The 112,631-nt window shown below is 73.0% G+C and carries 101 protein-coding genes, 2 tRNA genes, 1 pseudogene and 1 riboswitch; of the genes and pseudogenes, 47 read left to right on the top strand and 57 right to left on the bottom strand.

Annotated features, from left to right (window positions below; genetic code table 11):
- Window positions 1–602 precede the first annotated feature (602 nt).
- Complete coding sequence (locus tag ACWDAS_RS32210) at window positions 603–1,079, top strand: hypothetical protein (protein WP_450398011.1); 477 nt, start codon at window positions 603–605, stop codon at window positions 1,077–1,079.
- 15 nt (window positions 1,080–1,094) lie between these two features.
- Here the strand turns inward: ACWDAS_RS32210 and ACWDAS_RS32205 are convergent, their stop codons facing one another.
- Window positions 1,095–1,613: a hypothetical protein gene (locus ACWDAS_RS32205; RefSeq protein WP_450398009.1), complete on the bottom strand. Its 519-nt coding sequence runs from the start codon at window positions 1,611–1,613 to the stop codon at window positions 1,095–1,097.
- Window positions 1,614–2,060: 447 nt separating this feature from the next.
- Here ACWDAS_RS32205 and ACWDAS_RS32200 point away from each other — a divergent pair, with 447 nt between their 5' ends.
- Window positions 2,061–2,426, top strand: a complete 366-nt coding sequence (locus ACWDAS_RS32200) for a YciI family protein (RefSeq protein WP_450398007.1) — start codon at window positions 2,061–2,063, stop codon at window positions 2,424–2,426.
- Window positions 2,427–2,480: 54 nt separating this feature from the next.
- On the top strand, window positions 2,481–3,797 hold the full coding sequence (locus ACWDAS_RS32195) for an RNA polymerase sigma factor (RefSeq protein ID WP_450398005.1): 1,317 nt from the start codon (window positions 2,481–2,483) through the stop codon (window positions 3,795–3,797).
- On the opposite strand, the gene ACWDAS_RS32190 is transcribed toward ACWDAS_RS32195, so the two are convergent.
- On the bottom strand, window positions 3,794–4,084 hold the full coding sequence (locus tag ACWDAS_RS32190; protein WP_450398004.1) for a hypothetical protein: 291 nt from the start codon (window positions 4,082–4,084) through the stop codon (window positions 3,794–3,796). The genes ACWDAS_RS32195 and ACWDAS_RS32190 overlap by 4 nt on opposite strands.
- Before the next feature lie 387 nt (window positions 4,085–4,471).
- Here ACWDAS_RS32190 and ACWDAS_RS32185 point away from each other — a divergent pair, with 387 nt between their 5' ends.
- Together ACWDAS_RS32185 and ACWDAS_RS32180 are read left to right on the top strand one after the other, a co-directional pair.
- Window positions 4,472–5,098, top strand: a complete 627-nt coding sequence (locus ACWDAS_RS32185) for a histidine phosphatase family protein (RefSeq protein ID WP_450398002.1) — start codon at window positions 4,472–4,474, stop codon at window positions 5,096–5,098.
- Window positions 5,099–5,262: 164 nt separating this feature from the next.
- On the top strand, window positions 5,263–7,992 hold the full coding sequence (locus ACWDAS_RS32180; protein ID WP_450398000.1) for a SpoIIE family protein phosphatase: 2,730 nt from the start codon (window positions 5,263–5,265) through the stop codon (window positions 7,990–7,992).
- Window positions 7,993–8,037: 45 nt separating this feature from the next.
- Here the strand turns inward: ACWDAS_RS32180 and ACWDAS_RS32175 are convergent, their stop codons facing one another.
- Window positions 8,038–9,018, bottom strand: a complete 981-nt coding sequence (locus ACWDAS_RS32175) for an acyl-CoA dehydrogenase family protein (protein WP_450397998.1) — start codon at window positions 9,016–9,018, stop codon at window positions 8,038–8,040.
- Window positions 9,015–10,163, bottom strand: a complete 1,149-nt coding sequence (locus ACWDAS_RS32170) for an acyl-CoA dehydrogenase family protein (protein ID WP_450397997.1) — start codon at window positions 10,161–10,163, stop codon at window positions 9,015–9,017. Before ACWDAS_RS32170 ends, ACWDAS_RS32175 begins: the two co-directional genes overlap by 4 nt.
- A 47-nt stretch (window positions 10,164–10,210) precedes the next feature.
- Here ACWDAS_RS32170 and ACWDAS_RS32165 point away from each other — a divergent pair, with 47 nt between their 5' ends.
- The 3 genes from ACWDAS_RS32165 to ACWDAS_RS32155 all read left to right on the top strand — a co-directional run bounded on the left by ACWDAS_RS32165 (window position 10,211) and on the right by ACWDAS_RS32155 (window position 12,863).
- Window positions 10,211–10,996, top strand: coding sequence for an SDR family oxidoreductase (locus tag ACWDAS_RS32165; protein ID WP_450397995.1), 786 nt, complete (start codon window positions 10,211–10,213; stop codon window positions 10,994–10,996).
- 115 nt (window positions 10,997–11,111) lie between these two features.
- Window positions 11,112–11,672, top strand: a complete 561-nt coding sequence (locus tag ACWDAS_RS32160) for a TetR/AcrR family transcriptional regulator (RefSeq protein WP_450398027.1) — start codon at window positions 11,112–11,114, stop codon at window positions 11,670–11,672.
- Window positions 11,673–11,705: 33 nt separating this feature from the next.
- Complete coding sequence (locus ACWDAS_RS32155; RefSeq protein WP_450397993.1) at window positions 11,706–12,863, top strand: acetyl-CoA C-acetyltransferase; 1,158 nt, start codon at window positions 11,706–11,708, stop codon at window positions 12,861–12,863.
- A gap of 303 nt (window positions 12,864–13,166) precedes the next feature.
- Here ACWDAS_RS32155 and ACWDAS_RS32150 read toward each other — a convergent pair whose 3' ends face one another.
- A complete protein-coding gene (locus ACWDAS_RS32150; RefSeq protein ID WP_450398026.1) occupies window positions 13,167–14,090 on the bottom strand; it encodes an SDR family oxidoreductase in 924 nt (307 codons plus the stop codon).
- Window positions 14,091–14,107: 17 nt separating this feature from the next.
- Window positions 14,108–14,884, bottom strand: coding sequence for an SDR family oxidoreductase (locus ACWDAS_RS32145; protein ID WP_450397991.1), 777 nt, complete (start codon window positions 14,882–14,884; stop codon window positions 14,108–14,110).
- Between the two features lie 54 nt (window positions 14,885–14,938).
- On the opposite strand from ACWDAS_RS32145, the gene ACWDAS_RS32140 reads away from it, so the two are divergent.
- The 10 genes from ACWDAS_RS32140 to ACWDAS_RS32095 all read left to right on the top strand — a co-directional run bounded on the left by ACWDAS_RS32140 (window position 14,939) and on the right by ACWDAS_RS32095 (window position 23,721).
- Window positions 14,939–15,694 (top strand): enoyl-CoA hydratase family protein, encoded by a 756-nt coding sequence (locus tag ACWDAS_RS32140; RefSeq protein ID WP_450397990.1) that lies wholly within the window; start codon window positions 14,939–14,941, stop codon window positions 15,692–15,694.
- Complete coding sequence (locus ACWDAS_RS32135) at window positions 15,691–16,521, top strand: CoA transferase subunit A (protein ID WP_450397988.1); 831 nt, start codon at window positions 15,691–15,693, stop codon at window positions 16,519–16,521. Before ACWDAS_RS32140 ends, ACWDAS_RS32135 begins: the two co-directional genes overlap by 4 nt.
- Window positions 16,518–17,249 (top strand): CoA-transferase subunit beta, encoded by a 732-nt coding sequence (locus tag ACWDAS_RS32130; protein WP_450397986.1) that lies wholly within the window; start codon window positions 16,518–16,520, stop codon window positions 17,247–17,249. The genes ACWDAS_RS32135 and ACWDAS_RS32130 overlap by 4 nt, the downstream gene beginning before the upstream one ends.
- A complete protein-coding gene (locus ACWDAS_RS32125; protein ID WP_450397984.1) occupies window positions 17,249–18,307 on the top strand; it encodes an NAD(P)H-dependent flavin oxidoreductase in 1,059 nt (352 codons plus the stop codon). Before ACWDAS_RS32130 ends, ACWDAS_RS32125 begins: the two co-directional genes overlap by 1 nt.
- Before the next feature lie 160 nt (window positions 18,308–18,467).
- Window positions 18,468–19,043: a TIGR03086 family metal-binding protein gene (locus ACWDAS_RS32120; RefSeq protein WP_450397982.1), complete on the top strand. Its 576-nt coding sequence runs from the start codon at window positions 18,468–18,470 to the stop codon at window positions 19,041–19,043.
- A gap of 114 nt (window positions 19,044–19,157) precedes the next feature.
- Entirely contained in the window at window positions 19,158–20,675 is a 1,518-nt protein-coding gene (locus tag ACWDAS_RS32115; RefSeq protein ID WP_450397980.1) for a hypothetical protein, read from the top strand.
- Window positions 20,676–20,691: 16 nt separating this feature from the next.
- A complete protein-coding gene (locus tag ACWDAS_RS32110; RefSeq protein WP_450397979.1) occupies window positions 20,692–21,582 on the top strand; it encodes a 1-aminocyclopropane-1-carboxylate deaminase/D-cysteine desulfhydrase in 891 nt (296 codons plus the stop codon).
- Window positions 21,583–21,592: 10 nt separating this feature from the next.
- Window positions 21,593–22,102 carry an N-acetyltransferase family protein gene (locus ACWDAS_RS32105; RefSeq protein ID WP_450397977.1) on the top strand — a complete coding sequence of 170 codons (510 nt, stop codon included), beginning with the start codon at window positions 21,593–21,595 and terminating at the stop codon, window positions 22,100–22,102.
- A gap of 205 nt (window positions 22,103–22,307) precedes the next feature.
- Entirely contained in the window at window positions 22,308–22,721 is a 414-nt protein-coding gene (locus ACWDAS_RS32100) for an ATP-binding protein (protein WP_319138557.1), read from the top strand.
- Between the two features lie 43 nt (window positions 22,722–22,764).
- A complete protein-coding gene (locus tag ACWDAS_RS32095; RefSeq protein ID WP_450398024.1) occupies window positions 22,765–23,721 on the top strand; it encodes an RNA polymerase sigma factor SigF in 957 nt (318 codons plus the stop codon).
- A gap of 37 nt (window positions 23,722–23,758) precedes the next feature.
- Here ACWDAS_RS32095 and ACWDAS_RS32090 read toward each other — a convergent pair whose 3' ends face one another.
- Window positions 23,759–24,181, bottom strand: coding sequence for a hypothetical protein (locus tag ACWDAS_RS32090; RefSeq protein ID WP_450397975.1), 423 nt, complete (start codon window positions 24,179–24,181; stop codon window positions 23,759–23,761).
- Window positions 24,182–24,255: 74 nt separating this feature from the next.
- Between ACWDAS_RS32090 and ACWDAS_RS32085 the strand changes: the two genes are divergently transcribed.
- Both ACWDAS_RS32085 and ACWDAS_RS32080 read left to right on the top strand, forming a co-directional pair.
- Window positions 24,256–25,224, top strand: a complete 969-nt coding sequence (locus ACWDAS_RS32085; protein ID WP_450397974.1) for a diacylglycerol/lipid kinase family protein — start codon at window positions 24,256–24,258, stop codon at window positions 25,222–25,224.
- Between the two features lie 317 nt (window positions 25,225–25,541).
- Window positions 25,542–25,799: a WhiB family transcriptional regulator gene (locus ACWDAS_RS32080; protein WP_018563321.1), complete on the top strand. Its 258-nt coding sequence runs from the start codon at window positions 25,542–25,544 to the stop codon at window positions 25,797–25,799.
- 177 nt (window positions 25,800–25,976) lie between these two features.
- On the opposite strand, the gene ACWDAS_RS32075 is transcribed toward ACWDAS_RS32080, so the two are convergent.
- The 6 genes from ACWDAS_RS32075 to ACWDAS_RS32050 form a co-directional block, all read right to left on the bottom strand.
- Window positions 25,977–27,425, bottom strand: a complete 1,449-nt coding sequence (locus ACWDAS_RS32075; protein WP_450398022.1) for a sensor histidine kinase — start codon at window positions 27,423–27,425, stop codon at window positions 25,977–25,979.
- A gap of 493 nt (window positions 27,426–27,918) precedes the next feature.
- Window positions 27,919–28,989, bottom strand: coding sequence for an SIS domain-containing protein (locus ACWDAS_RS32070; protein ID WP_450397972.1), 1,071 nt, complete (start codon window positions 28,987–28,989; stop codon window positions 27,919–27,921).
- A 44-nt stretch (window positions 28,990–29,033) separates the two neighbouring features.
- Complete coding sequence (locus tag ACWDAS_RS32065) at window positions 29,034–30,557, bottom strand: glycoside hydrolase family 3 protein (RefSeq protein WP_450397970.1); 1,524 nt, start codon at window positions 30,555–30,557, stop codon at window positions 29,034–29,036.
- Window positions 30,554–31,441, bottom strand: coding sequence for a carbohydrate ABC transporter permease (locus ACWDAS_RS32060; protein WP_450397968.1), 888 nt, complete (start codon window positions 31,439–31,441; stop codon window positions 30,554–30,556). Before ACWDAS_RS32060 ends, ACWDAS_RS32065 begins: the two co-directional genes overlap by 4 nt.
- 5 nt (window positions 31,442–31,446) lie before the next feature.
- Entirely contained in the window at window positions 31,447–32,412 is a 966-nt protein-coding gene (locus tag ACWDAS_RS32055) for a carbohydrate ABC transporter permease (protein WP_450397967.1), read from the bottom strand.
- 98 nt (window positions 32,413–32,510) lie between these two features.
- Window positions 32,511–33,788 carry an extracellular solute-binding protein gene (locus ACWDAS_RS32050; protein ID WP_450397965.1) on the bottom strand — a complete coding sequence of 426 codons (1,278 nt, stop codon included), beginning with the start codon at window positions 33,786–33,788 and terminating at the stop codon, window positions 32,511–32,513.
- A gap of 225 nt (window positions 33,789–34,013) precedes the next feature.
- On the opposite strand from ACWDAS_RS32050, the gene ACWDAS_RS32045 reads away from it, so the two are divergent.
- The 3 genes from ACWDAS_RS32045 to mctP all read left to right on the top strand — a co-directional run bounded on the left by ACWDAS_RS32045 (window position 34,014) and on the right by mctP (window position 36,812).
- Window positions 34,014–34,793 carry a GntR family transcriptional regulator gene (locus tag ACWDAS_RS32045; protein WP_450398020.1) on the top strand — a complete coding sequence of 260 codons (780 nt, stop codon included), beginning with the start codon at window positions 34,014–34,016 and terminating at the stop codon, window positions 34,791–34,793.
- Between the two features lie 133 nt (window positions 34,794–34,926).
- Window positions 34,927–35,184, top strand: coding sequence for a DUF3311 domain-containing protein (locus tag ACWDAS_RS32040; protein WP_450397963.1), 258 nt, complete (start codon window positions 34,927–34,929; stop codon window positions 35,182–35,184).
- Complete coding sequence (mctP, locus tag ACWDAS_RS32035) at window positions 35,181–36,812, top strand: monocarboxylate uptake permease MctP (RefSeq protein WP_450397962.1); 1,632 nt, start codon at window positions 35,181–35,183, stop codon at window positions 36,810–36,812. The genes ACWDAS_RS32040 and mctP overlap by 4 nt, the downstream gene beginning before the upstream one ends.
- A 58-nt stretch (window positions 36,813–36,870) precedes the next feature.
- On the opposite strand, the gene ACWDAS_RS32030 is transcribed toward mctP, so the two are convergent.
- Window positions 36,871–37,842, bottom strand: a complete 972-nt coding sequence (locus ACWDAS_RS32030) for a helix-turn-helix domain-containing protein (RefSeq protein ID WP_450397960.1) — start codon at window positions 37,840–37,842, stop codon at window positions 36,871–36,873.
- A gap of 285 nt (window positions 37,843–38,127) precedes the next feature.
- Window positions 38,128–38,250: riboswitch (cobalamin riboswitch) on the top strand.
- A 127-nt stretch (window positions 38,251–38,377) separates the two neighbouring features.
- Between ACWDAS_RS32030 and ACWDAS_RS32025 the strand changes: the two genes are divergently transcribed.
- The gene (locus tag ACWDAS_RS32025; protein WP_450397959.1) at window positions 38,378–40,744 is read left to right on the top strand and encodes a ribonucleoside-diphosphate reductase subunit alpha; all 2,367 of its coding nucleotides are present in this window, start codon (window positions 38,378–38,380) and stop codon (window positions 40,742–40,744) included.
- Entirely contained in the window at window positions 40,744–41,754 is a 1,011-nt protein-coding gene (locus tag ACWDAS_RS32020; protein ID WP_450397958.1) for a ribonucleotide-diphosphate reductase subunit beta, read from the top strand. The genes ACWDAS_RS32025 and ACWDAS_RS32020 overlap by 1 nt, the downstream gene beginning before the upstream one ends.
- Window positions 41,755–41,803: 49 nt before the next feature.
- Here ACWDAS_RS32020 and ACWDAS_RS32015 read toward each other — a convergent pair whose 3' ends face one another.
- The 9 genes from ACWDAS_RS32015 to ACWDAS_RS31975 all read right to left on the bottom strand — a co-directional run bounded on the left by ACWDAS_RS32015 (window position 41,804) and on the right by ACWDAS_RS31975 (window position 49,934).
- Window positions 41,804–42,592 carry a hypothetical protein gene (locus ACWDAS_RS32015; RefSeq protein ID WP_450397957.1) on the bottom strand — a complete coding sequence of 263 codons (789 nt, stop codon included), beginning with the start codon at window positions 42,590–42,592 and terminating at the stop codon, window positions 41,804–41,806.
- A 64-nt stretch (window positions 42,593–42,656) separates the two neighbouring features.
- Complete coding sequence (gene def, locus ACWDAS_RS32010; RefSeq protein ID WP_450397955.1) at window positions 42,657–43,277, bottom strand: peptide deformylase; 621 nt, start codon at window positions 43,275–43,277, stop codon at window positions 42,657–42,659.
- Between the two features lie 73 nt (window positions 43,278–43,350).
- The gene (locus ACWDAS_RS32005) at window positions 43,351–44,322 is read right to left on the bottom strand and encodes a tetratricopeptide repeat protein (protein WP_450397953.1); all 972 of its coding nucleotides are present in this window, start codon (window positions 44,320–44,322) and stop codon (window positions 43,351–43,353) included.
- Between the two features lie 232 nt (window positions 44,323–44,554).
- On the bottom strand, window positions 44,555–45,763 hold the full coding sequence (locus tag ACWDAS_RS32000; RefSeq protein WP_450397951.1) for an HD-GYP domain-containing protein: 1,209 nt from the start codon (window positions 45,761–45,763) through the stop codon (window positions 44,555–44,557).
- Window positions 45,760–47,076, bottom strand: a complete 1,317-nt coding sequence (locus ACWDAS_RS31995; protein ID WP_450398019.1) for an HD-GYP domain-containing protein — start codon at window positions 47,074–47,076, stop codon at window positions 45,760–45,762. The genes ACWDAS_RS32000 and ACWDAS_RS31995 overlap by 4 nt, the downstream gene beginning before the upstream one ends.
- A gap of 105 nt (window positions 47,077–47,181) precedes the next feature.
- Window positions 47,182–47,502 carry a mycothiol system anti-sigma-R factor gene (gene rsrA, locus ACWDAS_RS31990; RefSeq protein ID WP_450397949.1) on the bottom strand — a complete coding sequence of 107 codons (321 nt, stop codon included), beginning with the start codon at window positions 47,500–47,502 and terminating at the stop codon, window positions 47,182–47,184.
- Entirely contained in the window at window positions 47,499–48,158 is a 660-nt protein-coding gene (locus ACWDAS_RS31985) for a sigma-70 family RNA polymerase sigma factor (RefSeq protein ID WP_450398018.1), read from the bottom strand. Before ACWDAS_RS31985 ends, rsrA begins: the two co-directional genes overlap by 4 nt.
- A 289-nt stretch (window positions 48,159–48,447) precedes the next feature.
- A complete protein-coding gene (locus ACWDAS_RS31980) occupies window positions 48,448–49,092 on the bottom strand; it encodes an alpha/beta hydrolase family protein (RefSeq protein WP_450397948.1) in 645 nt (214 codons plus the stop codon).
- A 26-nt stretch (window positions 49,093–49,118) separates the two neighbouring features.
- Window positions 49,119–49,934 carry an SOS response-associated peptidase gene (locus ACWDAS_RS31975; RefSeq protein ID WP_450397947.1) on the bottom strand — a complete coding sequence of 272 codons (816 nt, stop codon included), beginning with the start codon at window positions 49,932–49,934 and terminating at the stop codon, window positions 49,119–49,121.
- 54 nt (window positions 49,935–49,988) lie between these two features.
- Here ACWDAS_RS31975 and ACWDAS_RS31970 point away from each other — a divergent pair, with 54 nt between their 5' ends.
- The 4 genes from ACWDAS_RS31970 (at window position 49,989) to ACWDAS_RS31955 (ending at window position 53,511) form a co-directional block, all read left to right on the top strand.
- Entirely contained in the window at window positions 49,989–50,684 is a 696-nt protein-coding gene (locus ACWDAS_RS31970) for a M50 family metallopeptidase (protein WP_450397945.1), read from the top strand.
- An 86-nt stretch (window positions 50,685–50,770) separates the two neighbouring features.
- Window positions 50,771–52,117, top strand: coding sequence for a 3-phosphoshikimate 1-carboxyvinyltransferase (gene aroA, locus ACWDAS_RS31965; RefSeq protein WP_450397944.1), 1,347 nt, complete (start codon window positions 50,771–50,773; stop codon window positions 52,115–52,117).
- Window positions 52,118–52,120: 3 nt separating this feature from the next.
- Window positions 52,121–53,122, top strand: a complete 1,002-nt coding sequence (rsgA, locus tag ACWDAS_RS31960; RefSeq protein WP_450397942.1) for a ribosome small subunit-dependent GTPase A — start codon at window positions 52,121–52,123, stop codon at window positions 53,120–53,122.
- 65 nt (window positions 53,123–53,187) lie between these two features.
- Window positions 53,188–53,511, top strand: coding sequence for a DMT family transporter (locus ACWDAS_RS31955; protein ID WP_450397941.1), 324 nt, complete (start codon window positions 53,188–53,190; stop codon window positions 53,509–53,511).
- 36 nt (window positions 53,512–53,547) lie between these two features.
- On the opposite strand, the gene ACWDAS_RS31950 is transcribed toward ACWDAS_RS31955, so the two are convergent.
- Entirely contained in the window at window positions 53,548–54,174 is a 627-nt protein-coding gene (locus tag ACWDAS_RS31950) for a TetR family transcriptional regulator (protein WP_450397939.1), read from the bottom strand.
- Window positions 54,175–54,312: 138 nt separating this feature from the next.
- Between ACWDAS_RS31950 and hisN the strand changes: the two genes are divergently transcribed.
- Window positions 54,313–55,110: a histidinol-phosphatase gene (gene hisN, locus ACWDAS_RS31945; protein WP_450397937.1), complete on the top strand. Its 798-nt coding sequence runs from the start codon at window positions 54,313–54,315 to the stop codon at window positions 55,108–55,110.
- A 142-nt stretch (window positions 55,111–55,252) separates the two neighbouring features.
- Window positions 55,253–55,642 (top strand): CBS domain-containing protein, encoded by a 390-nt coding sequence (locus tag ACWDAS_RS31940; RefSeq protein WP_450397936.1) that lies wholly within the window; start codon window positions 55,253–55,255, stop codon window positions 55,640–55,642.
- A gap of 78 nt (window positions 55,643–55,720) precedes the next feature.
- On the opposite strand, the gene ACWDAS_RS31935 is transcribed toward ACWDAS_RS31940, so the two are convergent.
- Window positions 55,721–57,181, bottom strand: coding sequence for a catalase (locus ACWDAS_RS31935; protein WP_450397935.1), 1,461 nt, complete (start codon window positions 57,179–57,181; stop codon window positions 55,721–55,723).
- A 156-nt stretch (window positions 57,182–57,337) separates the two neighbouring features.
- Between ACWDAS_RS31935 and ACWDAS_RS31930 the strand changes: the two genes are divergently transcribed.
- Window positions 57,338–57,748, top strand: a complete 411-nt coding sequence (locus tag ACWDAS_RS31930; protein ID WP_450397933.1) for a Fur family transcriptional regulator — start codon at window positions 57,338–57,340, stop codon at window positions 57,746–57,748.
- On the opposite strand, the gene ACWDAS_RS31925 is transcribed toward ACWDAS_RS31930, so the two are convergent.
- The 5 genes from ACWDAS_RS31925 to ACWDAS_RS31905 all read right to left on the bottom strand — a co-directional run bounded on the left by ACWDAS_RS31925 (window position 57,718) and on the right by ACWDAS_RS31905 (window position 64,437).
- Complete coding sequence (locus ACWDAS_RS31925; protein WP_450397932.1) at window positions 57,718–58,977, bottom strand: hypothetical protein; 1,260 nt, start codon at window positions 58,975–58,977, stop codon at window positions 57,718–57,720. The genes ACWDAS_RS31930 and ACWDAS_RS31925 overlap by 31 nt on opposite strands.
- Before the next feature lie 296 nt (window positions 58,978–59,273).
- Window positions 59,274–59,347 (bottom strand) — tRNA-Met (locus ACWDAS_RS31920).
- 50 nt (window positions 59,348–59,397) lie between these two features.
- On the bottom strand, window positions 59,398–61,251 hold the full coding sequence (locus ACWDAS_RS31915) for a tetratricopeptide repeat protein (RefSeq protein WP_450397931.1): 1,854 nt from the start codon (window positions 61,249–61,251) through the stop codon (window positions 59,398–59,400).
- A gap of 209 nt (window positions 61,252–61,460) precedes the next feature.
- A tRNA-Met gene (locus ACWDAS_RS31910) sits at window positions 61,461–61,534 on the bottom strand.
- A gap of 41 nt (window positions 61,535–61,575) precedes the next feature.
- The gene (locus tag ACWDAS_RS31905; protein WP_450398016.1) at window positions 61,576–64,437 is read right to left on the bottom strand and encodes a UPF0182 family membrane protein; all 2,862 of its coding nucleotides are present in this window, start codon (window positions 64,435–64,437) and stop codon (window positions 61,576–61,578) included.
- Between the two features lie 146 nt (window positions 64,438–64,583).
- Here ACWDAS_RS31905 and ACWDAS_RS31900 point away from each other — a divergent pair, with 146 nt between their 5' ends.
- Window positions 64,584–65,138, top strand: coding sequence for a PPA1309 family protein (locus ACWDAS_RS31900; RefSeq protein ID WP_450397929.1), 555 nt, complete (start codon window positions 64,584–64,586; stop codon window positions 65,136–65,138).
- 52 nt (window positions 65,139–65,190) lie between these two features.
- Here ACWDAS_RS31900 and ACWDAS_RS31895 read toward each other — a convergent pair whose 3' ends face one another.
- From ACWDAS_RS31895 to ACWDAS_RS31880, 4 genes are all read right to left on the bottom strand, one after another.
- A complete protein-coding gene (locus ACWDAS_RS31895; protein ID WP_450397928.1) occupies window positions 65,191–66,258 on the bottom strand; it encodes a YlbL family protein in 1,068 nt (355 codons plus the stop codon).
- Window positions 66,259–66,302: 44 nt separating this feature from the next.
- On the bottom strand, window positions 66,303–66,470 hold the full coding sequence (locus ACWDAS_RS31890; RefSeq protein ID WP_450397926.1) for a hypothetical protein: 168 nt from the start codon (window positions 66,468–66,470) through the stop codon (window positions 66,303–66,305).
- A 129-nt stretch (window positions 66,471–66,599) separates the two neighbouring features.
- On the bottom strand, window positions 66,600–67,058 hold the full coding sequence (locus ACWDAS_RS31885; RefSeq protein ID WP_450397924.1) for a molybdenum cofactor biosynthesis protein MoaE: 459 nt from the start codon (window positions 67,056–67,058) through the stop codon (window positions 66,600–66,602).
- A gap of 59 nt (window positions 67,059–67,117) precedes the next feature.
- Window positions 67,118–68,221, bottom strand: coding sequence for an SDR family oxidoreductase (locus tag ACWDAS_RS31880; RefSeq protein WP_450397922.1), 1,104 nt, complete (start codon window positions 68,219–68,221; stop codon window positions 67,118–67,120).
- 128 nt (window positions 68,222–68,349) lie between these two features.
- On the opposite strand from ACWDAS_RS31880, the gene ACWDAS_RS31875 reads away from it, so the two are divergent.
- Entirely contained in the window at window positions 68,350–69,801 is a 1,452-nt protein-coding gene (locus ACWDAS_RS31875) for a zinc-dependent metalloprotease (RefSeq protein WP_450397920.1), read from the top strand.
- Window positions 69,798–70,325: an NUDIX domain-containing protein gene (locus tag ACWDAS_RS31870; RefSeq protein ID WP_450397919.1), complete on the top strand. Its 528-nt coding sequence runs from the start codon at window positions 69,798–69,800 to the stop codon at window positions 70,323–70,325. The genes ACWDAS_RS31875 and ACWDAS_RS31870 overlap by 4 nt, the downstream gene beginning before the upstream one ends.
- Before the next feature lie 49 nt (window positions 70,326–70,374).
- Here the strand turns inward: ACWDAS_RS31870 and ACWDAS_RS31865 are convergent, their stop codons facing one another.
- The 4 genes from ACWDAS_RS31865 to ACWDAS_RS31850 all read right to left on the bottom strand — a co-directional run bounded on the left by ACWDAS_RS31865 (window position 70,375) and on the right by ACWDAS_RS31850 (window position 74,155).
- A complete protein-coding gene (locus tag ACWDAS_RS31865) occupies window positions 70,375–71,136 on the bottom strand; it encodes an AIM24 family protein (protein ID WP_450397918.1) in 762 nt (253 codons plus the stop codon).
- 16 nt (window positions 71,137–71,152) lie between these two features.
- Window positions 71,153–71,836 carry an AIM24 family protein gene (locus ACWDAS_RS31860; RefSeq protein ID WP_450397916.1) on the bottom strand — a complete coding sequence of 228 codons (684 nt, stop codon included), beginning with the start codon at window positions 71,834–71,836 and terminating at the stop codon, window positions 71,153–71,155.
- Between the two features lie 13 nt (window positions 71,837–71,849).
- Complete coding sequence (locus ACWDAS_RS31855) at window positions 71,850–73,496, bottom strand: TerD family protein (protein ID WP_450397914.1); 1,647 nt, start codon at window positions 73,494–73,496, stop codon at window positions 71,850–71,852.
- 83 nt (window positions 73,497–73,579) lie between these two features.
- Window positions 73,580–74,155, bottom strand: a complete 576-nt coding sequence (locus ACWDAS_RS31850) for a M48 metallopeptidase family protein (protein ID WP_450397912.1) — start codon at window positions 74,153–74,155, stop codon at window positions 73,580–73,582.
- Between the two features lie 218 nt (window positions 74,156–74,373).
- Here ACWDAS_RS31850 and ACWDAS_RS31845 point away from each other — a divergent pair, with 218 nt between their 5' ends.
- On the top strand, window positions 74,374–75,495 hold the full coding sequence (locus tag ACWDAS_RS31845; protein WP_450398014.1) for a TOMM precursor leader peptide-binding protein: 1,122 nt from the start codon (window positions 74,374–74,376) through the stop codon (window positions 75,493–75,495).
- Window positions 75,496–75,565: 70 nt separating this feature from the next.
- Window positions 75,566–76,936 carry an ABC1 kinase family protein gene (locus ACWDAS_RS31840; protein WP_450397911.1) on the top strand — a complete coding sequence of 457 codons (1,371 nt, stop codon included), beginning with the start codon at window positions 75,566–75,568 and terminating at the stop codon, window positions 76,934–76,936.
- A gap of 21 nt (window positions 76,937–76,957) precedes the next feature.
- On the opposite strand, the gene ACWDAS_RS31835 is transcribed toward ACWDAS_RS31840, so the two are convergent.
- From ACWDAS_RS31835 to ACWDAS_RS31815, 5 genes are all read right to left on the bottom strand, one after another.
- Complete coding sequence (locus tag ACWDAS_RS31835; RefSeq protein WP_450397909.1) at window positions 76,958–77,158, bottom strand: hypothetical protein; 201 nt, start codon at window positions 77,156–77,158, stop codon at window positions 76,958–76,960.
- Window positions 77,159–77,231: 73 nt separating this feature from the next.
- Complete coding sequence (locus ACWDAS_RS31830; RefSeq protein WP_450397908.1) at window positions 77,232–77,543, bottom strand: hypothetical protein; 312 nt, start codon at window positions 77,541–77,543, stop codon at window positions 77,232–77,234.
- Window positions 77,540–77,887: a WhiB family transcriptional regulator gene (locus ACWDAS_RS31825; protein ID WP_450397906.1), complete on the bottom strand. Its 348-nt coding sequence runs from the start codon at window positions 77,885–77,887 to the stop codon at window positions 77,540–77,542. The genes ACWDAS_RS31830 and ACWDAS_RS31825 overlap by 4 nt, the downstream gene beginning before the upstream one ends.
- Before the next feature lie 103 nt (window positions 77,888–77,990).
- Entirely contained in the window at window positions 77,991–78,284 is a 294-nt protein-coding gene (locus ACWDAS_RS31820; protein ID WP_450397904.1) for a hypothetical protein, read from the bottom strand.
- A 152-nt stretch (window positions 78,285–78,436) separates the two neighbouring features.
- The gene (locus ACWDAS_RS31815; RefSeq protein WP_450397902.1) at window positions 78,437–80,647 is read right to left on the bottom strand and encodes an ATP-dependent DNA helicase UvrD2; all 2,211 of its coding nucleotides are present in this window, start codon (window positions 80,645–80,647) and stop codon (window positions 78,437–78,439) included.
- 153 nt (window positions 80,648–80,800) lie between these two features.
- On the opposite strand from ACWDAS_RS31815, the gene ACWDAS_RS31810 reads away from it, so the two are divergent.
- The gene (locus ACWDAS_RS31810) at window positions 80,801–81,058 is read left to right on the top strand and encodes a mycoredoxin (protein WP_450397900.1); all 258 of its coding nucleotides are present in this window, start codon (window positions 80,801–80,803) and stop codon (window positions 81,056–81,058) included.
- A gap of 65 nt (window positions 81,059–81,123) precedes the next feature.
- On the opposite strand, the gene nudC is transcribed toward ACWDAS_RS31810, so the two are convergent.
- The 3 genes from nudC to ACWDAS_RS31795 form a co-directional block, all read right to left on the bottom strand.
- A complete protein-coding gene (gene nudC / locus ACWDAS_RS31805; RefSeq protein WP_450398013.1) occupies window positions 81,124–82,002 on the bottom strand; it encodes an NAD(+) diphosphatase in 879 nt (292 codons plus the stop codon).
- A gap of 136 nt (window positions 82,003–82,138) precedes the next feature.
- Window positions 82,139–83,527 carry a dipeptidase gene (locus ACWDAS_RS31800; protein ID WP_450397899.1) on the bottom strand — a complete coding sequence of 463 codons (1,389 nt, stop codon included), beginning with the start codon at window positions 83,525–83,527 and terminating at the stop codon, window positions 82,139–82,141.
- Between the two features lie 10 nt (window positions 83,528–83,537).
- A complete protein-coding gene (locus ACWDAS_RS31795; protein ID WP_450397898.1) occupies window positions 83,538–87,065 on the bottom strand; it encodes an ATP-dependent DNA helicase in 3,528 nt (1,175 codons plus the stop codon).
- A gap of 118 nt (window positions 87,066–87,183) precedes the next feature.
- Between ACWDAS_RS31795 and ACWDAS_RS31790 the strand changes: the two genes are divergently transcribed.
- Window positions 87,184–87,462, top strand: coding sequence for a type II toxin-antitoxin system Phd/YefM family antitoxin (locus ACWDAS_RS31790; protein ID WP_450397896.1), 279 nt, complete (start codon window positions 87,184–87,186; stop codon window positions 87,460–87,462).
- Window positions 87,459–87,866 carry a type II toxin-antitoxin system VapC family toxin gene (locus ACWDAS_RS31785; RefSeq protein ID WP_450397894.1) on the top strand — a complete coding sequence of 136 codons (408 nt, stop codon included), beginning with the start codon at window positions 87,459–87,461 and terminating at the stop codon, window positions 87,864–87,866. Before ACWDAS_RS31790 ends, ACWDAS_RS31785 begins: the two co-directional genes overlap by 4 nt.
- 11 nt (window positions 87,867–87,877) lie before the next feature.
- Here the strand turns inward: ACWDAS_RS31785 and ACWDAS_RS31780 are convergent, their stop codons facing one another.
- Both ACWDAS_RS31780 and ACWDAS_RS31775 read right to left on the bottom strand, forming a co-directional pair.
- Complete coding sequence (locus tag ACWDAS_RS31780) at window positions 87,878–91,165, bottom strand: ATP-dependent helicase (protein WP_450397892.1); 3,288 nt, start codon at window positions 91,163–91,165, stop codon at window positions 87,878–87,880.
- Window positions 91,166–91,399: 234 nt separating this feature from the next.
- Window positions 91,400–91,795, bottom strand: coding sequence for an MGMT family protein (locus ACWDAS_RS31775; RefSeq protein ID WP_450397891.1), 396 nt, complete (start codon window positions 91,793–91,795; stop codon window positions 91,400–91,402).
- Window positions 91,796–92,154: 359 nt separating this feature from the next.
- On the opposite strand from ACWDAS_RS31775, the gene ACWDAS_RS31770 reads away from it, so the two are divergent.
- A complete protein-coding gene (locus ACWDAS_RS31770; protein ID WP_450397890.1) occupies window positions 92,155–94,980 on the top strand; it encodes a lysylphosphatidylglycerol synthase transmembrane domain-containing protein in 2,826 nt (941 codons plus the stop codon).
- A 50-nt stretch (window positions 94,981–95,030) separates the two neighbouring features.
- Complete coding sequence (locus ACWDAS_RS31765; RefSeq protein ID WP_450397888.1) at window positions 95,031–95,678, top strand: NIPSNAP family protein; 648 nt, start codon at window positions 95,031–95,033, stop codon at window positions 95,676–95,678.
- On the opposite strand, the gene ACWDAS_RS31760 is transcribed toward ACWDAS_RS31765, so the two are convergent.
- Window positions 95,651–96,703 (bottom strand): ATP-dependent DNA ligase, encoded by a 1,053-nt coding sequence (locus ACWDAS_RS31760; protein ID WP_450397886.1) that lies wholly within the window; start codon window positions 96,701–96,703, stop codon window positions 95,651–95,653. The genes ACWDAS_RS31765 and ACWDAS_RS31760 overlap by 28 nt on opposite strands.
- Window positions 96,704–96,779: 76 nt before the next feature.
- Between ACWDAS_RS31760 and ligD the strand changes: the two genes are divergently transcribed.
- The 4 genes from ligD to ACWDAS_RS31740 all read left to right on the top strand — a co-directional run bounded on the left by ligD (window position 96,780) and on the right by ACWDAS_RS31740 (window position 101,150).
- A complete protein-coding gene (gene ligD / locus ACWDAS_RS31755) occupies window positions 96,780–97,811 on the top strand; it encodes a non-homologous end-joining DNA ligase (RefSeq protein WP_450397884.1) in 1,032 nt (343 codons plus the stop codon).
- A 53-nt stretch (window positions 97,812–97,864) separates the two neighbouring features.
- Window positions 97,865–98,956 carry a hypothetical protein gene (locus ACWDAS_RS31750; RefSeq protein WP_450397882.1) on the top strand — a complete coding sequence of 364 codons (1,092 nt, stop codon included), beginning with the start codon at window positions 97,865–97,867 and terminating at the stop codon, window positions 98,954–98,956.
- Entirely contained in the window at window positions 98,953–100,020 is a 1,068-nt protein-coding gene (locus ACWDAS_RS31745) for a phosphotransferase family protein (protein ID WP_450397880.1), read from the top strand. The genes ACWDAS_RS31750 and ACWDAS_RS31745 overlap by 4 nt, the downstream gene beginning before the upstream one ends.
- A 260-nt stretch (window positions 100,021–100,280) precedes the next feature.
- A complete protein-coding gene (locus ACWDAS_RS31740) occupies window positions 100,281–101,150 on the top strand; it encodes a glycerophosphodiester phosphodiesterase (RefSeq protein WP_450397878.1) in 870 nt (289 codons plus the stop codon).
- Window positions 101,151–101,624: 474 nt separating this feature from the next.
- On the opposite strand, the gene moeZ is transcribed toward ACWDAS_RS31740, so the two are convergent.
- From moeZ to pelF, 5 genes are all read right to left on the bottom strand, one after another.
- Window positions 101,625–102,803: an adenylyltransferase/sulfurtransferase MoeZ gene (gene moeZ, locus ACWDAS_RS31735; RefSeq protein WP_450397877.1), complete on the bottom strand. Its 1,179-nt coding sequence runs from the start codon at window positions 102,801–102,803 to the stop codon at window positions 101,625–101,627.
- Between the two features lie 105 nt (window positions 102,804–102,908).
- Window positions 102,909–103,670, bottom strand: coding sequence for a spherulation-specific family 4 protein (locus ACWDAS_RS31730; RefSeq protein ID WP_450397876.1), 762 nt, complete (start codon window positions 103,668–103,670; stop codon window positions 102,909–102,911).
- The gene (locus ACWDAS_RS31725; RefSeq protein WP_450397874.1) at window positions 103,658–104,578 is read right to left on the bottom strand and encodes an NAD-dependent epimerase/dehydratase family protein; all 921 of its coding nucleotides are present in this window, start codon (window positions 104,576–104,578) and stop codon (window positions 103,658–103,660) included. Before ACWDAS_RS31725 ends, ACWDAS_RS31730 begins: the two co-directional genes overlap by 13 nt.
- 121 nt (window positions 104,579–104,699) lie before the next feature.
- On the bottom strand, window positions 104,700–105,746 hold the full coding sequence (locus ACWDAS_RS31720; protein ID WP_450397873.1) for a hypothetical protein: 1,047 nt from the start codon (window positions 105,744–105,746) through the stop codon (window positions 104,700–104,702).
- Window positions 105,743–107,407 (bottom strand): GT4 family glycosyltransferase PelF, encoded by a 1,665-nt coding sequence (gene pelF, locus ACWDAS_RS31715; RefSeq protein WP_450397872.1) that lies wholly within the window; start codon window positions 107,405–107,407, stop codon window positions 105,743–105,745. Before pelF ends, ACWDAS_RS31720 begins: the two co-directional genes overlap by 4 nt.
- Window positions 107,408–107,735: 328 nt before the next feature.
- Here pelF and thrS point away from each other — a divergent pair.
- Window positions 107,736–108,974 (top strand): annotated as a pseudogene (gene thrS, locus ACWDAS_RS31710) (threonine--tRNA ligase); the annotation flags it as partial.
- Between the two features lie 62 nt (window positions 108,975–109,036).
- Here thrS and ACWDAS_RS31705 read toward each other — a convergent pair.
- From ACWDAS_RS31705 to ACWDAS_RS31695, 3 genes are all read right to left on the bottom strand, one after another.
- Window positions 109,037–110,656 carry a dipeptide ABC transporter ATP-binding protein gene (locus tag ACWDAS_RS31705; protein WP_450397871.1) on the bottom strand — a complete coding sequence of 540 codons (1,620 nt, stop codon included), beginning with the start codon at window positions 110,654–110,656 and terminating at the stop codon, window positions 109,037–109,039.
- Window positions 110,653–111,651: an ABC transporter permease gene (locus ACWDAS_RS31700; protein ID WP_450397869.1), complete on the bottom strand. Its 999-nt coding sequence runs from the start codon at window positions 111,649–111,651 to the stop codon at window positions 110,653–110,655. Before ACWDAS_RS31700 ends, ACWDAS_RS31705 begins: the two co-directional genes overlap by 4 nt.
- The coding region (locus tag ACWDAS_RS31695; RefSeq protein ID WP_450397868.1) for an ABC transporter permease at window positions 111,648–112,631 on the bottom strand (984 nt) is incomplete at its 5' end. The genes ACWDAS_RS31700 and ACWDAS_RS31695, both read right to left, overlap by 4 nt.

The following is a 112,631-nucleotide window of genomic DNA, read 5'->3' as shown; positions in this document are numbered from 1 at the left end:
TCTTCCTGCTAGCACGTCGGTTGACCCGTCCGAGTGAGATCCAGTCTACAGCGGACACACCCGCCCGACCCAGACCCACACCCCCTCACCTGCACCTTCTCCCGGTCGCGCCGCATCGGCCGGACCGAACTGCCGCGAAATGCTTGCCTCGAGACGTTCCAGGGTCTAGCGTCCAATGTCATCAGACAACTCGTCCGATGGCTATGGACGACGCGGCGCGGACCCGCTTCCGCCCACCCGCCCCACCGGGTTCTCCGAAGGCGGTCCGCGTCCCGGAATCCTGACAGTGATTCTGCGCTTCCCGGGGCGGTTTTATCCAGCCTCACCAAAACTGCCCTCCCTCCTCCGAAACCCGTACCTTCAACGCTCCGGGGCGCGGTGCGTCACGCCCGGTGCCGGTCACATCGGACGGAATCTAGAGGTGATCATCGCCGCCGAAACCCGGTTGCCCAAAACTGGCCGCTTTTGCCCCATCCGATCAAGTGATTCAACGTCACGGGCATTGCTCTCAGCACATGCCGACAGCAGATATATGCATCGTCGGCGCCCCCGACCGGACACCGTCCTCACGCTGGTCACTTGCAGCAGAACCCGGGAGTGGTATGTGCGACGAATTCTGCGGGCCGGTCCTCGCGGCATGGCTCGCCCAAGGAGCCGGTGAGGTACAGCACCGGCTCGGCGAATGGGAACTCGCCAAGAACAGGGTGATGCTGCTGCCGGCCGGAGTGGAGTGGGACGCCGTCAGGATCCCCGAACGACCCGGCCACGAGATCCTCGCACGACTGCAGGACGGCGCCGCCCCCGTCGGGCCGGTCATGTGGGACCGGCGTTGCGGGTTCCTGTACATCCTGGTGCCGCCCGGCTCCGAGGACGTATGGTCCCCGCTCGGGCTGCGCTTCCTCACCCGCGGCGGATGGCTGGCCGCCGCCGACCCGCGGCGGCCGGCCCGGCATCCGGCGCTGTGGCTCTATTCCAGGGACGCCGTGCGGCTCACCAGCCCCGCGTATCTCTACATCGCCTGCCTGGAAGTGCTGACCGCCGGCGCGCGCCCCCTTCCGCGCGTTCCCGCTGCCCTGTGAGCCCCGCCGGGCCGCTCAGGCCCGGACCGCCCGCACGCGCGCACGATCCGTACGGTGCGCACAATGCGGCGTAACGCCGGGTGGCGGCGGAGGGCCTCGGCACGGACCGGACTGCCGCCGGGCAGGCGCAGGCTGGTGAGCCGGTGCCGCTTGAAGTACTGCGGGTGGCGCGGCAGATGGCGGCGGAGCCAGTCCTCGGCCTCCGGGCGCAGCGCGGGGTGGGGACGGGTCTGCATGCGGTACCCCGCGGTCCGCGGCCAGCGGGGCCAGTCGAGCGGCGGCCGCCTCCCCGCCGAGGGCGGACGGCCGGCCGACGACGGCCGCGTCCCGCTCCAGGTCGGGCAGGGCGGCGTCGACGAGGGTGAGCGGGATGCGGTCGCCGTTCTCGTACGGGGCGATGCGGTCGAGCAGCAGCCCGGTCCCGACGCGGGCGGCGGGAATGCCGTGGAGCGCGGCGGAGGTGACCAGGGCGGTGGAGGAACAGCCGACGACCAGCCCGGGGCGGTGCCGCGCGAGGAGGACCTCGGCGGCCACGGGCGCATCACGAGGAGACGGCGGCGACCGTCACGTGGCCCGAACAACCCCGCCCGGATGGCCGCCGTGACGGTCGCCGCCGCGTAGGGGGCGGCGGCGAAGAAGACCTGGGTCATCCACTCGTCCTTCGTGTCGCCGCGCGCCCGGCGCGGCATCCGGTCCGGGGCGCGGCGACGGCCGCTCGTGCATCAGCATCACGGACCTGATCCGCCGGATCCAAGCTGCGGCGCCGGATATCACCGGTCCGAGTGATGCGGCACGGAGTGAAGGGGCACCGAGCGGGAGGAGCGGTGCCGGGTACGGCGGCGCAGCGGTGCCCGGGGAGGCTCCCGAGAACTTCCTCGGAAAAAACTTCGGCCGACGTGTCGATCCCCGCGCCGCTCGTTCGACGCGTAGGCAGGAGCGGGGAGGATCCCCGCCGCAAGAGGTACGCAGAAGGAGAACGCGATGCGTTTCATGTCCCTGGTCAGGATCAACGAGGACAACGTCCCCGAGGGCGGCCCCGACGAGCGCCTGATGGAGGAGATGGGCAAGCTCATCGAGGAGATGTCCAAGGCCGGCGTGCTGCTGGACACCGCCGGGCTGCGCCCGACCTCCGAGGGGACGCGGCTGCACTGGGACCACGGGAAGCTGTCCGTCGTGGACGGGCCCTTCACCGAGTCCAAGGAGTTCATCGGCGGCTACGCGATCATCCAGGCGAAGTCGAAGGAGGAGGCCGTGGAGTGGACCACGCGCTTCCTGAAGGTCCACGGCGACGCCTGGGAGATCACCTGCGAGCTGCGGCAGGTCGAGGAGGCCCCGGAGCTCTCCTGACCTCCGCCGCCTCCGGGAACCGGTTGCCCCCGGCGGGAGCGGCTGCTCTGATGGGTGGCTGTGACGGCTTCGGCTTCGGCTTCGGGTTCCGACGACGCCCGCCGGGCGATCGAGGCGGTGTGGCGGATCGAGTCGGCCCGGGTGATCGCCGGTGTCGCGCGGATCGTGCGCGACATCGGCGTCGCCGAGGAACTGGCCCAGGACGCCCTGGTTGCCGCCCTCGAACAGTGGCCGGACGCCGGAGTGCCGGACAATCCGGGCGCCTGGCTGACGGCCGCGGCGAAGCACCGCGCGATCGACCTCGTCCGCCGCAAGGAGGTCTTCGCGCGCAAGCTCCGGGAACTGGGCCACGCCCTGGAGGCCGGGCAGGGGTCCGAGCCGGACTTCGCGGCGGCCGAGGCGGCCGCGGACGACGACATCGAGGACGACCTGCTGCGGCTGGTCTTCACCGCCTGCCACCCCCTGCTGTCCACCGAAGCCCGGGTGGCACTCACGCTGCGACTGCTCGGGGGCCTGACGACCGCCGAGATCGCGCGCGCCTACCTGGTCCCGGAGGCGACGGTCGCGCAGCGCATCGTCCGGGCGAAGCGGACGCTGGCGAAGGCGGGCGTGCCCTTCGAGCAGCCGCACGGGCCCGAGCGGGTCGAGCGGCTGTCCTCGGTCCTGGAGGTCATCTACCTGGTCTTCAACGAGGGCTACTCGGCGACCGCCGGCGACGACTGGATGCGCCCGGCACTGTGCGAGGACGCGCTGCGCCTCGCCCGGGTACTGGCCGCACTGATGCCCAAGGAGCCCGAGGTCCACGGGCTGGCCGCGCTGCTGGAGATCCAGGCCTCCCGCTCGGCTGCCCGCACCGGCCCGGACGGGCGGCCCGTCCTGCTGGCCGACCAGGACCGGCGGCGCTGGGACCAGCTGCTGATCCGCCGCGGCTTCGCCGCCCTCGCGCGCGCCGAGGCGGCGGGCGGCCCGCCGGGGCCGTACGCGCTGCAGGCCGCCATCGCCGCCTGCCACGCCCGGGCGCTGCACGCCCGGGACACCGACTGGCGGCGGATCGCGGAACTCTACGGGGCGCTGGCCCGGCGCTCGCCGTCGCCGGTCGTGGAGCTCAACCGCGCGGTCGCGGTGGCCATGGCGTACGGGCCGGGAGAAGGGCTCGCACTCGCCGACCGGCTCACCGACGAGCCCGCGCTGCGCGGCTACCACCTGCTGCCGAGCGTCCGCGGAGATCTGCTGGAGCGGCTCGGCAGGCACGCCGAGGCCCGCGAGGAGTTCCTGCGCGCCGCCTCACTCACCCGCAACGAGCGCGAGCGCGCCCTCCTGGTCGAACGCGCCGCCCGCGCGAGCCTGGCCGCCCGCGACGGCGGGACCTAGGAACGCGGTCCGCGCGGGGCGGCCGGCCCGGGGGGCACCGTCGTGGCGCCCGCCCCGCGCCCGCGTGCGGCGCCGTCGTCGAGGACGCCGACGACGGGGTGGCGATGGGCCTCGGGACCGCGCAGGGCGTGCAGCATGACGAGCATCAGCAGGGGGCACATCAGGGCCACGGCCAGGATGAAGATCGCGCCGATCGGGACGCCCACACCCACCGCGACCACCACGCCGGCCGCGGCGAGAAGCCCGTACAGCCCGTATCCGCGGCCGTTCGCCCTCGTCCTGCCCATCGCGGCCTCCCGCGGTTTCGCCGATGGCCCGGATTTCATCGTACGGCTCGTGGCGCGCGCCGCATCCGCACGCCAACCGCCCACGCCCGCCGCGGGGGTGACGGACGGGGGTCCCCGGCCGGCGCGCGCCCCCACGCGTCCCGCACGGACTTCCGCGCGCCCTCGTCCCGGGCGCGCGAAGCGGCTGGACATATGTCCCGCTCATGGCATCATCCTGCGATGTGCCGCTCGCGGCGCGGCGGGAACCGGGGCCGCGCGGGGGGGGGCGTCGCCACATGTGGCTGCGGCGGGTCACCGGAGTCCGGAGCACCCTCCCGCACGGCCCCGGTTCCCGCCGCGCCCGCGCACAGGACGTCCATCGTTGTCGACACCCGAGAGGGGCCGGGCATGACCGGAACGGCGAGCCGCTACCTCTATCTCACCCGGCACGCGGAGGCGCTGCCGGACGAGAGCGGCCTGACGGAGAACGGCTTCCGGCAGGCCGCTCTCCTCGGCGAGCGGCTCAAGGGCTCCCCGATCTCCGCCGTCCACCACAGTCCGCTGCCCCGGGCCGCGCAGTCCGCGGCCCTGATCGGCGAGCGGCTGGGGAGCGGCGTGCCCGTGGCGGCCGACGACCTCGCGGGGGACTACCCGCCGTACTTCCCGCCGGAGTCCGAGCTGCCGCCGGACAGCGCGTACTACCTCTCCCGTTTCCTGGACCACTTCAGCCCCGAGGAGCGCGCGTGGGGGCCGCAGCTGGCGACGGAGGCGCTGACCCGGTTCGCCGGGCCGCTGGCGGCGGGGAAGGCGGCCCACGAGCTGGTCGTCACGCACAACTTCCTGATCGGCTGGCTGGTCTCGGCCGCGCTGGACGCGCCGCGCTGGCGCTGGCTCAGCCTCAACCACGCCAACGCGGCCCTGACGGTGATCCGCTACACGCCCGGCCGCCCGACCTCCGTGCTGCTCCACAACGACATGCGGCATCTGCCGGAGGAGCTGCGCTGGACCGGATTCCCGGCCGAGCTGCACTTCTGAGGGCGCCGCCGGATCCGGCCCGGAGGGCGGGCCCCGCGCCCCGCTCGCCCCGGCGCGGGGCCAGGCAGCCGGGCAGGGGTCCCAGTGGCCTATGGCAACGTCCAGCCGGGCAGTGTTAGAAATGTCGGCATGGTCGACGTTTTCGACCGATTCGGGGCGTATCGATGCGGTCACTGACCGAGAAGAGCCCGCGGAGCGTCGCCGGACAGGTCTTCATCCTGCAGGTGGCGATCGTCGTGCTGCTCGTGGCGTGCGGCGTGATCGCGCTCGTCCTGCAGACCCGGCACGACAGCGAGCGCGAGGCCGTCAACCGTTCGATCGCGGCGGCGGGCACCTTCGCGCGCTCCCCCGGCCTGGTGGACGTGCTGAAGGAGCCCGATCCCTCCAAGACCCTCCAGCCCATCACGGAACTGGCCCGCAAGGAGGCCGGGGTCGACTTCATCGTGGTGATGGACACCGACGGGATCCGCTACACGCACCCGATCCCGAACCGGATCGGCAAACGGTTCGTGGGCACCATCGAGCCGTCCCTGCAGGGCAGGGTCTACACGGAGAGCGTGCACGGGCCGCTCGGCCACGAGGTCCAGGCGGTCGTGCCCGTCTTCGACCCCGTCGACGACCCGCACGGCGAGGTCGTGGCCCTGGTGTCGGCCGGCATGAAGGTGAAGAACGTGACCGGTGTGGTCACCCGGCAGCTGCCGATCATCCTCGGCGCCGGGGCCGCCGCGCTCGCCCTGGCCATGGGCGGCACGGCCCTGGTCGCCAAACGGCTGCGCCGGCAGACCCACCGCCTGGACGCGGCCGAGATGACCCGCATGTACGAGCACCACGACACGGTGCTGCACTCCGTGCGGGAGGGCGTGCTCATCGTCGGGGAGGACGGGCGGCTGCTGCTCGCCAACGACGAGGCCAAACGGCTCCTCGACCTCGCCCCCGACGCCGAGGGCCAGCGGGTCAGCGACCTGCCGGGACTCGACCCCGGGACGATCGAGCTGCTGACCTCCCGGCGGGTGGCCACCGACGAGGTCCTGCCCGCCGGGGAACGCCTGCTCGCGGTGAACCAGCGCCCCACGAACGGCCACGGCGGCCCCAAGGGCTCGATCGCGACCCTGCGGGACTCCACCGAGCTGCGGGCGCTGTCGGGCCGCGCAGAGGTCGCCCGCGAACGGCTGAAACTGCTCTACGACGCCGGCCTGGGCGTCGGCACCACCCTCGACGTGGTGCGCACCGCCGAGGAGCTGGCCCTGGTCGCCGTGCCGCGCTTCGCCGACTTCGTCACCGTCGACCTGGCCGACCCCGTGCTGCGCGGCGAGGAGCCGAGCGGGATCGCCGGGTCCGACATGCGCCGCACGGCCGTCAACGGCATCCGCGCGGACGCCCCGCTCTACCCGCTCGGCAAGCTGATCGACTTCCTGCCGTCCACGCCGCAGGCGCGCGGCTTCGGCAGCGGCCGTTCGGAGATCGTCACCGACCTCTCCGCCGACACCGGCTGGCTCGCCCAGGACCCGGAGCGCACCCACCGGATCATCGAGTACGGCATCCACTCGCTGATCGCGGCACCGCTCAAGGCGCGGGGCGTGGTGCTCGGCGTGGCCAACTTCTGGCGTTCGGAGAAGCCGGAGCCCTTCGACGAGGAGGACCTGTCCCTGGCGGAGGAGCTGGTCGCCCGCGCCGCGGTCAACATCGACAACGCGCGCCGCTACACCCGCGAGCACGCCCTGGCAGTCACCCTGCAGCGCAGCCTGCTGCCGCGCGCCCTGCCCGAGCAGAGCGCCCTGGACGTCGCCCACCGCTACCTGCCCGCGCAGTCCGGCGTGAGCGGCGACTGGTTCGACGTGATCCCGCTCCCGGGCAACCGGGTGGCGCTGGTCGTCGGCGACGTCGTGGGCCACGGGCTGCACGCCGCGGCCACGATGGGCCGGCTGCGCACCGCGGTGCACAACTTCTCCACCCTCGACCTGCCGCCCGACGAGCTCCTGGGCCACCTGGACGACCTGGTCGGCCGCATCGACCAGGACGAGTCCGGTACGGGCGTCGGAGCCGGCGTCATGGGCGCCAGCTGCCTGTACGCGATCTACGACCCCGTCTCGCGGCGCTGCGCGATGGCGCGGGCCGGGCACCACCCGCCCGCCCTGGTCCGCCCCGACGGCAGCGTGGAGTTCCCCGACCTGCCCGCCGGGCCGCCCCTGGGCCTGGGCGGCATGCCGTTCCAGACGGCGGAGCTGGAGCTGGAGGAGGGCACCCAGCTGGTGCTCTACACCGACGGCCTGATCGAGGACCGCACCAGGGACCTCGACGTCGGCATGGAGATGCTGAGGCAGGCCCTGGCCGACCACCCGCACCGGCCGCCCGAGCAGAGCTGCCACGCCGTGCTGAAGGCGCTGCTGCCCGACCGGCCCAAGGACGACGTGGCGCTGCTCATCGCCCGTACCCGGGCGACCCCCGCCGACCACGTCGCCGAATGGGACGTGCCCTTCGATCCCGCGGCCGTCTCGGGGATGCGGGCCGCAGTGGCGGAGAAGCTGGAGGTGTGGGGCCTGTCGGAGCTGGCCTTCGGCATGGAGTTGGTGCTCAGCGAACTGATCACCAACGCGATCCGCTACGCCACCGCGCCCATCAAGGTCCGGCTGCTGCTGGACCGGACCCTGACCTGCGAGGTGTCCGACGGCAGCAGCACCTCGCCGCATCTGCGCTACGCGGCCACCATGGACGAGGGCGGCCGCGGGCTGTTCCTCGTCGCCCAGATAGCCGAGCGCTGGGGCACCCGGTACACCCCCGAGGGCAAGGTCATCTGGGCGGAGCACCCGCTGCCCGCCTGGGAGGACGGCGAGGAGGGCGCCGACGAGGCCGGCGGCGCGCGGCTGACGGACGCGGTCGACGCCACGACGCGATGAGGACGCGCCGAGCGGCAGCCGCGGCGCCCGGGCGGGGCGGCGGGCTCAAGGGGGCGTCTCCGCCAGCACGCGGGCCCGGCACCGCGCCGGTGAGCCCCAGGCGGAACGCAGCGCGCGGGCCTTGGTGAGCCACAGGGACAGGTCGTACTCGGCGGTGTAGCCGAGGGCGCCGTGCAGCTGCAGCGCGGTGCGTGCCGCCGCGTAGGCGGCCTCGCCGCAGGCGGCCTTGGCGGCGGCGATGTCGGCCCCGGTCCCGGTCACGGCGGCGCCGTGCAGCAGGGGACGGGCGAACTCGACGGCGACCAGGGTGTCGGCCAGGCGGTGCTTGACGGCCTGGAAGGAACCGACCGGGACGCCGAACTGGTGCCGCCGCCGCACATGCCCGACCGTACGGGCCAGCAGCGCGAGGCCGGCGCCGAGGGACTGGGCGGCGGTGACGAGCGCGGCCCGGTCGGCGGCGCGGGCGGCCGCGGCCGGGACGGCGGGCCCGGCGGCCAGCACCGCCGCGCTGCCGGAATCCGGGCGGGCCAGGCGGCGGGCGGGGTCGAGGGAGGCGTGGACGGGGCCGTGGTCGCGGGCCAGCAGCAGCCGGTCGCCGGTCACGAGCAGGACCGCGTCGGCGGCGTCCGCGTCGAGGGCGTGGCCGCCCTCGGGGGCGGTGAGGGTGAGCACCGCCCGGCCGGCGGCGACACGGGGCAGCCACTCCTTGGCGGGGCCCGGGTCGGGGAGCGCGTCCAGGAGCGCGGCGGCGGCCACCGTCTCGACGACCGGGCCGGGGACGGCGTGCCGGCCCAGTTCGACGAAGGCGAGGGCGAGCTCGACGGGGCGCGGGCCGTAGCCGCCGTACGCCTCCGGGACGGCCAGCGCGAAGATCCCGGCGTCCGCGAGCCGGGCCCACAGCCGCCGCCCCGGGGCGTGGTCCCCCGCCGCCCACGCGCGGGCGGTCGCGGGCGTACCGGCGGCGGTGAGCATGCGGTCCAGGGTGCGGGCGAACTCGGTCTGCTCGGCGGTCGGCAGGAACCTCATCGGCGGCGCCCCTTCGGCAGCCCGAGCAGCCGCTCGGCGATGATGTCGCGCTGGATCTCGTTGGTGCCGGCGTACACAGGCCCGGCGAGGGCGAAGACGTACCCCTCGGCCCAGGGGCCCTCGGCTGCCTCGCCCAGCGGGCCGAGCAGGTCGAGCGCCGTCTCGTGCAGCGCGATGTCCAGCTCGGACCAGAAGACCTTGTTCAGGCTGGACGCGGCGCCGGAAGTGCCTCCGTCGGCGACGCGGGCGGCGTCGGCGTAGGCGGCCAGCTGGTACGCGCGGGCGCCGATCAGCGCGTCCGCGACACGGTCGCGGGCCGCCGGATCCGCGTCCTCGCCGCGGGCGCGCCACAGGGCCGCCAGGCGGCGGGCGGCCGCCGTGAAACGGCCGGGGCTGCGCAGGGTGAGTCCGCGCTCGTCGCCCGCCGTGCTCATGGCCACGCGCCAGCCGTCGCCGGGTGCGCCGACGACGTCGGCGTCGGGCACGAAGACGTCGTCCAGGAAGAGCTCGGCGAAGGCCGGTTTGCCGTCGAGGCGGCCGATGGGGCGCACGGTCACGCCGGGCGCGCCGAGGCCGAACATCAGATAGGTCAGCCCCTGATGGGGGCGCGGCGTCTCGGGGTGGCTGCGGAACAGCCCGAAGGCGCGGTCGGCGAATGCGGCCCGCGAGGACCAGGTCTTCTGGCCGCGCAGCAGCCACCCGCCGTCGGTGCGGGTGGCTGTGGAGCGCAGCGAGGCCAGGTCGGAGCCCGCCTCCGGCTCGGACCAGGCCTGCGCCCAGATCACCTCCCCGCGTGCCATGGGCGGCAGGACACGCTCGCGCTGCTCCTGGGTGCCGTGTTCGAGGAGGGTGGGGGCGAGCAGGCTGATGCCGTTCTGGCTGACCCGGCCGGGCGCCCCGGCCGCGTGGTACTCCTCCTCGAAGACCAGCCACTCGGTGAGCGACGCGCCCCGTCCCCCGTAGGCGGCGGGCCAGGAGACGACGGACCACCGGTCGGCGGCCAGCCGGCGCTCCCAGGCGCGGTGGGCGGCGAAGCCCTCGGCGGTCTCCAGGGAGGGCAGCGGGACGGCGGGGACGTGCGCGGCGAGCCACTCCCGCGCCTCGTGCCGGAACGACCGTTCCCCGGGGGTGAAGTCAAGATCCACCCGCTCCCCCTTCCCTAACAAGTGTTTGGTAGATTAACGTCGGTGGCGTGACTCCACCACCCCCGTACGAACCGGGCCACGCGCTGCTGGCGGATCGCACCGCGGTCGTCACCGCCGCCGCGGGCGCCGGCATCGGCGGCGCGACCGCCCGGCGCCTGCTGGAGGAGGGCGCCCGGGTGGTGATCGGCGACGCCCACGAGCGGCGGCTGAGGGAGTGCGCGGCGGCCCTGGCGGACGAGTTCGGGGCGGACCGGGTGGCCGGGCTGCCCTGCGACGTCACGGACGAGGCCCAGGTCGCGGCCCTGTTCGACCTCGCGGAGCGGCGGCACGGACGGCTCGACGTCGTGGTCAACAACGCCGGGCTCGGCGGCACCGCCGAGCTCACCGCGATGACCGACGACCAGTGGGCGAGGGTCCTGGACGTCACCTTGAACGGCACCTTCCGCTGCACCCGCGCCGCCCTGCGCCGGATGAAGGCCGCCGGGGCCGGCGGCGTCATCGTCAACAACGCCTCCGTCGTCGGCTGGCGCGCCCAGGCCGGGCAGGCGCACTACGCCGCGGCCAAGGCCGGGGTCATGGCGCTCACCCGCTGCGCGGCGGTGGAGGCGGCGGCCTACGGGGTGCGGGTCAACGCCGTCTCCCCCAGCCTCGCCATGCACCCGCACCTGGTGAAGGTCACCACTCCCGAACTGCTGGAGGAGCTGACCGCGCGCGAGGCCTTCGGCCGCCACGCCGAGCCCTGGGAGGTCGCCAACGTGATCGTCTTCCTGGCCTCCGGCTACTCCTCGTACATGACCGGGGAGGTCGTCCCCGTGAGCAGCCAGCACGCCTGAAGCGAGAATGATCCCCGTGCCGAAGACCACGCCGAAGACCGCGCCGAAGACCGCGCCGAAGACCGCCAAGAGCCCCACGGGCGCCGGGGCCCCCTCCGACGGTCGCCGCGCCGAGATCCTCGCGACCGCCGCCAGGGTGTTCGCCGCTCAGGGCTACAACGCCACCACCGTCCGGCGGATCGCCGACGAGGCGGGGATGCTCGCGGGCAGCCTCTACTACCACTTCGACTCCAAGGAGTCGATGCTGGACGAGATCCTGTCGGCCTTCCTCGACGAGCTGTGGGCCGGTTACGACGGTGTGCTCGCGGCCGGCCTCGGCCCCCGGGAGACCGTGGAGGCCCTGGTCACCGAGTCCTTCCGGGAGATCGACCGGCATCTGGACGCCGTCGCGATCTACCAGCGGGAGGCCCGGCACCTGGCGGCGGCCCAGCCGCGCTTCGCCTATCTCGCCGAGTCCCAGCGCAGGTTCGAGCGGCTGTGGCTCGGGACGCTGGAACGCGGCGCCGCCGCCGGGGTGTTCCGCGCCGACCTCGACCTGCGGCTGGCGTACCGCTTCGTCCGCGACACGGTCTGGGTCGCGGCGTCCTGGTACCGGCCCGGCGGGCAGCACAGCCCCGAGGAGATCGCCCGGCAGTACCTGTCGATGGTGCTGGACGGCGTCGCCGTCCGGGAATGACAGAGCGACACTCGTTCACACGGAGGAGCAGTCATGACCGAGGCCTACATCGTCGAAGCGGTCCGCACCCCCGTCGGGCGGCGCGGCGGCGGGCTGTCCGCGGTCCACCCCGCCGACCTGGGCGCCCACATCCTGAAGGCGCTGATGGAACGCTCGGGGGTCGACCCGGCCGCCGTCGAGGACGTCGTCTTCGGCTGCCTCGACCAGGTCGGCCCGCAGGCCGGCGACATCGCCCGCACCAGCTGGCTGGCGGCCGGGCTGCCCGAGGAGGTCCCCGGCGTCACCGTCGACCGCCAGTGCGGCTCCTCCCAGCAGGCCGTCCACTTCGCCGCCCAGGGCGTGCTGTCCGGCACCCAGGACCTCGTCGTGGCCGGCGGCGTCCAGAACATGTCCGCCATCCCCATCGGATACGCCAACCACAGGGCCGTCGAACCGCTCGGCATGACGGCGGGCCCCTTCGCCGGCTCCGAGGGCTGGCGCGCCCGCTACGGGAGCACGCCGGTGAGCCAGTTCCACGGCGCCGAGCTCATCGCCGGGAAGTGGGGCATCACCCGCGAGGCCATGGAGGAGTTCGCGCTGCGCTCCCACCGGCGTGCGATCGCCGCCGCCGACGGGGGCCGCTTCGACCGCGAACTCGCCCCGTACGCGGGCGTGACCGCCGACGAGGGCCCGCGCCGTGACACCTCCCTGGAGAAGATGGCCGGACTCAAGCCCCTGGTCGAGGGCGGCCGGCTGACCGCCGCCCTCTCCTCCCAGGTCTCCGACGGGGCCTCGGCCATGCTCATCGCCTCCGAGCGCGCGGTCCGCGAGCACGGGCTCACCCCGCGGGCCCGCGTCCACCATCTCTCGGTGCGCGGGGAGGACCCCGTCCGCATGCTCTCCGCCCCCATACCGGCGACCGCCCACGCCCTGAAGAAGACCGGCATGACCATCGACGACATCGACCTGGTCGAGATCAACGAGGCCTTCGCCCCGGTCGTCCTCGCCTGGCTCAAGGAGACCGGCGCCGACCCCGACCGGGTCAACGTCAACGGCGGCGCCATCGCTCTGGGCCACCCGCTGGGCGCGACCGGCGTGAAGCTGATGACGACCCTTCTGCACGAACTGGAGCGCACCGGCGGGCGGTACGGCCTCCAGACCATGTGCGAGGGCGGCGGCCAGGCCAACGTCACCATCATCGAACGGCTCTGAGGCCGGGGACGGGGTCCCGCGCCGCGGGGCCGCGCGCACAGGGCGAGCGCCGCGATCACCCGGCGCGCGGGTGGGTCCGCCCGCCACGCGGCGGCCCCGAAGGCGCCTCCGGACATCTCGGCAGCGGCCGGGGCAGTACGACGTACACCGGGGGACGGCCGAGCCTGGCCGGGCACCACCGCACACGCCCGGTGTGCGCGGACTCCGCCGGCGCGGCGGCATGCCGCGCCCTCACCCGGAACCGCCCGGTGTCGGGCACCGCACCCGCCAGCGGCGTCGAGGGCCCGCGTCACCGCCCCCGCGTCATTCCCCCTCCGTACGCGACCCGTAGACCCGGCCCGGGGGCTCCGCCGCCGTCAGCAGTCTCACGGCGGCCTCCCCCGCCTCCGCGGGCGTCCAGCGCGCGCCCCGGTCGGCTGTGGGGCCCGGCCGCCAGCCCTCCATGACCGTGAGGCGGCCGCCCTCGGCCTCGAAGACGCGCCCCGTGACCCCGGCCGAGGCGGCGGACCCGAGCCAGACGACGAGCGGCGAGACGTTCTCCGGCGCCATCGTGTCGAAAGCACCGGCGCCGGGCGCGGCCATGGCCTCGGCGAAGACCCGCTCGGTCATCCGGGTGCGGGCCGCCGGTGCGACGGCGTTCACCCGTACCCCGTAGCGCGCCAGCTCTGCCGCCGCCACGAGCGTCAGGCCGACGACGCCCGCCTTCGCCGTCGCGTAGTTGCCCTGCCCGACGCTGCCGAGCAGCCCCGCGCCCGACGTGGTGTTGACGACCCGCGCGTCGGGGGTGCGGCCCGCCCGGGTCTCGGCGCGCCAGTACGCGGCCGCGTGCTTCAACGGCAGGAAATGTCCGGTCAGATGCACCCGCAGGACGGCTTCCCAGTCGTCCTCGTCCAGGTTGACCAGCATGCGGTCGCGCAGGAAGCCCGCGTTGTTGACCAGGGTGTCAAGACGTCCGAAGGCGTCCAGGGCGGTGGTGACCAGTGAGGCGGCGCCCGCGGGGGTGGCGATGTCGCCGTCGTGCGCGACGGCCGCACCGCCGCGGGCGCGGATCTCGGCGACGACCTCGTGCGCGGGAGCGGCCGAGCCCCCGGCGCCGTCGGGACCGACGCCGAGGTCGTTCACCACGACTTCGGCCCCCTCGGCTGCGAACGCGAGGGCGTGCGCACGGCCGAGCCCGCGCCCCGCCCCGGTGACGGCGACCACGCGCCCGGTGCAGATTCCCGTCATCCAGCCGTCCTCTCGCGTCATCCCGTCCCGCCTCCGTTCCGGGCCGCGGCGAGGAACGCCGGGGGTTCCCCTCCGCCGTGCAGGTGCAGACTGGCTCCGCTGATGTAGCGGGCCCGCTCGGACGCGAGGAAGACGCAGGCGTCGCCCACCTCCCCCGGCTCCGCGAGCCGCCCGAGCGGCACCGTGCGCTCCACCGCGGCGACGCCGTCCTCGTCGCCGTAGTGCAGATGCGACAGCTCGGTGCGGACCATGCCGAGCACAAGGGTGTTGACCCGGATCAGCGGGGCCCATTCGACGGCCATGGAGCGCGCCAGACTCTCCAGGCCGGCCTTGGCGGCCCCGTAGGCGGCCGTGCCCGGTGAGGGCCGGGTGCCGCTGACGCTGCCGATCATCACGATCGCACCGCCCTCTGCTTGACGCCTCATCACCTCATGGGCCGCCAGCGAGGCGTTGAGCGGCGCGATCAGGTTGAGCTCGACGACGCGTGCGTGCCGCTCGGGTTCCGCCTCGCCCAGCAGCCGGTAAGGCGTCCCGCCCGCGTTGTTGACGAGGACGTCGATGCGTCCGTACGCCTCCGCCACCGCGCGCAGGCACTGCGCCGTGGCGGCCGGGTCGCGCAGGTCCACCGCGTGGAAGCGGGCCCCGCCGGGGGCCTGCCGCGGAGGCGGCCGGCGGGCGCAGACCACGACGCGCGCGCCGGCCTCCGCGAAGGCGGTGGCGATACCCGCGCCGACGCCGCGCGTGCCGCCGGTGACGACGGCGACCCGGTCCGACAGATCGACAGTCACGCTCACGCCGGAGTACCTTTCCCCTAACAAACGTTTGGTGGAAAGGTAGCTGATCCTCGCATGACTGTCTCCACCTCGCACCCCGAACCCGGCGTCGCCGCCGTCACCGTCGACCATCCGCCGGTCAACGCCCTTCCCGTACGCGGCTGGTACGAGCTCGCCGACGCGCTGCGCGCCGCCGGCCGCGACCAGGACACCCGCTGCGTCGTCCTGCGCGCCGAGGGCCGCGGCTTCAACGCGGGCGTCGACATCAAGGAGATGCAGCGCACCGCGGGCCACACCGCCCTGATCGGCGCCAACCGCGGCTGTTACGAGGCCTTCGCCGCCGTCTACGAATGCGAGGTGCCGGTCGTCGCGGCCGTGCAGGGCTTCTGCCTCGGCGGCGGCGTCGGCCTGGTCGGCAACGCGGACGCCGTCGTCGCCGCCGAGGACGCCGCCTTCGGACTGCCCGAGCTGGACCGGGGCGCCCTGGGCGCGGCCACCCATCTCGCGCGCCTGGTACCCCAGCACTTGATGCGCACGCTCTACTTCACCTCGCGCACCGTCACCGCCGCGGAACTGCACCGCCACGGCTCCGTCTGGCAGGTCGTGCCGCGCGAGGACCTCGACGCCGCGGCCCTCGGCCTCGCCCGTGAGATCGCGGCCAAGGACGGCGAGCTCCTGCGTCTCGCCAAAGCCGCCATCAACGGTATCGACCCCGTCGACGTCCGCCGCAGCTACCGCTTCGAACAGGGCTTCACCTTCGAGGCCAACCTCAGCGGCGTCGCGGACCGGCACCGCGACGCCTTCGTGTCCGGTTCCGGGAGGCGGCGGTGAGCGGCAAGGTCATGACCGCGGACGAGGTGGCGTCCGCGCTCCGCTCCGGCATGACGGTCGGCATCGGCGGCTGGGGGTCCCGCCGCAAGCCGATGGCCCTGGTGAAGGCCATCCTGCGCTCCGGCGTCACGGACCTGACCGTCGTCTCCTACGGGGGGCCGGACGTCGGCCTGCTGGCCGCGGCGGGCCGGATCCGCAAGCTGGTCGCCGCGTTCGTCAGCCTGGACTCGATCCCGCTCGAACCGCACTTCCGCGCCGCCCGGCAGCGCGGTGCCTTCGAGTTCACCGAGCTGGACGAGGCGATGCTGATGTGGGGCCTGACGGCCGCCGCGCACCGGCTGCCCTTCCTGCCGCTCCGCGCGGGGCTCGGCTCCGACGTGATGCGGGTCAACCCCGCGCTGCGGACGATCACCTCGCCGTACGACGACGGCGAGGAGCTGGTCGCCGTCCCCGCGCTGCGCCTGGACGCCGCACTGGTCCACCTCAATCGCGCCGACGCCCGCGGCAACGGCCAGTACCTGGGCCCGGACCCGTACTTCGACGACCTCTTCTGCCAGGCGGCGGACGCCGCCTATGTGTCGTGCGAACGCATCGTCGACACGGCCGACCTGCTCAAGGCCGCGGGCCCGCAATCCCTGCTGGTGAAGCGGCAATTCGTCACCGGGATCATCGAGGCCCCCCTCGGCGCGCACTTCACCTCCTGCGTCCCGGACTACGACCGCGACGAGGCCTTCCAGCGGGAGTACGCCAGGGCCGCCGCCGACCCCGGCGCATGGGCGGCCTTCGCCGGTCGGCTGCTGTCCGGCGGAGCGGAGGGGCGCCCGTGAATCCCACCCGTGCCGAGTACGCCGTCGTCGCCTGCGCCGAGGCATGGCGCGGCGACGGCGAGATCCTGGCCAGCCCCATGGGCCTGATCCCCTCCCTGGGCGCGCGGCTGGCCCGGCTGACCTTCGCGCCCGATCTGCTGCTCACCGACGGCGAGGCCCTGCTGCTGGACGCGGCGGGCGAGGTGGAGGGCTGGCTGCCGTACCGACAGCACCTGGCGCTGGTCACCGGCGGGCGGCGGCACGTGATGATGGGCGCGAGCCAGCTCGACCGGTACGGCAACCAGAACATCTCCTGCATCGGCGACTGGCACCGGCCCTCGCGGCAGCTGCTGGGGGTGCGCGGCGCCCCCGTCAACACGCTCAACAATCCGACCAGTTACTGGGTGCCGCGGCACTCGCCCCGGGTCTTCGTCGAACGCGTCGACATGGTGTGCGGCGTCGGCCACGACCGGGCGGCGGCGGCCGGCCCGTCGGCCACCCGGTTCCACGACATCCGGCGCGTCGTCAGCGACCTCGGCGTCTTCGACTTCGAGACCCCCGACCGCACCATGCGCGTCCGTTCCCTGCACCCCGGGGTGAGCCCCACGGACCTCCAGGAGGCCACCGGCTTCCCGCTCCCGGTGCCCGCGGACCTGCCGTGCACCCGCCGGCCCGGCGCCGGGGAACTGCGGCTGATCCGCACCGTCCTCGACCCCGAGGGGCTGCGGGAGCGGGAGGTGCGGGGCTGATGGAGACCGCGCTGACCCGGCTCGTCGGAATCCGCCACCCCCTGGTGCAGACCGGCATGGGCTGGGTCGCCGGTCCCCGCCTGGTGTCGGCCACGGCCAACGCCGGGGCGCTCGGCATCCTCGCCTCGGCCACCATGACCCCCGACCGGCTGCGCGAGGCCGTGCGCGAGGTGCGGGAACGCACCAAGGGGGCGCACTTCGGGGTCAACCTGCGGGCGGACGCGGGCGACGCCGCGGAAAGGGTGCGCATCGTCATCGAGGAGGGCGTCCGCGTCGCCTCCTTCGCGCTGGCCCCCTCCCGCGAGTTGATCGCCCGCCTCAAGGACGCGGGAGTCGTCGTCATCCCCTCCGTCGGGGCGCGCCGGCACGCCGAGAAGGTCGCCGCCTGGGGCGCGGACGCCGTCCTGGTGCAGGGCGGCGAGGGCGGCGGCCATACCGGGAACGTCGCCACCACGGTGCTGCTGCCTCAGGTCGTGGACGCGGTCGGCATCCCCGTGATCGCGGCTGGCGGCTTCTTCGACGGCCGCGGCCTGGCCGCCGCCCTCGCCTACGGCGCGGCGGGCGTCGGCATGGGCACCCGCTTCCTGCTCACCTCCGACAGCCCGGTGCCCGACGCGGTCAAGGCCCGCTATCTGGCCGCCTCCGTGCGGGACGTCGTCGTCACCGACCGCGTCGACGGGCTGCCCCACCGCATGCTCCGCACCGACCTGGTGGCCGCCCTGGAGCGCTCGGGGAGGGCCGCCGCCCTGCTGCGCGCGCTGCGGCACGCGGCGGCCTTCCGCCGCGTCTCGGGGATGAGCGCGCACGCCATGGTGCGCGACGGCCTGGCGATGCGGCACGGCAGAAAACTGACGTGGAGTCAGACCCTGTTCGCCGCCAGTACGCCGATGATGCTCAAGTCCGCGATGGTCGACGGCCGCCCGGACCTCGGGGTGATGGCCGCCGGGCAGGTCGCGGGCGTCATCGCCGACCTGCCCTCCTGTGCGGAACTCGTCGAGCGCGTCATGGCCGACGCCGAGCGGACCCTCGCCCGGCTGGCCGCGCTCGGCACGCCCTGACGGGTACCTGGAAGGCCCCCAGCCGGGCGCGGCCGTACCCGGCGCCTGGTTCCGCACGGTGCTCCGCGATCCGCTGGGACGCGGGCACCGTGCCGCCGGCCCCGCCGTGGCCGTCGCCGCCCGGACTGCGGAGGTCCCTCTCCCGGCCGACAATGAGGACATGGCCGCCAACGAGATCCAGCGGAGTTTCGACGAGGCGATCGACTGGTTCACGACGCAGGTGCACGCCGTCCGCGACGACCAGTGGTCGGCGCCGACCCCGTGCAGCCAGTGGTCGGTCCGCGACCTGGTGAACCATCTGACCGTCGAACAGCTCTGGGTGCCGCCCCTGGTGACGGACGGCTCGGCGATCGACGAGGTCGGCGACACCTACGGGGGCGACCGGCTCGGCGACGATCCCGTCGCCGCCTGGGACCGCGCCGCCGCGGCGGCGCGCGAGGCCTTCCAGGCCCCCGAGGCGCTCGACCGGACCGTGCACCTGTCGTTCGGCGACACCTCCGCGGCCGACTACTGTGCGCAGATGATGTCCGACGCGGCCATCCACGGCTGGGACCTGGCACGGGCGATCGGCGGCGACGAGACGATGCCCGGCGGCCTGGCCGCCGCGACGCTGCGCGAAGTAGCGCCGTTCGCGGCTGAGCTGGCCGGGAGCGGCCTGTTCGCCGACCCGGTGGACCCGCCGCCGGACGCCGACGAGCAGACGCGGCTGCTCTGCCTCAGCGGCCGTCACCCCTGACGGCGGCCCGGTCCGGCGAACGGGCCCGGGAGCACTCACCCCACCCGGTCCAGCTGCCCCGGGGAGCGGCGCGCCGCCTTGATCGCGTGGGCCCCGGCTGTTGCCATGCGCACTATGGCGACGACGCATGACGTGACGTCACCGGATGCCCGGCCCCGCGCGCGCCACGCCGCACCGCCGCGCAGCCGCCGGCACTCCGAGGTCCTCCTGCTCGCCTCCCTGGCGGCGCTCTTCACCGTGGTCCAGCTCCTCCTGGTCGTCGCGCCCGGCATGGGCCTGGGCTGGGACGAGTCGGTCTACGTCAGCCAGGTCTCCCCGGACATCCCCGCGGCGTTCTTCAGCGCGCCGCGCTCCCGCGGCGTGCCGGCGCTCGTCGCGCCCGTGGCGCTGCTGACCACGTCGACCCTCGCGCTGCGCGTCTACCTGGCGGCGCTGTCGGGCGCGGCGCTCTTCCTCGCCCTGTGGCTGTGGCGGCCGCTGCTCGGCACCAAGGTGGTGGCGCTGGCCGGGCTGCTCTTCACCGGACTGTGGGTGACCCTGCTGTACGGCCCCCAGGCGATGCCCAACCTCTGGGTGGCGCTGACCGCCCTGATCGCCGTGGGCTGCTACCTGCGCGCGGCGGCGCCGGGACACACCGGGCGGGGCGCGCTCGCCGGCCTGGGCCTGGCGTTCGCCGCGCTGACCCTGCTGCGGCCGCACGACGCCGCGTGGCTGGCCCTCCCGCTGGGCGTGGCCGCGCTCTTCCTCCGCGGCCGGCGCCGCCTCCTGCTGCTCGCCGTCATCGCGGCCGGGGTGCTGCTGGGCGGCGTCCAGTGGGTCGTGGAGGCGTTCACCAGCTACGGGGGGATCCTCGCCCGGATGGACCGCGCGAACGCGATCGAGGGCGGCCTCGGCTGGCACCTGGCCTTCGCCGACCAGCTGAGCACCCTGGATGCCTCCCACACGCTGTGCCGCCCCTGCGACGCCGTCTGGCGGCACAAGGGCGACGCCGTGTGGTGGTTCGCGCTGCCCGTCCTGGTGGCGGCCGGGATCGCCCTCGCGCCGCGGCGCGAGGGTCAGGCGCCCGGGGCGCGGTTCCTGCCCGCGGCGTGCGGCCTGTCCCTGGCGCTGCCGTACCTGGTGCTCATCGACTACGCCGCGCCGCGCTTCCTGCTTCCCGCCTACGCCCTGCTCGCCCTGCCCGCCGCCGAGTGCCTGGTCCGGCTGCCCGCGCGTGTACGGCCTGCGCTGCGCCCCGCCGTCACCGGGGCGGTGATCGCGGTCGTGCTCGCACAGCTCGTCACCCAGCAGATCGTGCTCCACCGCGCCGTGCGGAGCTCGACCATCGGGAACGAGGACTACACCCGCATCGCCGCGGAGCTGCACCGGCTGGGCGTCCGGCCGCCGTGCCTGGTCACCGGGCCCTTGGCCACGCCCGTCGGCTACCAGGCCCACTGCGCGTCCGGCCAGACCGCCGGCCACAACGAGAACCTGACCCCGGCCGGCATCCTGCGGATCGCCCGCAGCCGGCCGGTCGCCGTCCTCACGCCACAGGGCGGTCAGCCGCCCGCCTACGCCCGCGACTGGCCCTCCGCGCCGCTGCCCCACCTGAACTACCACCAGGGCTACCGCGTCCACCTCTCGCCCAGGTGACGGCGACAATGGACGGGTGATCCCGGACGTCCGCCTGCCCTCCCCGCTGGTCGAGCTGCGCGACGACGCGCGGCTGAGCGGACGCGGCATCCGGATGCTCGTCAAGCGGGACGACCTGATCCACCCCGACCTTCCCGGCAACAAGTGGCGCAAGCTGCACCTGAACCTGCGGGCCGCCCTCGACGGCGGCCACCGGTCCCTGCTCACCTTCGGCGGCGCGTACTCGAACCATCTGCGTGCCACCGCCGCGGCGGGCCGGCTGCTCGGCCTGGCGACCACGGGCGTCGTCCGCGGCGACGAGCTGGCCGGGCGCCCGCTCAACCCCTCCCTGGCGCGGGCCGCCGCCGACGGCATGCGGCTGCACTTCGTCGACCGGGCCACCTACCGGCGCAAGGACGAGCCCGAGGTGCTCGCCGCGCTGCTGGACCGCCTCGGCCCCGCCTACGTCGTCCCCGAGGGCGGCAGCAACGCGCCTGCCGTGCGGGGCTGTGCGGCGCTCGGCGAGGAGCTGCGCGGCACGGCGGACGTCGTGGGCGTGGCCTGCGGCACGGGCGGCACCCTTGCAGGGCTGGCGGCCGGGCTGGATCCCGGGCAGCGGGCCGTGGGGTTTCCGGTCCTCAAGGGAGGCGGATTCCTGGCCGAGGAGATACGGCGGCTCCAGGAGGCGGCCTTCGGCGGGCCGCGCGGCCGGTGGCGGCTGGACGACCGCTTCCACCACGGCGGCTACGCGCGCACCACGCCGGCGCTCGAGGCCTTCGCGGAGGACTTCGGCGCGCGCCACGGCTTCGTCCCGGACTCCGTGTACGTCGCGAAAATGCTCCACGGCCTGTTCTCGCTGGCCGAAGAAGGTGCCTTCGCGCCCGGGACGACGGTCGCGGCCGTCGTGACCGGGCGCCCGACCGGTTAGCCTTGCTGGCATGATCCGAGCCGCGACACCTGCCGACGTCCCGGAGATCCACGCGATGATCCGCGAACTCGCGGAGTACGAGCGGGAGCCGGACAGTGCGCGGGCCACCCCGCAGCAGCTCCACGACGCGCTCTTCGGTCCGGATCCGGCCGTTTTCGCGCACGTGGCCGAGGACGACACCACGGGCGCGCCCGTGGGCTTCGCGTTGTGGTTCCGGAACTTCTCCACCTGGACCGGCACCCACGGTGTGTACTTGGAGGACCTGTACGTGCGCCCCCAGGCGCGCGGCGGCGGCCACGGAAAGGCTCTGCTCGCCGAGCTGGCCGCCGTGTGCGTCGAGCGGGGCTACGAACGCTTCGAATGGTCGGTGCTGGACTGGAACGAGCCGTCCATCGCCTTCTACCGTGCGATGGGCGCCCGTCCCCAGGACGAATGGACGGTACAACGACTGACCGGTGACCCCCTGCGCGACCTCGCCGAACAGGCCCGTGTCAACAAAGCGACATCTCTTTCGAATTGAGACCACCGACCACTAGCGACGTTGCGTGCCCGTACGCCTACTATGGGTGACAGTCGTGGGGTGCCGGGCCAGGGCTCATTCACGACGGCGACCGTGCTCCGTCCGGGCGACACCGGGGTACGGATCGCGATAGCGTCGCTGGCGAAGCGAACCAGATCAGTGCAATGCCAATGAGGGCAGTGCGTGTGCCACCTTGGAGGTGAGGGTGTCCCAGATCGCAGGCGAGCCCGGGTCGAAGGACTTCGTCGAGGTCCGGCTGCCCGCGGCGGGGGCCTATCTGTCGGTGCTGCGTACGGCGACGGCAGGACTCGCGGCCCGCTTGGACTTCACCCTCGACGAGATCGAAGACCTGCGCATCGCCGTGGACGAGGCGTGCGCCATCCTGCTCCAGCAGGCCGTCCCGGGGTCCGTGCTGAGCTGCGTCTTCCGCCTGGTCGGAGACGCCCTGTGGGTGACCGTGTCGGCGCCCACCACCGACGGCCGCGCCCCGGAGCGCGACACCTTCGCCTGGACGGTGCTGTCCGCGCTGGCCGGCGAGGTGGACTCCAGCGTGGCCGACGACAAGACCGTGAGCATCGCCCTGCACAAGAAGCGCGGTGCCGGACCGGGACAGCTGTAACGGGGGAATCGCCGTGAACGATCTGGAAGGCAGCACGCCGGGAGTGCGGGGCCGCCCCGTACCCGCCCCTGCCGCGCGGCGGCACGAGGCGCGGCCGCACCCTGGCACCGGGCCGGTGGCCGGCCTCGGGGGCAGTGACGCGGCCGGGCAGACGGATCAGGCGGATCGGGCGGATCGCATGGCGCAGGAGCAGGAGCAGCAGGAGCACGAGCAGGAGCAGCACGAGGAGCACGGGCACGACGCGGCCCACGACCGGGCCGGGGCCCGGGCGCTCTTCGTGGAGCTCAGCAAGCTCCCGCCGGGCTCTCCGGAGCGCGCCGAGCTGCGCAACAAGCTGGTCCGCATGCACCTGCCGCTGGTCGAGCACCTCGCCCGGCGGTTCCGCAACCGCGGCGAGCCGCTGGACGACCTGACCCAGGTCGCCACGATCGGGCTGATCAAGTCCGTGGACCGCTTCGACGTGGACCGCGGCGTGGAGTTCTCCACGTACGCGACCCCGACCGTCGTCGGCGAGATCAAGCGGCACTTCCGCGACAAGGGCTGGGCGGTGCGCGTCCCGCGCCGTCTGCAGGAGCTGCGGCTCGCCCTCACCACGGCGACCGGAGAGCTCTCGCAGCGGCACGGGCGGGCCCCGACGGTGCACGAGCTGGCCGAGCACCTGAAGATCACGGAGGAGGAGGTCCTGGAGGGCCTCGAATCCGCCAACGCGTACAGCACGCTCTCCCTGGACGTCCCCGACACCGACGACGAGTCGCCGGCGGTCGCCGACACCCTCGGCGCGGAGGACGACGCCCTGGAGGGCGTGGAGTACCGGGAGTCGCTCAAGCCGCTGCTGGAGCAGCTGCCGCCGCGGGAGAAGAAGATCCTGCTGCTGCGCTTCTTCGGGAACATGACCCAGTCGCAGATCGCCCAGGAGGTCGGCATCTCCCAGATGCACGTCTCCCGGCTGCTGGCCCGCACGCTGGCCCAGCTGCGCGACAAGCTCCTGGTCGAGGAGTGACGGGAAGGTGACCGGCGGCGCCCTCGGGCGCCGCGGCTCACTGCTCGGCGGTGCGCCCGATCCCGAGGGCGTCCGTGGCCGCGGGGTGGACGAGGAGCACCAGCTCGGCGAGGGCCGCCGCGCCGAGCGCGGCACCTGCGGCGATCATGACGCCTCCGGCCTGCACCATGGTCCAGGCCACGGGGAGTGCGACGAGCTGGATGATCAGGGCGGGACCGCGGCTCCAGCGGCGCGCGTGCCAGAGCCCGAAGGCGGCCGCCAGCGGCATCGCCGCCAGTGCGAGAACGGTCACGCCCCCGGCCTCCGCCTGGCGCGGGCTGTCCGGGTGGCCGAGGATCCCCAGGACCAGCATCGCGATGCCCCAGGCCGCCAGGGCGGCGCCTTCCAGTGCCGCGACCGCGGCCGCCGCCGCGAGGCGGCGCGTACGGCCCGGCTGCGCGGGCTTCTCGTTGCCACTCACCCCAGCAGGGTAGCCGCCGTGACTTGCGGACCAGAGGTGCGGCCCGGTACCGCCCGGTAGGTACGCTGGCGGGCATGCGCGCCCTTCTCGTGGTCAATCCAGCCGCCACCACCACCAGCGCCCGCACGCGTGACGTGCTCGCGCACGCGCTCGCCAGCGATCTGAAGCTGGAGGTCGCCGCCACCGAGTACCGCGGTCACGCGCGCGACCTCGCCCGGCAGGCCGCAGAGGGCGGGGAGATCGAGCTGGTCGTCGCCCTGGGCGGGGACGGCACGGTCAACGAGGTGGTCAACGGGCTGCTGCACAACGGTCCCGACCCCGACGGCCTGCCGAAACTCGCGGTCGTGCCCGGCGGGTCCACGAACGTGTTCGCGCGCGCCCTGGGCCTGCCCAACGACGCCGTGGAGGCCACCGGCGCACTGCTGGACGCGCTGCGCGAGCGCAGCTCCCGCACGGTCGGGCTGGGCCTGGTGAGCGGCACGCCCGGCACGGAGGACGAGGGCGTGCCGGCCCGCTGGTTCACCTTCTGCGCCGGACTGGGGTTCGACGCCGGCGTCGTCGGCCGGGTCGAGCAGCAGCGCGAGCACGGCAAGCGCTCCACGCACGCGCTCTACATACGCCAGGTCGTGCGCCAGTTCCTCGCCGAGCCGAACCGCCGCAACGGCGCGATCACCCTGGAGCGGCCGGGCGAGGACCCGGTGACCGACCTCGTCCTGGCCATCGTCTGCAACACCTCGCCGTGGACCTACCTGGGCAACCGTCCGGTGTACGCCTCGCCGCGGGCCTCCTTCGACACCGCCCTCGACGTGCTCGGACTGTCCCGGCTGTCCAGCGCGGCGGTCGCCCGCTACGCCACCCAGCTGCTCCGTTCGACCCCGGAGCGCGGACCGCAGGGCAAGCACGCGACGTCCCTGCACGATCTGACGGACTTCACCTTGCATTCGCAGGCGCCACTGCCCTTCCAGGTGGACGGAGACCACCTGGGATTGCGAATGAGCGCAACCTTCACAGGCGTTCGCCGTGCACTGCGTGTGATTGTGTAAGCAGAAGGACATAAAGTCCTTTCACTCGAACGTTTAGGCTGCCCTGCACCCCATGGAAGTACGGCTGTGACGGAGCCGACACCGAGGAATCAAAAAAAACTTTCCGGAAGGGGTTGTATCCGCAGCCCAGGTTTGCGAGGCTCTTCCTGGCGATCGGGACAGCCGCTCATCGGGCGTCCTCGGCAGCCGGAATCCTCACCACACCCCAGCGGGACCGCACCAGGAGACTGGGCGATGTCCCGTGTCGTGTCCAGGGATTCGTGAAAGCGTTCACATTCACAAGCAACTTACATGCAACACAAGGAGATGGAGCAGCCATGGACTGGCGTCACAACGCCGTTTGCCGCGAGGAAGACCCCGAGCTCTTCTTCCCTATCGGCAACACCGGTCCTGCGCTGCTGCAGATCGAGGAAGCCAAGGCCGTCTGCCGCCGCTGCCCCGTGATGGAGCAGTGCCTGCAGTGGGCGCTGGAGACCGGCCAGGACGCCGGCGTGTGGGGTGGCCTCAGCGAGGACGAGCGTCGCGCGATGAAGCGCCGCGCCGCCCGCAACCGCGCCCGCAACGCCAGCGCCTGACGCACTCGCTTACCCCCGAGCCGCAGCGCGCAGCACCTCCGAACCGCGCAGCATCGCGACGCGAAGAGCCCCGGCCGCTCCCCGAGCAGCCGGGGCTCCGGCGTTCCCGCTGACGGGCGCCCCACCTGGCGCCGCCCCCTCGTGGCGCCGTCCTCCCGGGCGCCGCCCCTTCCGGCGTCACCCCTCCAGCGGCAGTTCCAGGACGACCGTCGTCCCGCGCTCCTCGGCCGGGACCATGTCGAACGTGCCACCCAACTCCCCCACCACCAGGGTCCGTACGATCTGCAGTCCGAGATTGCCGGCCCGCTGGGGGTCGAATTCCGCGGGAAGCCCGCGCCCGTCGTCGCGCACCGCGATCGCCAGCTTCTCCTCGCGCCGCTCGGCGGCCACCTCGACCGTGCCCTGCTCGCCCGGCCCGAAGCCGTGCTCCAGGGCGTTCTGCAGCAGCTCGGTGAGGACCATCGACAGCGGGGTGGCGACCTCGGCCGTCAGGATGCCGAACCGGCCGCTACGGCGCGTGGTGACCCTGCCGGGGGAGATCTCGGCGACCATCGCCAGCACGCGGTCGGCGATCTCGTCGAACTCCACGCACTCGTCGAGGTTCTGCGACAGCGTCTCGTGCACGATCGCGATCGAACCGACCCGGCGCACCGCCTCCTCCAGCGCCTCCCGGCCCTTGTCCGAGTCCATCCGCCGGGCCTGCAGCCGCAGCAGCGCCGCGACCGTCTGCAGGTTGTTCTTCACCCGGTGGTGGATCTCCCGGATGGTGGCGTCCTTGGTGATCAGCTCGCGCTCCCGGCGGCGCAGCTCGGTCACGTCGCGCAGCAGCACCAGGGAGCCGTTGTGGGTGCCCTTGGGGCTCAGCGGGATCGCGCGCAGCTGGATGACGCCGCCGTTGCCCTCGATCTCGGTCTCGCGCGGCGCCCTGCCGCCGGCGACGGTCACCAGGGCCTCGTGGCTCTTGGTCCGCGAGGGCGCCAGCTCGGCGGAGACGGAGCCCAGGTGGTGGCCGACGAGGTCGGCCGCCAGGCCGAGCCGGTGGTAGGCGGAGAGCGCGTTGGGGCTGGCGTACTGGACGACACCCTCGGCGTCCAGCCGGATCAGGCCGTCGCCGACGCGCGGCGAGGCGTCCATGTCGACCTGCTCGGAGGGGAACGGGAAGGCGCCCGCCGCGATCATCTGCGCCAGGTCGGAGGCGCTCTGCAGATAGGTGAGCTCCAGCCGGCTGGGGGTCCGCACGGTGAGCAGATTGGTGTTGCGGGCGATGACCCCGAGGACCCTGCCCGCACGGCGCACGGGAATGGACTCGACCCGGACCGGCACCTCCTCGCGCCACTCCGGGTCACCCTCCCGGACGATCCGGCCCTCGTCGAGTGCGGCGTCCAGCATCGGGCGGCGGCCGCGCGGCACGAGATGGCCGACCATGTCGTCCTGGTACGAGGTCGGACCGGTGTTCGGCCGCATCTGGGCGACGGAGACGTAGCGGGTCCCGTCGCTGGTCGGGACCCACAGCACGAGGTCCGCGAAGGAGAGGTCGGAGAGCAGTTGCCACTCCGATACCAGCAGGTGGAGCCACTCGAGATCGGAATCGTCGAGGTCGGTGTGCTGGCGTACGAGATCGTTCATGGAGGGCACGCAAATGAGCGTACCCGCGCTCATGGCAAGCGCTGCCATCCAGTCCCCACAAAGGCCTTCGACGGCCTATGATCTGACTGCGCCATCTTGTGGACAGTCGTTAGTGGTCTAGTCCAGAATTGACGCAAAGAACCGAACTTCCATCCTTCCCGCACAGAAGGGTGGAGCGAGGCCGGGGCGCTCTCTGCCCTGACTGCGCCAGGCCTCATGGTCGGCCCTGACGGGCCGCGGGAACCGCACACCCCGCGCGCCACGGGTCGACGGCAGCTCCGGGCTGCGGTGCTGGGCGGGTTGAGGGTCCCGTCCCGGCGCCGCGGCCCGAAGTGGTTTCGGGGCCTCTTTTCCGGTCTCCCGGTCTCCTGGTTCCCCGGTCTTCCCGCTCCCCCGGCCCCTCCCGCCATCGGGTGTCTCCCCCTGACGTACGAAGGGCGTGCGGGCGGATGAGGTGCGCTCACCCGCCCGGCACGCCCGCCCGGACGCCGCCTCAGCGCGTCTCGGTCACCTTCGCCAGCGCGCGCGGCGCGTCGGGGTCCTGGCCGCGGGCGATGGTGACCTCGTAGGCCAGCATCTGCAGCGGCAGGATCTCCAGGATCGGCTGCACCTCCTCGGCGACGCTCTCGGTGGGCAGGACGAAGCCCGCGGAGGCGGCCTCGACCGACGCGCGGTTGCCGACGACGACCAGGTCGGCCCCACGGCCGCGGAGCCGGTCCAGGACCGGCTGGAGGGCCTGGCCGCCCTTGCCCTCGGTGACGATCGCGATGACCGGGGAGACGTTGTCGACCATGGCCAGCGGGCCGTGCAGCAGATCGGCGCCGGAGAAGGACAGCGCCGGGATATAGCTGGTCTCCATCAGCTTCAGCGCGGCCTCCTTCGCGGTCGGGTAGCCGTAGCCGCGCGAGGTCAGCACCAGGCGCTCGGCGAAGCGGTAGCGCGCGGCGAGCGTCCTGACCTCGTCCTGGCGCGCGAGGATCTGCTCCGCGAGCTCCGGCAGCACCTTGGCGGCGCTGCCGTCACCGCCCCGCAGCCCCTCGACGAACAGGTAGAGGGAGAGCAGCTCGGCCGTGTACGTCTTGGTCGCAGGGAGCGCCTTCTCCGGGCCGGCCAGGACGTCGATGTGGAACTCGGAGACCTCGGCCAGCGGCGAGTCGGCGTTGTTGGTCACCGCCAGCGTGATCGCGCCGGCCTCGCGCGCGGCCCGGGTGGAGGCCACCAGGTCGGGCGAACCGCCGGACTGGCTGACCGTGATGACCAGGCAGTCCGTCAGGTCCGGGCGCGCGCCGTAGGCGGTGGTGGTCGACATCGACGTCAGCCCCGCCGGCTTGCCCAGCACCACCTCGACCAGGTACTTCGCGTACAGCGCCGCGTTGTCGGAGGTGCCGCGCGCGGTGAGCAGGACGAAGCGCGGACCGCGCGCGGCGACCTGCTCGGCGATCTCCCGGATCCGCGGGGCGCCCTCCGCCAGGATGCGGCGCAGGACCGCGGGCTGCTCGGCCATCTCGCCGGACATGATCCGGCCCGGCATCGGCTGCTGCCGGGTCGGCGTCGGGGCGGACATTCTGTGGGCCTCCAGGTCGGTCTGGAACGGATGTGTTGCGGCCCTCAGTCGCCGGCCTCCTTGCCCGCGATGACCTCCGCGGCCGCTCGCCCGCACACACGGGCCGCGCCGTGGGTCGCGATGTGCAGCGCGCCGGACGGCGGCGCCTGGGGGACGCCCATCTCCACCACCGCCGTGTCCGGACGGGCGGCGAGCAGCGAGCCCAGCGCCTCGGCCATCCAGGGGTGACGATGCACGTCACGGACCACTGCGACGATCCTACGGTTCCCCGCCGACCGCAGCACATTTCCGGCCGAAGCGTCACCTTCGCGAAAGCTGCCGGTCACCGTACCCGGGAAGATCCGGTCGAGTTCGGCGGCGACGCCCCACGGGGTCTCGTCGCCCACCGCGATGTTGGCGACCGGGGTGAAGGCGGCGACATAGGGCGCCTCTGCGATCGGCAGGTACTCGTCGGTGCGGGTCACGCGCAGCGCGCGGCGGGCCGCGACCAGGCCGATCCCGGGGTCCGGCGCCGTGCTCGCGGGCGCCGCGGACCGCTCGGCGGCCCAGGCGCCCAGCGCCCGAACCCGCCCGGCGGCGTCGGCGAGCCGCTCGCGGGGCAGGTCGCCGTCGCGTACGGCGGCGACGATGGCGTCGCGCAGGGCGAGCACCGTCTCCTCCTCGGCGAGGCCGCCGCCCACGCAGATGGCGTCGGCGCCCGCGGCGAGCGCGAGGACGGTGCCGCGCTCGATGCCGTAGGCGTCGGCGATGGCGCGCATCTCGATGCCGTCGGTGACGATCAGGCCGTCGTAGCCCAGTTCGTCGCGGAGCAGCCCGGTCAGCACGGCGGGGCTGAGGGTGCCGGGGCGGTCCGGGTCGAGGGCGGGCACGAGGATGTGCGCGCTCATGACGGCCTTGGTGCCGGCCGTCAGGGCGGCGCGGAACGGGGCGAGTTCACGGGCGTGCAGGGTGCCCAGGTCGACGTCCACCCGGGGCAGGGCGTGGTGCGAGTCGACGGAGGTGTCGCCGTGGCCGGGGAAGTGCTTGGTGCAGGCGGCGACTCCGGCGGACTGCAGGCCCTCGACGTACGCGGCGGTGTGCCGGGCGACGAGCAGCGGCTCGGAGCCGAAGGAGCGCACGCCGATGACCGGGTTGCGGGGGTCGGAGTTGACGTCGGCGGAGGGTGCCCAGTTGAGGTTGACCCCGCAGGCGGCCAGCCGGCGGCCGAGCTCGGCGGCGACGTCGCGGGTCAGGGCGGTGTCGTCGACGGCGCCGAGGGCGAGGTTGCCCGGGAAGGAGGAGCCGGTGCGGGCCTCCAGCCGGGTCACGTCACCGCCCTCCTCGTCGGCGGCGATCAGGACGTCCGGCCGCACCGCGCGCAGCTGCGCGGTGAGCGCGGCCAGTTGCCCGGGCGACTCGATGTTGCGGGCGAACAGGGCGACGGAGCCCAGTCCCTCGGCGAGCCGGCGCAGCAGCCACTCGGGTGCGATGGTGCCGTGGAAGCCCGGCTGCAGGACGGTGAGGGCGTCGCGAACGAGCGCGTCGGCGTCCGCCGCGCCGTCGTGGATCTGGCTCAAGGTCTCGGTCATCCCTTCACCGCCCCGGCGGTCAGTCCGGCGGCGACCTTGCGCTGCACGATCAGGAAGAAGATCACCACGGGGATGCCCATCATGGTCGAACCGGCCATCATCGGCGCGTAGTCCGTGCCCCGCGAGGTGACGAAGTTGCCGAGCCACACGGTGGCCGTCTGGTGCTCCTGGCTCATGATGAGCATCGCGTACAGGTACTCGTTCCAGGCCTGGATCAGCGCGTAGATCGAGGTGGCGACGAGGCCGGGGGCGAGCAGCGGCAGGATGATCCGGAAGAACGCGCCCATGCGCGTGCAGCCGTCGACCATCGCCGATTCCTCCAGCTCCTTGGGGATGTTGACGATGAAGCCGCGCAGCGTCCACACCGTGAAGGGGAGCACGAAGGTCAGATACGTGATGATGAGCCCGGAGAGCTTGTCGATCTGGTCGATCTGGTTGAGCAGCAGGAAGACCGGGATGATCATCGCGACCAGCGGCACCATCTGCACGGCGAGGATCGCGACGATCACCGCCTTGCGGCCGCGGAAGACGAAGCGGGAGATGGCCAGCGCCGCCAGCAGGCCGATGACCAGGCCGAGGCCGACCGTGGAGGCGGAGACGATCAGGCTGCGGCCGACCGATCCCCAGAAGTCGCCGACGTCGAGGGCGTCGGAGAAGTTCTGGAAGGACAGGCTGGTCGGGAAGAGCTTGGGGTCCGGGTCGATGGCGTCCTTGGCGGGCTTGAACGCCGTGTTCAGCATCCAGTAGACCGGGAAGCCGCCGATCACCACGACCAGCAGGCCGAGCAGGTTGTAGACCGTCCGCCCCTTGCGCCGGGGCCGCCGGGCGGCGCGCGAGGCCGGAGCGGGGGCGGGCGCCGTCGTGGCGGGAGCCGTGTCGAGCATGGTCGTCACTCCACCTCTCCGATCTTCAGCATCTGGCGCATGTAGACGGCCATCACGCCGAGGAGCAGCAGCACGGTGATGACGGCGATGGCCGCGCCGGCGTCGTAGTCGTTGGCGACGAAGGCCTGGTCGTAGGAGTAGGTGGTGAGGACCTGGTACTCGGGCTCGGGGTGGCCGTCGCGCATGAGGAAGACCTGCGGGAAGACGCCCATGTCCCAGATGACCGACAGCGTCGTCAGCATGACGATGATCGGCTTGAGCACCGGAAGGGTGACGTGCCGGAATACCTTGGCGGGGCCGGCGCCGTCCATGCGGGCGGCCTCCTCCAGTTCCTTGGGCACCTGGGTGAGGCCGGCGTGCAGGGTGATGGCGACGAAGGGGATGGCGCCCCACACCACCATGAGGGTGATGACGAGGAACCCCTGCTTGGTGTCGGTGAACCAGTTGTGGCCGCTGAAGTCCACTCCCGGCAGCCGGCTGAGCAGCCAGTTGAGGACGCCGTAGTCGCTGTCGAACATCCACTTGAAGATGGTGATGGCGACGACGACGGGCATCGCCCAGCTCGCCACCAGCACGATGTTGATCAGCGCCTTGACCCAGGGCGAGACCCGCTGGAGCAGCAGGGCCACGGCCATGCCGACGACGAGCGTGAGCAGCACCGCCGCGATGGTGAAGAGCAGCGTGCGCAGGACGACGGCCCAGAAGACGGAGTCCCCCAGGACGTGGGTGTAGTTGGCGAATCCCTGCCAGTCGCCGGGCAGCCCCTGCCAGAGCTCGGCCTGCCCGAACTGCTTGAAGGACAGGGTGACCAGCCGGACCAGCGGATAGCCGAGGACCAGCAGCAGGACGCCGATGGTCGGCGCGAGCAGCGTCCATGGGAGCGCGGCTCCGCCGAAGCGGCGTGGCTTGCGGCCCGGTCCCGCCGGCCGCGAGCGCGGCACCTTGTCGAGAGGTGTGTCAACGGCACTCATCATGTGCTCCTCGGCTACTCCAGTCCCTGGCGTCGCGCCGGGGCCGGCCGCCCTGGGGCGGCCGGCCGGCGTCGATCACTGTGTTGCCCGTGTGCCGGTCAGCCGGCGTTGATCACCGCGTTGATCTGCTCGTCGGCGGACTTGGTCGCGTCCTCGATGGACGCCTTGCCGACGGCGATGTCGTTCAGCATGTTCTGCAGGATCTGCTTCTTCTCGACCTGCAGCCAGCCCGGGGCGGTCGGGACGAACCAGGTGTTCTCGTTGGCGCGGGCCGAGGCGGCCGTGGCCGGGTCGTCCTTCAGCGGGGCGAGCAGCGACTTGGCGTTGGGCAGGTTGCCCTTGGAGATCAGGACCTTCTGGGCGGCCGTGTCGGTGAAGCCGTTGATCCAGTCGGCGGCGAGGTCCTGGGCCGCGGACTTGGCCGGGATGACCAGGTCCGAGCCGCCGATGAAGTTCGGCAGCAGGTCGCCGTTCGGGCCGGGCAGCGCGAAGGTCTCCAGGTTGTCCTTCAGCTTGCCGGTCTTGTCGGTCTTCGGGTCGGCGGCGGCGCCGCCCTCCCAGCTCGCGCCGTAGATGAGCGCGGACTTGCCCTGGCCGTAGACGATGTAGCGGTCGGACTCGTCCTTGTTCTTGTCGCCGTGGAAGTACTTGTCGAGGACGCCCTTCCAGGTCTTCAGGCCCTCGATGGACTTCGGGTCGGAGAGGGTGGCGGTCCACTTGCCGCCGTCCTCCTTGGCCACGTCGCCGCCGGCGTCCTTGACGAAGGCCAGCGCGGTGTACCAGTCACGGCTGGGCTGGTACCAGGCGGAGAACTTGCCGCCGTTCTTCTTCTGGATCTTGTCGAGCGCGTCGGTCAGCTCGGCCCAGGTGGCCGGGGTCTTGGTGACGCCGGCCGACTTGGCGACGTCCTTGCGCCAGGTGCCGACGCGGGCACCGGCGTAGTAAGGCACGCCGTAGGTCTTGCCGTTGTACGTCACCGAGCCCTCGAGGGCGTCCAGCCAGTCGCCGGAGTTCTCGAACTTGCTCTTGTCGATGGGCGCGAAGGCGCCCTTGACCAGGTAGCCGAGGGTCTCGGTGTTGCCCATCTCGACGACGTCCGGCACCCTCTTGGTGGCGAGGACGGCGTCGAGCTTCTGGTTCTTGGCGGTCCACTCGTAGTACTCGTGGTGGATCTTCACGCCCTTGTGCTTGGCCGTGAAGGCGTCGTCCGCCTGCTTGACCAGCTCGGGCCAGTTCTTCTGTGCGTCGACCGTCAGCCAGACGGTGATCTCCTTAGGCGCCGCGGCCTTGTCGGAGCCCTTGTCGTCCGAACCGCAGGCCGCAACGCCGGCGACCATGACGGCGACACCGATCGCCGCGATCAGCTTGCGCTTCACAACACCCTCCCCAGGGCAGTGAGTACCAAGTGGTGTAGACCAGTGCCCGAAGCTTGGCCTAGACCTTTAGGGGTGTCAAGGGTGTATAAGAGCACCGGACGCGTCCGTTACCGGACCGACATCTGGGCTCGTAACGCGATATGAGCCCGGGCCGTGCCACGATGTGAGCCGCGAACGACGGAGGAGCCGGTGACGGCAGCACGACAGCACTCGGGAGCAGAGGCGATGGAGACCGACGGCGAGGCCGGCGCGGCGGTGACGGAGACCGCGGAGGCAGCCTCAGCCGCGGCCGGACGGACCGCGCGGGTGCCCAAGTACTACGGCCTGAAGCGCCATCTACTCGAACTGACCCAGACGATGCCCCCCGGCTCCCCGGTGCCGCCGGAGCGCACCCTGGCCGCCGAGTTCGACACCTCACGCACCACCGTGCGGCAGGCGCTGCAGGAGCTGGTGGTCGAGGGCCGGCTGGAACGCATCCAGGGCAAGGGCACCTTCGTCGCCAAGCCCAAGGTCTCCCAGGCGCTGCAACTCACCTCGTACACCGAGGACATGCGCGCCCAGGGCCTGGAGCCGACCTCCCAGCTGCTGGACATCGGCTACATCACCGCCGACGACCGGCTGGCCGAGCTGCTGGACATGAAGGCCGGCGGCCGCGTGCTGCGCATCGAGCGCCTGCGCCTGGCCAACGGCGAGCCGATGGCCATCGAGACCACCCATCTGTCGGCCAAGCGCTTCCCGGCGCTGCGCCGCAGCCTGGCGAAGTACACCTCGCTCTACACCGCGCTCGCCGAGGTCTACGACGTCCGTCTCGCCGAGGCCGAGGAGACCATCGAGACCTCGCTCGCCACCCCGCGCGAGGCGGGCCTGCTCGGCACGGACGTCGGGCTGCCGATGCTGCTGCTCTCCCGGCACTCCATCGACACGGACGGCGAACCGGTGGAGTGGGTGCGCTCGGTCTACCGCGGCGACCGCTACAAGTTCGTGGCTCGCCTGCAACGTCCGTAGCCACCAAGCGGTTCCCGGGCCTAGTAGATCGTTTCCATACCGCAATGCGGGCAGGTAGTGACGTGCCTCCCGTCCTGACTTTAGATTGCCTGCGCATTACACAGGAGTAAGAGATCAGGACGGAGCCGTAGCAATGTCCGAACCATCCGGAACCTCCGAGCGGCCACCGGTGGTCACCCCCACACGCGTGATCGCCGGTGTCTGCCTCGTCATTCCCTTTGTCGCGATGCTCTGGGTCGGCTCGTACGCGAAGCTGACCCCGGAGTTCATCGGCATCCCCTTCTTCTACTGGTACCAAATGCTGTGGGTGTTCCTGTCCTCCGGACTGACGTACGCCGCGTACGTCCTGGTCCGTCGTGAGGAGCGGGCACGGAAGGAGGCCGCCAAGTGAAGGACGGAGTCAACGGCGTCGCGCTCGCCGTCTTCATCTTCTTCTTCCTGGTCGTCACGGTGCTCGGCTTCCTGGCCGCCCGCTGGCGCAAGGCCGACAACGCCCTGCACCTGGACGAGTGGGGCCTGGGCGGCCGCAGCTTCGGCTCCTGGATCACCTGGTTCCTGCTGGGCGGCGACCTGTACACGGCCTACACCTTCGTGGCGGTCCCGGCGGCGGTCTACGCGGCGGGGGCGGCGGGCTTCTTCGCCGTGCCGTACACGATCCTGGTCTACCCCCTGATCTTCACCTTCCTGCCGCGCCTGTGGTCGGTCTCGCACAAGCACGGCTACGTCACCACCTCGGACTTCGTGCGCGGACGCTTCGGCTCCAAGGGCCTGTCGCTGGCCGTCGCGGTCACCGGCATCCTCGCCACGATGCCGTACATCGCGCTGCAACTGGTCGGCATCCAGGCGGTGCTGGACGTGATGGGCGTGGGCGGCGGCGAGTCGTCCAACTGGTTCGTCAAGGACCTGCCGCTGCTGATCGCCTTCGGTGTCCTGGCGGCGTACACCTACTCCTCGGGTCTGCGGGCGCCGGCGCTGATCGCGTTCGTCAAGGACACGCTGATCTACATCGTCATCGCGGTGGCGATCATCTACATCCCGATCAAGCTGGGCGGCTTCGACGACATCTTCGCCAAGGCCGGCGACGCCTACGCGCAGGTCAACCCGGTCACCGGCAAGCCGCGCGGGGCCCTGGCCCCGGGCGACACCGCGCAGTGGGCGTACGGCACGCTGGCGCTTGGTTCGGCGCTCGCGCTGTTCATGTACCCGCACTCGGTAACCGCCGTGCTCTCCAGCCGCAGCCGGAACGTCATCCGCCGCAACACCACCGTCCTGCCGCTGTACTCGCTGATGCTGGGCCTGCTGGCGATGCTCGGCTTCATGGCGCTGGCCAGCGGTGTCGGTGCCGGGGTCAAGGGCTACAACGGGCAGCTGGCCATCCCGCAGCTGTTCGAGAACATGTTCCCGTCCTGGTTCGCGGGCGTGGCCTTCGCCGCGATCGGCATCGGCGCGCTGGTGCCGGCAGCCATCATGTCGATCGCCGCGGCCAACCTCTTCACCCGCAACGTCTACAAGGACTTCCTCAAGCCGGACGCCACCCCCGAGCAGGAGACCAAGGTCTCCAAGCTGGTCTCGCTGCTGGTCAAGGTCGGCGCCCTGGTCTTCGTCCTGACCATGGACAAGACGGTCGCGATCAACTTCCAGCTGCTGGGCGGCATCTGGATCCTGCAGACCTTCCCCTCCCTGGTCGGCGGCCTGTTCACCCGCTGGCTCCACCGCTGGGCGCTGCTGGCGGGCTGGGCGGTCGGCATGATCTACGGCACCTGGGTGGCCTACGGTGTCGCGAGCCCGACCCAGAAGCACTTCGGCGGCTCCTCCGACACCATCCCGGTCATCGGGCAGATCGGCTACATCGGCCTGACCGCCTTCGTGCTCAACGTGGTCGTCTCCGTCGTCCTCACCTTCGTCCTCAAGGCCGTCAAGGCCCCCGAGGGCGTCGATGAGACGGCCGAGGGCGACTTCACGGCCGACGCCGGCGACCCGGGCGTGCAGAAGGACCTGCCGGTGGTCGCCGGTCACTGACCACCGCACCGGCCACGGATCGCGGGCCGCCGCCCTGGGACGGGGCGGCGGCCCGTCGTCATGCCGTACGGGCCTGCTCGGGGCGGCGGAAGGTGCGGCGGTACGCCTGCGGGGTGGTGCCCACCCAGCGGGCGAAGTGGTGGCGCAGCGTCGCCGCGTTGCCGAAACCGGCGCGGGCGGCGACCGCGTCCACCGTCTCGTCGGTGCCCTCCAGCAACTCCCGGGCCAGCAGCACGCGCTGGCCGAGCAGCCAGCGGTACGGCGTCGTGCCGGTCTCCTGCTGGAAGCGGCGCGCGAAGGTGCGCGGCGACATGTGCGCCCGGGCGGCCAGCTCGTCGACGGTCACCTCGCGGTCCAGGTGGCGTTCCATCCACGCCAGGACGTCGCCCACGGTGTCGCACCGCGCGGGCGGCAGCGGGCGGTCGATGTACTGCGCCTGGCCGCCCTCGCGGTGCGGGGGCACCACCATGCGCCGGGCGATGGCGTTGGCCACGTCGCTGCCCTGTTCCTTGCGGACCAGGTGCAGACACGCGTCGATCCCGGCGGCGGTGCCGGCCGAGGTGATCACCGGGTCCTCGTCCACGTACAGCACGTCGGGCTCCACCCGGGCGAGCGGATAGCGCCGCGCCAGCTCCTCCGCGTGCCGCCAGTGGACCGCGCAGCGGCGGCCGTCCAGCAGGCCCGCCGCGGCCAGCACGAAGACGCCCGAACACACGCTGAGCACCCGCGCCCCGCGGTCGACCGCTCGGTTGAGCGCCCGCAGCAGCTCCGGCGGATACTCCCGGTGCACATAGGAGTCGCCGGCGGGCACCGCGACCAGGTCGGCCTCCTCCAGCCGTTCCAGCCCGTGCGTCGTGCCGATGGTGAACCCCGCGGCCGACGTCAGCGCGGGGCCCTCCGCGGACGCCACGGCGAAGTCGTACACCGGCAGGCCGTCGTCCGACCTGTCGAGTCCGAACACCTCGCAGACCACGCCAAGTTCGAAGGGGTGGACACCGTCGAGCAGCACCGCGGCGACGTTCTGCAGCATGCGTCCAGCATGGCAGAACCCCAGCCGGGGCGGTGGCAGGATTTCGAGGGAGTGCGACAGTCCTGCCACTCCCGGTGGGGCCGCGCGAGGAGCACAGTCGAAGGCATGGAAACCGTCCTCGCCACCGTCACCGCACTGGTCTTCTTCCTGGCCCTGGCGCTCGCCGCCCTGACCGGCCATGTCCACGACTCCCGCGACGGCCACGACTGGCACGTCTGAGTCCGGCGCTCTGTAACCGCATCGGCACAACATCTGGTGGCGTCACGGGCGGGCGCCACTAGATGTATGCTCAACTCCGCTGTCGCCGCAGGGGAAGCCGGTGGGAATCCGGGACTGCCCCGCAACGGTGTGCGGGCGCCTTGAGGCATGCCCGCGAGTCCGAGTACCTGCCGACGGCACCGTCCGGCGCGCCGTCCGGACGGTGAAGTGTCCGGGCCTCGCGGGTTGGGCCGGCGGACGCGCCGCGGCATGCCCTGCCCTGCGTGCGCCCCGTCGCTCCCCCGCGCGTCGCCGCCGTACGAGGGAGAGAGCACACGTGACCATCGCGCCCGCCGCACCCGCCACCGCATCGGACCCCGTCTCACCGGGAACCGGTCTGCTGAGCATCCTGACGGAACTGACCGCGGACCTCCCCGACACCGACCCCGGCCGGGTCGCCGCCGCCGCCCTGCGCGGCCGCAGCGCCGCGGCGGACGAGGCCGAACTGCGGGCGCTGGCCACCGAGGCCGCCGCCGGGCTGATCGCGGAGGACCCGCAGTACTCGCGGCTCGCCGCCCGGCTGCTGAGCGCCGCCATCGCGGAGGAGGCGGCCGGCGAGGGCGCGGTCTCCTTCTCCGCGTCGATCGCGGTCGGCCACCGCGAGGGCCTGATCGCCGACGGCACCGCCGCGTTCGTGGCCGCGCACGCCGAGCGCCTCGACTCTCTCGTGGACGGCGCGCTCGCCGACGGGGCCGACGACCGCTTCGGCTACTTCGGCCTGCGCACCCTGCACAGCCGCTACCTGCTGCGCCACCCGATCTCCCGTCAGGTCGTCGAGACCCCGCAGCACTTCATGCTGCGCGTGGCCTGCGGCCTGGCCGAGGACCACACCGTGCGCTCGGTGGACGAGGTCGCGGCGCTGTACGGCCTGATGAGCCGGCTGGACTACCTGCCCAGCTCCCCCACGCTCTTCAACTCCGGCACCCGGCACCCGCAGATGTCCTCCTGCTACCTGCTGGACTCCCCGCTGGACGAGCTGGACTCCATCTACGACCGCTACCACCAGGTGGCCCGGCTGTCGAAGCACGCCGGCGGCATCGGCCTGTCGTACTCCCGCATCCGATCCCGCGGTTCGCTGATCCGCGGCACCAACGGCCACTCCAACGGCATCGTCCCGTTCCTGCGCACCCTGGACGCCTCCGTCGCCGCCGTCAACCAGGGCGGCCGCCGCAAGGGCGCGGCCTGCGTCTACCTGGAGACCTGGCACGCGGACATCGAGGAGTTCCTGGAACTGCGCGACAACACCGGTGAGGAGGCGCGCCGCACCCACAACCTCAACCTGGCGCACTGGATCCCGGACGAGTTCATGCGCCGCGTCGACGCGGACGGCCCGTGGTCGCTGTTCTCCCCCGCCGACGTGCCCGAACTGGTCGACCTGTGGGGCGAGGAGTTCGACGCCGCCTACCGCGAGGCCGAGGCGGCGGGGCTCGCCCGCAAGACCATCCCGGCGCGCGAGCTGTACGGCCGTATGATGCGCACCCTCGCTCAGACCGGCAACGGCTGGATGACCTTCAAGGACGCATCCAACCGCACCGCCAACCAGACCGCCGAGCCCGGCCGCGTCATCCACTCCTCCAACCTCTGCACGGAGATCCTGGAGGTCACGAACGACGGCGAGACCGCCGTCTGCAACCTCGGCTCGGTCAACCTCGGCGCCTTCGTCGGCGAGGACGGCTCCCTCGACTGGGAGCGGCTGGACGCCACCGTCCGCACCGCCGTCGCCTTCCTCGACCGCGTCGTGGACATCAACTTCTACCCGACCTCCCAGGCCGCCTCCTCCAACGAGCGCTGGCGCCCGGTGGGCCTGGGCGCGATGGGCCTGCAGGACGTCTTCTTCAAGCTGCGGCTGCCCTTCGACTCCGCCGAGGCCAAGGCGCTCTCCACGAAGATCGCCGAGCGCATCATGCTCGCCGCGTACGAGGCCTCCTGCGACCTCGCCGAGCGCCACGGCCCGCACCCGGCCTGGTCGCAGACCCGCGCAGCCCGCGGCGTCCTGCACCCGGACCACTTCGCGACCGAGGCGAACTGGCCCGAGCGCTGGGAGGCGCTGCGCGCCCGCGTCGCCGCCACCGGCATGCGCAACTCGCTGCTGCTGGCCATCGCGCCGACCGCGACGATCGCCTCGATCGCGGGCGTGTACGAGTGCATCGAGCCGCAGGTCTCCAACCTCTTCAAGCGCGAGACGCTCAGCGGTGAGTTCCTCCAGGTCAACTCCTACCTCGTGGCCGACCTGAAGAAGCTCGGCGTCTGGGACGCGCAGACCCGCGACGCGCTGCGCGAGTCCAACGGCTCGGTCGAGGGCTTCAACTGGATCCCCGCCGAGGTGCGCGAGCTGTACCGCACCGCGTGGGAGATCCCGCAGCGCGCCCTGATCGACATGGCCGCGGCCCGCACCCCGTACCTCGACCAGAGCCAGTCGCTCAACCTCTTCATGGCCGCGCCCACCATCGGCAAACTAAGCTCGATGTACGCCTACGCCTGGAAGCAGGGCCTGAAGACGACGTACTACCTGCGCTCCCGCCCCGCCACGCGCATCGCGCAGTCCGCCCGCGCGGCCGCCCCCGTCCCGGTCCAGGTGACGCCCGACGCCGACGCGATCGCCTGCTCCCTTGAGAACCCCGAGTCCTGCGAGGCCTGCCAGTGATGAGCTCCACCAAGAACCTGCTCGACCCGGGCTTCGAACTGACCCTGCGTCCGATGCGCTACCCGGACTTCTACGAGCGCTACCGGGACGCCATCAAGAACACCTGGACCGTGGAGGAGGTCGACCTCCACTCCGACGTCGCCGACCTCGCCAAGCTCTCCCCCGGCGAGCAGCACATGATCGGCCGCCTGGTGGCGTTCTTCGCCACCGGTGACTCGATCGTGGCCAACAACCTCGTGCTGACCCTGTACAAGCACATCAACTCCCCCGAGGCGCGGCTGTACCTGTCGCGGCAGCTCTTCGAGGAGGCCGTGCACGTCCAGTTCTATCTGACGCTGCTCGACACCTACCTCCCCGACCCGGAGGAGCGCGCCGCCGCCTTCGACGCGGTGGAGAACATCCCCTCCATCCGCGAGAAGGCGCAGTTCTGCTTCCGCTGGATGGACTCGGTGGAGTCCATCGACCGCCTGGAGACCAAGGCGGACCGCCGCCGCTTCCTGCTCAACCTGATCTGCTTCGCGGCGTGCATCGAGGGCCTGTTCTTCTACGGCGCCTTCGCGTACGTCTACTGGTTCCGCTCGCGCGGTCTGCTGCACGGCCTGGCCACCGGCACCAACTGGGTGTTCCGCGACGAGTCGATGCACATGGACTTCGCCTTCCACGTGGTCGACACCGTCCGCCAGGAGGAGCCCGACCTCTTCGACGAGGAGATGGGCAAGCAGGTCACCGCCATGCTCGAGGAGGCCGTCGAGGCCGAGCTCCAGTTCGCCCGCGACCTGTGCGGCGACGGCCTGCCCGGCATGAACACCGACTCCATGCGCGAGTACCTGCAGTGCGTCGCCGACCAGCGCCTCGTGCGCCTCGGCCTGCCGGCCCGCTACGGCTCGGAGAACCCGTTCTCCTTCATGGAGTTGCAGAACGTCCAGGAGCTGACCAACTTCTTCGAGCGCCGCGCCTCCGCGTACCAGGTGGCGGTCGAGGGCACGGTCTCCTTCGACGACGACTTCTGATCAGCCGCACGGGCGGGGCCCGGCCGGATCGGCCGGACCCCGCCCGCGGTCACTTCAGGGCGACCGCGTCGGCGGCCGAGGTCATCCGGGCCGTCGTGGTCGTGCCCGGGAAGAACCAGCGCCAACTGCCCGCCGCGGGGGCGGTCACCTTGGTGCTCAGGCCACCGGTGCTGCTCGTGGTGGCCGTCTTGACGGTGCTCCACTTCGTGGAACCGGTCTTCTTGAACTGCAGCTTCACGGACTGCCCCGCGAAGCCGTGGTACTTCAGGTCCTGCCAGCTCGCCCGGGTGAGCTTGCCCTTGACCGTGAGCGTCCCGCCCTTGGCGACCGGCTCCGGGCCCGCGTCGGTGGTGAGCACCGAGGCGCGCTTCACCTTGAACCGGGCGATGTCGTCGCTGATCCAGTAGTCGCCGTCGTTCGCCTTCACTGTGGCGTTGACCTGCCAGACGCCCGCGACCTGGTTGGCGTTCCAGCCCGCGTTGCCCGCGCCGTACGAATGGATCGTCTCCGGGTAGATCTTCATCGTGGCGGTGCACACCGACGTGGTGGCGCTCTTCTTCTCACAGCGGGTTCCGGTCCAGTCGACCGGACCGTCCGCGTGTGCCCTGCTGAAGGCGGAGACGTCGGAGACGCGCTTGACCCCCGAGTCGTCCCTGATCGTCATGGCGATCGGGAACTCGATGGTCTTCTTCGTCCCGACGATCACGTTGGTGCCGTGGTCGACCACGGTCTTGATGACGCGGATGTCCCCCCGCCCCTCGGCGTGCGCGGCCGGCGCCATCAGGACCACCATCGCCGCGGCACCCGCCGCGGCGGCCGCCAGCGCTCTGTGTCGCATATCCCTCCCCTGTTCGCCCCGGCGCGATCATGCCGGGGGACGAACAGGTTAACGGCAGGACCGATCAGTCGTTCGGGACGGTCTCGTACTTCGGCGTCGACTCCGCCATCTGCTTCAGCGCGTCCTTGCGGTCCCGCTTGGAGAGCCGGTCGATGTAGAGGTAGCCGTTGAGGTGGTCGGTCTCGTGCTGGAGGCAGCGGGCGAAGAAGCCGGAGCCCTCGACGACGATGTCGTTGCCGTGCAGGTCCTGGCCGCGGCAGACCGCGTAGTCGGGGCGCGGCAGCTCGGCGTAGGCGCCGGGGACCGACAGGCAGCCCTCGTTGCCGTCGTCGAGGACGCGGCGCTCGGCGGGGAGGTCGTCGATCACGGGGTTGACCACGTGGCCGACATGGCGGACCCCGTCGTCGTCCGGGCAGTCGTAGACGAAGACCCGCAGGTCCACGCCGATCTGGTTGGCGGCGAGGCCGACTCCCTCGGCGGCACGCTGGCTGGCGAACATGTCGTCGACGAGGGCGGCCAGGTCGTCGTCGAAGGACGTGACCGTCTTGCACGGGCGGTGCAGGACCGGGTTGCCGACGACCGTGATGGGACGGGCCGTGCCGCGGGCACGGTGGGCCGCCTCACGCTCCTCGGCGTCCGTCACGTCGTCGGTGAATGCGGTCTGCTCGGTGTCCTGCTGCGACATGGTCCGTCGTACGCCTTCCTGGGGCCTTCTCGAAAGCTCGATAGCCCATCAAGGGTACGTGCCCGCGACGGGGTCAGCAGACCTCTTCGAGATCGCGCCAGTCCCGGGTGTCCGGGCTGTCGGCGACCCAGCTGTCCAGCAGCCCCCGCACCAGCCCCACGGGGGCGGCGATCCCGCACTCCCGCTCCGGGGCCCACAGGGCGCCCGGGCTGCGGTGGCTGAGGTGCCCGGGGTGGCCCGGCTCACCCTGGTCGTGCGGGTCGCGGGAGGCGTCGGAGCCGTCGTCGGTGGGCATGCGGCTCTCGGAGCAGGTGCGGCACAGCAGCCGGACGGAGGACGACCAGTCCTCGGCGGCGTAGCCCGCGTCGGCGGCCAGCTGCTCCAGGGCGTCGCGGTCCGCCTCGGTGGCCGCCTCCAGCAGGACGAGCCAGGTCGGCACCGGGGAGGGCGCCCACAACTCGATCTCGTCGAAGACGGGGTAGGTGGCGCCGTCGGCGGTGCGTCGCTCACCGTGCGGCACGCCGTCGTGGAGGACGACCTCGCCCCAGCGGCGGCCGGAGGACGGCAGCGGGATGCTCAGCACCTCGATCCGGGCCGGGTCGATCCGGCGGCCCCAGACCACCTCGGCCTCGCCCTCCGGGGAGAGCCGTACCGCCGAGCTGCCCAGCTCCATCTCGATCGGGCCGACGCCGGCCGTGTCGGGCCGCAGCCCGTACGCCTGCCAGGCGCGGCGGGCCAGCGGCCAGTCCTGCAGGGCGGTGGCGGCGATGCCGACGTTCCACCAGTCGGGGGCGCCGGGCGCGCGGTCCAGCAGGGCGACGGCCCGCAGGCCGGTGGTGCGGGCCTGCTCCCAGTCGTGCCGGAACTTGTGCAGCAGCGCGAGGTTGTACCAGGACTCCGAGCGCCACGGCTCCAGATCGGCGGCACGGACGAGCAGCGCACCGGCGTCCTCGTACCGCCCGTCGCTGATCAGCGTGAACGCCCGGTCGGTCGCCTGCCGCCACGTGGCGGAGGGCCGATGGCGTGCCCTGCCGAAGATCCTCAACGTGTCCCGCCTGCCGTTCGCGTTCGCTGGTGCCCCACGGTGCCCCGTCCGTTCCCCCACGTCCCGTGCTCAGCGGTGCTCATCAGTCCTCCTTGCCATCGGCAGGGCCTGTCACACACGGCCGGGCTTGCCGGTTTGGCAGCATGGGCGCCATGGTGTGCCTCTTGAGCGCTCTGCGCCCCTGCGGGCATCCAACCATGCCCCTTGGTGCGCCCGCTCATTACCGGCCGGTTCACTGCCCGGCCCGGGCAATGACCCTGGTCAGCGCCTCGACCACGCGAGGGTCGTATTCGTGCGCGGTGTCGAGGCGTAACCGCTCCAGCGCCTGCAGCCCCCGGCCCACGGCCGTACCGCCCCCGGCCAGGTCCTCGTAGGCGTTGGCCGTACGCACGATGCGTCCGGCGAGCGGCTGGTCGCGGTACGGATCGGCCTGGCCCTCCACGATGCGCGCCACTTCCTCCGGGGCACCCGTACGGCGTACGACCTCCGCACCGAGCAGCGCGATACGGCGGCGTTCCACCTGATCGAGGGACGAGGTGGCGCCGCCGGGCACGGGGTCGACGAGGGAGAGCTGGCCGATGTCGTGCATCAGCGCGGCGTGCTCCAGGGCCGCCAGCGCCCTTCCGCCCAGGCCCAGTTCCCTGCCCATGGCGTGGCTGAGCGCGCTGACCCGGCGGGCGTGCCCCACCGGGGTGTAACCGGCGACCTCGGTGGCGCGGGCGAGCGAGGTGATCGTCTCGCGATGGGTGGCCCGGATCGCGGCGTGCCGGCGGAAGGCCGTCTGCGTCAGCAGCAGGGGCACCCCGCACACGGGCAGCGCCCAGAGCCCGGCGGCCTGCTCCGCCTGCGCCAGCACGACCCCGCCGGCGCACACGGCCGAGCCGACCCCGGGGAGGGCGGCCAGTTCGTCGCGGAGGACGGAGGTGAAGGGGTGCCGGGTGCGGGCGGCGCCGAGCGCCGCGGCCAGCACGGCGTCGCAGAGGATCGTGCTGGCCAGCAGCAGCACCGCGTAGCCCGGATGGCCGCCGCTCCCGCCGTACAGCGGCTGGGCGGTCGCCGCGGCGAAGGCCACCGTCAGCACGCGCCGCGCGGCCGCGTCCCGGGGCGCGCCCCGCAACTGCCCGGCGACCACCGCGGCGGCGGACACCGCCACGACGACCGCCACCGCCTCGGCCGCGAGCAGCGCGTACGCCAGGGCCCCGGCGAAGGCCACCGGAGCGGCCTCCCGGCCCTCCGGCTCCGGGATCCGGAAGACCTCGCCGACGACGATGAGCGCCCCGAACGCGGCGGCCGCGGCGGGGTCGGCCACGCCGTGCGCCGCGGTCCAGCCCACGCCCGCGGCGCCCGCGGCCACCGCGAGCCCGTGGACGGCGAGGACGACGTGGGGCGTGCGTCTGCGATGGCGGCGGTGGTCGCCGCCGCGGCGGCCCGGTGCGCTCACGGGCGCGGCTCCGGCGTGCGGCGGGACGGGGCCTCGCGGCGGGCGTGGCGCCGGGCCTGTGCGGGGGCGAAGGGTTCCGGCTCGTCGGCGGTGACCGCCGGGTTCCAGCCCTCCCGGCGGACGGCGCGGACCAGGGCCTGCACCATGAGGGGGTCGAAGTGGGTGCCGGCGCAGCGGCGCAGCTCCCCCAGGGCGTCGTCGACCCCGCGGGTGACCTGGTAGGCGCGGGTGGAGGTCATCGCGTCGAAGGCGTCCGCCACGGCGACGAGGCGCGCGGAGGACGGGATGGCCTCGCCGGCCAGGCCGTACGGGTAGCCCGAGCCGTCGAGGCGTTCGTGGTGGTGGAGGATGGCCGTGCGGGCGTCGTCGAGGAAGGCGATGCCGCGCACCATCTCGTGGCCGTAGCCGGGGTGCAGTTCGATGATCCGCCGTTCCTCGGGGGTGAGCGGGCTGTCCTTGCGCAGCACGCGGGTGGGCACGCCGAGCTTGCCGATGTCGTGCAGGATGCCCGCCAGCCGCAGGGCCTCCACCCGCTCGGGGGGCAGGCCGATCTCGCGGGCGATCAGCGCCGACGCCCGGCCGACGCGTTCGCTGTGGCCGCGGGTGTAGCGGTCCTTGATCTCCACCGCCTGCACCAGCGCGCGCACCGTCGCCTGGTGGGCGGCCCGCTCGCGGTGCGCCTGGCCGACGACCCAGCGGGCGATGTGCGTCGGCAGCAACGCCAGGACGGCGGCCACGGCGCCGTACGGACCCTGCCAGAGCACCGCCGCCACGAGCCCCACCAGGCCGTAGGTGAGCTGCGGCGCGAGCGGGCCGAGCAGGGCCTCCCGCCAGGCCGCGCCCGGGGCCGTCCGCTCGGCGGTGATCAGTACGCCCGCGGTGAGCGCGGCGGAGACCAGGCAGAAGGCGAGGACGGCCGCGAGCGCGGGCACCAGGAGACCCGGCAACCGTGCGAAAGGGCCGTCCCCGAAGGCCGCGCGCACCTGCGCCGCGGCGCCCGTCGCCAGGGCGAGCTGCCCGGCGTGCCACACGCGGCGCACCGGCCGCGGTTCGCCGCGGACCGGCGAGGCCAGCGCGCCGGGCACGGACACGAGCGCGGCCGCGCCCGGGGGAAGCAGGAGCACGGCCGCGAAGAGCACCGGGGGCAGGGAAGCCCCCGCCCGTTCCCCTGCCGCGTACAGGACGGCCAGCGCGGCGGCCGTGGCCCAGGGGGTGCCCCCGTAGGTGCCGGTGACGAGCGCGCCGCACGCCGACACGACGACGACCGGGATGTAGACCCGTGCCGCCGGTGGGAGCACCCGGACCGTCCGCATCGCACGCACCCCACCGAGGCTAGGCGCGCGGCCGCCCCGCGGTGGGCGAGCGGCCGCGATTCCCGCCTTCGGGTGATCCCGGGTGACCTGCCGGCGCGGTGTGCGTCAGGTGGCCGGCGAACCGGTCGGGGTGCTGTCGCCGTCGGCCGGCTCCGGCACGGGCGCGACCTCGCCGGTCCGGATCAGCTCGATCCGTGTGAGCACCTTGGAGCGCAGGTCGGTGGGCACGTCGTCGTGCCCGCAGCAGCGCTTGACCAGCTTCTTGACGGCCTGCTCGAGGCCGTACTTCTCCAAGCAAGGGTGGCACTCGTCGAAGTGCTGCTTGAACTTGGCGCAGGCGTCGTCGGACATCTCGTTGTCCAGGTACTCGTAAAGGTGTTCGAGTACCTCGGAACAGTCCGTCTCATGCGGGTTGCCGCAGCTCATGTGCCCGAGCCCTTCTCATCTCCCGCGCCCGCCGGGACCAGTCCGCGCTCCCGCGCGTAGTCCTCCAGCAGCGAGCGCAGCTGCCGCCGCCCCCGGTGCAGACGGGACATCACCGTACCGATGGGCGTACCCATGATGTCGGCGATCTCCTTGTAGGCAAAGCCCTCGACGTCCGCGAGATAGACCGCGATCCGGAATTCCTCCGGGATCGCCTGCAGTGCCTGCTTCACGTCCGAGTCGGGGAGGTGGTCCAGGGCCTGCGACTCCGCGGAGCGCAGACCGGTGGACATGTGCGACTCGGCGCGGGCCAGCTGCCAGTCCTCGATCTCCTCCGTGCCGCTGCGCTGAGGCTCGCGCTGCTTCTTCCGGTAGGAGTTGATGAAGCTGTTGGTGAGGATGCGGTAGAGCCACGCCTTGAGATTGGTGCCCTCACGGAACTGGTGGAACGACGCATACGCCTTCGCGTACGTCTCCTGCACCAGGTCCTCGGCATCGGCCGGGTTGCGGGTCATGCGCAGCGCAGCCGAGTACATCTGGTCCAGGTACTCCAGGGCGTCCCGCTCGAAGCGCGCGCTGCGCTCGACGTCGGACTCCTGAGTCACCTGCGCCTCATGCACCTCGGATGAGCTGTCATCGGTGCCGCTGACCGGACCCACCTCCTCCACGACGGTCACGGGGCCGTAAGCGGACCCCACGACATCGGAGGATATCCCGGGCGGGATCGGCGTGCTGGTCTTGCCCGCCGCACCACCCATCGCCGGCCACTCGGGCCAGACCAGATAGGGCGCCTCGGCGCGGGATTCCGAAGGTGCCGCGCGCAGCGCGTCGCCAGAGGACTGGCGGCGGGCGGCGGGTGGGCATGCGGCTGGGACCATGCGGCTGCCTTCCTCACTGTGCGTACGTTCTTCCGTGTGGACGCCTGGCACAACACGGGCCGCGCACGGCTCATTCCCGAAGCGTGGGCAGTTCCTCCAGCCAGCCCAGCGCCGCGTCCGTGATGACGCTCAGTGCGGCCTCCTGGGTGACGTCCGCGGTCTTCGGCACGGCGAAACCGTGATCGCCGTACGGCACCTCGACGGGCTCGTGGCCCTCCGGGAACTCCTCCGGCCGCCCGAAGGGGTCGCGCCCGCCCTGCAGCACCAGTACCGGCACCCCGGCCCCGGTCAGCTCGCCGGCCCGCGACTTCTCCGGCCTGCCGGGCGGATGCAGGGGGAAGGACAGCGCCAGCACCGCGACCGCGCCGAGCTCCGCCGCCGTACGGCAGGCCACCCGCGCCCCCGCGCTGCGGCCCCCGGCGACGACCGGCAGGCCCGGCTCCGCGAGGGTGGGCCACACGGCGGTCCAGGCGGTGTCCAGGGTCTTCGGTGCCGGTGCCACCTTCTTGCCCGCCACCCGCCACGGCTGCTCCACGAGTGCGACCGTCCAGCCGCGCGGCGGCAGGGCCGCGGTCAGGGCCCGCAGGTCCCGGGCCTCGATGCCGCCGCCCGCGCCGTGGCTCAGCGCCACGACGGCGCGCGCCGCGCGGGCCCGGTGCCAGGTGACGCGGGCCTCGCCCACGGGGGTCGGCACGGTGTCGATGATCTCGCTCACAGCCGCCAGTCTGGCACCGCGGGCGGTCAGAACAGCGTCGCCTCTTCGGGGGCCTCGATCGGCTCGACCAGCTCGGGCCCGTTGTTGCGGACGTTGCTCACCTCGGTGCGCACCGGGTAGGCGCGCAGCAGTCCCGGCCGCGGCGGCACGAGCAGCCCGCGCAGGTCCTCGACGTCGGTGCGTGCGGGATCGAGCCAGTCGCCCCAGTGCTCCGGAGTGATCCACAGCGGCATGCGCGGGTGGATCTCGGCCAGGGAGCGCGGGCCTCCCGGGCGCTCGCCGGCGTCGGCGAAGGGCTCGGTCTCGGCCTCGGTGGTGATGACGGTGCAGGTGACCCACCAGGCGCGCGGGTGATCGTCGGGCAGGGTCCGGTCGCGCCAGAACTCGTAGAGCCCGGCCATCGCGAAGACCGAGCCGTCGATCGGGGTGACGAAGTACGGCTGCTTGCGCGGCCGCTTCTTCTTCCCCTGCTCCTCCAGCTGCCGCTCGTCCTTGCCCGTGACCCACTCGAAGTAGCCGTCGGCCGGGAGCAGGCAGCGGCGCGAGGCGAAGGGCCGGCGGTAGGAGGACTTCTCGTGCACGGTCTCGGCCCGCGCGTTGATCATCTTGACGCCGACGTCGGGTGACTTGGCCCAGCTCGGCACCAGCCCCCAGCGCAGGGTGCGGAGCTGCCGGACGATCTCGCCCGTCTCCTTGTCGGGCCGCTCCAGCACCGCGTAGGTGCTGTCGGTGGGCGCGACATTCCAATTGGGGTCCAGCGCCTCGGTGGGATCCCATTTCCGCACGTCGAACAGCCCGACGAGATCCTCGGGCCTCCGGCTCGCTGCATATCGACCGCACATGAGTGCCAGATTGCCACGGCGGGGACACAGCCGGCCGTCGTATGGTGCGGGATCGTGCAGCTCATCGACTCCATCCTCGGCACCCAGCCCGCGCCCTCCCCCTGGCTCGTCGGCGCCACGGCGGCCGTCGCGCTGGCCGCGGTGCTGCCGCACGCCATATGGCGGCTGTCCCGCAACGCGATCACGATCGCCCACGAGGGCGGCCACGGCCTGGTCGCCCTGCTGTCCGGACGCCGCCTGCAGGGCATCCGGCTGCACTCGGACACCTCCGGTCTGACCGTGTCCCGGGGCAAGCCGTACGGCCTCGGCATGATCCTCACCGCGGTGGCCGGCTACACCGCGCCGTCCCTGCTGGGCCTGGCCGGGGCCCTCCTGCTGGCGGCGGGGCACATCACGGCGCTGCTGTGGGGCGCGACGGCCCTGCTGCTGGTGATGCTGGTGATGATCAGGAACGCCTACGGGGTGCTGACCGTGTTCGTCACCGTCGGGCTCTTCCTGCTGGTCTCCTGGCTTACCGAGCCCGGAGTGCAGGCGGCCTTCGCGTACCTGGTGGTGTGGTTCCTGCTGTTCGGGGGTGTCCGGCCGGTCCTGGAGCTCCAGCGCAAGCGGCGCGGCGGAGCGGCGCCCGGCTCGGACGCGGATCAGCTGGCACGGCTGACGCACACCCCGGCGGCGCTGTGGATGCTGTTGTTCTACGCGGTGGCGCTGCTCGCGCTCCTCGGCGGCGGGCGCTGGCTGACGGGTCTGTAGGCCTTGCGAGCGGGTATCTGTTTCCTTCAGGTTTCGTCCGCTTTGTGAGCGATTCGCCCTCTCGTTGAGCCACTACGCTTGGGGCCATGACCGGTAACCCCGCGCACACCGCCCCGTGGCCCGCGCCGCTCGCGTCCTCCCCCGTCGACGCGACGGTCATCGTGCCCGGATCCAAGTCGGTCACCAATCGCGCCCTGGTGCTCGCGGCCCTCGCCTCGGAACCGGGCTGGCTGCGCCGCCCGCTGCGCAGCCGCGACACCGTGCTCATGGCGGACGCGCTGCGCGCCATGGGTGTCCAGATCGACGAGGTGGTCAACCCCTACGGCGGCGAGGCGTGGCGGGTCATCCCCGCGGGTCTGCACGGCCCCGCCACCGTCGACGTCGGCAACGCCGGGACCGTGATGCGCTTCCTGCCGCCGGTCGCGGCGCTCGCCGACGGCCCGGTCCGCTTCGACGGCGACCCGCGAAGCCACGAGCGCCCGCTGCACGGCGTCATCGACGCGCTGCGCACGCTGGGCGCCCGGATCGACGACGAGGGCCGTGGCGCGCTGCCGCTGACCGTGCACGGCGGCGGGGCGCTGGACGGCGGACCGGTGTCGATCGACGCGTCCTCGTCCTCCCAGTTCGTCAGCGCCCTGCTGCTGTCCGGCCCGCGCTTCAACCAGGGCGTCGAGGTACGGCACACCGGCCCCACCCTGCCGTCGCTGCCGCACATCAAGATGACGGTGGAGATGCTGCGCCATGCCGGCGCCAAGGTCGACACCCCGGAGAACGGCGGCGAGCCCAACGTGTGGCGGGTCGACCCCAGCGCGCTGCTCGGCGTCGACCTCACCATCGAGCCGGACCTCTCCAACGCCCAGCCCTTCCTCGCCGCCGCGCTCGTCACCGGCGGCCGCGTGGTCATCCCCGACTGGCCGCGGCGCACCACCCAGCCCGGTGACGCGCTGCGCGAGCTGTTCACCCGGATGGGCGGTTCGTGCGAGCTGACGGACGCAGGTCTGGTCTTCACCGGCTCCGGCCGGATCCACGGCATCGACGCCGACCTGTCGGACGTCGGCGAGCTCACCCCGGGCATCGCGGCGGTCGCCGCGCTGGCCGACTCCGAGTCCGTGCTGCGCGGCGTGGGCCACCTGCGGCTGCACGAGACCGACCGGCTGGCCGCGCTGAGCAAGGAGATCAACGAACTCGGCGGCGACGTCACCGAGACCGAGGACGGTCTGCGCATCCGGCCGCGCCCGCTGCGCGGCGGCGTCTTCCACACGTACGAGGACCACCGGCTGGCCACCGCCGGCGCCGTCCTGGGCCTGGCCGTCGACGGCGTCCGGGTCGAGAACGTCGGCACCACCGGCAAGACCCTCCCCGACTTCCCCGACATGTGGACGGCCATGCTGGGCGCGGCGCCTGCGGCCTCCGCCTCCCCGGTACGGGCCTGAGCCATGCGGCGCTACGGCAAGCACACCGACGAGGACGACGTCCGGGTCCGCCCGAACCGCAAGGGCAACCGTCCCCGGACGAGCATCCGGCCCAAGCACGAGGACGCGGAGGAGGGATTCGTCCTCACCATCGACCGGGGCCGCATCACCTGCCTCGTCGAGGACCGCACGGTCACCGCGATGAAGGCCCGTGAACTGGGCCGCAAGGGCATCGCGGTCGGCGACCGGGTGGGCATCGTCGGCGACCTGTCCGGCGAGAAGGACACGCTGGCGCGCATCGTGCGGGTCGAGGAGCGCAGCTCGGTGCTGCGCCGCACCGCCGACGACACCGATCCGTACGAGCGGGTGGTCGTCGCCAACGCGGACCGGCTCGCCATCGTGACCGCACTCGCCGACCCCGAGCCGCGCCCCCGGCTCATCGACCGCTGCCTGGTCGCCGCGTACGACGCCGGGCTGGAGCCGCTGCTGGTGCTCACCAAGTCCGATCTCGCCTCGGCGGGACCGCTGCTGGAGACGTACGCGCCGCTGGGCGTCCCCTACGTCGTCACCAGCCACGAGAACTTCGACGCCGACGCGACGGCGGCCGTCCGCGAGCACCTCAAGGGCCGGATCACCGCCTTCGTCGGCCACAGCGGCGTCGGGAAGACCACCCTGGTCAACGCGCTGGTGGAGCGTCAGCGCGCGACCGGCCTCGTCAACGCCGTCACCGGACGGGGCCGGCACACCACCACCTCGGCGCTCGCGCTGCCGCTGAGCGGCGCGGAGGGCTGGGTCATCGACACCCCAGGGGTGCGCTCCTTCGGCCTCCACCACGTCGATCCGTCCCGGGTCATCCACGCCTTCCCCGACCTGGAGCCGGGCACGGCGGACTGCCCGCGCGCCTGCAGCCACGACGAACCCGACTGCGCGCTGGACGCCTGGGTCGCCGACGGGCACGCCGAGCCCGCCCGTCTGTTCTCGCTGCGGCGGCTGCTCGCGACGCGTGAGCGCAAGGAAGGGGACTGAGGCGCCATTTCCGGGCATGCTGTGTGATGATCGCTCATCGACAGACGGAAACGGGAGGGCGTTCGATGGCCTGGCTCCTCGTGGTGGTCGCTGGACTCCTCGAAACCGGCTTCGCGGTCTGCCTCAAGCTCTCCCACGGGTTCACCCGCCTGTGGCCGACCATCGCCTTCTGCGCCTTCGCGCTCGGCAGCTTCGGCCTGCTGACGCTCGCCCTGAAGAAACTGGACGTCGGGGCCGCCTACGCGGTGTGGACCGGCATCGGCGCCTCCGGGACGGCGATCTACGGCATGGCCTTTCTCGGCGACGTGGTCTCGACGCTGAAGCTGATCTCCATCAGCCTGGTCGTCCTGGGCGTCATCGGGCTCCAACTCTCCGGCTCCGCCCACTGATTCGGTACTCCCCCGCCACTCCCCCACCGGCGCCGGTCACCAGCCGCGCTGGAGCAGCCCCCGGACCAGCCGGGCCACCCGCAGGCACGCCTCCTCGTCGGAGGCCGCGGGCGCGACGACATAGGAGACGGTGACGCGCACCGCCGTCTCGCAGGCCCAGCCGGTCTCGGCCGGGTCGAGCTTGGGGAAGCGCCGTTCCAGTACGGCCGCGGCACGTGCCCGGACCGCGTCGAGGAGTTCGACCGGGGCGAGCGGGAGGTCGTCCTTGCGCAGCCGCCGGCCCGGCAGTCGCGGCACCGGCACGAGCACGATGGCCGCCGCCGGGACCCGGTCCCCTCGGCAGCCGGTCAGTGCCGCGCGCACGAGCGGATTGCGGCGGGCGCTGTGCAGGGTCCAGGCGGTCGCGGCGGCGATGCAGTCGCCCGCGTCGGCACCATGGCGCCCGGCGGTGTTCAGGGCGTGCTCCACGCCCGCCAGGAAGTCGTCGGCCTCCCGCCGGGCCAGGGCGCGGGCGAGGCCCTCCTTGCTGCCGAACTCGTTGTAGAGCGTCTGCCGCGACACTCCGGCGGTGGCCGCGACATCGACCATTCTGATCGTCGCCCACGACCGGTCGCCCAGTGCGGACAGCGCCGCGTCCAGCAGGGATTCACGCGCTGTCGGCACGATTGCCTCCAAGCGGTCAGGCGGTACCGAGCGCCTCAAGGGGCTGTGGGGCCAGAATTGACGCGCTGTCGGTCCGTGTCAACCCTCCCCGCGTACCCTGCGTGACCTCGACCTGGTGCGATCGATACTGTTCGCTCCATGCCGGACTTCAACGACGATCTGCGCCTCGCGCACATCCTTGCCGACGCTGCCGACGCCGCCACCATGGAGCGCTTCAAGTCCCTGGACCTCAAGGTCGAGACCAAGCCCGACATGACGCCGGTCAGCGAGGCGGACAAGCGCGCCGAGGAGCTGATCCGCAGTCAGCTCGGCCGGGCGAGACCGCGCGACGCCGTGCTCGGCGAGGAGTACGGCACGGAGGGCACCGGCCCGCGGCGCTGGATCATCGACCCGATCGACGGCACCAAGAACTACGTCCGCGGGGTGCCCGTGTGGGCCACCCTCATCGCGCTGATGGTGCGCGGGGAGCACGGCGACGAGGGCGTGGTCGGCATGGTGTCCGCTCCCGCGCTGGGGCGCCGTTGGTGGGCGTCGAAGGGCGGCGGCGCGTACACCGGGCGCAGCCTGGCCTCGGCCACCCGGCTGCGGGTGTCGCAGGTGAACCGGCTGGAGGACGCCTCCTTCGCGTACTCCTCGCTCAGCGGCTGGGAGGAGCAGGGCCGCCTGGACGGCTTCCTGGACCTGACCCGGTCCTGCTGGCGGACGCGCGCCTACGGCGACTTCTGGCCGTACATGATGGTCGCCGAGGGCGCGGTGGACATCTGCGCGGAGCCCGAACTGAGCCTGTGGGACATGGCGGCGAACGAGGTGATCGTGCGTGAGGCCGGCGGGCGCTTCACCAGCCTGGACGGGACCGCGGGTCCGTACGGGGGGAACGCGGCGGCGTCCAACGGGCTGCTGCACGAGGACATGCTCGCCTTTCTGAACCGCCCGTAATCGACCGACCCCTCACACTACCGATCACCCTCCGCACGCCCCTTGCTGCGCGGTGCAGCCCATGTGAACATGAGAATGCGTGAGCTTGTGCATTTGTGAAACGGTTCTCAAGACGGCCACGACGCAGCCCAAGGGGTATCCCATGCTCGTACGCGACGCCATGAGCACGGTCGTTCTCACGGTCGGTCCCGCTCACACCCTCCGCCAGGCCGCCCGGCTGATGTCCGCCCGACGGGTGGGCGCGGCGGTGGTACTCGATCCCGACACCTGCGGTCTCGGCATCCTGACCGAGCGCGACATCCTCAACGCCGTCGGTGCGGGGCTCGACCCCGACCACGAACTCGCCGCCGCCCACACCACCACGGACGTGGTCTTCGCCGCGCCCCGGTGGACCCTCGAGGAGGCGGCCGCCGCGATGGTGCGCGGCGGCTTCCGGCACCTGGTGGTGCTGGACGACCGCAACCCGGTCGGCATGGTCTCCGTACGCGACATCGTGCGCTGCTGGCAGCCGGCGCGCGCCCTGGCCGGCTGACGGGCCGGACATGGATCGGAGGGGGCCGGGTGCCTGGACGCACCGGGCCCCCTCCGGGTCTGTGGCGACGAGCGCCGGTCAGCCGCGCAGGGCCCGCACGGCGGCCTCCAGCCGCTTGCCGAAGTCCTCGTCGGCCCGGCGGAAGTTGCCGATCGCGCGCTCGGCGATGTCGTCGCGCGACACCTTGGCGATGAAGCCGGAGAGGTTGGCGACCAGACGCTCCTTCTCCTCCTCCGACATCAGCCGGTAGAGGTCGCCCGCCTGGACGAAGTCGTCGTCGTCCGCGTGCGAGGGCGCCTCGTGGCTGCCGGTCCAGCCGGTGACCGCGGTGGCCGACCACAGCGGACGGCCGGTCTGGGCCGGGCCGCCGAAGCTGTTCGGCTCGTAGTTCTTGGCGCCGCCGTGGCGGCCGTCGTAGTAGGAACCGTCACGGCCGTTGGTGCGCGCCTCGGTGGCGTGCGGACGGTTCACCGGCAGGTGGTCGGCGTTGGCGCCGACGCGGTAGCGGTGCGCGTCGCCGTAGGCGAACAGACGGCCCTGCAGCATCTTGTCCGGAGACGGGCCGATGCCGGGCACGAAGTGCGCCGGGGAGAAGATCGACTGCTCCACCTCGGCGAAGATGTTCTGCGGGTTGCGGTTGAGCTCCAGCTTGCCGATCTCGATCGGCGGGTAGTCCTCGTGCGGCCACACCTTGGTGAGGTCGAACGGATTGAAGCGGTAGGTCGCCGCCTCGGCCGCCGGCATGATCTGCACCTGCACGGTCCAGCTCGGGAACTCCCCGCGCTCGATGGCCTCGCGCAGGTCGCGCTGGTGGGAGTCGGGGTCCTCACCGGCGAGCCGGTTGGCCTCGTCCTGGGTGAGGTTCCTGATGCCCTGGTCGGTCTTGAAGTGGTACTTGACCCAGAAGACCTCGCCCGCCTGGTTGTTCCACTGGTAGGTGTGCGAGCCGTAGCCGTTCATGTGCCGGTAGCCCGCGGGGATGCCTCGGTCGCCGAAGAGCCAGGTCACCTGGTGCGTCGACTCGGGCGACAGGCCCCAGAAGTCCCAGACGTTGTCCGCCTCCTGGGAGTCGGTGTACGGGTCGCGCTTCTGGGTGTGGATGAAGTCGGGGAACTTGATGGCGTCCTTGATGAAGAACACCGGGGTGTTGTTCCCGACGAGGTCGTAGTTGCCCTCCTCGGTGTAGAACTTCAGCGCGAAACCCCGGGGGTCGCGCACCGCGTCCGCCGCGCCCAGGTTGCCGGCCACGGTGGAGAACCGCAGGAAGGTCTCCGTCTGCTTGCCCACCTCGGACAGGAACTTCGCCCGGGTGTACTTCGTCACGTCCGCGGTCACCGTGAAGGTGCCGTAGGCACCGGCGCCACGCGCGTGCACCACGCGCTCCGGGATGCGCTCGCGGTTGAAACGGGCCAGCTTCTCCAGCAGCAGCTGGTCCTGGATCAGGACCGGCCCTCCGAGGCCCGCTGTCTCGCTGTTCTGGTTGTCCGCGACCGGGGCCCCTGCCTCCGTCGTCAGCGGACCGGTCTCCTGAACCGTCACGTGCCTCTCCCTGGGTTGGTGCCGTCCCTCGGCTCTCGCCGGAAGCGATCCTACGATAGACAGAGTCCAAGTCAAGAAGAGGATTAAACTCGTACTCATTCAGAACACGGACTGTCACTGTTAAGCTGTTGCCATCCCACTGATAGGTGAATTGGAATGAGTGACCTGCTGGAACGGCTGCGCGGACGCGGATGGCGTATGACCGCGCAGCGGCGTGTCGTGGCCGAGGTCCTGGACGGCGACCACGTTCACCTGACCGCTGACGAGGTGCACGCCCGCGCGGCGGCGCGACTGCCCGAGATCTCCCGGGCGACCGTCTACAACACGCTGGGCGAGCTGGTCTCGCTCGGCGAGGTCATAGAGGTCGCCACGGACGGGCGCGCCAAGCGGTACGACCCCAACGCCCATCGGCCGCACCAGCACCTGGTGTGCTCCAACTGCGGCACCGTCCGGGACGTCCACCCGCACGGCAACCCGCTGGCGGACCTGCCCGACGCCGAGCGCTTCGGCTTCACCATCGCCGGTGTCGAGGTCACCTACCGGGGCCTCTGCCCCGCCTGCGTCTGACGCTGCGCCTTCCGGCGCAGCCTTTCGGCGGCCTTCCGCACCCCCGGCTCCGGCCGGGTGCGGCCCACCCAGACCGTCTCCACCGGCACCTCCCCCGCGACCTTGGCGAGCGCCTCGAAGGCCTCCCGGGCCACCCCGGGGTCCGGATCCATGGCCAGCGGCCCCAGGTGCCGCAGCAGCCCCTCCTGCTGGGCGAGCCGGCCCGCCGCGCGCACCGCGGCCCGGCGTACGACCGGCGGCCACGGGGCGCGCGCCTCGCGCGCCAGCCTGAGCAGCAGCGGCACGTCGGCGGCGTCACCGCACTCCCCCAGCCCCGTCGCCAGCCCGGCGACCAGCCGCGGCGGGCTCTGCGGGCCGCAGCGCAGCAGCTGCCTGCGGTAGGCCAGCGCCGGGGGCTCCCCCCTGCTGTACAGCCGCCAGCGGGCCTGCGCGCGGACGATCCGCGCCGGGTCGGCCAGCGGGGCGGTCAGCCGCGCCGCGGGCACGTCGTCGGGCAGCGCCGCCACCGCCAGCTCCCGCACGGCCGCGGACCTGGCCCACAGCAGCCGCCCCGCCTGGTCCGGATCCATCTGAAGCAGCCGCTCGGCACACAGCCTGCGGCACACCTGGTCCGGGTCGCGCAGCGCGGTCCGCACGAGGTCTCCGCGGACGAACTCCCCGAGCTCCAGAGCCAGTTCCACCCCGAACCGCCGGGTCAGCGGGTCCGCGTCGGCCGCCAGCGCGCGGACCGCCCGCCGGGCCTCGGGGGCCGCCAGCACCCCGCGGTACGCCTCGGGGGTCTCCGCCGCCCGGCTGCGCCCGCGCAGCCTCAGCAGCAGCCGTACGGCCGCCGCGGCCTCGTCCGGGGCGGTACGGCGCAGCAGCGCCGCCACGGCCCGGTCCCGGACCGGGTCCACCCAGTCCGCCGTCCGCAGGGCCAGGGCGGCGGCCACCAGCGGGCCGCCGTGCAACGCCAGCTCCTCCACGGCGGCCTGGCGGGTACGCCCGTCCCGGTCCATCGCCGCGAGCAGCAGGCGCAGCGGCTCGCTCTCGCCGGGCGCCGGCGGCGTGCCCTCCGTCACGCGGGCGGCACGGTCCAGCAGCAGCCACAACCGGGGCGGGGCCGCGGCCAGCGCCTTCAGCGCCGCCGCGCGGTCGTAGGCGGCGTCCTCGCCCTCCGCGGCGGTCCGCAGCTCCGCGAGCAGTTCCTCCACGGCCGCGGCCGCGCACAGGCGACCCCACCGCGTCACATCCCTGAGTTCCGTCGGCCGCCGCTTACGCCGCCTGCGCAGCAACCCCGCCTCCTCGCGCCGCCCTGGGGCCTGCCCTCCGGGCCTCCGCGGCGTCACGCCGTCCCGCACGCGCCGGACGACGCACCTCACCCGTAGAGATCCGGGAGCAAGGCCCCAACCGCCTCTCCTCAGGATCGCGCGCCCGCGCCGGTCAGCCCAGGACTGCTCGCAGCCTTTTGCCCGAACCATGCCTGGGCTGTACCCAACGCATACAAGAAGGCCCGGAAGCCATGGCTTCCGGGCCTTCTCTCCAGTAGCGGGGACAGGATTTGAACCTGCGACCTCTGGGTTATGAGCCCAGCGAGCTACCGAGCTGCTCCACCCCGCGTCGTTGTGTCCCCAGGTTAACCTCCCGGCCCTGAGCAGCGCAAATCGCTTTCACGCGGAGAGCTCGTGCTCCAGTGCGTCCGTGAGCCGGGCGGCCCGCTCGGCCACCTCGGCGGGGCCGCACTCCACCGCGCGGGCGCACCATGCCTGGGCGTCCGCGAGCTGCCCGTGCCGCGCGGCCAGCAGGGCCAGCCGCAGCGCCGCGCGCCCGTGTCCCGCGTCGGCGGCACGCGTCCACCACAGGGCCGCCTCGGGCTCCGCCCCCTCGCGGGCGAGGAGCAGCCCGAGGTTGAAGGCGCCGTTGCGGCTGCCGCCCTCGGCGGCCTCCCGGTACCAGTGGGCGGCGTCGACGACGTCACCCCGCTTGGCGGCGCACATGCCGAGCCGTACCTGGGCGCGGCGGTGCCCCTGGCCGGCGGCGCGGGCGTACCACTCCTCCGCCTCGGCGGCGGCCTCCTCGGTGCCCTGGGCGTCGAGGAGCGCGCCGAGCCGGAAGGCGCCCTCCGGGCTGCCACCGCCCGCGGCGCACCGCAGGTGGCGCTCGGCACCGTGCGCGTCGCCCTCCTTCTGCAGGGCGATGGCGACCTGGAGCGCGGCCTCGCCGTGCCCGCTGGCCGCGGCGCGGTCGTACCAGCGCCGCGCGGTGGCGTCGTCGCCCCGCCCGGCGTACAGGATGCCGAGGTTGAAGGCGGCGTCCACGCTGCCCGCCTCCGCGGCCTTGGAGAACCACGGCTCGGCGCCCGCCGCGTCCCCGCGCTGCAGCAGCAGCACGGCGAGCGCGTTGGCCGCCTCGCGGTGCCCGGTGTAGGCGGCCTTCCGGTACCACTGCTCGGCCTGGGCCGTGCGGCCCTGGCCGGCGCACAGCAGCCCGAGGTTGAAGGCCCCGTTGATGTCCCCCGCCTCGAGCGCGGCCCGGTACCACCGCTCGGCGGTCTGGGTCTCGCCCTCCTGGGCGTGCAGCGCGCCGAGGGCGTTGGCGGCGTTGCCGTCGCCGGCGTTGGCGGCGCGCCGCCACCAGGTGGCGGCGCCGTCGACGTCACCGGCGTCGCGCAGCAGGAAGCCGAGCGCGCAGGCGGCGCGCGGCTCTCCGTCGCGGGCGGCGGTGAGGTACCAGCGCCTGGCCTCCTCGTTCTCGCCGCGCTCCTCCAGGAGCATGCCGAGGCGCAGGGCGGCACGGCGGTGCCGGCGGGCGGCGGCCTGCCGGTACCACTGCTCCGCCTCGCGCTCCTCGCCGCGCTCGGCGCAGATACCGGCGAGACGGTACGCGGCCTCGCGGTGGCCGTGCTCGGCGGCGGCGTGGAACCAGCGCTCGGCGCCGACGTCGCGCCGGTGGTCGAGCAGGTCGGCCAGCGCGTAGGCACCCAGGGTGTGCCCGGACTCGGCGGCCTGGCGCAGCCAGTACTCCGCGCCGGGCTCGTCACCGCGCTCGCGGAAGTGCCGGCCGAGCGCGTGCGCGGCCGCGGCTGAGCCGGCGACCGCGGCGATCCGCCACCAGCCGGCGGCCTCGTCGGCATAGCCGCGCTGGTGCAGCAGCAGACCCAGGTTGTTGGCGGCGGGGCGGTCCCCGCCGGCGGCGGCGCCGCGCAGGTGCGGCTCGGCGCCCTCGAGGTCGCCGCGACGCAGCAGCATGGTGCCGAGGACGCTCATGGCCGCGATGTCGCCGTGCTCGGCGGCCCGCCGGTGGCGCGCCTCGAGTTCGGCCTCCTCGCGGGCCTCCAGGGTCTCCTCGTCGGGGAGTTCGGACTCGATGAGGCGTTCCTCGTCGAGACCGCCCACCCGCGGACCGGGCAGCAGATCGGCGACGACCGGTACGAGTGCGGCCCCGGCCGCGGGCACGGTCGTCCGCCCCGCGGACCCGGTATCCCGGATCTGACGAGCGTTCAGCAGCCTTGCACCATCCCCCATGAGGTCCATCGTCGCATCACCCGTACCCGCAGTACACCTGGTATGCGGCAACCCTGCAGAGCTCAGCCGATCCCAGTTGGTCACTTCGTAGGTCACTACAGCGTTTTGTCGACTTCCCGACATGATGCCAGCCGAAACCTCAGCCGTACCAGTTCCCCCGTACAAGTGAAAGGGCCCGGAGTCTATTGACTCCGAGCCCTTTCGAACAGTAGCGGGGACAGGATTTGAACCTGCGACCTCTGGGTTATGAGCCCAGCGAGCTACCGAGCTGCTCCACCCCGCGTCGTTGTGCCCCAACAGTACCACGACGCGGGGTGGGCCCTGTCAGCCCTTGTTCTGCGCCTGCTTCTCGGCCTCCTGGGCCCGCTTCAGCGCGTCGGCGAGATCCTTCTGCGCCTGGCCGTACGCGTTCCAGTCGCCCTCCCTCAGTGCCTTCTCGCCCGCGTCGTACGCCTTCTGGGCGTCCTCCAGGGCCTGGGCGACCGTCGGGTTGCCGGAGGCCGGCGGCTCGGTGCCCCCGCCCGTCTGCGGCGGCGTCTCGGGCCGGCCGCCGTCGACCCCGAAGACCGCGTCGAGCGCCTGCCCGAGCGTGTCCTCGAACTCGGTCTGGCCGCCGTAGCTCACCAGGACCTTCTTCAGAAGCGGGTAGTTGGTGCCGGCGCCGCGCACATAGACCGGCTCGACGTACAGCAGCCCGCCGTCCAGCGGGACGGTCAGCAGGTTGCCGTACTCGACCTCCGAGTCGCCGCCCTTGAGCAGCCTGATCTTCTCCGCCACGTCGGGGTCGGAGTTGAACTGGCTCTGCACCTGCTGCGGTCCGGACACCGTGGTGTTCGACGGCAGCTTCAGCACCCTGATCGCGCCGTACTCCGGACTCGTCGCGTCCGCGTCGACCGCCATGAAGGCACTGAGGTTCTCGCGCTTGTTCGGCGTGAAGGTCGTGGTGAGCGAGAACGCCTGGGCGCTCTGGCCGGGCATCTTCAGGCTCAGGTAGTACGGCGGCACCGACTTCCCGGTCTTGGCGGCCGGGTCGTTGGGCACCTCCCACACCTCACTGCCGCTGTAGAAGGTCGACGCCTTGGTGACGTGGTAGCGCGTGAGCAGCTCGCGCTGCACCTTGAACAGGTCCTGCGGGTACCGCAGATGCGCCATCAGCGCGTCGTCGATCGCGGCCTTCGGCTTGACCGTGTCCGGGAAGGCCTTCATCCAGGTCTTCAGCACCGGGTCCTTGGTGTCCCACTGGTAGAGCGTGACCTTGCCGCTGTACGCGTCGACGGTCGCCTTGACCGAGTTGCGGATGTAGTTCACCTGGTTCTGCTGGGCCAGCACGGCGCGCTGCCCGTCGGTGAGCGAGTCCGCGGTGGTGTCGCCGAGCGTCGTGCGCGACGAGTACGGGTAGCCGTTGCTCGTCGTGTAGGCGTCCACGATCCACACCACGCGGCCGTCGACGACCGCCGGGTACGAGTCGCCGTCGATCGTCAGCCAGGGAGCGACGGCCTCGACCCGCTCCTTGGGCGTGCGGTTGTACAGGATCTGCGAGTCGTCGCCGACGGCGCCGGAGTAGAAGATCTGCGGCTCGCCGAAGGAGACCGCGTACGCGAGCCGGGTCACCGGGTTCTTCAGGCCTACGCCGCTCTTGGCGGTGTACGTGTACGGCTTCTCGCCGCTGTCGTCGGTGTAGTCGATCTCCGGAGTGGTCTTGTCCCCGACGATCGACCACTGCTTGGTCTGCTCGCCGTAGTAGATCCGCTGCTCGTACGTCCCGAGGTCGCCCTTGGTCGGCAGGTTGTACTCGGTGAAGTCCGGCTCGCCGCTGGCGGTCGTGGTGGTGCCCTTGGCCGCCACCATGCCGTAGCCGTGCGTGTACTTGAAGTGGTCGTTGATCCAGCTGTGCTGCGGGATGCCCTCGAGGTTCAGCTCCCGCAGGCCCACCACGGTGTCCTGCTCCTTGCCGTCGATCGTGTAGCGGTCGACGTCGAGCGTGGACGGGAACGCGTAGTAGCCGCGCACCTTCTGCAGCTGCTGGTACGTGGGCGAGACCACGTTCGGGTCTAGCAGGCGGATGGACGCGGCCGTGTCGGCGTCGCTGCGCAGCTTGTCCTTGGCGTCGCTGCTGGTGCCCGAGTAGTCGGCCACCTCGCTGTCGTCGATGCCGTACGCCTCACGCGTGGCATCGATGTTCTTCTGGATGTACGGCTGCTCCTTGGCGGCCTCGTTCGGCTGCACCTGGAACTTCTGCACGATCGCCGGGTACAGGCCGCCGATCAGGATCGCCGACAGCACCATCAGGCCGAAGCCGATCAGCGGCAGCGACCAGGTACGCCGCCACAACGTGGCGAAGAACAGCAGCGCGCAGATGATGGCGATGGCGAACAGGATCGTCTTGGCCGGCAGATAGGCGTTGGCGTCGACATAGCGCAGCCCCGTCCAGTCGCCCGACCTGAGGTTGCCGGACTTCACCGCGAGCGAGTAGCGGTCGAGCCAGTACGCGACCGCCTTCAAGGTGACGAACAGGCCGAGCAGCACCGACAGGTGGCCCGTGGCCGCCGCCGTCGCCCGGCCGCCCGGGGAGGTGATCCGCAGGCCGCCGTACAGGTAGTGCACCAGCGCCGCCGCCAGCAGCGACAGCACCACCGCCGCGAAGCCGAAGCTCAGCAGGAAGCGGTACCAGGGCAGGTCGAAGGCGTAGAAGGAGATGTCCACATGGAACTGCGGATCCTTGGTGCCGAACGACGTGGAGTTCGTCCACAGCAGCCATGTGCGCCACTGGCTGGAGGCGGAGGCACCGGCGATCAGCCCCACGAGCGCGCAGACGGTGAGCAGCACCCACTTCTTGTAGGGGGCGATGCCCATCCGGTAGCGGTCGAGGCTCTGCTGCTCCATCGACATCGCGCTCAGCGGCGGACGCAGCCGGTGCGCGAGGTACACGTTGACGCCGACGGCCGCGGCCATCAGCAGACCGAAGACGAAGAACAGCCCGATCTTCGTCCACAGGGTGGTGGTGAAGACCGAGGAATAGTGGACGGAGCGATACCAGAGCCAGTCGGTCCAGAAGCCCGAGAACATGACGAAGGCCATGGCCAGCACGGCCAGTACGCCCAAGGTCATGAGCAGGGTCCGGGCTCGCCGCGACGGGCGGCCCACTCTGATCCGCGGCCCGTGCGGACCCCCGCCGCGGTCCGGCATCTGGAATACCAAGGTGCGCACCTCGAAGTGTCGGTCTCCGTCGGACGCCCTCCCGGCGCCCACTGATGCAACTTACCCACGGTTTTCTCAGTTCCCCAAGGCTCCCGATTGGGGATGCGGGTCACAGAACAGGCAGGATATTGAGCATGTCCAACATCACGTCCGAGGGTGCGCCGCTCGCCGCGACCCCGCTCACCCGTGCCGTTCTCGAGATCGACGACTACGCGTCCGCTCTGGGCTGGGACCAGCCCGCCCGGCTGTTCGCCCTGGTCGACACCGCGCGGCTGCGCTCCCAGGAGCCGAAGCTCGCCGAGGAGCTGGGGCTCGGCGCGGAGAACACCGGCGGGCTGACCCCGATCGAGCAGGACGAGCTGCCGGCGGGCACCGCGCTGGACGAGTTCCTGGCCACCATCGCCTGGCCCGACGTCGTCAGCGGCTGCGCGCTCACCGTGGAGCGGCTGATGCTGCCGCCGTCCGCGGAGGAGTCCATCCCCGACGGCCTGGACGACGCGGCGCTGACCCGCTGGGTCGCCGAGCACCCCGAGCGCCAGGAGGTCCGCATGACGGTGGGCGTGCTGCGGGACGGGTCCCGGGAGTCCGCGGTGCGGCTGCGCGAGAAGGACTCGCCGACCGAGGTGCTGACCGGCTCCGGGCTGGTGCCGGGGCTCGCCGACGCCCTGGCGGCGACCTTCGAGGACTGACGCCTGCGGCCCCGGGGAGCACCCCGGGGCCGCAGGAGGGGAACCCCTGGGCTCAGCTCGCCGAGCAGCCGGGCAGGTCCGACGTCTTCCCCGCGCGGATGTCCTTGAGCGCGTCCAGGGCGTCGTCGATGGTCTTCACCTTGACCAGGGTGAGGCCGCTCGGGGTGCCCGCGGCCGCCTCCGCGCAGTTGTCCGCGGGGGTCAGGAAGTACTCGGCGCCCTTCTCCCGCGCGCCGATGGTCTTCATGTCTATGCCGCCGATGGGGCCGACCTTGCCCTCGTCGTCGATCGTGCCGGTGCCCGCGACGAACTTGCCGCCGGTGAGGTCCTCGGGGGTGAGCTTGTCGACGATGCCCAGCGCGAACATCAGGCCGGCGCTCGGGCCGCCGACGTCCGCCAGCTTGATGTCGATCTTGAACGGGAAGGTGTGCTCGACGCCGGCCTGGATGCCCACGACAGCCCGGGACTCGCCGTCGTCGTCCGACTTCGCGGTGGTGATGGTCACATCCTGCGTGACGCCGCCCTTGACCCCCTTGGGCTCGATGGTGAACGCCACCTTCTCGCCCGGCTGGTGCTTGGTGACCAGCTCGGCGACGTCGCCCGCCGCCTTGACCGGCTTGCCGTCCACGGCCTTGATCACGTCACCGGCGTGCAGCTTGCCCTCGGCCGGTGCGTCCTTGACCACCGCGGAGACGATCACCCGGGAGCCGACGGGTATGCCCAGCTCCTTGAGCGCCGCGACCTTCGCGCTGTCCTGGGACTGGGTGAACTCCTCGGCGTTCTCCTGATCGGCCTGCTCGGCCGTCTGCCCCTTGGGGTAGAGCGTGTCGTGCTCGACCACCTTCTGGTCGTGCGCCAGCCACCCGGTGACCGCCTCGACCAGGTTCATCGAGTAGTCCGCACTCGTCACGCGCACCGTGGTCATGTTGAGGTGACCACTGGTCGGATACGTCTTGTGGCCGGAGATCTGCAGCACGGGCGCACCGCCGTGCGACCCGAGTGTGTTCACCGTGGGGCCCGGCGACATCTCCGCGTACGGCACGGGCCACAGGAGCGCCACACACAGCAGCGCTATCAGGGTCAGAGTCGACGCGAGCAGCGTCGCGGTGCGGCGTGGCATGGAACGACAGTACGGTACGGAACCGGCAGCCGCCCCGTGGGGCCTCAGGCCGGGCCGCCCGATCCGGTGCGCTGCATGGCCTCGCGGAAACGCTCGTAGTCGGCGAGCGAGGCGCCGTCCCCGGTGGAGCGCGTACGCGCCGCCCAGCTTCCCCAGACGGCCGCGGCGATCGCGGCGACCACCGGGATGAGCAACCATGCGAGCGCTGCCACTTCGGCCTCCTGGACGCGCATGCCGATCAAGAACTATGAGCAGACTAATCTTCTGCTGCTATAACGTTCCGGGCGGGTCCCAGGTTACGCAACCGCAGGTGGGCCACCGAGTGGGGGCGTTTCGCGGGGTCAGTGGGCGCAGGCGCCGACCCATTCCTCGGTGCCGTCGGCGAACTCCTGGTGCTTCCAGATGGGGACCTCGCGCTTGAGGTCGTCGATGAGGCGCCGGCAGGCGGCGAACGCCTCGGCCCGGTGCGGGCAGGAGACGGCGACGACGACCGCGAGGTCGCCGACGCGGAGATCGCCCACCCGGTGGACGGCGGCCAGCGCGTTGACGGGGAAGTCCGCGGCGACCTTCTCCGCGACGCGGCGCAGCTCGGCCTCCGCGCTCGGATGGGCCGAGTAGCCCAGCCCGGTCACCTCGGCGCCCGAGGGGCCGTCGTGGTCGCGGACCGAGCCGACGAACAGCGCGGTGCCCCCGGCGGAGTCGTGCCCCACGGCGCGGAAGACCTCGTCCACGGACAGCTCCGTGTCCCGGACCGCGATGAGCCGGAGGGGTTCGTCGTGCGTGTGTGCCATGCGGCTCATGCTGCCCCATCGCCCGACATGCGGAAACCCCCTTCCGGAGCGAGTTTGCGCGGCGACTCTCAGACGCCCCGGCGTTTGCGCGCCCGCCGCACCATCGCCGCCGTGCCGACCAGGGCGACCGTCGCGCCCGCCGCGCCGAGCGTGGCCGCGTCCTTGCGGCCCAGGCGGCGCCCGACGACGGAGTTGCGGCCGGAGACCTCCTCCAGCAGGACGGCCAGCACCTCCTCGTTGGTCCACTTCGGCCGCCAGCCCGACTCGTGCAGCCGGCTGCCGCTGACCACCCAGGGGTGCATCGTGTACGCCAGGTCACCCGCCGGTGAGGGGGTCAGCCCCAGCCGGTGCAGCCGGGAGGCCGCGCCGAGCGCCACCGCCGGCGGCAGCTCCATGCGGCGGATGCCGGAGAGCTCCTCGACCTCCTCCTGCTCCAGCCAGCCGTCGCAGCCCACCGCCATCTCGCCGTCGACCTTCTCCAGCGCCGCGTGCTCCAGCGCCGTCACCAGGTCCTCCACGTGGCAGAACTGCCAGCAGGGGCGGCTGCCGCCCACCACCAGCAGCCGCGGCGACTCGAAGTACCGGGTGAGCGCGGTGTCGGTGCCGCCGACCAGTACCGCAGGGCGCAGGACCGTCACATTGAGGCCGGGATGGGCGCGGGGTGCGCGCTTGCCGAGCCGCTCGATCTCCAGCAGGTCGCCCACGAAGGACGCCTCCGCGGTGGCGCGCAGGGGCGCGTCCTCGGCGAGCGGGATGTCGTTCTCCGGGTGGGCGCCGTAGACCATGGCCGAGGTGCACAGCACGACACGCCGCACCCCGGCGGCGGCCGCCGCCGTGAGGACCGTCTGCGTACCGCGCACATTGAAGGCGCTGCGCGCCCTGGGGTCGGATTCGAGGTCGAGGTCGAGCGCGAGGTGGACGACGACGTCCACGCCGCGCAGCCGCTCGGCGATCGCCGGGTCCCGTACATCGAGCACGGCCCACTGGGCGCCGGGCACGTCACCGCGCCGCTCGTCGATCGCCACGACCTTCTTGACCTGGTCGGATTCGGCCAGCCGCAGGGCCAGCAGTCTGCCGACGCCGGAGGCGGCGCCAGTGACGGCGACCACCGGTCCGGCGGCGGCCCTGCCGCCGCTCCGCTCTGGGCGAACGGTCGGTTCTGGGGAACTCACCAGGTGTCTCCCACGGTTGTTTCTGGTACCAGGTGCGCGGTCCGCAACCACGGTCCGTACGCAGCCATCCTGCCTGACGGGTGTCTAGGCTGGAGGTACAGCCCACAACACACAGAGCCGAGGAAACCGTGAGCGACATCCCATTCGGATTCGGAGTCCCTCCCGAGGAGCCCGAGGAAGGGGACGACAGCAAGAAGCCGAGCGGCTCCGGCGGTGGCTCCGGGGGACCTGGCAGTCCCTTCGGCTTCGGCGGCGGAAATCCCTTCGGCGGCGGCATGGGCGGTGACAACCCCTTCGCCGCGATGTTCGGTTCGCTGAACCCCAACGACCTGGGCGCGGCCTTCCAGCAGCTCGGCCAGATGCTCTCGTACGAGGGCGGCCCGGTTAACTGGGACATGGCCAAGGACATCGCCCGGCAGACGGTCGCCCAGGGCACCCCGGAAGGGTCCAAGGACGTCAGCGTGGGCCCCGCGGACCGGGCGAAGGTCCAGGAGGCGCTGCGGCTCGCGGACCTGTGGCTCGACGGGGTGACGTCCATGCCCTCGGGCGCCGGCTCGGCCGTGGCGTGGAGCCGCGCCGAGTGGGTCGAGGCGACCCTGCCGGTGTGGAAGGAGCTGGTCGACCCGGTCGCCGAGCGCGTCGGCACGGCGATGGGCGATGTGCTGCCCGAGGAGATGCAGGCCATGGCGGGCCCGCTGCTCGGCATGATGCGCTCCATGGGCGGCGCCATGTTCGGCACGCAGATCGGGCAGGCGCTGGGCACGCTGGCGGGTGAGGTCGTGGGCTCGACCGACATCGGCCTGCCGCTCGGCCCGGCCGGCAAGGCCGCACTGCTCCCGGCCAATGTGGACGCCTTCGGCAAGGGCCTGAGCGTGCCGCAGGACGAGGTCCGGCTCTACCTGGCGCTGCGCGAGGCGGCGCACCAGCGGCTGTTCGCCCATGTTCCGTGGCTGCGGGCACACCTGTTCGGCGCCGTCGAGGGGTACGCCCGCGGTATCAAGGTGGACACCGCGAAGCTGGAGGACGCGGTCGGCCAGCTCGACCCGTCGAACCCGGAGGCGCTCCAGGAGGCGCTGCAGCAGGGCATGTTCCAGCCCGAGGACACCCCGGAGCAGAAGGCGGCCCTCGCCCGGCTGGAGACCGCCCTCGCCCTCGTCGAGGGCTGGGTGGACGCGGTCGTGCACGCCGCCGCGGCACCACATCTGCCGTCCGCCGGGGCGCTGCGCGAGACGCTGCGCCGGCGCCGGGCGACCGGCGGTCCCGCCGAGCAGACCTTCGCCACGCTGATCGGCCTGGAACTGCGGCCCCGCCGGCTGCGGGACGCCTCCCGGCTGTGGGCCTCGCTGACGGACGCCCGCGGTGTCGACGGGCGGGACGGGCTCTGGGCCCACCCCGACATGCTGCCGACCGCCGCCGACCTGGACGACCCCGACGGCTTCGTCCACCGCGAGCAGATGGACTTCTCCGAGCTGGACAAGATCCTCGGAGAGGCCGCGCGCGGCCGGGTCGAGGATGCCGAGGGCGGCGAGGACAAGCGCGGCGGCGCGGGCGACGACGGCAAGGGCGACGACGAGAAGTGAGCCTGCACGACGACGCCGTGCGCGTCCTGAAGGACTGGACGACGCCCGACGCGGGACAGGAGCGGCTCCGGGCGGAGTATCTGGCCCACCTGGAGGCGCACCCGGACGGCATGTGGAAGGCCTGTGGCGAGGGACACATCACCGGCAGCGCCCTGGTGGTGGACCCGGGGCGCGGGCGCGTCCTGCTGACCCTGCACAAGAAGCTCGGGATGTGGCTGCAGATGGGCGGTCACTGCGAGCCGGAGGACACCTCGCTGGCCGGGGCCGCGCTGCGGGAGGGCGTCGAGGAGTCGGGCATCGCCGGGCTGAGCCTGCTGCGTCCCGAGCCGGTCAACCTCGATCGGCACCTGACGCCGTGCGCCTGGCACCTCGACGTGCAGTACGCGGCCGTGGCGCCGCCGGGCGCGGTGGAGGAGATCAGCGAGGAGTCGCTGGACCTGAAGTGGTTCTCCTACGACGAGGTCGCCGACGTGGCGGACGGCTCGGTCCGGACGCTGCTGGCCCGCACCCGCGCGCTGCTCTGAGGCGGCGCGCGGGGCGGGACCCGCACCTGGGTCTCAGCGGTCGGGGTTCTCAGCGGTTGCTGAAGATGTTGCCCTGGTTCATGCCGTGCGCGCCCTGCTGGCCGAAGCCGTACTGGGCGGCGACGCCCCCGCCGAGCTGTGCGTTCTGCGGCGGCATCAGCTCACTGGGCTGGACCAGGACGTAGCCCTGGCCGAGGAAGTTGAGCTCCCAGCCCTCACCGGTGTTGCCGCGCCGCCGCCAGACGCCCGAGGAACTGGTCTGCGCCTGCATCTGCACCCGGAGCGAGGACGACCAGGCGACGACCGCGTCGGAGTCGGCGGAGACGTACTTGTCCGGGGTGACCGGCATCAGCAGCGGCTTGCCCGAGGTCATCAGCGCGACCTTGCCGCGCCCCGAGATGTTGAGGTTGTAGGCGCCGCTGCCGGAGATGCCGAACTGGCTGTCGACGGAGATGACCTCCCAGTGCAGCCCCGAGTCCAGCGCCAGCACATAGGCGCCGTCCACGGTCAGGCCCTCCTGGTCCACATCGACGACGTGGATGTGCTGGGCGAGGTTGGCGAGGTAGACGGTGCCCTGCCCGGAGCAGCGCATCAGGTCCAGGCCCTCACCGGTGCGGTAGCGGGCGCCGCGCTGGGCGTGGCTCTGGTACTCGCCGTCGAACTCGATCAGGCCCTGGTAGGCGACCATGGCGCCCTTGCGGGCCAGGCAGTCGCTCCTGCCGTCGAGCTTGACCCGCAGCAGGTACGGGTTCTGGAGTGCGTACCGGTCCTCGGTCTGGACCTCGGTGTAGCCGAAAAGCGGGCTCTGCATGGTGTCTCGCTCCCCCTCAGCCCCGGACTCGGAGGCGGTCGGTGCTGTCCTCACTGGGTTGGACGACGACGAAGCCCTGGCCGGAGAAGCCGATCTGGAACGCTTCGCCGCTGCCGCGCCCGATGAGGGCGGAGGCCTTGAAGCTGCGCTTCGCCTTGGTCTTCAGCCCGCTCGACCAGGCCACGAGCGCGTCCGGGTCGACATAGGTCTCGTCCTCGCCGCGGCCGCAGTCGACCACGACCGGGGTGCCGCGCGAGGTGATGGCCACCCAGCCGGTGCCCGAGATCCCGACGTTGAACAGACCCTGGCCGGCGAACTTGGCCAGGCCCTTCACCCGCTCCACGCCCCACTGCAGATGGGCGTCGAAGGCGAGCAAATTGCTGCCGTTGACCGACAGCGCCTCGTTGTTGAGGTAGACGCAGACGACGTCGGCGCCGTAGTCCGCGAGGTAGAGCAGTCCGTCGCCGGAGCACTTCATGAGCGGCGCGCCCTCGCCGGTGAGCCATTGCGAGGCCATCTGCCGGACGGCGGGCGGGTTGGGCTCGTACTGCACGAAGCCCTCGTACGCGACCATCGAACCGGTGCGCGCGAAGAGGTCCTGACCGCTCTGCATGGCCACCTTCAGCATGCTGCTGCCGTGGTTCTCCATGCGGGCGGTGACCGGTGCCGGGGCGTACCCGGAGATCAGTGCCTGGTCCATGACGGGCTCCCCCTCAGACCTCGTAGGGCTGGACGATGATGAAGTTCCCCGGAGCGCCCCGGAACTGGAGGTTGACGGTCTCCCCGCTGTGTCCCGGGTAGGCGTTCCTGCGCAGCCGCACCTGGCTGGAGAGCACCACCTGCGAGGCCGCCGACCAGGCGACGATCGCGTTGCTGTCGGCGTAGGTGGTCGGGGTGACCGGGAGCACCACCGGGGTGCCGTGGGTCTTGACCACGACGGTGCCCGTGCCCTGGAACTGCATGGTGAACAGGGCGCCGCCCGGGATCCCGTGGCCCTCGATGCGGCGCACCTCGTGCTGGAGGGACTCGTCGAAGGCGAGCACGTTCTCGGCGGAGACGCAGATGGCGTCGCCCTGGAGCTCGATGGGGTGCAGGTACGACGCGTCCTCGGCGAAGAAGACCTGCCCGCGGCCGGTGCAGCGCATCAGCTGCATCTCCTGGCCGGTCATGTTGCCGACGATGCGGCCGGTGAACCCGGCTCCCTTGTAACCGAATTCGACCTTGCCCTGGTAGAGCACCATGCTGCCCTGGCGGGCGAGCACGGGCTGGCCGCCCGCCTGGGAGAGGTCGGCGCGCATCAGCTTCGGGTTCTGCTGGGTCCAACGCTGGCCGGTCGGCACCTCGCGGTACTTCTGCATGGCGGCCGCCAGACCGGCGCCGGGGGTCTGCGGGACCTGGCCGGCGTGCGGGGCCTGGGGCGGCCGGCCGAAGGCGGGCTGCCCCGGCATGCCCTGACCGGGCACGGGCTGACCGTACGGCGCCTGGCCCGGGGCGGGCTGACCGTACGGGGGCTGACCGTAGGGCGCCTGACCGGGCATCTGGCCGGGGACGTGGCCCGGCGGGGCCTGCGGCGGCGGGACCTGGCCGAACGGCGGCGCGCCGGGAGGCGCCTGGGGCGGCGGCGTGGTCATCGGCGCCACCATGGTGGGGGCGGCGTGGATGGGCGCGGGGGCCGGAGCGGGGCCCGGGGGCGCGCCGAAGGTCGGGGCGGGCTGCGGCGGGGCGGGCGGTGCGGAGGCCGCCGCCGGGGGCGCGAAGCCGGGTGCGGGGCCCGCCGGAGGGGCGAAGCCCGGTGCCGCCGCGGCCGGCTGCTGGGGCGCGGCCTGCTGTTCCTCGGCGACCTCGCCTCCGAAGTTCTTCAGCAGGGCGTCCAGTCCCCCGTCGAAGCCCTGGCCGACGGCCGCGAAGCGCCAGACGTCCTTGAGGTAGATGTCGGCGAGCATGACCGCGCGCTCGGTGCTGAACTCGGCGCCCGTGAAGGCGTAGCGGGCGACTTCCTCGCCCCCGGCGACGATCCTGAGGTAGCCGGGGCCGACCTGCGACATCTGCCCGGCGCCGTCGATGGTCGCGGTGAAACTCAGCTTGTGGATCTGCGCGGGGATGCGGTCCAGTGTCACCCGGAAGGACTCGGTGTCCCCTGCCTGCGCACCCAGCTGCTGGATCGCCTCCTCGGGCGACTTGGGCTGGTTGTAGAAGATGAAGTAGCGGTCGTCGGAGAGCTGTTCTCCGGCGTCGAGCCCGAAGCAGCTGATGTCGAAGCCGAGACCGGGGCCGTTGATCTGCACGCCGATGTACAGATCCGTCCCCGCGGTCAGGTCACTGATCTTGGCCTTGTGGCCGCGCTGGAATTCCCTGGCCATTGCTAAGGACCGTCCCCCCATCCGTACGTACTTGTTGCGTTGCGCCAGGCTAACCGCTGGCCGTGACAGGGGCTATTCCCCGGCTATTCCTCGCGTGCCGTCGGCGGATGAGGCAGCCGGGCCGCGGCGACCACGCCCTCCAGGTATCCCCGTGCGCGTTCGGTGCGCGGATAGGACTCCAGCAGCCTCCAGAAGCCCGGCCCGTGCCCGGGGACGAGGAGGTGGGCGAGTTCGTGGAGGAGCACGTAGTCGATGACGTACTCGGGCATGCCCTGGAGCCGGTGGGACAGGCGGATGCTGCCCTCGGCCGGCGTGCACGAGCCCCACCGGGAGTTCTGGTTGGTGACCCAGCGCACGGTCCGCGGGGCGGCACGGCCGCCGAGGTACTGGGCGGACAGCTGTGCGGCGCGGGCGCCCAGCTCGTCGTCGCCGAGCCGGCGGCGGCTCTCCTGGGCGGCGAGCTTGTCGAGCATGACCGTCACCCAGCGTTTCTCCTCGGCGGCGGACATCCGGGCCGGGATCAGGACCACGGTGACGTCGCCCTCGCGGTACGCCGAGACCGTCCGGCGTCGTCGGGCGCTTCGGCGTACCTCGACCGCGCTGGTCCGATGGGTGCGCGGGGGCTGGCCGGAAAGACTCTGGGCGGGGTCGGCGGACACGCCCCGACGTTACCCGCCCGGGGTCCGGGAAGTCCCGCCCCCCGGTGCTGCTCGCCGAAAAAGGCGAGCGGCACGGATCCCCGGCGCCAGTCATACCGAATGATCATTCGCTGCGCCTGTGGATAACTTTCGCGGCCGAACCGCGGATTCCGGGCATGCTGGCCTGACACGGAATCCGGCCGATCTCTTGATCGGGAACTCAGCCCACGGGGGTGGCCATGCGTCCCATGCTCAAGCCGGCGATGCGCCGAAGTTGGCGCAGCCGGGAAAGCCTGCAATTCGGCGTCGACCCGGCGCACGCGGTCGTCCTGGATCCGGTGGACGGCGCGGCCGCCGCCTTCCTCGACCTGCTCGACGGGACGCGCGGGCTCGGGCCGCTGGCCCGCGAGGCCGAATCGCTGGGGCTGCGGCCTCCTCAGGCCCGGCGGCTGCTCGGGCTGCTGGCCGAGGGCGGTGTGCTGGACGACGCGACGGCGCACACCGAACTGTCCGCGACGATACGGCACCACTCGTCCGCGCTGGACAGGCTCCGTCCCGACCTGGCGGCGCTGTCGGTGGTGCACACCGACCCCGGCGGGGCGGCGGAGCGGATGAGCGGACGGCGGGCCGCCCGAGTGCGGGTGACCGGGGCGGGACGGGTCGGCGCGACGATCGCGGCGATCATCTCTGCGGCGGGGGTGGGCCGGGTCGACGTGCGCGACGGCGGCCGGGTCGAACCCTGGGACACCGCACCGGGCGGGATCCCGGCGGAGCACATCGGCGAACGCCGGGACGCGGCGGCGCGCGGGCTGGTGCGGCGGACGGCACCGGATCCGCGGGCGGCGGCGGTGGGCCGCAGGGGGCCGTCCGCCTCACCGGAGCCCGGGTTGTCCCTGGTGGTGATCGCGCCGCGCGACGGCCTGGCCGCCTACGCCCCCGACGCGCAGGAGGCCGAACCGCTGATGGCGGCCGGGATTCCCCATCTCTACGCGGGCGTGCTGGAAGGGCGGGGAGTGGTGGGTCCCCTGGTGGTGCCGGGGAGCACGGGGTGCGCGGGATGCCTGGGGCTGCGGATGGCGGACGCCGACGCCGCCTGGCCCCGGGTGCTGGCCCAGCTGCGGTCCGGCCGCGGTGGTGTCCCGGCCTGCGACGTCGCGCTGGCGACCACGGTGGCCGGGCTCGCCGCCGCGCATGCCCTCGCCTTCGTCGACGGCGGCCGACCGCCCAGCTGCGGGGGACGGGTCGAGATGGGCCTGGCCCGGCTGACGACGGAGGTGCGGCCGGTGCCCGGTGACCGCAGATGCGGATGCGGTGCGCCCGCCGGAGGTGCCGGACGGGCGGACGCCACCGGAGCTTTGTGACACGGCCGGTGCCATGGTCCGGGAGGGGAGGGGGACAATGACGAAGTGACCGATCGGAAAGAGGGGGCGCATGTCTGATCTTCCGCGCAAAGCGGTGACCCGTACGGCCAAGTTGGCCGCGCTCCCGCTGGGATTCGCCGGCCGGGCGACGCTGGGGCTGGGCAAGCGGCTCGGCGGCCGCCCCGCGGAAGTGGTCGCGACCGAGCTGCAGGAGCGGACGGCCGAACAGCTCTTCAAGGTCCTCGGCGAGCTGAAGGGCGGCGCGATGAAGTTCGGGCAGGCCCTGTCCGTCTTCGAGGCCGCCCTGCCCGAGGAGGTCGCGGGCCCCTACCGCGCCGCCCTCACCAAGCTGCAGGATGCCGCGCCCCCGATGCCGGCCCGCACCGTGCACGCCGTGCTGGCCGAGCGCCTCGGCGAGGACTGGCGCGAGCTCTTCACGGAGTTCGAGGACCAGCCGGCGGCGGCCGCCTCGATCGGGCAGGTGCACCGGGCCGTCTGGCACGACGGCCGCAAGGTCGCGGTCAAGGTGCAGTACCCCGGCGCGGGGGACGCCCTGCTGTCGGACCTCAATCAACTCGGCCGGGTGGCGAGGCTGTTCGGCCCGCTCATTCCCGGCATGGACATCAAGCCGCTGATCTCGGAGCTGCGCGACCGGGTCTCGGAGGAACTGGACTACGAACTGGAGGCGCAGGCCCAGCACGCCCACGCCGTGGAGTTCGCGGACGACCCGGACGTGGTGGTGCCCGATGTGGTGCACCGCACGGACCAGGTGCTGGTGACGGAGTGGATGGACGGGGTGCCGCTGGCGGAGGTGATCTCCCGGGGGACGGCGGAGATGCGCGACCGAGCCGGTCAGTTGCTGGCGCACTTCCTCTTCGCCGGACCGGCCCGCACAGGGCTGCTTCACGCCGATCCGCACCCGGGCAACTTCCGGCTGCTGGTCGACGACGGCCCGGCGCGGGGCTGGCGGCTGGGCGTGCTGGACTTCGGCACGGTGGACCGGCTGCCGGAGGGCCTGCCGCTGCCGATAGGGACGGCGCTGCGGATGGCGCTGGCCGACGACGCGGAGTCGGTGCACTCGATGCTCTGCCAGGAGGGCTTCGTCAAACCGACGATCGAACTCGACCCGGACGCAGTGCTGGACTACCTGCGGCCGATCATCGAGCCCGCGGCGGTGGACGAGTTCACTTTCGCGCGCGGCTGGATGCGCGCGCAGGCGGCGCGGGTCGCCGACCCGCGCTCGCCCGCCCACCAATTGGGCAAGCAGCTCAATCTGCCGCCCTCGTATCTGCTCATCCACCGGGTGACGCTCAGCACCATCGGGGTGCTGTGCCAGCTGGCGGCCACCGTCCGGCTGCGGGACGAGCTGCTCGAGTGGCTGCCCGGCTTCTCCGGGGAGGGGCTGGCCCCGCTGCCCGAGACCGAGGACGCCTCGGCCTAGGGCTGCTCCAGGGGCGGCCCCCTACCACCAGGAGGAGTCCAGCCGGCCTTCGATACTGCGGATGTTGCTGCGGGCGCAGTCGTCGCAGAAGTACACGCGGCTGCCGTTCTCGACGGAGCAGGTCCAGGTGAGGGGGAGTCCCTCGGCGACGGCCCCGCAGCGGGCGCACGTCGTCGTCGTGGGAGCAGTCCCGACCCGTTCGAATTGAGTCTTCTGGTCCACTTCGTGACGATACCGCGGGGCCGGTCGAAATCGACCGGCCCCGCGGTTGTGTGTCGTTGTCGATGTGCGAGCGCTACTGCATCACGGCCATGGCGAGCGCCCGGCGGGCGCGCAGCGAGGCGCGTTCGGCGCGGCGCTGCAGGCGCCGGGCGTTGAGCACGCGGAGAGCCATCCGTTCGTGCTCGGCCTCGTAGAGGCGCGCTTGCATATGGGCACGGGCCAGGGCTTCTGGCATGAGTTGCATTTCGAGGTTCCTGTTCTGACGCTCAGCGGGGGCGTCGGACGGCGGTGCGGGGCGTTCGGTGACGGACGGGTTCATCGGGGCCTGCTTCTTGGGGTCGTGCGTGAGGGGGCGGTCGATCGTTCCGACGGCTGGGCGCTTCATGCCACAACCGCGTTCTTGCGCGGACGGCCACGGGGACGCTTGCGCGGCACCACGACACCCTGGACGAAGAGCTCTCCACCCCAGACACCCCAGGGCTCACGGCGGTCCTTGGCGCCGGCGAGGCAGGCCTCGCGGACCGGGCAGGTCTGGCACAGCGACTTGGCGTACTCGACGTCGGCCGGGGACTCGGCGAAGAAGACCTCCGGGTCGTAGGTCCGGCACGGGACGGGGACGCCGAGGCGCTCGATCTCGTCGTCGAGCTCGGTGAGGGGCAGCAAGGGGACCTCCGGGTCAGGCGGGCGTACGGGGGCGGGTACGGACGGTGCGTGCGAGGTGAGATGCACGATCGCTTCGTTCCTCATCTGTTTGTCGGGGGTGGGAAAACAGAAGGGCCGCGGATCCCGGTCTGGGATTCCGCGGCCCTGAAGGCGCCGGCCTGATCGTCGATCAGACTGGATCGCTCCAGGGTTCGAGCCCGCGGAAGGCCCACTTCGGGTGCTGCTGCGTCATCTGGATTCCGGCACCATTGGTCGCCGCAAAGGCATAGGCCTGAGCCTCAGCCATTACTGCCACCGCCGGTGCCTGGGTCGGTCGCTCGCCGCCGCGCTCCCGAATGGAGAGAACGGTGGTGGGCAGACCGCCGGACAGGCGGCTGGACAGACCGGTGCCACGGAGCGAGGCACCAAGAGAGCATGCGGCGACGACCTGGCGATCGGTCATTTTGGTCTCGAAGCTGATCACTGGTCTCGCCTCCTCTCGGCGTCTCGTCGGGCTGATCTGACAGGTTGTGCTGGGTTAGTACATCACGGATCCCACCGCTCCGGGAAGGTCCTTCACAGAGCCGCTTCGTTCGCGCTCCCGCAGGCTATGGGGATCTCCTCGGACCGCGCAAACTATTTTCCGGGCTCTTCCGCAACAGCTTCGTCACCGCTCTCACCGGCGGGCTCGCGACCCGCGCACAGGGCCAGGACATCGGCACCGAACTTGTCCAGTTTGCGGGCCCCAACCCCGGAGATCACAGACAATTCGGCCTCCGTGGTGGGCTGCACCTCGGCGATCGCCAGCAGCGTCTTGTCGGTGAAGACGCAGTAGGCCGGCTGGCCCAGTGCCTTCGCCTGCTCCACCCGCCACTCGCGCAGCCGCTCGTACAGCGCCTCGTCCATGTCGGAGGGGCAGTCCTCACAACGCATCAGCTTGATCTCGCCCGCGTCCGACAGGGTGCGGCCGCAGACCCGGCACTGCACCGGCCCGCGCCTGCGCCTGCCGCCGGAGCCGCGCTCCACGCCGCCTGTGGCGGCCGAACGGGCGCCCGACCTGCCCCGGGCCGCCGAGCCCGGCCGCAGCCCGTCCAGGAAGCGCGAGGGTCGTCGCCCGCCGCGGCCGCCCGGTGAGCGGGACAGCGCCCACGACAGGGCGAGGTGGAACCGGGCGCGGGTGACGCCGACGTAGAGCAGCCGCCGCTCCTCCTCGACCTGCTCGTCGGTCTTGGCGTAGGTGATCGGCATCGTGCCCTCGGTCAGACCGACCAGGAACACCGCGTCCCACTCCAGGCCCTTGGCCGCGTGCAGCGAGGCGAGGGTGACGCCCTCGACGGTCGGCGCGTGCTGGGCGTTCGCCCGCTCGTCGAGCTCCGTCACGAAGTCCGCGAGCGCGGCCTGCGGACGGGCCCGGGAGAAGTCCTCGGCCAGCCGAACCAGCGCCGCCAGCGACTCCCAGCGGTCCCGGGTCGCGCCGGAACCCGCGGGGGGCTCGGGGGACCAGCCGCGGGTGCTCAGCACCGCCCGCACCTGCGCGGGCAGGTCGGCCTCGTCCAGCCCCGGGTCTGAGGTGCCGCCGGCCCGCGCCGCGCCGCGCAGCAGCAGCCCGGCCTCGCGGATCTCCGGCCGCTCGAAGAAGCGCTCGGCACCGCGCAGCTGATAGGGCACCCCAGCGTCGGCCAGTGCCTGCTCGTAGACCTCGGACTGGGCGTTCACCCGGTAGAGCACGGCGATCTCGCTGGGCCGCACGCCGTCGTCGATCAGCTCCCTGATCCGCCGGGCGGTGCCCTCGGCCTCGGCGGGCTCGTCCGCGTACTCGGTGTAGACCGGCTCGGGACCCGCCTCGCGCTGCGAGACCAGCTCCAGCCGATGCTGGGCGGCCTGGCCCCGGGCCTGGGACAGCAGCCCGTTGGCCAGGTGCACCACCTGCGGGGTGGAGCGGTAGTCGCGGACCAGCTTCACCACCGTGGCGTCCGGATGCCGGGTGCGGAAGCCGAGCAGGAACTCAGGGGTGGCGCCGGTGAAGGAGTAGATGGTCTGCGAGGCGTCGCCGACGACGCAGACGCTGTCCCGGCCGCCCAGCCACAGGTCCAGCAGGCGCTGCTGCAGCGGGCTGACGTCCTGGTACTCGTCGACGACGAAGTGCTGGTACTGGGAGCGGACGGCGTCGGCGACGTCCGGCCGGTCCTCCAGGACACCGACGGTGAGCAGCAGCACGTCCTCGAAGTCGATGACCCCGCGGTCGCGCTTGAGCTGCTCGTAGGTGGTGTAGATGCGGGCGATCTCGGCGGCGTCGCGCGGGATGTCCCGGGCGGCCTTGGCCGCCGCCGCCGGATAGTCCTCCGGAGCGGTCTGGGTGACCTTGGCCCACTCGATCTCGCCGGTGACGTCACGCAGCTCGTTGCGGTCCAGCCGGATGCGCGAGCGCGCCCCGGCCTCCGCGACCAGCTGGATCTTGCGCTCGGCCAGCCGCGGCATCTCACCGCCGATGGCCCGCGGCCAGAAGTACTGCAGCTGCCGCAGCGCAGCGGAGTGGAACGTGCGCGCCTGCACGCCGCCCGCGCCGAGCTGCCGCAGCCGCCCGCGCATCTCACCGGCCGCCCGGGCCGTGAAGGTGACCGCGAGCACACTGGACGGCTGCAGTATCCCGGCCCGCACCCCGTACGCGATCCGGTGGGTGATCGCGCGCGTCTTGCCCGTACCGGCTCCCGCCAGCACGCACACCGGCCCGTGCAGGGCGGTGGCGACCGCGCGCTGCTCGGGGTCGAGCCCGGCGAGCACGGCGTCCGGGGAGTCCGGGACGGCGGGGAAGTCCGGGAAGAGCGGGGTGTGGGTTGGTGCAGTCACCCCGCCATGCTGCCAGGTCCCGGGAGACGCCCGGGAAAGTTATCCACAGCTGAGGTGCGACGGTCGGATCGGGAACGATTGCAAGGAATGCGGCGGCGAGGGGTTAGCGTTCTCGGGATCGACGTCATCCCCCGCCTTGAGGAGTGAACACCGATGTCCGGCACTGTGACGATGTACAGCACCACGTGGTGCGGATACTGCCGCCGCCTGAAGGGTCAGCTGGACCGTGAGGGCATCGCGTACACGGAGATCAACATCGAGCAGGACCCGGAGTCGGCGAAGTTCGTCGAGAGCGTCAACGGAGGCAACCAGCTGGTCCCGACGCTCCTGGTGGCCCCGAAGAGCGGCGCCGAGTCGATCCCGCTGAGCAACCCGAGCCTGGCCCAGGTCAAGCAGGCCCTCGCCGGCTGACCTGCCTCCCGGCCCGGCCGCGCGACACCCCCGCGGCCGGGCCGGGGAACGACGGGGCCGGGAACTCAGCGCCGCGTCGGCAGCGGCATCCCGTACCAGCGCTCGATCAGCCGCGCCGCGATGGAGATGCCGTACGGCGGCAGCACCTCGCCGGTCTCCATCGCCTTGCGGTACTCCTCCCGGGAGAACCAGCGCGCCTCGTGCAGCTCCTCGCCGTCCACGGTGATCGCCGCGGACGTGGCCCGCGCCATGAAGCCCAGCATCAGGCTGGAGGGGAACGGCCAGGGCTGGCTGGAGACGTAACTCACCTCGCCGACCGTCACCCCCGCCTCCTCGGCGACCTCCCGCACCACGGCCTGCTCCAGGGACTCCCCGGGCTCCACGAAGCCCGCGAGCGTCGAGAAGCGCCCCTCGGGCCAGTGCACCTGGCGGCCCAGCAGCGCGCGGTCCTCCGAGTCGGTGACCAGCATGATCACCGCCGGGTCGGTGCGCGGGTAGTGCTCAGCGCCACAGGCCGGGCAGCGGCGGATGTGGCCCGCGGCCGCCACCACCGTGCGCTCGCCGCAGCGCGAGCAGAAGCGGTGCATGCGCTGCCAGTTCTCCAGGGCGACCGCGTGCACCATGAGGCCGGCGTCACGGTCCGACAGCAGCGCCCCGACCTCGCGCAGCCCCGCCGGACGGGCCACGTCGTCCAGACGGCCCGGCAGCGAGTCCTTCTGCAGCGCGAAGTAGCGCACCCCCTCCTCGTCCACGCCGAGGAAGTAGCGGTGCACCTCGCTCTCGGGTGCCTCGAAGCTCGGCATCATGACCAGTTCGGTGCCGCCGTCCGGGGTGTCCTCGACCAGGACCTGTCCCCCGGAGACCACGAACACCCGCGTCGTCGGGTGGCTCCAGGCGGCCGCCAGCCACGCCTCGTCGAGACGGTGCTCGGCGGCGCGGTCCACACCCGACGCGCGGGCGAGGGGCGGCGGGAAGGAGGTCGCGTCGAAGGCGGTGCCGGTATCTGACTTATCGGACGTATCGGACGTATCGGACAAGGTTGCTGTCAACTCCCCGTAGCGCGCGGATGGGTGCGGATGCTTACAGAGTCGTGAACTCGCTCCAGAGGTACGCGGACGTCTCCACACCCTTGAGCAGAAGGTCCAGTTCCACCTTCTCGTTCACCGAGTGCCAACCGTCGGACGGCACGGAAATTCCCAGGAACAGGACGGGGACATCGAGAACGTCCTGCAGATCGGCCGCCGGACCCGAGCCGCCCTCCCGGGTGAACAGGACCTCCTTGCCGAAGGCCCGCCCCATCGCCCGGGTCACCGAGCGCAGCGCCGGGTGGTCCAGCGGCGTCAGGCACGGGCGGGTGGCCCCCCAGAAGGTGATCTCGTGCCGGATGCCGGCCGGGACGCGCGCGGCGACCCAGTCGGTGACCAGCTGCTGCACGCGGTCGGTGTCCTGCCCCGCCACCAGCCGGAAGGACAGCTTCAGCCGGGCCGAGGACGGCACGATCGTCTTGCCGCCGGGACCCTGGTAGCCACCGCCGATGCCGTTCACCTCGGCGGTCGGCCGGGCCCAGACCCGCTCCAGGGTGGAGTAGCCCGCCTCGCCGCTCGTCGCGTACGACTTGGCCGTCCGCAGCCAGCGCTCCTCGTCGAAGGGCAGGCGGGCGAACAGCTCGCGCTCGCGCTCGTCCAGCTCGACGACGCCCTCGTAGAAGCCGGGGATCGCCACCCGGCCGTCCGCGTCGTGCAGGGCCGCGGCGAGCCGGGCCGCCTCGGTCGCCGGGTTGGGGACGGCTCCGCCGAAGGAACCGGAGTGGATGTCCTGGTCGGGGCCGTACAGGTCGATCTGGCAGTCGGCCAGGCCGCGCATGCCGGTGCACACGGTCGGGGTGTCCTCGTCCCACATGCCGGTGTCGGAGACGATCACGGTGTCGCAGGCCAGCCGGCCGGCCCGGTCCCGGACCAGGTCGGTGAAGTGCGGGGAGCCGGACTCCTCCTCGCCCTCGATCAGCAGCTTCAGGTTGACGGCCGGGGCGGTGCGGCCGGTGGCGGCCAGGTGTGCGCGGACACCGAGCGTGTGGAAGAACACCTGCCCCTTGTCGTCGGCGGCGCCCCGTCCGTACATCCGGCCGTCGCGGACCAGCGGCTCGAAGGGCTCGCTGTCCCAGCCGTCCTCGCGGGCGGCGGGCTGCACGTCGTGGTGGCCGTAGACCAGCACCGTCGGCGCGTCCGCGACGTCGGAGGGCCACTCCGCGAAGACCGCGGGGGCGCCCGGCGTCTCCCACACCTCGGCCACCGGGAAGCCGGTCTCCTTCAGCTTCGCCGCGAGCCACTCGGCGCTGCGCCGTACATCGGCGGCCCGGTCCGGATCGGCCGATACGGAGGGGATGCGCAGCCACTCGGCGAGATCGCCGAGAAAAGTGTCCCGATGGGCCTCGATGTACGTGCGGACGACGCTGTCCGGGGTGGTGCTCATGGCCTTGAGCCTATCGGGCGACGGCGGAGGTCCCGGCGCCGGTGTCCGGGCCGGAGCCCGGCGCGGGCCCCTGCTCGGGCTCCGGCCCGTCCAGCAGCAGGCGTTCCAGTGCGGCCCGGTCGGGCAGGGCCTCGGGCCGTATCAGCTCCCCCGTCCGCACGTGCAGGAAGGCGGCGGTGACGCGCGACAACGGCACGCCGTGCTGCTCGGCCCAGGCGAGCCGGTAGACGGCGAGCTGCAGCGCGTCGGCGGTGCCGGCGCGGCCGGTCTTCCAGTCGACGATCTCGTAGCCGTCACCCTCGCGGTACACGGCGTCGATCCGGCCGCGGATCACCCGGCCTGCGAGTCCGATCTGGAACGGCGTCTCGACGCGGTAGGGGGTGCGTTCGGCGTAGGGGGTGCGCAGGAAGGCCTCCTTGAGCGCGGCGAGGTCGCGCTCGTCGGCGATCTCGTCGTCGCCCTCGATGCCGGGCAGCTCCTCGGGGGCGATCAGCGGCAGCTCCTCGAAACGGGACTCGACCCAGGCGTGGAAGCGGGTGCCGCGCCGCGCCTCGGGCCGCGGCGGGCGGGGCATGGGGCGGGCCAGGTCACGGGCGAAGCCGTCGGGGTCGGCGGCCAGGCGCAGCAGGGCGGAGGCGCTGAGCGTGGCGGGCAGCGGGACGTCGCGGACGGTCGCGCGGGAGCGGAGCAGCTCCTCGGTGAGGGCGTCGAGGTCCCGGTCCCAGGACGCGACGGCACGGGCCTCCTCGGGGAGCAGTGCCGCCCCGCCGCCGGGCCCGTGCCCGGGCGGGGGGACGGGCCCGGTCGCGGGAGGCCGGGGGCCGGGCTGCCCGGGGATGGCGGGGCGGTCGGTGGACCAGTCCTCCCAGTCGCCGGTGTCCCGCACGCCGTGCGGGTCGCCGGGGGAGCCGCCGTAGGCGTCGTCGTACTCGCCCTCCGGATCGCGGTAGGCGTCGTACGCGTCATACGTGTCGTATTCGCCGTACGCGTCGTACGGCGGCGGCTCCTCCTCGTCCTCCGGGGGCGGCGGCCAGTCGGGGTCGGGCGGGGCCGCCACCGGGTGCACGGCCGGCGCCTCCAGGTGGGCCAGCACGCTGCGCGCCGCCTCACGGCGGCGGGCCAGGGCCGCCGGGTCCAGGGGCAGCGGCCACGGGGTCTCCGCCGCACGGTTCAGCGCCGGGTTGACGGTGTCGGGCTCGGGGGCCTCGGCCCAGTGCTCGACCTCGCCGTGGCCGGCCTCGCAGTGCGCGCGCAGCGCGTCGAGGAAGGCGGACGGCCCGAAGGGGCGCTTCTGGCTGGGGCCCCACCAGTGGCCGGAGCCCAGCAGCAGGGAGCGCGGGCGGGTGAAGGTGACGTAGCCGAGCCGCAGCTCCTCGACGCGGTTGTGCTCGGCCATGGCCGTCTTGAACTCGGCCAGGCCCGCCCGGGACCACTCCTCCACGTCGGGGAGGGTGGCGGCGTCGCCGCGCAGCCCGTGCGGCAGCGCCTTGGCGTTGAAGTGCCACAGCTCGCGGCCCCGCTCGCTCGGGAAACCCTTGCGCACCAGCCCCGGGACGGCGACGACGTCCCACTCCAGGCCCTTGGACTTGTGCGCCGTGAGCACCTTCACCGTGTTCTCGCCGCCGGGCAGCGAGCTGTCCAGGCCCTTCTCGTACTGCGCGGCGGTGCGCAGGAAGCCGAGGAAGGCCAGCAGTGTGGCTTCGCCGTCGAGCGAGGCGAAACCGGCCGCGATGTCCAGGAACGCGTGCAGGGTCTCCCGGCGGCGGGCGGCCAGCGCGTGCGGGGACGCGGAGAGCTCGACCTCCAGGCCGGTGACGGCGAGCACCCGGTGCAGGACGTCCATGAGCGGGTCGGCGAGGGCCCGCCGCAGCTCCCGTATCTCGGTGGCCAGGCGCGCGAAGCGGACCCGTGCCTCCGGGGAGAAGGGCAGGTGGTCGTCGGGCTCGCCGTCGACGAAGGTCTCCAGGGCGTCGGCGAGCGAGATCACCTCGGCCGGGTCGACGCCCTCCACCGCGGCCGCCAGCCGGTCCGCGGTGTCGCCCCGGCCCGGTACGAGCAGCCGGGCCCGCCGGCCCAGCAGCGCCAGATCGCGCGGCCCGATCCGCCAGCGCGGCCCGGTGAGCAGCCGGACGAGGGCGGCGTTGGCCGTCGGATCCTGCAGCACCTCGCAGACGGCGACCAGGTCGGCGACCTCCGGCAGGTGCAGCAGCCCGGACAGGCCGACCACCTCGACGGGGACGTCACGGGCGACGAGCGCCGCGTGGATGTCGGCGAAATGGGCGGCGGCCCGGCACAGCACGGCGATCTCGCCGGGAGCGGTGCCCGTGCGGACCAGGTGCGCGACGGAGTCGGCGATCCAGGCGATCTCCTCCTCCTGGGTGGGCAGCAGCGCGCAGCGCACGACGCCGTCCCGCTCGGCGCCCGGCGCGGGCCGCAGGGCCTCGACGCCCTCGTGGCGCTCGCGCAGCTCGGCGGCGAGGCCGTTGGCGAGGTCGAGCAGCCGGCCGCCGCTGCGCCGGTTCTCCGACAGGGACTGACGGCGGGCGGGAGTGCCGTCGGCGTGCGCGAAGTGGACGGGGAAGTCGTCGAGGTTGGCCACCGAGGCGCCGCGCCAGCCGTAGATGGCCTGGCAGGGGTCGCCGACCGCGGTCACCGGATGGCCGGTGCCGTCGCCGAACAGCGCGGACAGCAGCAGGCCCTGGGCGACGGAGGTGTCCTGGTACTCGTCGAGCAGCACGACCGCGTACTGCTCGCGCAGGATGCGGCCGACCTCGGGGCGGGTGCGGGCCAGGGTCGCCGACAGGGCGATCTGGTCGCCGAAGTCGAGCAGATCCCGCTGCTTCTTCTCGGCACGGTACGCGGTGGCGAGCCCGGTCAGGTCGATGCGGGCGCGCGCGGTCTCGGGGAGCCTGCGCAGCTCGGCGTTGGTGAGCCGGATGCCGTCGAGGGCGGCGAGCCACTGCCGGTCGTGGGCGAGCAGCCGCTCGGGCGGCACCAGGTGCTCCGCCAGCTCGCCCTCCAGTGCCAGCAGATCGCTGACCAGGCCCGGGATGCCCTTGGTGAGCGCCGGGAAGGGACCGGGCGCGGCACGCAGCACGCGTGCGGCCAGCTGGTAGCGCGTCGCGTCGGCGAGCAGCCGCGCGGTCGGCTCCAGCCCGATGCGCAGCCCGTGCTCCTTGAGCAGCTGCCCGGCGAAGGCGTGGTACGTGGAGATCTGCGGCTCTCCCGGCGCGTGGTCGGGGTCCGCCGGGTCGGGGTCGGTCACGCCGGCCCGGACGAGGGCCTTGCGCACGCGCTCCGACAGCTCTCCGGCCGCCTTGTTGGTGAACGTCAGCCCCAGCACCTGCTCGGGCGCGACCTGCCCGGTGCCGACCAGCCACACCACGCGGGCCGCCATGACGGTCGTCTTCCCCGAACCGGCGCCGGCCACGATCACCTGCGGGGCGAGCGGCGCGGTGATGCACGCCAGCTGCTCCGGGGTGAACGGGATGCCCAGCAGTTCCTTGAGCTGCTCGGGACCGGTGATGAGGGAGGACACGAAGGGGAGGTTATCGGGCACCACCGACACCGGCCGCCGCCGCCCGGTCCGACGGCTGCCACCCGTTCGGGTGCATTCCGCTCTACCGATGTAGAACATCGCGTTCTACGCTGGAGGCATGGAGCGCATCCCGGTACGCGAGCTGAACCAGAACACCAGTGCCGTGCTCGCGCGCGTCCAGCACGGCGAGACATTCGAGGTGACCGTGAGCGGAACCCCGGTGGCCCGTCTCGTGCCCATCTCGGGCAGCCAGTCCGTACTGGACCGCATGGTCGCCGAGGGACGCGCCACCCCACCCGCGGCCTCAGGGCCGGTCCCGGTGCCGCCTGTGCTCGGCGATCCGGGGATCGACACGGCGGCCGCGCTCGGCGTCATGCGCGAGGAGGAGCGCTGGTGATCTACCTGGACTCGGCGGCGATCGTGAAGCTGGTCCGCCGGGAGCAGGGCACACGGGAGTTGGCCGCCTGGCTGAACGACCGCCCCGACGAACCTTTGGTGTCGTCGTCGCTCGTCGAGGCGGAGGTCCCACGTGCCCTGCGCCGGTCGGCCCCGCAGGCACTCGCCGGCGTCCCCGGTGTGATCACCCGGCTCTACCGGTTCGAGATCGATGCGGCCGTCCGTGCCACGGCTTCCGCCTACAGTGATCCACTGCTTCGCTCGCTCGACTCGATCCACCTGGCGACGGCGCAGCTCCTCGCCGGCCAGGCAGGCGCGGATCCGCTCGTGTTCGTCACGTACGACCAGCGCCTGCTGAAGGCCGCCCAGGACATCGGGCTGCGGGCCGAGGCACCGGGCGGCTGAGCCGCACCCCGTCACTCCACCACGTGCCGTCCCTCGGGGCGGCCGCTGCAGGAGGCGCGGAAGGCGCAGTTCTCGCAGTGCTGGCCGGTGGAGGGCGTGAAGCGCTCGTCGAGCACGCGGGCGGCCGCGTCGGCGAGCAGTCCGTCGGCCCAGTCGCCGGTGAGCGGCTCCTGCTGCTGGACGGTGGGCTGGGTGTCGCCGCCGTCGCGGCGGGCGGCGCCGATGCGGAGCTGGACGAGCTCGGCGCCGCCGGGGGCGGGCCGGGTGCCGTGGAACAGCTCGTCGACGGCGCCCTCGCGGACGGCGAGCTGGTAGACGGCGAGCTGCGGGTGGCGTTCGACCTCGGCGGCGGTGGGCTTGGCCTTGCCGGTCTTGAAGTCGACGACGTAGGCGTTGCCCTCCGCGTCGGTCTCGACGCGGTCCATGCTGCCGCGGATGCGGACGGCCACGTCCCCGGTCTCCAGGGTGATGTCGAAGCCGTGCTCGGAGGCGACCGCCTGGCGGCCGCGCTCCATGACGTGCCACCGCAGGAAGCGCTCCAGGGCGGCCCGGGCGTTCTCCTTCTCCTGCTGCGACTTCCAGGGCGCGTCGAAGGCGAGCGCGTTCCACACCGAGTCCAGCCGCTCCATGAGGACGTCCAGGTCGGCCGGGGTGCTGCCGGAGGCGACCTCGTCGGCGAGGACGTGCAGGACGTTGCCGAAGCCCTGGGCCGCGGTGGAGGGCGGTTCGGCCTTCACCTCGCGGCCGAGGAACCACTGCAGGGCGCAGGTGTTGGCCAGCTGGTCCAGCGCGCTGCCGGAGAGGGTGACCGGCTTGTCGCGGTCGCGCAGCGGGACCTCGGAGCGGGTCTGCTCGTACAGGCCCCACCAGCGTTCGGGGTGGGCGGCGGGGACCAGCGGCTGGCCGGCGTCCTCCAGGGCCGCCAGCCGCGCGAGGCGCCGGGCGGCGGCCTCGCGCAGGGCCGGGGAGGCGGCCGGGTCGACGGTCGTGGCGCGCAGCTCGGCGACGAGCGCCGCGACGGACAGCGGGCGGCGGGCACGGTGGGTGACGTCGACCGGCTCGACACCGAGCTCGGCGAGGAAGCGGGAGGGCTGGTCGCCGTCGTCGGCGGCGGCCTTCACGGCGGTCACCACCAGCCGCTCACGGGCCCGGGTGGCGGCCACGTAGAACAGCCGGCGCTCCTCGGCGAGCAGCGCGCCCTGGGTCAGCGGCTCCGCCAGGCCGTCGCGGCCGATGCGGTCGGCCTCCAGCAGGGAGCCGCGGCGGCGCAGGTCGGGCCAGAGCCCCTCCTGGACGCCCGCGACGACGACGAGGCGCCACTCCAGGCCCTTGGAGCGGTGGGCGGTCATCAGCCGTACGGCGTCGGGGCGCACGGCGCGGCGGGTGAGCACGTCGGCGGCGATGTCCTGGGCGGTCAGCTCCTCCAGGAAGTTGAGCGCGCCGCGGCCGCCGGTGCGCTCCTCGGCGCGGGCCGCGGCGTCGAACAGCACGCACACCGCGTCCAGGTCCCGGTCGGCGTTGCGCCCGGCGGCGCCGCCGCGCGCCGCGGCCCGTTCCAGCCGCCCGGGCCAGGGGGTGCCGTCCCACAGCTCCCACAGGGCCTGTTCCGCCGTGCCGCCGCCGGCCAGCAGCTCGCGTCCCTTGCGCAGCAGCCCGCCGAGCCGCTGCGCGCCCCGCGCGTACGACGGGTCCTGCGCCACGAGCCGTTCGGGCTCCGCCAGGGCCTCGGCGATGAGCTCGTCCGAGGGCCGCGGCACGGCGACGCCGGCGGCCCGTTCCTCCTCGCGCAGGGCGCGCCCCAGGCGGCGCAGGTCGGCGGCGTCCATGCCGCCGAGCGGGGAGCCGAGCAGGGTGAGCGCGTCCTCGACGCCGAGCCGGGGCTCCGGGGCGTCGGGCAGGGCGCCGTGGGCGCAGACCCGCAGGGCGAGCAGGAGGGGCGCGACGGCGGGCTCGTCCCGCAGCGGGAGGTCGTCGCCGTCGATGTCGACGGGGACCCCGGCGGAGGTGAGCGAGCGTCGCAGGACGGGCAGCGAGCGGGAGCCGGCGCGGACCAGGACGGCCATGTCGGACCAGGGGACGCCGTCCTCGAGGTGGGCGCGGCGCAGGACGTCGGCGATGCCGTCGAGCTCGGCACCCGGGGTGGGGTACGTGCGGACGGCGACCGAGCCCCCGTCACGGACCGGCGTGAGCTCGCGGTGGGCGCGGACGGCGGCGGCCGGGAGACGGGTCAGCGGCATGCGCCGCGTGACGAGCCGGGTGGCGGCCAGCAGGGCGGCCCCGGAGCGGCGGGCCGTGGTGAGGACGCGCACGTCGGCGGGGCGGCCGTCGCGGTGCCGGAACGCGTCCGGGAAGCCGAGGATGCCGTTCACGTCGGCGCCGCGGAAGGCGTAGATGGACTGGTCCGGGTCGCCGAAGGCCACCAGGTCGCGCCCGGACCCGGCGAGCGCCTGCAGCAGCCGCACCTGGGCGGGGTCGGTGTCCTGGTACTCGTCGACGTAGACGGCCTCGTACGCCCCGGCCAGGAAGCGGGCCACCTCGGGACGCCCGGCGAGCAGCACCGCGCGGTGCACCAGTTCGGCGTAGTCGATGACGCCCTGGAGGTCGAGGACGTCCAGGTACTCGGCGAGGAAGCCGGCCGCCGCCGACCAGTCGGGGCGTCCGGTGCGGCCCGCGAACGCGGCCAGGGCGCGCGGGCCGAGGCCCAGCTCGCGGGTACGGGCCAGCACGGCCCGGACCTCGTCGGCGAAACCGCGGGTGGTCAGCGCCGCGCGCAGTTCGTCGGGCCACCGCACGCGCACCCGCCCCCGCCGTTCCAGCTCGGCCTCGCCCGCCAGGAGCTCGCGCACCGCCAGGTCCTGCTCGGGGCCGGACAGCAGCCGCAGCGGGTCGGCGAACAGCTCGGGATCCTGGTGGGCGCGGACCAGGGCGTAACAGAAGGAGTGGAAGGTGGTCGCCTGCGGTGCGGCGGCGCCGCCCATCCGGGCGGCCATGCGGTCGCGCAGTTCGCCCGCCGCCTTGCGGCCGAAGGTGAGGACGAGGACGCGCTCCGGGTCGGTGCCGCGCCGCACCCGCTCGGCGACGGCCTCGACCAGGGTGGTGGTCTTCCCGGTGCCCGGCCCGGCGAGGACGAGAAGCGGGCCGCCGCCGTGCTCAACCACCGCGCGCTGGGACGCGTCCAGTTCAGGGGGTGTCACCGGTTCCGGAGCGGTCCGTAGCAGCCGGTAGCCGCCGGAAGGCCCGACCGTCCCCCCGGAGCGCCGTGCGGCGGCGTCCGTCTGGCGTGTGGAGGAGGAGGTCACGTGGTTCGCCGGTTCCGTGTGCGTGCGGGTGCGTGTGCGGGTGGCTGTGCTGCCGGTGGCCGGGGGCGGCCAGGTGCCGACGGTACGCCACCGGTCACCGGGGCCGCCGCGCGTCCCGTCCTTCCCGTACGGATGCGGGAGCGGCCGGGCGCCGGGTGCCGTACTCCGTCCGGACGGCCGATCGCATCAACCGGTCCCGGATGGCGGAAGCTGGATGGTGTGAGCGTCCGGTCGTCAGTCGTCCTCGCCGTCCCCGCCGGGGGCGGGCACGGGATCCGTGCCGTCCCAGCGGGCCCTGCGCATGTCCAGGCGGGGTATGTGGCCCTTCGCGGCCTGCGCGGCGGGGCGCAGCGGGGTGCCCTCCGCGCGGTAGTGCTCCAGGGCGCGCAGCTCGTGGCCGGGCAGCAGCCCGCCGTCCGCGCGGACCACGCGCCACCACGGCACGGCTCCGCCGTACAGCGCCATGACGTGGCCCACCTGCCGGGGGCCGCCCTCCCCCAGCCATTCGGCGATGTCGCCGTACGTCATGACCCTCCCCGGCGGGATCCGCTCGGCGACGTCCAGCACGCGCTCCGCGTACGCGGGAAGCTCCGGGGCGTCGTCCGGGTCGTGCGCGGTGTCCTTGCTCATCCGTCACATGGTGCCCCAGGGCACCGACAATCGCGGCCGGCGGGAGTGCGCGCGGGGGCGCCCGTGACGTCGAATTGCCCCCTCCTGCGCCCATGCGCGGGCTGCTCGTGCCACCATCATCCGGGCGGTGACTGGTGATACGAGATCAAAAAGAGACAGCAGGCGAGCACGACGTGAGCGGGAACGGAGCCGCTCACGCGGTCCCCGCTGCCTCCGAAGGCCCCCGGGACGGCGGTCCGGCCGGGGGTTCCGCCCCCGTGCCACCGGCCCCGCCGGTGCCCGGTGACGTGGCCGGGGCCGCCCCGGTCCTCCCCTCCGCCGGCGCCGTGCCGGCCCCCGGCGGCCGAGACGGACGCGCCGTGACCGCGTCCGGCGACGCCCCCCTCGGTGAGACCCGCGCCACATCCGCGCCCGCGCGGGCCGCGGGTGCCTCCGGGCCCCACGACGAGGCGGAACCCCACGGGGCTTCCGCCGCGACGGCCGACGACCCGGCCGCGACGGCGCCTCCGGCCAAGGACGCCGAGGACGCCGAGGACGACAACGCCGCGGACGGCCCCGGCGGCACACCCGGGCCGCGGACCACCGCGCCCGCGAACGACGAGGACGCCTGCGCCGGCACAACCCCGCACCCCGACCCGGTGGCGCGGGACGAGCCGCTGCTGCCCGCGCGGGTGCACCGCCCCGTCGATCTCATGCGCTTCCTGTTCGGGCTCCTCGGCATCGCGATCGTGCTCATGATCGCGGGCTTCGCGCACGCGACGACCTCGGGCGTGGAGCAGGACATCGCCGAGGGCGCGACGCACGCCCCGGAGCCGCTGATCACGATCGCCGGGCTGCTGGCGACCGTGGCGGTGCTGATCGTGCCCGTGGCGTTCGCCGTGGAGCGGCTGATCAAGCGGGACGGGCTGCGCATCGCCGACGGCGTGCTGGCCGCGGTCCTGGCCCACGGGGTGTCGCTCGCGACCGACCTGTGGGTGTCGGACGCGGCGCCGGTGGCGATCCGGGACGCGCTGACCCGGGACGCGCCAGGCGGCGGGCTCACCGACCCCGTCCACGGCTACCTGGCCCCGGTGATCGCCTATATGACGGCGGTCGGCATGGCCCGGCGCCCGCGCTGGCGGGTGGCGCTGTGGTTCGTGCTGGTGGTGGACTCCTTCGCGGTACTCATGGGCGGCTACACGACGCCGTTCTCGATCATCGTGACCGTGCTGATCGGCTGGACGGTGGCGTACGGCACGCTCTACGGGGTCGGCTCGCCGAACGTCCGCCCGACCGGCCAGAACCTGCTCGCGGGCCTGCGCAGGGTGGGCTTCGCGCCGCTGACGGCGGTCCGCGCGGAGGACGAGTTCCCCGACTCGCCCGACTCCGACCGGGGCCGCCGCTACATGGTGACCCTGGAGGACGGCCCGCTGCTCGACGTCACGGTCGTGGACCGCGAGCAGCAGGCGCACGGCTTCTTCTACCGCATGTGGCGCCGGCTCCAGCTGCGCGGGATCACCCAGCGGCGCAGCCTGCAGTCGTTGCGCCAGGCGCTGGAACAGGAGGCGCTGCTCGCCTACGCGGCCATCGCCGCGGGCGCCAACGCCCCGCGGCTGATCGCCACCTCCGAGCTGGGCCCGGACGCCGTGATGCTGGTGTACGAGCACATGGGCGGCCGATCGCTGGACGCGCTGGCGGACGAGGAGATCACCGACGAGGTGCTGCACGGCGCCTGGGCGCAGGTGAAGTCACTGCAGTCGCGGCGGATCGCGCACCGCCGGCTGGTCGGCGAGTCGCTCCAGATGGATCGTTCCGGCACGGTCTTCCTGACCGATCTGCGCGGCGGCGAGATCGCCGCCGGCGACATCGTGCTGCGCATGGACGTGGCGCAGCTGCTCACCACCCTGGCGCTGCGCGTCGGTCCCGAGCGGTCGGTGGCCTCGGCCGTGGCCGTGCTGGGCCCCGACGCCGTCGCCGACTCCCTGCCGCTGCTGCAGCCGATCGCGCTGAGCCGTACCACCCGGGCGACGCTGAAGCAGCTCGCCAGGGAACGGGCGCAGCGTGAGCGCGAGGCAGTGCTGGCCGCCTCCAAGGCCGGACGCGCGGACAGCGAGGCCGGCGGCAAGGAGACGGGCAAGGAGACCAAGGCCGAACGGCGGGCCGAGAAGAAGGCGATCGAGGATGCGCTGGAGGAGGCCCGCGAGGAGGATCTGCTCACCCGGATCCGCCACCAGGTGCTGCTCATCCGCCCGCAGGCCCCGGTGGAGCCGGTGCGGCTGGAGCGGGTGCGCCCGCGCACCCTGATCAGCATCATCGCGGGCGCCTTCGCCGCGTACTTCCTGCTCTCCCAGATCAGCAGCATCGACCCCGCGACGCTGCTGGCCGAGGCGAACTGGGGCTGGGTCGTCGTCGCCGTGCTGGCCTCCGCGCTCAGCTACGTCGCCGCGGCGATGGCGCTGTCCGGCTTCGTGCCGGAGAAGCTGTCCTTCGTCCGCACCACGCTGGCGCAGATCGCCGGCTCCTTCGTGAAGCTGGTCGCCCCTGCGGCCATCGGCGGTGTGGCGCTCAACACCCGCTACCTGCAGAAGTCGGGCGTGCGCCCCGGTCTGGCGGTGGCGAGCGTGGGCGCCTCGCAGCTGGTCGGCCTCGGCTCGCACATCAGCCTGCTGCTGGTCTTCGGCTACATCACCGGCACCGAGAAGACCCCGTCGCTGTCCCCGTCCCGGACGGTGATGGCGGGTCTGCTGACGGCCGGCGTGCTCTTCCTGGTCGTCACCGCGGTGCCGCCGCTGCGGCGCTTCGTCTCCACGCGGGTACGGGCGCTGTTCGCCGGCGTGGTCCCGCGCATGCTGGACGTGCTCCAGCAGCCGATGAAGCTGACCACGGGCATCGGCGGCACGCTGCTGCTGACCCTGGCCTTCGTGCTGTGCCTGGACGCGAGCATCCGCACCTTCCACGGCGAGGTCAATTTCGCGGCGATCGCGGTGATCTTCCTCGCGGGCAACGCGCTGGGCTCCGCCGCCCCGACGCCGGGCGGCCTGGGCGCGGTCGAGGGCGCGCTGATCGCCGGTCTGACCACCATCGGCCATCTCGACTCGGCGACGGCCACCTCGGCGGTGCTGCTGTTCCGCGTGCTGACCTTCTGGCTCCCGGTGCTCCCCGGATGGCTGGCGTTCACCCAGCTCACCCGGCGGCAGGCGTTGTGAGGCGGGCCCACTGACAGGGGTTGTCAGTGGGCCGCCCGTACGGTCCCGCCATGGACACCACGCACATCGTCGAGCTGCGCCGGTACACCCTGCGCCCCGGCGCCCGGGACACCCTGATCGACCTGTTCGAGCGCGAGTTCGTCACCGGCCAGGAGGCCGCCGGGATCCGGGTCGGCGGCCGCTTCCGCGACCTGGACGACCCGGACCGCTTCGTGTGGATGCGCGGCTTCCCGGACATGGCGGCCAGGAACCGCGCCCTGCGTGCCTTCTACGGCGGCCCTGTGTGGCGGGCGCACCGTGACGCGGCCAACGCCACCATGACCGACTCGGACGACGTCCTGCTGCTGCGCGGCCCCGGTTACGCCGTGCCGCCGGACGCGGGGACGGTCGTCGTGACCATCTGTCATCCCACCGACCCGGCGGCCTTCACCGGCGCTCTCGCGGCCGCGGGCGGCCTCCCGGCGACCGCGGCGGCGCACCGCACCGAACACGCCGAGAACGACTTCCCCGCACTGCCGGTCCGCACCGGCGAGGACGTCGTCGTCTGGTTCACCGCCCTCCCGGACGCCGGCGCCCACCCGGAGCGGACCGCCCTGCCGGCCGGGCTCGAACGGCGTCTGCTGCGGCCGCCGCAGCGGCTGCGGCTGGCCCCCGTACGCGTCCCGGGGCCTCAGCCCAAGATGTCGCCGAGGTCGTAGCCGACCGGCTCCTCCAGCTGCGCGTAGGTGCAGTCGACGGGGTCGCGGTCGGGCCGCCAGCGGCGGAACCGGGCGGTGTGCCGGAAGCGGTCGCCCTGCATGTGGTCGTAGGCGACCTCCAGGACGCGCTCGGGCCGCAGCGGGATCCAGGACAGGTCCTTGCCCGCGCTCCAGCGGCTCTGGGCGCCCGGCATGCGGCCGCCGGGCTCGGCTTCGGCCCAATCGGCCCAGGGGTGCCCCTCGGCGGAGGCCATGCGCAGGGGCTCCAGTTCGGCGACCAGTTCCTCGCGACGGCGCATGGGGAAGGAGGCGCAGACGCCGACGTGCTGGAGGCGGCCGGCGGCGTCGTGCAGGCCGAGCAGCAGGGAGCCGACGACGGGGCCGGACTTGTGCCGGCGGTAGCCGGCGAGCACGCAGTCGGCGGTGCGCTCGTGCTTGACCTTGATCATGACGCGTTCGTCGGGGCGGTAACTGGACTCGGGGGGCTTGGCGACGACGCCGTCCAGCCCCGCCCCCTCGTACTGCTCGAACCACCGCCGGGCGAGCTCGATGTCGGTCGTGGCGGGCGCGACGTGGACCGGAGCCCGCGCGGTGCCGAGCGCGTCGACCAGGGCCTGGCGGCGCCAGGTCTGCGGGTCCGCCATCAGGGAGCGGTCGCCCAGCGCGAGCAGGTCGAAGGCGACGAGGGAGGCCGGGGTGCGCTCGGCGAGCTGCCGGACGCGGGAGTCGGCGGGGTGGATGCGTTCCAGCAGCGCGTCGAAGTCCAGCCGGCCCTCGCGGGCGAGGACGATCTCGCCGTCGACGACGGCGCGCGGCGGCAGTTCGGTCCGGACCGCCTCGACGATCTCGGGGAAGTAGCGGGTCAGCGGCTTGCCGGTGCGGCTGCCGATCTCCACCTCGGCGCCGTCGCGGAAGACGATGGCCCGGAAGCCGTCCCACTTGCCCTCGTACAGCATGCCGGGCGGGATCGCGTCCGCCGACTTGGCGAGCATCGGCTTCACGGGCGGCATCACCGGAAGGTCCATGCCGCGATTGTCCGCCCGACAGGCGCCGCCCGCCCGTCGGGCCTACCGTGTCGGGCATGGGAGAGGCGGTGACGGCATGGCGGAGGCGGTCGAGCTGACCGTCGGCGAGCGGACGGTGCGGCTCTCGAACCCCGGCAAGGTGTACTTCCCGGAACGGGGCTTCACCAAGCTGGACGTGGCCCGCTACTACCTCGCGGTCGGCGACGGCGTCCTGCGGGCGCTGCGCGACCGGCCGACGACGATGGAGCGCTACCCGGACGGAGTGGACGGCGAGTCGTTCTTCCAGAAGCGCGCCCCCAAGAACACCCCGGACTGGATCCCCACCGGCCGCATCCGCTTCCCCTCCGGCCGCCACGCCGACGAGATCTGCCCGACCGAGGTCGCCGCCGTCGTCTGGGGCGCCAACCTCGGCTGCCTCACCTTCCACCCCTGGCCGGTACGGCGCGGCGACCTCAACCACCCCGACGAGCTGCGCATCGACCTCGACCCGCAGCCCGGCACCGACTTCGGCGACGCGGTGCGCGTCGCCGGCGAGCTGCGCGGGCTCCTGGAGGAACTGGGCATGCGGGGCTGGCCGAAGACCTCCGGCGGGCGCGGCCTGCACGTCTTCGTCCCCATCGAGCCCGAGTGGACCTTCACGGGGGTACGGCGGGCCGCCATCGCGATCGCCCGCGAGATGGAACGGCGCATGCCCGGCCAGGTCACCAGCGCGTGGTGGAAGGAGGAGCGCGGCGAGAAGATCTTCGTCGACTACAACCAGACCGCGCGCGACCGCACCATCGCCTCCGCATACTCCGTACGGCCCAAGCCGCACGCCCCGGTGTCCGCGCCGCTGCGCTGGGAGGAGGTGCCGCAGGTCCACCCCCGGGACTTCGACCTGGCCACCATGCCCGCGCGGTACGCCGAGGCGGGGGACGTGCACGCCGATATGGAGGAGCGGGTCTTCCGGCTGGACGCCGTCCTGGAACTGGCCGAGCGCGACGAACGCGACCACGGGCTCGGGGACATGCCGTACCCGCCGGACCATCCCAAGATGCCCGGGGAGCCGCTGCGGGTGCAGCCGAGCCGGGCCAGGAACAAGCCGGACCCCTCCGGGAGCGAGGGCTGACGGCGCGGCACGACCCCTTCCCACCGCGCCCGCGCTGACGCATCATCAGGCGCATGCCCGCGCCTCGACCCGTGCCCCTGGACGAGTACCCGGTCCATCAGATCGCCCGTTCCATGCGCCATGTCGCGACCGGTGACCGCAACGCCTACGACCGTTCGATCTTCCACTTCTTCGACCACGAGGGCCGCGCCCTGCTCGTCACCGGCCTCGGCGTGTACCCCAACCTCGGGGTGACCGACGCCTACGCCACCCTGACGCGCGGCACCGCCATGCTCGCCGTGCGCGCCTCCGACGCGCTCGGCGAGGACCGCATGCGCCAGCACGTCGGACCGCTGCGCGTCGACGTCCTGGAGCCGCTCAAGCGGCTCCGTCTCACCTGCGACGACGAGTTCCTCTCGTACGACCTGGAGTGGGAGGCCGCCTTCCCGGCCGTCGAGGAGCCGCACCACGCCCAGTACCGGGGCGGCAGGCTCTTCCTGGAGGCCAGCCGCTTCGTCCAGGCCGGCACGTGCCACGGCGTCGTCCGCACCGGCGACGGCGAGGAGATCCGCGTGGGGCGGGGCCGCTGGACCGCGACCCGCGACCGCAGCTGGGGCGTGCGACCGGTGCCCGGCGAGGCCCCGGGACGGGCCGAGGAGGAGCACCGCCCGGCGGGTTTCCACCGGCTGTGGATACCGATCCGGTTCGACGACCGCTTCGTCATGGTCATCGCCCAGGAGGACGCCGACGGCTACCGCTCCCTGGACGAGGCCCTGCAGATCACCGAGCACGGCCCGGACCGGCAACTGGGCCGCGCCCAGGTCGACATCACCTACCGGGAGGGCACCCGGGCGCCGCTCGCGGCCGTCGTCCACCTGGCCGGCGGGAAGATCGAGGCGGAGGTGCTGGCGTCGAGCCCGCTCGCCGTCGGCGCCGGTTACCCGCCGGCCCGCGACTGGCAGCACGGCGAGTGGAAGGGCCGCGGATGGCTCGACCGCCGTGCGTATGACCTGACGGATCCGGCGGTCATGGGACCGGCCGCGTACGGAGTCACCGATCATGCCGCGCGTTTCGCCTGGGACGGCCGGGTCGGCTACGGCATCTTTGAGCACGGCAGCTTCGGCCGCCACATCCCCAGCGGCTTCACCGGTCAGGAGGCCATGTGACCACGGTGCGCACCACCACCCGCGACCCCCGACTGCTGCGCAGCCGCCTCGACGAGTGGCTGGCCGCCAAGCATCCCGGCGCCCACAGCCGCGGCGTGCACCTCCCCTCCGCCAACGGCCTGTCCAGCGAGACCGTCCTCTTCGACCTCGCCGTCCCCCATCCGGCGGGCACCGCGCGCCAGCGCATCCGCCCCTGCGTGCTGCGGCTGGCCGGCGACCCCGACGCGTACGCCGTCTTCCCGGCGTACGACATGGCCGCGCAGTACCGCGTCATCCAGACGGTCGCCGCCCGCACCGGCGTCCCCGTGCCCGAACTGCTGTGGCTGGAGCCCGACCCAGGGCCGCTCGGCGCGCCCTTCTTCGTCATGGAGCGCGTGCCCGGACGCGTCCCGCCGGACGTCATGCCCTACACCTACGGCGACAACTGGCTCTTCGACGCGTCCGAGGAGGACCGGGCGCGGTTGGAGCGGGCCACGGTGGGCGTCCTCGCCGAGCTGCACACCGTCCACGGAGAAGGGACGCTGCGCGGGCACGTCGACGCCCAACGCGCCTACTACGACTGGGTCGTCGACGGGCGCGCCCCCTCCCCCGTCATCGAGAGCGCCTTCGCCTGGCTGGAGGAGCACTGGCCCGCGGACCCCGGCCCGTCCGTGCTCAGCTGGGGCGACGCCCGCGTCGGCAACATCGTCTACGACTCCGACTTCGCACCAGCGGCCGTCCTCGACTGGGAGATGGCCTCCTCCGGCCCCCGCGAACTCGACCTCGCCTGGCTGGTGTACCTCCACCGCTTCTTCCAGGACCTCACCGTCGCCGCCGGTCTCCCCGGCATGCCGGGCTTCCTGGACCGCGACCGGGTCGCGGCCACCTACGCGGAACTCACCGGGCACACCCCTCGCGACCTCGACTTCCACCTCCTGTACGCGGCCCTGCGGCACGCGATCGTGATGCTGCGGGTCGGCCACCGGCAGGTGCACTTCGGGGAGCGGGACATGCCGGCCGACCCCGACGCGCTCATCCTGCACCGGGGGACGCTGGAGGCCATGGTGGAGGGCCGCCACCGCTGATCGCGGGGCGCCCGCGGCGGCCGTCGCGGGCGCCCCGGCCCCGCCGGACTCCTGGCGGTCCCCGACGGCGCGGGGCTGCGCGGAGCGCCTCGGCACGACCTGCGGCCGACCGCCATCCGTGCCACCCTGACGGGGGAACGAAATGAAGATATTCACCCGTTTGTCATGTAGTGCACCGGTGCGTCCGAGTCCGGGCTGTCACCCTCGGTGGAGGAGGGACCCGCGGTCGAGAGGGGCCCGCGCCGTCGTGAGGAGTACGCATGCACCACACCCTCGCTCGCACCGTCACGGCCGCCGCCCTGCTGGGAGCCTCCGCGCTCGCCACCATGCCCGCCCACGCGGCCCCCTCGGACCCCTCCTCCCCCACGGTCTACGCCCACCGCGGCGCCTCCACCGAGGCCCCCGAGAACACCCTCGCAGCCGTGCGCCGGGCCCACGAGCAGCACATCAAGTGGATCGAGAACGACGTCCAGCGCACCAAGGACGGCGCCCTGATCGTCATCCACGACACGACGCTCGCCCGGACGACCGACGTCGAGCAGGTCTTCCCGGACCGCTCCCCCTGGCGCGTCGCCGACTTCACCCTCGCCGAGATCCAGCGGCTCGACGCCGGGGGCTGGTTCGCCCCCCGCTACCGCGGCGAGCACATCCCCACCCTCCTGGACTACCTGGCCCTCCTCGACCACAACCAGCAGGGCCTGCTGCTGGAGCTCAAGCAGCCCGATCTCTACCCCGGCATCGAGAAGCAGACCATCGACACCCTCGATCGGGCCGGCTGGCTCGATCAGGCCCACCTCGCCGGCCGTCTGGTCATCCAGAGCTTCAGCGCCCCCGCCCTGCGCCGCACCCACGAACTGCGCCCGGCCGTCGAGACCGGCTTCCTCGGCAACCCACCGGTCTCGCGGCTGAAGGAGTACGCGGCCTTCGCCGACCAGATCAACCCGGACGAGAAGCACGTCACCTACGCCTACGTGGAGGCCGTCCACAGCCTCAAGGGCCCCGACGGCAAGCCGCTGCGGATCAACCCGTGGACGGTCGACGACCTCACCACCGCCGTCCGCATGGCGGCCTTCGGCGCCGACGGCATCATCACCAACCGCGCCGCCGTCATCCGCAACAGCGTCGACTGAGACGGCCCGCCGCCCCGCCTCACGGGCGCCTCGCCGCCTCCCGCAGGGCCCCGCGCGGTTCCCTGCGGCGACGCCACGACTCGATCACGCATCGTCGTCGCTGCCGTCGGCGGCGGCGCGGGCCTCGCTGATGAAGTGTTCGGCGCATTCTTCATCCCGGGCTCGTTCCCGTTGCTGATGCTGCAGACCACGATCGCGTGCTTCAACCGGCCGGAATTCCTGGTACCGCCTCACCGGCGCGGCGAGAGACGGGCTCGGTGATCGAGTGGGGGCGTCACCGCCGAGGCGTCCGCGGCACCTGAGCGAGGGGCCGGCGGCACCTGATGTGCACCGCGGGGCCGCATCCGGGCCGTCCGAGGCGCCCGAGGCGCCCGACGCCGACCGGTGCAGACCGGCAACGACAGAGGCCCATGGCATCCGATCTGATCGGATGCCATGGGCCTTCGCTGTCCCGCCGGTCGGCGGAAGGGCTGTCTAGTACACCGGCTTGTGCGGCTCGATCGTGTTGACCCAGCCGATGACGCCGCCGCCGACGTGGACCGCGTCGGAGAAGCCCGCGGACTTCAGGACGGCGAGGACCTCGGCGGAGCGGACACCGGTCTTGCAGTGCAGGACGATCTTCTTGTTCTGCGGGAGGTCCTGGAGGGCGTTGCCCATGAGGAACTCGTTCTTGGGCACCAGACGGGCACCCGGGATGGAGACGATCTCGTACTCGTTCGGCTCGCGGACATCGATGATGTCGATGTTCTCGCCGTCGTCGATCCACTCCTTGAGCTGCTTCGGAGTGATCGTCGAGCCCATGGCCGCCGCCTGGGCCTCCTCGGAGACGACGCCGCAGAAGGCCTCGTAGTCGATGAGCTCGGTGACGGTCGGGTTCTCGCCGCAGACCGCGCAGTCGGGGTCCTTGCGGACCTTGACCTGGCGGTACTGCATCTCCAGGGCGTCGTAGATCATCAGGCGGCCGACGAGCGGGTCGCCGGTGCCGGTGAGGACCTTGATGGCCTCGGTGACCTGGATGGAGCCGATGGACGCGCACAGCACGCCCAGGACGCCGCCCTCGGCGCAGGAGGGGACCATGCCCGGCGGCGGGGGCTCGGGGTAGAGGCAGCGGTAGCAGGGGCCGTGCTCGGACCAGAAGACCGACGCCTGGCCGTCGAAGCGGTAGATGGAGCCCCAGACGTACGGCTTGTTCAGCAGCACGCAGGCGTCGTTGACCAGGTATCGGGTCGCGAAGTTGTCCGTGCCGTCGACGATCAGGTCGTACTGGCTGAAGATGTCCATCACGTTGTCGGCCTCGAGCCGCTCCTCGTGAAGGACCACGTTGACGTACGGGTTGATGCCCTTGACGCTGTCGCGGGCGGACTCCGCCTTGGAACGGCCGATGTCCGCCTGGCTGTGGATGATCTGGCGCTGCAGGTTGGACTCGTCGACCTCGTCGAACTCCACGATGCCGAGCGTGCCGACCCCGGCGGCGGCCAGGTACATCAGGGCGGGCGAGCCGAGACCGCCGGCGCCCACACAGAGCACCTTCGCGTTCTTCAGCCGCTTCTGCCCGTCCATCCCCACGTCGGGGATGATCAGGTGGCGGGAGTACCTGCGGACCTCGTCGACGGTGAGCTCGGCGGCCGGCTCGACCAGGGGTGGCAGCGACACGGGGACTCCGTTTGTCGATCGATCACTACGGTTGTTCTCCACGTAACACTGCCACGCCCTTCTTCATTCCGAGACCGCCGTCCCGAGGAGCGAGACGGATTTGGGTCACATGCTGGGCGGCGGCTGACGGCGCAGCATGCGCGAGGCCTCGTCCCAGTAGCCCGGCAGGCCGTCCCAGGCCGCGTGGTCGGTGTGGTCGGTGAAGTAGACCGTCGCCGCGCCCTGCCAGCGGGCGATCCTCATGGCGTTCTCCAGGTGCGGGGCGGGAACACCGTGCACCAGGTGGCAGAAACGCTCCGTCGGGTACGCCGCGGTCCACTCCGGGGCCTCCGACCAGCGGTACTGCGTCCAGGGGCCGGCGAACGTCACCAGCTGGTCGGCGGCCTCGGCGTAGCCCTCGTACGGATGGCAGCCGTGGCCCAGCACGATGTGCCCCGTGCTGCCGCCCTCCACGCTCAGCAGCGCGCGCAGGGTGGTGATCACACGGCGGCAGTCGGACAGCTCCGAGCTGGTGGTCGGGGCGCGGTCGAGATAGAAGCCGTCGACCCGGTACCAGTCGAGGAAACGGTGCGCGTCGGCGACCAACTGGCCGAAGGGGCGCGCCCCGTGCCGGGTGTCCAGGTAGCCGAGGACGGGAACGGCCGCGTCGCGCAGCCGGGCGCACGCCCCGGTGTAGAGAGGGTCGATCCGGGCGCCGGGGCCGCGCGCCGCGTTGAGCACCACCCAGTGCATCGGGGCCTCCGGCCGGGCCAGTTCGGCCCATTCGGCGGGGGCGACCAGCGGGTGCGCGTACGCGGGGACCCCGAAGCCCAGTCCGTCGCAGCGGTCGATCGACCGGCGCACTCCGCTCGATGTCACACGCGGCATGCCGCCTCCATCCAGACGTCGGCGAGGGATTCCTCGAGGGCGATGCGGGGCCGCCAGCCGAGGCGGTCGCGGGCGGTGCGCACGTCGGCCTGCTGCCAGGCGCCGCAGCCGTCCGGGTAGTGGGAGTGGTTGCCGCCGTTCGCCATGAGGTGCGGGTCCTCGACCTCGTGGAGGGCGCCCGCGTAGCCCGCGGCGTTGGCGAGGGCGGCGGCCACCTCGCGCAGCGGTACGGCGCGGCCCGTGCCGATGTTGACCAGGCCCTGGGCGGCGGAGAGGGAGGCGGCGTGCACGGCGCGCGCAACGTCGCGTACGTCCACGAAGTCCCGCTGCACGCCGAGGCCGGTCAGCTTCAGTTCGCCGTCGCCGGTCTGCATGGCACGGCGCATCGCCTCCGCCAGCCGCCCGATCGGCGAGGCCGTGGGCGTGCCGGGGCCCACCGGGGTGAAGACCCGCAGCACGACCGCGTCGAGCCCGGAGCCCAGCACCAGCTCCGTCCCGGCGAGTTTGCTCACCCCGTACGGGCCGCCCGGCCGGGGCACGGCGTCCTCGGCCGTCGAGGACCCGGTGGGCGAGGGCCCGTACTCCGCTGCGCAGCCCACCTGGACCAGCCGGGCCGAGGTGGCGCTGCGGCGCATCGCCTCGCACACGGTGGCGACCGCGATCGTGTTGTGCCGGGTGAGATCGCGGGCTCCGCCCCGGGTGGCGCCGGCGCAGTTGATCACGACCCCGGGGTGGACGGCGTCCATGAAGCGCGCCAGCGCGCCGGGGCTTCCCGACGACAGGTCGAAGCGCACGTCGGCGTCGTCGCTGCGGCCGAGCGCGGTCAGCTGCACGGCGGGGTCGGCCAGCAGCCGTTCCGCCACGTGGCGCCCGACGAAGCCGTTGGCACCGAGGAGGAGGACTCTCATAGCGAGCGCCTCCGCTGCGCGTTCCGTGGCCGGGGATCCGGGTGGGTCATCGTGGGTCGCTCCTTGGCTTCTTCTTCGTATCCGTGGGGTGTGCCGGGCCGCGCCGTCCGCCGCTGCCCGCTCATCCCGGCACCGCCGCGGCCGTGTGCGCCGAGGCGCGCGAGAGCGTGGTGAGGGCGTGGGCCGCCAGGGCCAGGGCGGCGGCCGTGCAGGCCAGCGCGGGGATGGCGGCCGGCGCGAGGGGGAACCGGTGCAGCAGGGCGGCGGCGAGGGCCACGGCCTCGACGGCGCAGGCGAGGCCCGTGCCGATGGCCGCCGGGTCGGGGTGGCCGTGGACCGCGAGCAGGCGTGCGGTGAACAGCAGCAGCGCGAGCGCCGCGGGCCCGGCGAGCGCGGCGGGCGTGGGCAGGGCGCCGGCCACGGCCCGCGCGGCGCACAGCAGCGCGAGCACGGCGGCGAGGAAGAGCGCGAGCGTGCCCGCGAGCAACGGCCGTACGGCGCCGCCGAACTCCTCCAGGGTGCGGCTGCGCAGCAGATGGCCGCGGGCCCGTACGGCGAAGCGGTGGGCGCACCAGGCGGCCGGGGCGAGGGACAGCGCGAGCGCGGTCAGCTCCGCGGCGTCCGCGGCGGGCAGCACGCCTCCGGCCAGGCCGCCGACGGCGCGCGGCCCGTACAGCCCGAACCCCACGAGCCAGCAGGTCCACACCGCACCGCCGGGTCCTGTGCCGTACGGGGCGCTCAGCGGCCCCCGGCGCAGGGCCGCGAAGAGCCCGAGCAGGAGCAGCGGCACTGCGACGGCGGTGACCGCGAGCGCGGGCAGCGCGTTCAGGGCCCAGCCGGCGGCGGCGCAGACGGCCCCCGGGGCGAGGGCGACCAGCAGCACGGCGGGACGGTCCGCCGGCCGGGCGGCGGGGGCCGGGGCGACGGCACGGGGCACCCGCGCGTAGAGCTCCTCGGCGAGCGAGAAGACGTCGCGGTGCCGGAAGCCGGCCGCGACCCGGTCGGTGACGCCCTGCGCCTCCAGTCCCGCCACGATCTCCAAGGGGTCCACGGCCTCCGCGCACAGCTGCTGATGGCGGTGCATCAGCCCGCGGACGGGGTCGGCCGGGCCGCGCTTGCGGGGGCCGTTCCTGCGGGCGCCGGATTCGGTCTCCTGCGCGTGGCTCATGCGCCCTCCCGCCTCTCGGGTCCGGCGTACGCCGGCTCCCGGGCGGCAGCCGCCCAGGTGGGTACGGCCGTCCAGCGGCCGGGGACGTGGGACTCGGCGGGCCTGCCGAAGGGGACGGGGGTGCCGTCCCGGTCGTGCAGCGGGGCGTGGCGGCCGGGCGCGTGGGCCACGAGGTCGAGGTAGATCTCGCGGAAGGCGGCCAGGTTGCGCTCGACGGTGAAGAGCTCCAGGGCGCGTTCGCGGGCGGCGGCGCCGAGCCGCTGCCGGCGCTCGGGGTCGCGCAGCAGGGCGACGCAGGCCTCGGCGAGCGCCTTCGGATTGCGCGGCGGCACGACGAGGCCGGTGCCGCCGATGACCTCCCGTACGGCGCCGGCGTCCGTCGAGACGGTGGCACGGCCGCAGAACATGGCCTCGACCAGGGTGACGGGGAAGCCCTCGACGACGCTGGAGAGCACGACCACGTCCCCGGCCGCGTACGCGTCGGGGAGCGCCGGGGCGCCGGGGGAGCCCAGTTCCTCGAAGGTGACCGGGCTCTCCCCCGCGGTGACGGCGTCGGCCGCCTCGTCCGGGAAGAGCTGGGCCGCCAGGGCGCGGCACTGCGCCAGGTACGCGGGATCGCCCTCTCCGGCGCGGACGATCCGCAGCCGTGCACCGGGCTCCTCCTTGCGGACCTCCCCGAAGGCGTGCAGCAGGCCGATCAGGTCCTTGCCGGGGTCGACGCGGCCCACCCACACCAGCGCGGGGTCGCCGCCCTCCGGCTCGGGGGCGGGCTCCGGCACGGGCCCCCGGTATCCGGGGTAGACGGTGCGGACGCGTTCCCGCTCGGCGCCGCAGTGCTCCTGCCAGCGGCGCGCGTGGACGTTGCCGGGGGTGACGAGTGCGGCCCGGCGGTAGGCCTCACCGGCCAGCCGGCGGTGGAAGGCGGCGAGCAGGGCGCGTACGGGGGCGGGCAGGCCCGCGGCGCGGTGCAGGAGGAGGGTCTCGCGCAGCCGCACGCCGTACTCGGTGACCAGCAGCGGCGTGCCGAAGAACCGTTTGGCCAGGAGCCCGGGCAGCAGCGCGGTGCCGCCCGTCACGGCATGGCAGAGGTCCGCGGTGGCGAGCGCGTCGCCGAAATCGTCGTACCAGGGCGCGCAGAGCGGCCGCAGCGCGCGCTCCAACTGGTCGACGGCGAGGAGGAGATCACCCACCCCCGCGTCGCCGACGAGGGAGCGCGCGCCGGGCGCCCGGCAGACCTCCTCCAGCACCCGCACGGCGTGCTCGGAGCGGAGCAGCAGCGGGATGCCGCCGTCCTCGCGGGCGAGTTCCGCGAGCCCGTAGAGGGCGGAGGCGAAACGGTCCGCCACGCCATCGGCCCCGGCGTCGCCCGCCAGCACCCCGGCCAGGTCGCGGTACTGCTCCAGCGCCTGCGCCCGCCGCCGGCGCGCCTTTCCCGGCACGACCCCGGACCCCGGCGCCGGACCCCACAACGGCAGTGCGCGCACGTCCCGCACCTGAGGCGGCAGCGCCGGCAGTCCGGCCGCCCCGACCCGTTCGCTCCTGCCGAGCGCGTACACCGCGAACTCGTGCCCGGTGAGCCCGCGCACGAGCCGGTCGACCCAGGCGCCCCCCTCACCCCGGGCGTACGGATAACCACCCTCCGCGAGTAATGCGATACGCACGTCTGCCCCCTCTCGGCACCGGTCTGTTCGGGCGCGATGACCGTATTCCGGCGAAGTGGGGGCACGACGGACGGTTGTCCGCCGTGCCACCGAAAGGGGTGAAGAGGCGTGACTTTCCCACGCGTTGTGCGTTCTGATCGAGTAGACGTTCACCGGGGAATCGGAGCGCCTCCGCGCGCGCTTCCTGTTACCGTGAACGGCATGAAGCGCGCTGCCATGACGACGACGCCGGAGAGTGTCCCGGCGCGCTGACCCATGTCACGACAAGCCCCGGGGCGAGTGCCCCGGGGCTTTCGCCTGCGGTCACTCGCCCGCTGTCCGCGAGGAGACCGTCATGCACGACCACCGCAAGCTCGGCCGCGAGCTGGGCCTGTTCGACACCGACCCGCTGATCGGCGCGGGACTCCCCTACTGGCTGCCCGACGGCGCCACCGTCCGGCACGCCCTGGAGGAGTACGTCCGCGACGCCGAGCGCCGGGCGGGCTACCGGCACGTGTACTCGCCCGTGCTCGGCAAACGCGAGCTGTACGAGATCTCCGGGCACTGGTCGCACTACAGCGACGACATGTTCCCGCCGATGGAGCTCGGCGGCGAACAGGTCGTCCTGCGGCCCAGCCTCTGCCCCCACCACGCGCTGATCTACCGCTCCCGCTCACGCAGCTACCGCGAGCTGCCGCTGCGCATGGCGGAGCTCGGCGGGATGTACCGCTCCGAACTGTCCGGCGTGCTCGGCGGGCTGACCCGCGTACGGGCCATCCAGCTCAACGACGCGCACATCTTCTGCACCCTCGACCAGGTCGCCGAGGAGGCGCGCGGCGCCCTGGGGATGATCCGCGCGGCGTACCGCGCCCTGGGCATCACCCCCGTCCGCTACCGGCTCTCCCTCCCCGGGCCCGGCGGGAAGTACGTCGCCGCGCCCGAGCTGTGGGAACGCTCCACCGCACTGCTGACCGAGGTGCTGGACGGCTCCGGGCTGCCCTACGAGGCGGCGGAGGGCGAGGCCGCGTTCTACGGGCCCAAGATCGACGTCCAGGTCGCCGACGGGGCGGGGCGCGAGGCCACCCTGTCCACCGTCCAGGTCGACTTCCACCAGCCCGGCCGGTTCGGCCTGCACTACGTCGGCGCGGACGGCGCGAAGCACCGGCCGGTCATGGTGCACCGCAGCATCATCGGCAGCGTCGAGCGGGTCGTGGCGCACCTGATCGAGCAGCACGGCGGCGCGTTCCCCGCGTGGCTCGCCCCCACCCAGGTGGTGCTCCTCCCGGTGTCGGAGGCGGAGCTGCCCCAGGCCGAGGCGCTTGCGCGGCGCTGCCTCGACCTGGGCCTGCGCGCCGACGTCGCCGCCCCGGACCGCGGCACCCTCGGGGCACGCGTCCGGGAGGCCCGGCTCGTCCCGTACCAGGCCGTCATCGGCCCCGAGGAAGCCGCCGACGGCCACGTAGCCGTCCGCCTCCGCGACGGCCGCCGCCTTCCGCCGCAGCCCGCGGAGGCGGTGCTGGAGCGTGTCCGCGCGGCCGTGGACGCCCACGCAGTCGAACTGTGGCCCGAGCGGGAGGACCCAGCCTGACCCCGCGCGGCAAGGAACACCGGGGCGCGTCCGTCCGACCGGGCCGGGCGCGCCCCGGTGCGTCAGGCGGTGGCCGCCAGTGCGCCGCGGCGCGCGGCGCGCCGCGCGGCGGACTCGTCCGGGTCGAGCACCGGGACCGCCGCCAGCAGGCCCTTGGTGTACTCGTGCTCCGGTGCCTCGTAGACCCGCCCGGCGGGCCCGTACTCGACGACCCGGCCCGCCCGCATCACCGCGACGTTGTCACTGACCTGGCGCACCACGGCCAGGTCGTGGGCGATGAAGACCAGCGCGAGCCCCAGCTCGCGCTGCAGCTCGCCGAGCAGCCGGATGACCTGCGCCTGCGTCGTGACGTCGAGCGCCGACACCGGCTCGTCGCAGACGATCAGCCGCGGCTCGGGCGCCAGCGCCCGGGCGATGCCGACCCGCTGCCGCTGCCCGCCGCTGAACTCGTGCGGATAGCGGTGGTACCAGTCGGGGTCGAGCCCGACCCGTTCCAGCAGCTCCCGCACGCGGGCGACGATCGCGGTGCCGTCGAGCACGCCGGCCGTCCGCAGCGGGTCCGCGATGGACTCGCCGATGCTGCGCCGCGGGTTGAGCGAGGACACCGGGTCCTGGAACACCATCTGCAGTCCGGGCGTGCCGGGGCCGGAGCGCACGCCCGGGCGGCGCAGCTCGCCGCCCGTGGGCTCCAGGAGCCCCACGAGCATCCGTCCCAGCGTGGTCTTTCCGCTGCCGCTCTCCCCGACGACGCCGAGCGTCTCGCCCGCGCGCACGGTCAGCGAGACACCGTCGACCGCCGCGACCCGGGCGCCGCGCCGGCCGAACTCCCGCCGCACGTCGACGGCTTCGAGGAGGACATCCCCTGTGACTGCGCCGCGCGGCTTCGCCGCCTCCACCCGCGGGACCGCGGCCACCAGGTCCCGCGTGTACGGCTGTCGCGGCGCGCCCAGCACGGTGCCGACCGGTCCGCGCTCCACGGCGCGGCCGTCCTTCATCACCAGGACGTCGTCGACGCTCCCGGCCACCACGCCCAGGTCGTGGGTGACCAGCAGCAGCCCCATGCCGGTCTCCTGACGCAGCTCGCCGAGCAGGTCGAGGATCTGCGCCTGGACGGTGACGTCGAGGGCCGTGGTCGGTTCGTCCGCGACGAGCAGCCGCGGTTCGCACGCGAGCGCCATGGCGATGAGCGCCCGCTGGCGCATGCCGCCGCTGAACTCGTGCGGCCGGAACCGGGCCCGCCTCGGTGCGTCGGGGATGCCGACCCGGTCGAGCACCTCGACCGCCCGCTCGCGGGCCGCGCGCCGGGAGGCCTTGGGGTGGTGGACCCGGTACACCTCGGCGATCTGGTCGCCGATCGCGAAGTAGGGGTCGAGCGAGGACAGCGGGTCCTGGAAGACCATCGCGGCGAGGCCGCCGCGCAGCCCGCGCAGTTCCCGTTCCTCCGCGGTCAGGACGTCGACGCCGGCCACCCGCACCGAGCCGCCGATCCGCGCGCCGCTGCCGCGGTGCAGTCCGAGCAGGGTGAAGGCGGTGGCGCTCTTGCCGCTGCCGGACTCGCCGACGATGCCGAGGGCGCCGCCCTGCTCCAGGGAGAAGGAGAGCCCGTCCACCGCCCGGACGGTGCCCGTGCCGGTGGGGAAGTCGATCGTGAGGTCCTCGACCTCGATCAGCGGTGACGTCATGCCAGCACCACCCGTCGGTCGGCCACCGCGTACAGGACGTCCGCGAGGGCGTTGGCGAGGACCACGAAGAAGCCGGTGACCAGCACGAGCCCGACGACGACCGGCAGGTCCTCGGTCTTCACCGAGTCCACCAGGCTCTTGCCGAGCCCGGGGATGCCGAAGAGGGACTCGGTGAGCACCGCGCCGCCGAACATCGTCCCCAGGTCCAGCGCGGTCAGTGCGATGACCGGCGGCAGGGCGCCGCGCAGGGCGTGGCGCCCGATGACGGAACGCTCGCGGACGCCGTAGGCGCGGAAGGTGCGCACGTGGTCCTCGGCGAGCGTGTCCAGCATGGAACTGCGGGTCAGCCGGGCGTACTTGGCGCTCTCCAGGATGGCCAGGGAGAGCCAGGGCAGCACCAGGTTCCACGCCCACGGCTCGGGGTCCTCGGTCAGCGGGACGTAGGACGGGAACGGCAGCCAGCCCAGCACCGAGACGAACAGCAGCATCAGCAGGATGCCGATGACGAAGACGGGCACGGCGTTGCCGGCGAGGGTGAGCCCGGTCAGCAGCCGTTCGGTGAGCCCGCCGTGGCGCAGCGCCGAGAGCACACCGGTGCCTACGCCGATGACCAGCCACAGCACCATCGCGCCGAGGGAGAGCGAGGCGGTGGCCGGCAGCCGCTGCGCGAGCAGGGAGGTGACCTGCTCGCCGCTCTGGTACGAGAAGCCCAGGCACGGTGCGCCGCAGTGCTCGGTGCCGACGCCGGTGCTGATGTCGGTGCCGGCGAACAGGCCGTGCAGGAAGTGGGCGTACTGCGCGTAGGCCGGGTCGTCCAGGCCCAGCTGGGTGCGGACCTGGGCGACCTGGTCGGCGGAGCACTTGGGCCCGCAGGCCAGCCGTGCCGGGTCACCGGGCAGGACGTAGAAGAGGGCGTAGACCGCGATGCTCAGCACGAGCAGCACCAGCAGGGCCGCCAGCAGCCGGCGCAGCGCGAACCGGGTGAGGAGCGTCATGACCGTGCCGCCTTCCGCCTGCGGGCCACGGTCCGCAGGCGGCTGCCGGCCCGCGGGTCCAGGGCGGTGCGCACTCCGTCGCCGAGGGCGGTGAAGGCGAGGACGGTGACGAAGATCAGGCCGGCGGGCAGCAGCACGTACGTCGGATCGGCCTGGTACCAGGTGGTCGCGGAGGAGAGCATCTGTCCCCAGGAGGGCGTGGGCGGCTTGACGCCGATGCCGAGGAAGGACAGCCCCGCCTCGGACGCGATGTTGGAGGGCACGAGCAGCGCGCTGTAGGTCACCACGGGCGCGGCCAGCGACGGCAGCAGTTCGCGGCGCGCTATCCGCCACCGGCCGGCGCCGCCGAGCCGGGCGGCGGCCACGTAGTCGAGGGACTTCAGGCTCAGGGTCTGGGCCCGGACGATGCGGGAGGTGCCGCCCCAGCCGAGCAGGCCGAGGACGAGGACCAGCAGCACCGGACGCGGGAAGCCGGCGGGGACGATCGCCAGCAGGGCGATGGAGAAGACCAGGGTGGGCAGCGCCAGCATGACGTCCGTGGTCCGGCTGAGCAGGTTGTCCAGGAAGCGGTTGCCGAGTCCGGCGGCGAGGCCGACCGCGACCCCGAGGACGACCTGCACGACGGTGGCGGCGAGGCCGATGCCGAGCGAGATCCGCGCGCCGTACACGAGCCGGGCGAACAGGTCGCGCCCGGTGCCGGGTTCGACGCCGAGCCAGTGGTCGGCGCTCACGCCGCCGAAGGAGCCGGTCGGCACGCCGCCGAGGGCGGAGTCGACGGCCGAGGCGTGGAAGGCGTCCGGGTCCTGCCCCTCCAGGGCGGCGAGCAGCGGGGCGGCGAGGGCCACCAGGACGAGCAGGACGATCACGGCGACGCCGGCGAGGGCGGCGCGCTGGGCGCGCAGCCGCCGCCAGAGCTGCCGGGCGCGGCGAGGGGGGCGGGGGGGGTGAGTTGAGGGCGCCGGGGGAGCGCGGACGGAAGA

The sequence above is a fragment of the Streptomyces sp. NPDC001070 genome, assembly GCF_053598835.1.
Note: the sequence above shows the minus strand (reverse complement) of the source record. Positions and strands in the feature narration are given on the sequence as shown.

What these genes read in the sequence shown, in the direction of transcription:
- ACWDAS_RS32210 (WP_450398011.1), top strand. Translation starts at nt 603, where the DNA reads ATGTGCGACGAATTCTGCGGGCCGGTCCTCGCGGCATGGCTCGCCCAA.
- ACWDAS_RS32200 (WP_450398007.1), top strand. Translation starts at nt 2,061, where the DNA reads ATGCGTTTCATGTCCCTGGTCAGGATCAACGAGGACAACGTCCCCGAG.
- ACWDAS_RS32190 (WP_450398004.1), bottom strand. Translation starts at nt 4,084, where the DNA reads ATGGGCAGGACGAGGGCGAACGGCCGCGGATACGGGCTGTACGGGCTT.
- ACWDAS_RS32185 (WP_450398002.1), top strand. Translation starts at nt 4,472, where the DNA reads ATGACCGGAACGGCGAGCCGCTACCTCTATCTCACCCGGCACGCGGAG.
- ACWDAS_RS32180 (WP_450398000.1), top strand. Translation starts at nt 5,263, where the DNA reads ATGCGGTCACTGACCGAGAAGAGCCCGCGGAGCGTCGCCGGACAGGTC.
- ACWDAS_RS32175 (WP_450397998.1), bottom strand. Translation starts at nt 9,018, where the DNA reads ATGAGGTTCCTGCCGACCGCCGAGCAGACCGAGTTCGCCCGCACCCTG.
- ACWDAS_RS32155 (WP_450397993.1), top strand. Translation starts at nt 11,706, where the DNA reads ATGACCGAGGCCTACATCGTCGAAGCGGTCCGCACCCCCGTCGGGCGG.
- ACWDAS_RS32150 (WP_450398026.1), bottom strand. Translation starts at nt 14,090, where the DNA reads ATGACGGGAATCTGCACCGGGCGCGTGGTCGCCGTCACCGGGGCGGGG.
- ACWDAS_RS32140 (WP_450397990.1), top strand. Translation starts at nt 14,939, where the DNA reads ATGACTGTCTCCACCTCGCACCCCGAACCCGGCGTCGCCGCCGTCACC.
- ACWDAS_RS32125 (WP_450397984.1), top strand. Translation starts at nt 17,249, where the DNA reads ATGGAGACCGCGCTGACCCGGCTCGTCGGAATCCGCCACCCCCTGGTG.
- ACWDAS_RS32120 (WP_450397982.1), top strand. Translation starts at nt 18,468, where the DNA reads ATGGCCGCCAACGAGATCCAGCGGAGTTTCGACGAGGCGATCGACTGG.
- ACWDAS_RS32115 (WP_450397980.1), top strand. Translation starts at nt 19,158, where the DNA reads ATGGCGACGACGCATGACGTGACGTCACCGGATGCCCGGCCCCGCGCG.
- ACWDAS_RS32105 (WP_450397977.1), top strand. Translation starts at nt 21,593, where the DNA reads ATGATCCGAGCCGCGACACCTGCCGACGTCCCGGAGATCCACGCGATG.
- ACWDAS_RS32085 (WP_450397974.1), top strand. Translation starts at nt 24,256, where the DNA reads ATGCGCGCCCTTCTCGTGGTCAATCCAGCCGCCACCACCACCAGCGCC.
- ACWDAS_RS32080 (WP_018563321.1), top strand. Translation starts at nt 25,542, where the DNA reads ATGGACTGGCGTCACAACGCCGTTTGCCGCGAGGAAGACCCCGAGCTC.
- ACWDAS_RS32075 (WP_450398022.1), bottom strand. Translation starts at nt 27,425, where the DNA reads ATGAACGATCTCGTACGCCAGCACACCGACCTCGACGATTCCGATCTC.
- ACWDAS_RS32070 (WP_450397972.1), bottom strand. Translation starts at nt 28,989, where the DNA reads ATGTCCGCCCCGACGCCGACCCGGCAGCAGCCGATGCCGGGCCGGATC.
- ACWDAS_RS32065 (WP_450397970.1), bottom strand. Translation starts at nt 30,557, where the DNA reads ATGACCGAGACCTTGAGCCAGATCCACGACGGCGCGGCGGACGCCGAC.
- ACWDAS_RS32060 (WP_450397968.1), bottom strand. Translation starts at nt 31,441, where the DNA reads ATGCTCGACACGGCTCCCGCCACGACGGCGCCCGCCCCCGCTCCGGCC.
- ACWDAS_RS32055 (WP_450397967.1), bottom strand. Translation starts at nt 32,412, where the DNA reads ATGAGTGCCGTTGACACACCTCTCGACAAGGTGCCGCGCTCGCGGCCG.
- ACWDAS_RS32045 (WP_450398020.1), top strand. Translation starts at nt 34,014, where the DNA reads ATGGAGACCGACGGCGAGGCCGGCGCGGCGGTGACGGAGACCGCGGAG.
- ACWDAS_RS32040 (WP_450397963.1), top strand. Translation starts at nt 34,927, where the DNA reads ATGTCCGAACCATCCGGAACCTCCGAGCGGCCACCGGTGGTCACCCCC.
- ACWDAS_RS32030 (WP_450397960.1), bottom strand. Translation starts at nt 37,842, where the DNA reads ATGCTGCAGAACGTCGCCGCGGTGCTGCTCGACGGTGTCCACCCCTTC.
- ACWDAS_RS32020 (WP_450397958.1), top strand. Translation starts at nt 40,744, where the DNA reads ATGAGCTCCACCAAGAACCTGCTCGACCCGGGCTTCGAACTGACCCTG.
- ACWDAS_RS32015 (WP_450397957.1), bottom strand. Translation starts at nt 42,592, where the DNA reads ATGCGACACAGAGCGCTGGCGGCCGCCGCGGCGGGTGCCGCGGCGATG.
- def (WP_450397955.1), bottom strand. Translation starts at nt 43,277, where the DNA reads ATGTCGCAGCAGGACACCGAGCAGACCGCATTCACCGACGACGTGACG.
- ACWDAS_RS31995 (WP_450398019.1), bottom strand. Translation starts at nt 47,076, where the DNA reads ATGCGGACGGTCCGGGTGCTCCCACCGGCGGCACGGGTCTACATCCCG.
- rsrA (WP_450397949.1), bottom strand. Translation starts at nt 47,502, where the DNA reads ATGAGCTGCGGCAACCCGCATGAGACGGACTGTTCCGAGGTACTCGAA.
- ACWDAS_RS31975 (WP_450397947.1), bottom strand. Translation starts at nt 49,934, where the DNA reads ATGTGCGGTCGATATGCAGCGAGCCGGAGGCCCGAGGATCTCGTCGGG.
- aroA (WP_450397944.1), top strand. Translation starts at nt 50,771, where the DNA reads ATGACCGGTAACCCCGCGCACACCGCCCCGTGGCCCGCGCCGCTCGCG.
- rsgA (WP_450397942.1), top strand. Translation starts at nt 52,121, where the DNA reads ATGCGGCGCTACGGCAAGCACACCGACGAGGACGACGTCCGGGTCCGC.
- ACWDAS_RS31955 (WP_450397941.1), top strand. Translation starts at nt 53,188, where the DNA reads ATGGCCTGGCTCCTCGTGGTGGTCGCTGGACTCCTCGAAACCGGCTTC.
- hisN (WP_450397937.1), top strand. Translation starts at nt 54,313, where the DNA reads ATGCCGGACTTCAACGACGATCTGCGCCTCGCGCACATCCTTGCCGAC.
- ACWDAS_RS31940 (WP_450397936.1), top strand. Translation starts at nt 55,253, where the DNA reads ATGCTCGTACGCGACGCCATGAGCACGGTCGTTCTCACGGTCGGTCCC.
- ACWDAS_RS31930 (WP_450397933.1), top strand. Translation starts at nt 57,338, where the DNA reads ATGAGTGACCTGCTGGAACGGCTGCGCGGACGCGGATGGCGTATGACC.
- ACWDAS_RS31915 (WP_450397931.1), bottom strand. Translation starts at nt 61,251, where the DNA reads ATGGGGGATGGTGCAAGGCTGCTGAACGCTCGTCAGATCCGGGATACC.
- ACWDAS_RS31905 (WP_450398016.1), bottom strand. Translation starts at nt 64,437, where the DNA reads ATGCCGGACCGCGGCGGGGGTCCGCACGGGCCGCGGATCAGAGTGGGC.
- ACWDAS_RS31900 (WP_450397929.1), top strand. Translation starts at nt 64,584, where the DNA reads ATGTCCAACATCACGTCCGAGGGTGCGCCGCTCGCCGCGACCCCGCTC.
- ACWDAS_RS31895 (WP_450397928.1), bottom strand. Translation starts at nt 66,258, where the DNA reads ATGCCACGCCGCACCGCGACGCTGCTCGCGTCGACTCTGACCCTGATA.
- ACWDAS_RS31885 (WP_450397924.1), bottom strand. Translation starts at nt 67,058, where the DNA reads ATGAGCCGCATGGCACACACGCACGACGAACCCCTCCGGCTCATCGCG.
- ACWDAS_RS31865 (WP_450397918.1), bottom strand. Translation starts at nt 71,136, where the DNA reads ATGCAGAGCCCGCTTTTCGGCTACACCGAGGTCCAGACCGAGGACCGG.
- ACWDAS_RS31860 (WP_450397916.1), bottom strand. Translation starts at nt 71,836, where the DNA reads ATGGACCAGGCACTGATCTCCGGGTACGCCCCGGCACCGGTCACCGCC.
- ACWDAS_RS31855 (WP_450397914.1), bottom strand. Translation starts at nt 73,496, where the DNA reads ATGGCCAGGGAATTCCAGCGCGGCCACAAGGCCAAGATCAGTGACCTG.
- ACWDAS_RS31845 (WP_450398014.1), top strand. Translation starts at nt 74,374, where the DNA reads ATGCGTCCCATGCTCAAGCCGGCGATGCGCCGAAGTTGGCGCAGCCGG.
- ACWDAS_RS31840 (WP_450397911.1), top strand. Translation starts at nt 75,566, where the DNA reads ATGTCTGATCTTCCGCGCAAAGCGGTGACCCGTACGGCCAAGTTGGCC.
- ACWDAS_RS31830 (WP_450397908.1), bottom strand. Translation starts at nt 77,543, where the DNA reads ATGAAGCGCCCAGCCGTCGGAACGATCGACCGCCCCCTCACGCACGAC.
- ACWDAS_RS31810 (WP_450397900.1), top strand. Translation starts at nt 80,801, where the DNA reads ATGTCCGGCACTGTGACGATGTACAGCACCACGTGGTGCGGATACTGC.
- ACWDAS_RS31800 (WP_450397899.1), bottom strand. Translation starts at nt 83,527, where the DNA reads ATGAGCACCACCCCGGACAGCGTCGTCCGCACGTACATCGAGGCCCAT.
- ACWDAS_RS31790 (WP_450397896.1), top strand. Translation starts at nt 87,184, where the DNA reads ATGGAGCGCATCCCGGTACGCGAGCTGAACCAGAACACCAGTGCCGTG.
- ACWDAS_RS31775 (WP_450397891.1), bottom strand. Translation starts at nt 91,795, where the DNA reads ATGAGCAAGGACACCGCGCACGACCCGGACGACGCCCCGGAGCTTCCC.
- ACWDAS_RS31765 (WP_450397888.1), top strand. Translation starts at nt 95,031, where the DNA reads ATGGACACCACGCACATCGTCGAGCTGCGCCGGTACACCCTGCGCCCC.
- ACWDAS_RS31760 (WP_450397886.1), bottom strand. Translation starts at nt 96,703, where the DNA reads ATGGACCTTCCGGTGATGCCGCCCGTGAAGCCGATGCTCGCCAAGTCG.
- ligD (WP_450397884.1), top strand. Translation starts at nt 96,780, where the DNA reads ATGGCGGAGGCGGTCGAGCTGACCGTCGGCGAGCGGACGGTGCGGCTC.
- ACWDAS_RS31750 (WP_450397882.1), top strand. Translation starts at nt 97,865, where the DNA reads ATGCCCGCGCCTCGACCCGTGCCCCTGGACGAGTACCCGGTCCATCAG.
- ACWDAS_RS31740 (WP_450397878.1), top strand. Translation starts at nt 100,281, where the DNA reads ATGCACCACACCCTCGCTCGCACCGTCACGGCCGCCGCCCTGCTGGGA.
- ACWDAS_RS31730 (WP_450397876.1), bottom strand. Translation starts at nt 103,670, where the DNA reads ATGCCGCGTGTGACATCGAGCGGAGTGCGCCGGTCGATCGACCGCTGC.
- ACWDAS_RS31725 (WP_450397874.1), bottom strand. Translation starts at nt 104,578, where the DNA reads ATGAGAGTCCTCCTCCTCGGTGCCAACGGCTTCGTCGGGCGCCACGTG.
- ACWDAS_RS31720 (WP_450397873.1), bottom strand. Translation starts at nt 105,746, where the DNA reads ATGAGCCACGCGCAGGAGACCGAATCCGGCGCCCGCAGGAACGGCCCC.
- ACWDAS_RS31705 (WP_450397871.1), bottom strand. Translation starts at nt 110,656, where the DNA reads ATGACGTCACCGCTGATCGAGGTCGAGGACCTCACGATCGACTTCCCC.
- ACWDAS_RS31700 (WP_450397869.1), bottom strand. Translation starts at nt 111,651, where the DNA reads ATGACGCTCCTCACCCGGTTCGCGCTGCGCCGGCTGCTGGCGGCCCTG.